We start from the raw sequence: 115,343 nt of genomic DNA on the forward strand, positions 1-115,343 counted from the left end.
TTCAGGGTATAATAGCTATTGCTTAAAGCGGCGATTATTATAAAAATATTTGAGTATTCATTAGTTTTATGGTATAAATGTCGGCTTTAAAATTTTCTGAATTGGTTTGCCTGTTATTTGCCTTTAGATGACAGTAATATCAGCTCAACCTTCATAATAGTTTTGTTTGGTGCAAAGCTGCCGCTTGCTGTGTCCATGCCGCAAAAACGTGCAACTTGCCCAGACTGGTATGAGAATCCCTCATACCTCATAGATTAGGAGTTCGCCATGTCTAGAGTTTGCCAAGTGACTGGAAAGCGCCCTATGGTGGGTAATAATGTTTCGCACGCAAACAACAAAACCCGTCGTCGCTTTCTACCAAACCTTCATAACCATCGTTTTTGGGTAGAGTCTGAAAATCGTTTTGTACGTCTACGTGTGTCTACCAAAGGTATGCGCATCATTGACAAACTTGGTATCGACAAAGTGTTAGCGGATCTACGCGCACAAGGTCAAAAAGTATAAGTTAAGATAAGCAGCTTAAGTGGTCGATAATTTTCACCTTCCAAGCTGCTTTTTGGCTACTTTCTTTGTAGCAACTGAACTTTTTGTATTCGTACCTATCGTTTGAAGACCCCTCATTTACAGGAAAGCTATCATGAGAGATAAAATTAAATTAGTATCAACTGCTGGTACTGGGTATTACTACACCACTACCAAAAACAAGCGCACTATGCCTGGCAAAATGGAAATCAAAAAGTTTGATCCAAAAGTACGCCAGCACGTAATCTTTAAAGAAGCAAAAATCAAATAGTTTATTATTAAATTATTTGAACAAAAAAAGGGTTTATCAAATGATAAACCCTTTTTTATTGCCAGTTTTTGACCCACCAATCATTTCAACCATACACTATTTTAACCAGCTATTATATTTCGTTCTTACAGATTTAGAAGCTATAAATTTAGAGGCTATCAGCCTGATTAGCTTTAGCTATAGTGAGTAGGTTCTTTGTCATAGACATGAGCATGCCACTGGCTCATCTGTTTTTGCATAATGACCTGAATCGCGGCATGAATCATATGCTGACCAATCGCTTGGGTATCGCTGCCTAGTATTTCTTTCAGCTTATCAGAAAAATCGATGGTCATCAGCGGTGCTTCTTCTTCCTCGGCATCACGTAACAGCAATTTGCCATCCGCTGCTTCAACCAACTCAAGCGTGGTTTCTTTAGCAAATCCAGCGAACTGATCGCGACTATCGTTATCTACTTCTATTTCATTATCAATATCGTATGGCATCTATTTTTTCCTTATTATCCCGCTTTATGTCTGTAAAAAGGCGCTGACTTCGTTTATAAAATCTTAGTTTTACAGATATTCGGGCAAAACTATCTTACTTATACAATGGACGCTTTGCGCCGACAATTCAAGGCCTGACGCGTAAGTCTTTTGCATAAATGCTCTTTAATACTACTTATCAAGCTTATGAACGAGCTAAATCGCTATTAACGCCAATAGCGTAATTTCGCTAAGGTAAATAAGAAAGCGACAAACATCCCCAGATAATACATCTGCTTGAGCTCAAGCGACGGGTCGCGATATTTGAACGGTAAAGCTACGGTAGCAGTGGCGGTCGGGATAATGAGCAACATAAGTAGCCAATTTTCAAAGACGTGTAGCCAGCCTTGCAGTCCAGTATCATGGCGCAGGTAGGATAAGCCTAAGAGCAAACAGGCGATAATCAGCAAAATAAACAAACTGTTTGGAAGGTCTTTTGGGAAAATGATATCGGTAATTTTCTTAGAGGAAGTAGCCATACTAGCAAGTGTCCAGTCGCATCATAAAGCACGACTTATTAAAAAGTAGAAATCGATGAATGCCATAAAGACAAAGTTTTAAAAGATAACCATGTTAAAGCGCTAACAGCAGCCAATTATTAACTATAAGTGCCCATCAACCAAAGCATTGAGATACAAGAGGTTAAATAACCCAAGCTAATGGCATTCCAGCTTGCGATATGTAAACCTTTGAGCTTATTTAAAATGCGTGAACCGAGCCAGAAAAATAGCGGAATACCAATCATAAAGGCCGGCACTATCACTGCTGCATGACGCAGCACTTCTCCGACATCATCGCCAATCAGCAGGCGAAAACCATAACCAGCGATGCTAAGCACCAAGGCAAAAGCTGCCATGCCTATAGTGAGACCCTTAGGTACTAAGCTTGGGGCTTGTTTTTCTTTTATAGGCTCAGGCGATACTGACGAGTTAATGGGCTTTTGCGTGTTCATATTTCACCTTTATATGGCTTATCGAGTCCATCGTTATAACCTTAACACTCATACTAATAGTTATAAATGGGGATTAATAACCATTTGCCAAGGCTAATTCGGCGCGCATAGCGTCGATGGCAGATTTATAATCTTCTTGATTAAAAATAGCGGAACCGGCGACGAACATATCAGCGCCTGCTTCGGCAATCGCGCGAATATTGCTGGCTTTGATGCCGCCATCTACTTCTAGTCTAATATCGCGACCACTGGTAATAATACGTTGACGAACTTGGCGAACTTTATCTAAGGTACCCTCAATAAACGATTGACCACCATATCCAGGGTTGACGCTCATCAGTAAGATTTGGTCAACCTTGTCCATCACATAATCTAAATAATGCAGTGGCGTTGCGGGGTTTAATACCAAACCGCATTCAGCGCCACCATCTTTAATCAGCTGCAAAGAGCGGTCAATATGAGCACTGGCTTCTGGGTGGAAGGTGATAATACTCGCACCCGCCTCTAAAAACTGCTCGATCATGCCATCGACTGGCGATACCATAAGATGGACATCAATCGGCGCCTCGATACCATAGTCACGCAGCGCCTGACATATCATGCTACCAAAGGTTAGGTTAGGCACATAGTGATTGTCCATCACATCAAAATGGATGACATCAGCGCCCGCCTCCAATACCTTTTCGACCTCTTCACCAAGTCTGGCAAAGTCAGCTGATAAAATAGAAGGCGCGATAAGATAGGGTTTGGCTGGGCTAGTCATAGTTGAGCTACCTATTTGGGTTGGTATAAACGTTTAATAAAAAAGCTTTTAATCACTGGAATTGGTATTTAGATACTACATTTAGACGATTCTTTTAAATAAGGCGTTTTAAAAAAAGCGTTAGCGCGGTTTATATTGGGTCTTACAATACGCGCGACCGACATCAAACGGACGCTTTGCTTGGTCGCACGGCTAGTAACACGCTGACGCCATAAGCGAAAAGACGATGGCTTTAACTCTTGACGCATCAGCTTAATGACTGCGGTCTCATTTAGAGCGTAGCTGTGCTCTATCGCTTCAAACGGCGTACGGTCTTCCCATGCCATCTCTATCACCCGCGATAATTGCACGGCATCAAGCGCGTTAATAGCCGCTGCATTAGCTGGCCTTGCTTTGCGCGTTTCTGATTTGATATTTTCTTTTTGAACAACACCAACTCGCTGCTTATTTTTTAAAGTTGCCATCATATTAGCCATATCTGCTTGCATGGCCGCCAACGATAATTGAGCCGTCTGCTGTCGGTTAGCCAGATTTGTCTTCGATGGCGCTGTTAGCTTATTCATCATAAAACTTACCTTTAAAAAATTTTTGCCTATTGGCAAGCTCGCTCAATTTTGCACCAATCTGTTTTGTGCCAATCTATTTTATAATAATAAAGGCGCTTGGTTAAATAATCAGCGTAACCGTCTGTCAAGTTATATGACAGACGATACGATACGCTCAGTTATTAAAGCGCTATTATTTGATAAGCTTATCTCATCTGCGCCATACGCCAGTGGTGTTCGATATGGTCATTAATCACTGTTTGAATAAAATAATAGCTATGATCATGACCGGCCTGATAGCGTAATGTTAATGGCTGCTTGGCCTTTTCACACGCTGCTTGCAGCTTAGGCGTTTGCAGCTGACCTTCTGCCAAAAAATTATCAGCCGCGCCTTGGTCGACCAAAATACTGGCGTACTGCTGGCCGACTTCTACAATCATCTGTGAGGCGTCAGCTTGCGCCCATAGCGCCTTATCATCGCCGAAGTACTCTGTATAAGCGGCCTGCCCCCATGCCGACTCACTGGCGGCACAAACAGGTGCTAAGGCGGAGACACTGACAAACTTACTTGGGAACTTAAAGCCCAATAGTAACGCTCCATGACCGCCCATCGAGTGGCCTGTGATGCCGATACTATCAATCGGAAACTCTGAGCGTAGTAAATCGTATAATTCATCAACGATATAGCTTTGCATATTAAAGTGTTCTACCCAGGGTGCTTGCGTGGCATCGACATAGTAGCTTGCGCCCTGCCCGACAAAATAACGCTCATCGTTTGCGACATCGTGCGCGTCATGACTTCTAGGAGAAGTATCAGGCGCAATAAATATCATGCCAAGCTCGCTACATTTTTGTTGAAAATGCGCTTTATGGGTGACGTTATCAGCATTACAGGTCAAACCCGAGAGATATAAAACAGCCGGACAACGGCGCCCAGCCAGCGCTTCATCTGGCAGATAAATACTAAAGGTCATCGGCGTTTTGGTCGCGGTGGACTCATGACAATAATAATGCTGCTCGCCATCGAAGCAGCGATTGACGCTGATTTGCTCAATCTTTGAGTTGGTAGACAAACTGTGTTTATAAGAATTATTCATAAGTGACATCCTTTTTATCCAAGATGAAATAAGCGCTAAGTGACAACTGCCCATCCTTACTATTAGCAAGCAAACTGTTAACGACAAGTAATTAAGTAAAGTCAGTTAAAGACAGTCACTCACTCAAGTAGCATTTTAAAAATTCAAAAAGCGCGCCTTAGTAGCGACATAAATCTCATTTATCAGCAGGCCTTAGTCACTTTCAGGCAGATTAACGATTGCGTTTGCCGTATCAGGAGCTTGAGTAACCTTAACAGAATTCGGCTGATTAGTCATATTGGCGAGCGCTGGACGGGTTTTAGTAAACAACACTTGCTCAAATGCTGGCAGCGCGGTTTCCATTAAGCTACCAATGACCATCTGCGGCTCTGATGGCTCAAAACCCATATAAAGCTCACGTTCTTGCACGCGGTAGGCGGCGTCTTTAAACGCATCAGAAAAACTGGTGTTTTCGCGCAAACTCTCCGCAAAGAAAGCCTGTCCAAAGTAAGTCATCTCAGCACTATTGGTGCAGCCAAATGACATTTTATCAGCGGCGGAGGCGGTAATAATTACCGTTGTTGGTGATGCCAATTCATCGATAAATGAGCCTGAATAGCACGCCGACACCACAATCACTCGCCAGCGGATACCGGACGCATCTAACGCTTCACGCAGCCACGTGGCATCCAAATTATCCATCGCTAATGGTGGATTTGCCAGTTGAATAATATTCTCATCACCATGTGACGATAGGGTAAGAAATAATACATCTTCATCAGCATTCATCTGCTGACCGATGGTTTTTAACCCGCGCAAAATGCTGGTCTTTGTCGCAATTGGCTCATCTAGCCACGTGTAATTATTATTAATCAATGCCAGCGAATGGCCACTGGTACCAAAGCGCACGTCAAACAATTCACGCACTTTATTAATCTCAGAACGAAAGACGTTTTGGTCTGAGAATCCTGCCACGCCCATAAAATACCAGTCACTTTTACCCGGTATACTCGGGTCGATACGATCCAAAGCTTTCTGCAATAATCGCGGCTGCTCGTATAAAGCCGCTTCTTCTAGTACCGGCTCAACAGGAATTTGCTTAAATATCGGCTGGTCGGCGACGTTACGCTGCCAAATGGTCAATAATGCCACTGCCCCTACTAAGACGATGATTCTCTCCCACCAAGAAATGCGCAGGCGACGGAAAAATATCCATAATAAAGCGAGTGTCTGCCATAAAAACAGCACTAAAAATAAAATAGGTAAAAAAGAATAACTCCAACTTGGCAACCACCCATAGCTGCCAAAAAACTGTACCAGGCTTTGCAGTAACGCTGATAGCGTATCAGCAACCAGCCATAAAATGACAGGCACAAAAACCAGCGCTTGGTTACCAGCGCGGCGAGCTAAAATAATACCGCCGAGCAAAATAATCATCGGCCAAATTAAATAGCTGACCAATCCTTGCTCATTAAAGACGCTACCATTTGCGGCGGCTAACCACGAGAATAGGACATTACTACCCAGTGCCAATATGGCGAATACCGCAAACTGGATAAAGGTGGGTTTTACCCAAGAGAACGCCCGCGTCGACCCGACCAGCATCCACAAGGTGGCAATAATATTGGCCGCGAAATTGAGCGAGAAGCGCTGAAGCGATACGGTTTTTAATGACGCAAGTGACAAAGACTTAGACCTCTAGCCAGTCGAGAGAAATAACGCCAATTTATTATTATTTGACGATAAAATAGGATTGAAAAGCGAGAAATCTAACTTAATATTTTAGCTCGCTAATCTATCGCGATTGTAACGGATTGTCGCTCAAGAGGATAAGGCTGATTTGTAAAAACTGCCGAAAAATTACTCTAAACGTTGATTGACAATCCATTAAAAAAGGAGGCCTTAAAATCAAGACCTCCTTTTATTAAGCAGCAATTATTATCGCATCAATAGCTCATTGACGCGTTTTAGATAAGCGGCTGGATCTTCTAGTTGACCGCCATCGGCAAGTAACGCTTGGTCAAAAATGACCTGCGCCAGCTTGTCAAAATTGTCGTCAGACTGCTCGCTACTCTCTAACTTTTTAATCAGTGGATGGTCAGGATTGACCTCAAGCGTTGGTTTGCTTTCTGGTACATCTTGACCCATTTGCTTCAGCATCTGAATCATTTGCGGTGACAGCTCACCTTCACCAATGACTAGACACGCTGGACTATCAACCAAACGCGTTGAGACTTTAACGTCTTTTGCGCGCGCGCCAAGTGCTGTTTTTAGCTTATCAACGACAGGCTTCATGGTCTCTTGCGCTTTTTCAGCTTCAGCTTTTTCGGCTTCGTCCTGCAAGTCGCCTAAATCAACCGCACCCTTAGCGATATTTTGCAGCGGCGTGCCATCAAATTGGGTCAAGAAGTTCATCGCCCATTCATCAACACGGCTGGTCATCAAGATAACTTCGATGCCTTTTTTCTTAAACAGCTCAAGTTGTGGACTATTCTTTGCCGCCGCCAAATTATCAGCCGTTAAATAATAGATGGCTTTTTGTCCGTCAATCATACGACCTTTATAGTCTTCAAAGCTGGTCTCAACCTTGTCGTTGGTGCTGGTGGCATAACGCAGCAATTTGGCAATACGCTCTTGATTGCCCATATCCTCGCCAAGGCCTTCTTTAATCACATCGCCAAATTCGCTATAGAATTGGGCAAATTTTTCTTGTTTATCGCTATCTTCGCTGTTAGCAAGGCTCGCTAGCAAGGTCAAAATACGGCGCGCGTTACCATCTCGGATAGATTTAACATCGCGCGATTCTTGCAGAATTTCACGGCTGACGTTAAGCGGCAGATCCGCTGAATCAATGACCCCTTTCACAAAACGCAAATACATCGGCAGCAATTGCTCAGCATCGTCCATAATAAAGACGCGCTTCACATAAAGCTTTAAGCCGTGCTGCTGCTCACGCGTGTATAAATCCATCGGCGCTTTTTTCGGAATATATAAAAGCTGGGTATACTGAACGCGACCTTCAACGCGGTTGTGTGTCCATGTTAGCGGCGCATCCATGTCATAAGTGATGTTTTTATAAAAATCGACATACTCATCATCTTCAACCTCAGATGCTGAGCGGGTCCAAAGCGCACTGGCTTTGTTAATGGTTTCCCACTCGTCGGTCAAGACCATCTGACCGCCTGCTGGCGCGTCACTGTCGTCGCCCTCTTCTTTCACATCTTCTTGCCAGACTTCTTTACGCATCTGAATCGGCAAGCTAATATGGTCTGAGTACTTATTGACCAAACGCTTGATTTTGCCGCGGTCTAGATAATTATCTTCGCCTTCGCTGTACTCTTCTTTTAGATGCAAAGTAATGCTGGTACCGCGCGTCTCTTTGGTAATTGGCTCAACGGTAAAGCTACCGGTGCCGTCTGAAACCCAGCGTACACCTTTATCGGCAGGCTCGCCCGCTTTTCGTGACTCAACGCTAATGGTATCAGCCACGATAAATCCAGAGTAAAAACCAACCCCAAATTGACCAATTAATTGTCCATCTTGCTTTTGCGATTCAGACAATTTGTCGAGGAAAGCCTTAGTACCAGATTTGGCAATCGTTCCTAAGTTTTCGATGGCGTCGGCTTCATTCATACCGATGCCGTTATCGATAAAGGTAATGGTTTTGGCATCTTCATCGACAGCGATACGAATCTTTAACTCGCCATCATCTTCATAAAGACTGTCGTCATTGGTCGCTTCAAAGCGCAATTTGTCGCAAGCGTCCGATGCGTTCGAAACCAATTCACGTACAAAAATATCGGCATTAGAATAAAGCGAATGCGTCACCAAATGCAGCAGCTGCGCCACTTCTGCTTCAAAACTGTGTTTTTTTAGTTCTGGGCTGTCTTTATTAATATTGATGTCATTAGCGTTTTTATTATCCGCTTGGGTCTGTTCACTCATAAAAACTCCTATTATTGATACCAAAAATGCTGTTACCAGCACGCATAAATCACAAATTTTCAAATACTAGCAGTTTAGCCAATTTGATTACCCAATCTAATTACTAAATTTGATTAGCAAGAAGGCGCTGTAAATACTGCTAGGCTGCCTAATCAGATAGGGGCACGGGTAAAAATTTCAAGATCAAATAGGCTAAACTAAGCTAAAAAAATAATTAAGCATAAAAAAAACCGCCCCAGTTTCCTAAGGCGGTGTTTTTAGATAAATATAGAGCAGCTAAATTCTATCGTTTTTATTTTCTACAGAGATTATAAACAGCTAGGTAAATGACGAGCAGGATCATTCTCACGTGCTGCCATAGCGTCTTCAACGCTCATGCCAAGGGCTTTGGCAACGCCTACGCCATAAGCAGGGTCGCACCAGTTACAGTTGCGAATATGACGATATTTAATAAAATCAAGCGCATCACCCATCGCGCGGGCGGTATTATCAAACAACACTTGCTTTTGCTCCTCATTCATCAGGTTAAACAGTGCGCGCGGCTGGCTAAAATAATCACTATCGTCTTCACGGAAATCGTAATGCGCTGCGTAGCCATCAATCTTTAAAGCTGGCTCAGCGTACTGCGGCTGATCTTGCCACTGCTCAAAGCTGTTTGGCGTATAGTGTGGACGGCCACCGTAGTTATCATCGACACGCATTTGACCGTCGCGCTGATTACTGGTGACAGGACAACGAGGTTTATTGACTGGGATCTGCTTGTGGTTGACACCAACGCGATAACGCTGAGCATCGGCGTAGCTAAAGAGACGCGCTTGTAGCATACGGTCTGGTGAGGCACTAATGCCAGTCACAAGATTGTTCGGCGCAAAAGCCGCCTGCTCGACGTCTAAGAAATAATTGTCTGAGTTTTTATTAAGCTCAATCTCGCCAACCTCAATCAGCGGATAATCCCCTTTTGGCCATACCTTGGTTAAGTCAAACGGATGGTAAGGTACTGTATCGGCATCGGTTTCTGGCATGATTTGCACGTACATTTTCCACTTCGGAAAATCGCCATTGTCGATGGCATTGAGCAAATCTTCTTGATGGCTTTCACGATTCGAGGCGATGATTTCAGCGGCTTCGGCATCGGTTAAGTTTTTGATACCTTGCTGAGTACGGAAATGAAATTTGACCCAAAAACGCTCATTGTCGCTATTGATAAAGCTATACGTATGCGAGCCAAAGCCGTGCATATGTCTATAAGACGCTGGGATACCGCGATCGCTCATGGTAATGGTGACTTGGTGCAAAGATTCGGGCAATAACGTCCAAAAGTCCCAGTTATTGGTCGCCGAACGCATATTGGTACGTGGGTCACGCTTGACCGCTTTGTTTAAATCTGGAAATTTGCGCGGGTCACGAACGAAAAATACCGGTGTATTATTACCGACCAAATCCCAAATGCCTTGCTCGGTATAGAATTTTAGGGCAAAACCGCGAATATCACGCTCAGCATCAGCGGCACCGCGCTCACCTGCGACTGTACTAAAACGCGCAAACATCTCCGTTTGCTTACCCACTTCGCTAAAAATATCAGCACGCGTATATTGAGTAATGTCATTGGTGACGGTAAAAGTACCGAACGCGCCCGAACCTTTGGCGTGCATACGGCGCTCTGGAATAACCTCTCGGTTTAAATCAGCGAGCTTTTCGTTAAGCCATAAATCCTCTGCGAGTAGAGGACCGCGTTTACCGGCGGTTTTGCTATTTTCATTATCAACCACTGGCGCGCCATTACTCATGGTCAACGGCGTCATATCGTAAGGGCATTTTTTATCGTTCATATCGTTCATGGCCATATTCCTTTAGTTATCGTTGTTGCAAGGATAAAGTGAAAGGTAACCTTCACTATCAAAACCCATCATAGCAGTTTTGAATCACCTTGCCTCGTTGTGGTATTCCATTACAACCGATTTTCGATTATTTGTATAATAAATTAATCACATACTTTTGATTTATTTTATATAACTATTAACCATTTTCTTATCAACTAAATGCTAACTTAGGACGATAATTTGCTGAAGCAATCCTGTTCAGTTTACTTTTGTGACTATCCAATACATAAAGCTATCGCGCTTTAACGCGGCATAGGGCGAATGGTCAAGATTTGCTCACTGCGACCAAACGGCCCGTGCACATCATGCAGCACAGCGCTGGTCAGCCCAATACCGTCATCGCCGTATTGTTGCACCGCTTCGATGCCAAGCCAGCGCCCTTTTGGCGCGCGATGCATATGGATTTGCAAATCCGTATTGGGGAACATCCATTGCAATTCTGATAAGCCGAGCCCCAAGCGTGGCACGACGCCATTGGCGGTATCGACCATCCCCATTAGATGTACCAAATCGTCAGTCGTTTCGCCTTCTACCATCTCGACATCATTGGTAATCCATACCATACCACGTCCAGCACGGCGGTCGGGCTCAGCAACCAAGCGAACGCTTTCGATAAAACCACCCGGCCAGCCTTTCATACCATCCCAAACAGGCAAATCCTCAGGCTGATGCAGCGCTTTTTGGTCTTCAAGTCCGGCAATCTCGCTGGTATCTTGGGTCAGCAGTCGCCAAGCGCGCGCGATAATGGCATCACGGCCACGACTGCTCATGACCGCCTCGATTAGCTCAATCGTTCTGCCCGGACGAATACAACGCGTGGTAACGGTAAACTCATCAAGCGGTATCAAGCCTAAAATATCCAGGCTGATACGAGCAATACGCATATTTGCTTGCGGCGTATAGCTTTCAAGCTCGGCGGTCAGCAGTCCAGTCGCTGGTGCCATATGCTGCTCGTGTTCATTCCAAGCGCCTTGTGCATGTTTGGTTGGCTGATAATGGGCAACGCTAACCCCACCTTCTAGCTGTTCGCGTTTGATAAACTGATAATAAGCTGGCATGAACATCCTTAATCTAATCTTCTTTATTATTGCTTTATTCTCGACCACTTTAATAGGTTGGTCTTTCATAATAACGGTTATATTTAATTTACCTTTAGCATTTACTTGGTAAGCTGTTGTTTTCTCATCATGAGCATGGTGCGACTTTTGGCCATTATAAATAGAAAAAACGCCATGACAGCGATAAGCGCGCCATATAAGACACTATACTCTTTCATAAATTGCGCAGTGTTCAGCACTAGCATGACAATCAGCACAACGATGGTAAACAGATTAATTTTTAACTGCTTATTAATCTCAGCAAGCGTCGCTTCTGCTAACACAAAGCCTTTTTTCTGCTTATTCATGCTATTTACCTACTTGCGTGACCGGAATCCGCAGTGCTTTTGGCAAGCTAAAGGTCACGTTTTCTTCGATACCTGACAGCTCACTTGGTAAATCTCCGCCCCAATCTTGCAATTGTTGTAGCACTTCTTGGATTAATATCTCAGGTGCAGACGCGCCAGCAGTAACGCCAACACTTTGAATGCCATCAAACCAGCTTCTATCCATCTCAGTAGCGTTATCAATCAGATAGGCACGGCAATCCATACGCTCAGCCAACTCACGCAAGCGATTAGAGTTTGACGAGTTTGGCGAACCAACCACCAACACCACTTCACAGCGACCGGCTAAATCTTTGACCGCGTCTTGGCGGTTTTGGGTGGCATAGCAAATATCGTCTTTGCGCGGGCCTTGAATACTGGGGAATTTTTCACGCAGCGCATCAATGACGCGCGCGGTATCGTCCATCGAAAGAGTCGTTTGGGTTACAAAAGCCAAATGCTCAGCGTTTTGCACATTTAAAGCCTCAACATCGCTTTCATTTTCGACCAAATGAATTTGCCCGCCGTGGCGACGATTGAAACGCCCCATAGTGCCTTCAACTTCAGGATGACCTGCATGACCAATTAATACCGCATCCATACCGTCTTGGGCAAATCGAGCCACTTCGATATGCACCTTAGTGACCAGCGGACAAGTGGCGTCGAATACGGTCAAATCACGGCGCTCTGCTTCATCTTCGACCGCCTTTGAGACACCATGCGCCGAGAAAATCACGATTGAACCATCCGGCACTTCGTGCAGCTCTTCGACAAAAACCGCGCCGCGATTGGCCAAATCTGAGACCACAAATTTGTTATGCACGACTTCATGACGCACATAAATGGGTGGCTCAAAACGTGTCAATGCTTCGTTCACTATCGCAATCGCGCGATCCACACCAGCACAAAATCCACGTGGATTGGCAAGATAAATTTGCATAAAAGGGCCTATCATTAGATAATTTATGGTTACAGCTCAACGTCAAACTGCTTAACCTCAAAACTTGGGATAACATCCATGCTCTACTTTAGCATAATTTGCTTTTATTGCCTTTGAAAATAACCCTGTTTCAAATGAACTGATCATTAACGTTCATTGATACAGCGCCTTTTAATGCAAAAACAGACAATAATTAAGATTGAGTGCTAAAAAGCTTGCGCGAATTAAATAAAAGCGCGCTAAGCAGTTTATAATGACGTATCACTGAGAAATCAATACAACTTTATAGCGCCATACTTGATGGCGTTTTTTGTTTTTACCAGCTCAACACTTTACTAAAACGATTTCTGCTTTTTTGCAACACATATTTCTCTAGCTCATATTTTGTTAATACATCCTTCATTAGAATGCACTCCATTAGGAAAAACCGTATGACAGGTTCATTATTTATTATTACCGCCGCCTCAGGCACGGGCAAAACCTCACTGGTCAAACAGCTACTGGCCACCACCAACGACTTGACCGTTAGCGTGTCGCACACCACGCGCGCGCCGCGTCCCGGTGAGATTGATGGTCAGCATTACCATTTTACCGACGTTGATAAATTTGTCACGGCTATCGGCGAAGGCAAGTTTTTAGAGCATGCCGAAGTGTTTGGCAATTATTATGGCACCTCAGAGCAAAGCGTACGCGCGCAGCTAGAGGCAGGTGTTGACGTGATCCTTGAGATTGATTGGCAAGGGGCGCTACAAGTCAAAAAAATATTTACCGATGCGACGATGATTTTTATCTTGCCGCCAAGTTTAGCGACCTTACGTCAGCGCTTATCGACGCGTGCGCAGGACAGCATGGAAGTCATCGAGCAGCGCTTGGCGGGCGCGGTCACGGAGATGGCGCAATATGTACATTTTGATTTTGTGGTGATTAATGACAATTTTGAAGTGGCGTTAACCGAGCTAAAAGCCATTATCGTCGCCGATAGACAAACCCTTAAACGCCAGCAGCAGCGCTATCATCGCACTATTGCCAATTTGCTAAATAGCCAAGTCGACGAATAAGCAAAGAAAACCTAGGAGAAAGAAGGTTTAAAAGTGAAAAATCTCGATTTTCGTATAACTAACAGTAGATATAAAAAGCAACTACGCGCCTAAGCAAAAAATGCTATAATGTCCAGCTATCCCCCTTTTATATTTTTGATATTATTTTTATTGAGTAACGGACAAGCGCCGTGACTGATAAAAACAACCGAGGTAGCTATTTATGGCACGAGTGACGATTGAAGATTGTTTGGATAATGTTGATAATCGCTTTGAGCTGATTTTGGTCGCTAGTAAGCGCGCCCGTCAATTGGCCAAGGGTATCGCTGAGCCGATGGTTGACGTCGATAATGACAAGCCTACGGTATTGGCATTACGTGAAATTGCTGCCGGCAAAATCACCCGTGATATTTTAAATCAGCCAGAGCATAACTTTGCGACAAGCTCATTAGATTTGGCTTTGTCGGGCGATCATAGCTTTTAATACAGAGCTGTTTTTAGTAAAGCCTAACTTTTAGCAATAAGCACAACCACTTTATTCCGTGCTGACATTACTAAAAGATAAGAACCACAGCATCGGCTGTGGTTTTTTGGTTATGAAACGACTGATAACACCAAACGCTTGCCAATTTTTGCGACCATTTATAGCGAAAATCATACCACTCAGGTAGAATTTTTTATTTTCTGCCTGACTTACGCGCATAAGAGTTGACATTGAGAACGATTTACGATTAATTAGAGGGTGGTCTGCCCTCTTTTCGCTTTGTGCGTTTTAAGTTAGTATGCTTTGACCTAATAGCTTACTCTTTTGCATAACCGCCGCTTATTCATCCAGCTATCATTTACCCAACAGTCCTGAACCCATTAAAAGTCCGTAGCCGACGAACCGTCCTGAACTGATAAATAGGTATTGGAAAATAGGATTACCACCTTATGACTCAAACCTTGCCCAAACTCAGTCATCCTTTAGTTGATGATGCTCAATACAACCTGCTGCGCTCAGTAGGTTATCTCACTGCGGCTGAACGTAGTGATATTATTGATGCCTGTGAGTTCGGTGATATAGCGCATATCAAAGATAAGCGTAAATCAGGGGAGCCTTATATCACGCATCCGATTGCCGTCGCCGAAATATTGGCAGGCTTTAGCTTGGATCGCGATACCATTATTGCGGCCATCCTTCATGATACGGTAGAAGATACCGAGGTTACCGCTGAGGATATTGAGCAGCGTTACGGTAAAATAGTATCCAGACTGGTCGATGGCGTGACCAAATTAAAATCATCAACCCATAACAAGCAAGAAAACAAAGCCGCCACCTTTCATAAAATCTTGACCGCCACCCTTGCCGATCCGCGCGTCTTGATTATTAAACTGGCCGACCGCTTGCACAATATGTCGACGCTCGATGCGGTACGTCCCGAAAAACAGCGCACCACAGCGCAAGAAACCTTGGATTTTTATGTACCCTTTGCGCGCTTGATGGGGCTCAATGACATTGCCGATTATATCGAAGTGCTTTGTTATCGTAATCTTGATTCTGATATGTATAACAAGCTGTCTGATAAGCTGCTGCAACATGGACTTGGGCGTAATTTTCAAAGAGAAGCCATTCATCGCTACTTGAGCATTGTGCTAAATAACCTTAATCTTAATGGCATGGTCAAAGTTTTAGACAATCGCGTGGTTATCTTCCGCCAATTTTTCCGTAATCGCGGTGAAATTAATGCGCTATTACGCCATTATGCGTTTGAGATAGTGCTTGATAACATCGAAGCTTGTGACAAGCTTGCTTATTATCTCATTAAAAAATACCAGATTGATGACAGTCATATCGCTGATAATATTCGTCGTCCGCTGCCCGGTGGCAATCAGTCGCTCACCCTGATTTATGAACGCGACAATGACTTTGTTAAAGTCACCATCTTAACCAAGCAAATGCAAAACGCGGCAAGGCTTGGTGTTATTGGTGCTGAACACGCCTCTGATGTCAGCCAGTCAGTTATTCAAGCATCACTACGTAATATGAAAGACTTGGTTGACGAAGACACGTTAGATGCCGACAGTCCTGATTTTTCCGCAGCCGTTTCTACTATTAATGAGCTGATGGATTATCTACACTCGAGTAAAATCATCTGCTACAGTCCGCAAGGCCGCGCTTATGAGCTGCCCCAAGGCGCCACAGCGCTAGACTTTGCTTACGCCGTCGGTCCTATGGTTGGCAATGTCGCGGTCGGTGCCAATGTCGATAACAAACATGCAAAACTCGGGACGGTGCTGAAAAACGGGCAGTTGGTCGAGATTGAAGTCAGCAGTCATTCTGAGCCAAAAGCGGAATGGCTCGGCTTTGTGGTGACCAATAAAGCCCGCGTGGAGATTTTACGTTGGTTTAAAGACTTATCGCCCGCCGATAAACAACATCATGGCAGACAAGCTTTAGACCGTGCCCTAAAAACCTATCAGAAAAGCCTCGATGATTTAACCGAAAGTGATTGGAAAAACTTAACTGAATGGCGCGGTCTGACAGAAAAAAATGCGCTGTTTGAGCAAATTAGCTCGGGTACGTTGCTGCCGCAACTGGTGGTGACCCGTTTGTTTAGCGATGAAGTCAGTGATATGCAGTCGCAAGAAAGCGTTGATGATATGACCCAACCGCAACAATTGATTGTCAACGCGTCAGGTGTTGAGCTTGATTTTGCCAATTGTTGTCATCCGATTTATGGTGACCCTATCGTTGGCCATTTATCACGTCATGGTCTGGTTGTACATCGCCATAAGTGCTTTTCGTTAGACGATATCCGTAAAGACAACCCTTATCAAGTTATCCAACTGCGCTGGCGTAATGATAAAGCCATTAAACAAGGCGACTCATCCGGGGAACATAACAGCAAAATTCGCTTCCCTGCTTATCTCAAACTCTCAATCGCCCTAAGCGACGAGCAAATCAGTGAAGTGATTTATCATCTGCGCCAGTTAAATATCGGGGTCGAAAAGGTCGACGTGCGTAGCAGCGACACTATTATTCATATCGTCGTGCGTAGCCGTAACCATTTGGCACAAGGCATTCGCGAGTTGCGGTCGCTACTTGGCTTCCCCAATATTATTAGGCTTTATCAATTATAAAAGCCGTTAAAATACATGTTAAAATCTATCCCTTTTAAAACCATTCAATGTTGAACATTTATTATCGCCTGAAATTTTTGGCCAACTTTTTAACCAAAAAAACATCATAAGGAAATCATATGACCCGTCAAACCATTCAAACCGATAAAGCCCCAGCCGCCGTTGGTACCTATTCACAAGCGGTAAAAGTAGGCAATACTGTTTATATCTCCGGTCAACTGGGCTTTGATCCTGATACCATGGAGCTAAAAGAAGGCTTTGAAGCGCAAGCCAAGCAAGTATTTGCAAACATCAAAGCTATTTGTGAAGCAGCCGGTGGCAGCTTAAATGATGTGGTCAAATTCAATGTTTCTTTGACCGATTTAAATGACTTTGCCGCGCTAAACGAAGTATTTGTCGCTAACTTAAGCGAGCCATATCCTGCCCGCGCTGCCGTACAAGTGGCGGCGCTACCTAAAGGCGGCGTGGTTGAAATCGAATCTATCATGTATATTGAATAAGACGATTATTGAGCGTTACTGGTTTATAGTAAATAATAATAAGCTTAGCTTCATGCTAAGCTTATTTGTCTGTGCCTTTTTATATTGCTGTTGATATTTTTACTCTCTATTCATTCGATAAAAGACTGCGAAGCCCAGCTATGTTGCTACAAGTTGCCCTACCCGTGCCCCTTTATCGGGTATTTGACTATCGCTTGCCGGCAAACACGCCGACATTAGCAAATGGCGCTGCCATGGCCCCCATGGCGCTACCACCGATTGGTAGCCGTGTTGAGGTGCCTTTTGGTCGTCAAACCTTAATCGGTATTGTCATTGCTCATATTGAGGAAGCGGCTAGCGACGTTCCCATCAACAAGCTCAAACCTATTAATAAATGCTTAGATGCTGAGCCCATTTTAGACAACAATATGCTAAAGCTGGCCCATTGGTTGGCGCGTTATTACCACTATCCGCTTGGTGACGTGTTAGCGGTGATGTTGCCAACTCTCGTACGCCAAGGTAAGCCGTTAGATTTATTGACTACCCATTGGCGGATTTTACCGCACGTCACTGATACTGACTTTCATAGCAATGCCAAAAAACAAAAGCAGCAGTTTGAGATGCTTAAGTTACACGGCGAGCACGGCGCTAGTGAAGACGTATTATTATTAGAAGGTATGCAGCGACCTTTCTTAAAAGCGCTAGAAGAAAAAGGGCTTATCGAGCGCTATATCGAAGCGAAATCTGCGCCTGCGCCCGTTACTTTAGCAAAAATGCCGCTTGATCTAAATGAAGAGCAACAGCTTGCAGTCGATGGCATTATTGCTGCGCATGAAAATAAGCAATATACGGGGTTTTTATTAAATGGCATTACCGGTAGTGGTAAGACTGAAGTCTACTTGCAGGCGATGCAAGCGGTATTAGAAGCTGGCAAGCAAGTATTGATACTGGTACCAGAAATTGGACTGACGCCGCAGACGCGCGCGCGCTTTGCCAGTCGCTTTGCCGCTCATATAGTCTTATTACATTCGGGTATGAACAATACCCACCGCTTGCAAGGTTGGCAAGACTGCCGCACTGGTCATGCGCAAATCATTATTGGCACGCGCTCAGCGGTGCTGTATCCGTTTGCGAATTTGGGCTTAATTGTCGTCGATGAAGCGCATGATGGTTCTTATAAACAGCAAGATACGTTGCGCTATCATGCTGCTGACGTCGCGCTGTATCGCGGCCTGCAAGCCAATATTCCCGTCGTACTTGGTACTGCGACTCCTTCGCTTGAGCATCTAAAACTGGTCGATGATGGCAAGCTTATCGAATACCAACTGCAAACTCGCCCTGGTAACGCCAAACCTGCAACCATGCAGCTGATTGATGCACGTCAGCAAAGCACCCATCAACAGACGACAGACGAAGGCGCACGTTATGATACCGGACTAACCGATGCGCTTATCGGCGCGATACGGCAAACGCTAGAAGCGGGCGACCAAGTATTGATATTTTTAAATCGCCGCGGCTATGCGCCCGTTTTGCTATGCGAAGCGTGCGGTTGGCAAGCCGATTGCCCGCGCTGTGATGCGCATTTGACCGTGCATTATAATAGCCAATCGCAATCCAATTCCTATTCAAACAGCCCTTATTTAAAATGCCATCACTGTGATTGGCAAGCCTATATCCCAACGGTTTGCCCTGATTGTGGCAGTCAAAATTTGGACGCCAAAGGTATCGGAACGACGAGGCTAAGCGAAAATTTGCATGCAATTTTTGCCAATCCACAAACCAGCAAAGAGTTGTACCCCATTATCCAAATCGATCGCGATACTACTAGAGGTAAAGATAGCTGGGAGAATATTTATCAGCGTATCAATGAAGGCAAACCTGCCATCTTAGTCGGCACGCAAATGGTCGCCAAAGGTCATCATTTTCCCAACGTCACGCTTGTCTGCTTGCCTAATGCCGATCGCGGTTTTTTGTCCGCCGATTTTCGCTCGCCGGAGCATACCGCCCAGCTCATGATTCAAGTGGCAGGCCGTGCTGGTCGCGGGGACAAATCGGGGCGCGTGCTTATTCAAACGCTGCAACCCGATAATGCGCTGTTATTAAAATTGGTAAAAGACGGTTACTTATCATTCGCACGTGAGCTATTGCAAGAGCGTAAAATGATGGGCTTGCCGCCGCATAGTTATGCTGCCCTAATACGCTGTGAGGGCAAAACCCTTGCCGCCACGACGCAAGCGCTTAAAGATGCGATTGCTATTTTGCCAAATGGGCATAATCTTGCCGTCCTCGGTCCTATCGATGCGCCGATGAGTAAAAAAAACAGTCGCTACCACGTGCAGTTACTGCTATTAGGCAAAGACCGACAGCAATTACATAGGGTACTCAATCACTGGTGGCAACCTGTACTTGCTTTGCCAAGCGCCAAATATCTAAAACTGACCTTAGATATCGACCCTGTCGGCTGGTAAACGTTCAATCTTAAAACACACCTCGCCAGTTTTAATTATCTCTCTATATATTGCTGTCAATAAAGAACGCTAGCCAAAATTCGCCTTATATCGTTTACTGCCTAGATACAGCAAGCCTTTAGTAAATGTGCTAAATTCTCTATAACTGTCTGGTTATGAACAGCAAGTCCAACTTTATAAGCAATCAAAGCTTTATAAACCCTCTATTTCACCTTTTATTATCCCGAGTATTGTTATGAATCAAGAGCGCCCGAAATCTAAACAACATGACCATTTTTATCAGAATGCGGCGATTGATACCCATAAACATGCTCAAAATCATGCAGATAATAGTAATATTCAAGACAGGTATACCAAGGATAATCAACACCATCATGACCACGATGAGCATCTAGAAGAGACGGTTGCACCGCGCGACACCAAGGGTTATCAGCGCACTTTGCTGTTTAGCTTTATCATCATTACAGGCTATATGTTTGTCGAAGCCATTGGCGGCTGGCTCACGGGTAGTTTAGCGCTGCTGTCTGATGCTGGTCATATGCTCAGTGACGCGGTAGCGCTTGGCGCGACGTTAATGGCCTTTAAAATTGGTGAAAAAGCCGCCACCCATCAAAAAACCTTTGGCTATAAACGCTTTGAGATTTTGGTGGCGACGGTCAATGGTGCAACGCTGGTTATTATTGCCATCATGATTTTTTATGAGGCGATTAAACGCTTTAACTCGCCGCCTGAAATTGCGACCCAAGGGATGCTTATCGTTGCGACCATTGGTATGCTGGTCAATATTGTGGTCGCTTGGCTGATGCATCGCGGCAGTCGCGGCACTGATACGCATGGGCATGCACATAGTCATAGCCATGGCGACAATCATGTACAGCAAGATGGACAAGCTGAAGCACCAGTTAATTTAAATATGCAAAGTGCTTATTTGCACGTATTAAGTGACTTAATGGGTTCGGTTGCCGCTATCGTTGCCGCGCTTTTGATGATGAGCTTTGGCTGGGTTTGGGCAGATGCGGCAGCGTCAGTCATTGTCGCCATATTGATTTTATTTAGTGGTTATCGCGTGGTACGTGATTCGGTACATATCTTGATGGAGGGCACGCCAGAAGGAATCTCACTGGTAGAGGTCGAAGATAAACTACTTACCCATCCACAAGTCCAAAAAGTCCATGACCTACATGTTTGGAGTATCACCAGCGGTCTCAACGCCCTATCGTGTCACGTGGTCGTCGATGGTGAAATGAGTATTTATGAATCGAGTATCTTGATTGCCAGTTTAGAGCAGAGCCTTCTTGAGCTTGATATTCACCATGCGACCATTCAGGTTGAAAGCTTAGCGCATCCGCAAACCAAAACCCATAGCGACGCCTTAGTCTGCGATATCTCCCAGCAGGCGACTGATAGCAATAGTCATATTGGTCACAACCATTAGGCATGATTTTAGGTAAGATTTCTAAGACACTAAACTTTAAACATTAGCTATTAATAAGCCAGATACGACATATCAAAAACAATGCCCTTCTTATAACAATCAATTAAAACTAACCATCCATTAAAACCAACTATCCATTAAAACGTCGTCTATTTATGTTTCATTTATAAGCGACGTTTTGTCAAATAGTACTTTATTAAGTAATGGCAATAACGCAGCACAAAACAAACGAACCAAACTGCTGTTATGAGCCAAATACTCAGCCCCAGTCCCAACAGCGTCATGCGAATCCAAAAATCTAGCGCGCCGTCCATAAACTGTGGCAGATAAACCGGTCCCATATTTGACGCCAGTAGCAACCAAAATCCAAATACTAGCGCCAATCCTGCACCGGTAATTTTTAAAATCACCCTACTAAAACTTCTTAAGAAGCTCCGCCGATTATGATGATTTAGGAAATATTTAGAGCCATTATCCATAAAAACAGCGCCTAAGAAAAAGGTTTAATTTTAAACAAGCTTATATCAGGCGACTTTTTTCATTGTAATAGGATGTTAAAAATCATGGGAAATTTGGCCGCGTCGCCATATTTTTTATCTAAATTCTGTATACTTAAAGCTGAAACGCCTAATTTGCCACTACTGGATTATTTTCTGCCATGTCGAGACGCTCAGCTCCTTTCGTCGCTCCAAGCTACATTGATGACCCTATCTCAAGCGAGGGTAAAAAGCATGCCAAAGCATTTCTATCGACGCTGCAAGAAGATATTGCCAGCTTTCGAGATGAGCAGTTTCCACCTGATATTTTGCGGCAAATTCGTGATATGCCGATTTATGAAGGCAATTTAGCCGAAGTCCAAGCTTATCAGCAGCGTTGGCACAGTCTGCTTGAGCGTGCGATGGCTTTTTATCCGGCGGCCAATCTACCGCCCGATTACCTGCCGTTACCTGCCAGCCTTGAGATACCGCAATTTATCTACCATGTACAAAGGTTACATCTGACCAAGACCCGCGCCAAAGAATCCAAAAGTTTTGGCTCGGTCGGTGCGCTGACCGATAAATGTGGCGATTATAGTGCCGATGAAATCGCCCGTATGAGTGCCGTATTTGACAATGATGATGAGGCACGTTTGGTGGCGCATCGTGAATTTATTGATTTGCGCGCATATGTATTTTGCCGTGATGCCAAGGGCGAGATGCTAGAGCCTGAGCGCGTACGCTTTTATCGCACGGGGCTTATCGTTCATGCCCTGCCTGATTTTAAAATCGTCGACAGTCGTCAGACCCCGCGGAAACGCCGTAACGATGCTTATAGCAATCCGCTGGCAGACAATGGCGTATGGAAGATTTATCGTAAAAAATAAACGATGTTCAAAAATTTTGATTACTGATCTACACTGTTTTACTGCTTATTTTATCATTACCGCTAAGGATTCCAGATGCTCGCTGCCGCCGCCGGCTCACCAAACTTGATGTTACAAGCTACAATTTTCTTGGGGGCAGCGCTGCTGTTTGTACCACTTGGCAAGCGTTTCGGTATTGCGACTGTGTTAGGGTATTTGATTACTGGTCTGATATTGGGCCCCAGTGGTTTAGATGTTGCAGGCGACGCCGAGAGCTTATTGCACTTTTCCGAGTTCGGCGTGGTCATGCTGTTGTTTATCATTGGTCTTGAGTTGCAGCCTTCACGATTATGGGCGCTACGGCGTTCGATATTTGTCCTCGGGGGCTTACAAGTCGGTCTGACAGGCACGCTATTGATGTGGCTGTTACACCAGTTTTTTACCTTGCCGCTCGATACCGCTTTTATCGTCGGGTTTGGTCTGGCGCTGTCATCGACTGCTTTTGTGCTGCAAATATTAACAGAGAAACAGCAGCTTTCTAGTATCCATGGCCGTGAAGCCTTTACCATTTTATTATTCCAAGATATTGCCGTTATCCCTTTATTAGCCGTCATTCCGTTTTTATCAGGGGTGCGCGAGCAAAGCTACGATTTGATTTATTTTGGCAAGGTCTTTGCCGTTTTTGCCGGACTTATCTTTGCTAGCCGTTATATTATCCGCCCTTTCTTTAAATTTGTGGCATCTAGCGGCGCCTCAGAACTTTTAACCGCTGTCGCTTTATTTATCGTCATGGGCGTGTCTATTTTAATGGGGCAAATTGGCCTATCGATGGCATTGGGTGCGTTCTTGACTGGCGTATTGCTGGCGGATTCTGAATATCGTCACGAGCTAGAAGCCAGTATCGAGCCATTTAAAGGCTTGCTGTTAGGGCTGTTTTTTATGTCGGTCGGCATGCTCACCGATGTCAAACTCATCTTAGCAAAGCCTATCTTTATCATCGGCTGCGCTATGGCGTTGATGGTGATTAAATTTGCGGTGATTACCGCCATTGCAAAAGTATCGGGCAATCGCTGGCCGACCAGTATTCGTTTGGGAGTTACCCTCGCTCAAGGTGGTGAGTTTGCCTTTGTATTATTCAGTGTGGCAAGCGCGCAAAATGTCCTACGCCCCGAACTTGGCAACACCCTAAACCTTATCGTCACCATCTCCATGGCGCTCACGCCACTGGCATTTTTACTCTTAGAAAAAATCGGTGAACCGCTCTTTGCCAAAAGAAAACCCAGCCGCGAGTACGATACCATTCCCGACGATGAGCATCAGGTGATTATTGCTGGTTTTGGTCGTGTCGGTCAGATTATCGGTCGCGTGCTGCGCATGCACAACATCGAATTTACAGCGATTGAGCGCTCGGCAAATCGCGTTGATTTTGTGCGTAAATTTGGTAACCAGGTCTATTATGGCGATCCAAAAAATCCCGAGATACTTCGCGCCGCCGGTATCAAAAAAGCACGCGTCTTTATTCTCGCTATCGACGATGTTGAGCGCTCTATCACCACCGCTCAATATTTGCGTAAAAACTATCCTGATATGATCGTCTTAGCACGCGCCCGTGACCGCCAGCATTATTACCGTTTGCGTGAAGTCGGCGTCCGACATATTTGGCGTGAGACCTATTTATCGTCTTTAGATATGTCGCGTGAATCATTACAACTACTTGGTATCTCAGCAGAAAAAGCGCGCGAGACCGTCCAAACTTTCCGTGATTATGATGATGATTTGATCGAGCGCCAGCAAGCGATCTATGACGACGAAGCCAGTATGATTGAATCGGCACAATCAGCCATAGCGGAGCTTGAGAGCTTATTTGATGAAGATATCGATAAAGCCCGTAAAATGGATTTAACGGACTTTTATGACGCGCTAAAAAGCCAATCCATACCCGCTGATGAAAAAGACAATCTGACCGCTGACTATAAAAACTAACGGCTATTATATTTTTATCATTTATTAATCCTCGCTACAGCCTTTAGGCGCCTGCCTTTTATTTAGCGAGGTTGTACAGCGCCAATTATCGCTATCGCGCAGATGATAAAAAACCAGCGTCTGCTCATTTAAATAACGTAATGGAAATTTGACGTTTTGAATGGTAGCGATAACTGCACAATCGGTGTTTGTCACGCCAGCAGCTTTAGTATCAACTGCGATATTGACTTGCTTTGTGCCCATATCTAAAGGCAGCTTAAGCGGACACTGTCCTGTTTGCCGATAGCTAAGCGCCACACGATTTTGTGCTGTTTTAGCGGTATCATAGGTATCAAATAACACTTCATTTTCTTTAGGCTTAGCGACAATGGGTAAAAACTGTACCTTTATTACCATTAACGCAAAAGCAAAAAATCCAAAGCCTAAGCCCAAGCCAAATAGACTGACCCCGCCTTCCTTTTTTAAATGCGCTTTTTGCGCCGCTTCATCGCGCGGATAATCATTGATAGCATCCGCAATCTCGCGCCGTGCCATGCGGTAATAATAAGCATCCGTCCAACGTGCCACCATAAACGACCAAAACAGCCAAATCAGCGCCGCGATAGCGACCCGTATGCTCATCTGATACGCATCGGCAATAAAAGGCATCGCCACAAACTCAAACGCTACCAATATCAGCGCCACATTCAGTTGAATAAATGACCAACCTGCGACGCTATATACAATCGCATCCATATAGCGCTTGCGATACAGCAGCCAAGGAAAGGTGACAAAGAACGCCGCCCAGTGCCATTTAGGCGACAGGTAGCCTTGCTCATCAAACTCCTTAAAGCGTTTAAGATAATACGACTGGCTACGCTGACTGATAAACCATTTATCCAGTTGTTCGCGTTTAGCAGCGCTCAGCTGTTCTTGATAAAACGGTGGCGGCGAATCCGTCTCGATAAATAACATGGTGATAGGCCTTACTGATTATTAAGCATAAATGTTAACGCGCGGATTTATATATCGTTTTTTTATCTAACGTTTCTTATTAAGTGATTATTTTTAAACCCTTCTTTTTAAAACATGTTGGCTATATGATAACGCCAAAAGCCCTGCGTAGAAAACCTATATATATGAAACCTATATATACAAACAGCCTATGAAGTTATAAGCGTTATGGCGGGTGCGCTAAAACTGTATTGTGCGTTCACAGTGGTGACGATTTCACTTATAATGAGGCAACTTTATCTACTTAATTAAGCTTTGTTAATCCTATGAGTCAACATCCTAAGCACAATGACATCAATAGTAGTGGTAACGATACGACTGATGCGCAAAACCCTAATCCCGCTGATACCATGAACACCGAAATGCAAACCGCTTTTAATATTAATACTGATAGCGTTAATACTGATAACGTGGATGTGGATACTGATGCCAGCAGTCAGACTGAAGAGTCAACTGACAAGCACATTCGTATCGTTAATACCTTTATGAAGCGCCGTACGCACATGAATAAGAATGCCGAGCTGGCATTGACTGCGCCAGAGTTTGCGCATTACTTAGTCAATAACAGTTTCGGTGATGGCAATCTTGAGGGCATTAACGATTTACGCGCGTTATTTGCAGATAGCCCGAATGGCAGTGATGCGCCGCTGACTTTAGAGATTGGTTTTGGCCTAGGCAATTCGTTTATCGAGATGGCCGCCGCAGAGCCGACGCGCAATTTTGTTGGTGTTGAAGTCCATGAGCCAGGTATCGGTAAATGCGCCTATATGGCAGGGACGCAAGGGTTAACCAACGTTAAAATCATCAACGGTGATGCCATCCAATTGCTCAAGCAGCTACCAGAAAACCATATCGACCGCATTCAGCTTTACTTCCCTGATCCGTGGCAAAAAAAGCGCCACTACAAACGCCGCTTTGTCAGCCCTGAGCGTATGGCGATTGTTACGCGCAGCTTAAAACAAGGCGGCTGGTTCCATACGGCGACCGACTGGGAACATTATGCCTTTTGGATGGTTGAGGTTTTAGATGCTTTTGCTGGACTGACCAATCAAGCAGGCGCTGGTAATTTCACCGACCGTCCTGACTTTCGTCCAATGACTAAGTTTGAGCGCCGCGGTTTAGAGCGCGGACACGGCGTTTGGGATTTGATCTATATCAAGGATTAGGCCTGGTAGCGTAACCCTAGCATTCCTGCACGATAGCGGCTAAGATACTAATAACGTACTTAGCCGTTTTTTATGCCAATTCATTTTTCCGCTTTTAGCTGAATTTTGCTACTTTTAGCATAGCCCTTGACATATAAGGCTTTACATGTCGTTTTTAAGATGTTGAGCCATTCAAGGCTGTTATTGAACGCCCTGTAGGCGCAGGCATTATGTGAAACATAGGCGTAACAGAACAATTTTTTTATTAAATTTAAAGTTGCAAAAATAGAAATCATCAATATTTCGCCTGTTCCTCAGATTTTATGTCTGCGCAAACATCGGTAACACAAGGGTTTGCTGAGTTCTCCCCATAAGCTGTGGATAACCCTGTGTATAAGTCGCTACTTGACAAGCATTTCCTTAGATAGCTTAAAGGGTTAGGTAAAATCGTTCATTTTTTGTACAATTTTAAAATCCTTATAAATCAATTACTTAAGACCTATTTAAAAGATAAATAATATATTTTTAATTTTTTTCAAATTAATTTAAAGCCTATCAATGTTTCACAACCTACAAATAAAAATACTTTTTTTATTGTGGACAACTCATAAAACTATTGACAAATCATCCGTTTATCACGTCCAAAACTATATGCAAAGCATGACTATTTCATAATAAAAGCAGGACAATAATAGGCGACATTAACTGTCGTTTAGCCGCTTACTACGCTAAATATTGGGCTTGGTATTTGTTATAATAGTCTTATCTAAACAATAGCGATATAACACAGGATAGCGCGACCAGTATCGCAAAGATAAACCTACAGCCATCGTTATAGCAAATGAGCATTCGCATCTATGAACTTTTTTTTGCTTTTATCATGATTCGTTTTTACTGTATAGTAAGGTGATATAGCCGATATCACTGTCTTAAACCCACTATAACCCTCTACCTCAAACTTGCCAAATGTGTCGTTTACTGATGATGAAAGTCGTGAGTGATTTCACTAAGCAAGTCGTTATTTAACAAACGCTTTAAACCTATCGTTTTAAAAGCCACGTTTTACATAACTAAACCATTTTATATTTATTATTTTTCACAAGGAGTCCTACATGGACGAAAATAAAGCCAAAGCCCTCAAAGCGGCATTAGGTCAAATTGAAAAGCAATTTGGTAAAAACACTATTATGCATCTTGGTGACGAGTCAGCCACGCTTGACGCCGATGTGGTTTCTACCGGCTCATTGGGTTTAGATATCGCGCTTGGTATCGGTGGTTTGCCAAAAGGTCGTATCATTGAGATTTACGGTCCTGAAAGCTCTGGTAAAACTACCATGACCTTGCAAGCGATTGCCGAATGCCAAAAACAAGGCGGCGTTTGTGCCTTTATCGATGCTGAGCATGCCCTTGACCCAGTTTACGCCCGTAAACTTGGGGTAAATACGGACGATTTACTCGTGTCACAGCCAGACAATGGTGAGCAAGCACTTGAGATTACCGATATGTTGGTGCGCTCAGGGGCAGTTGATATGATTGTCATCGACTCAGTCGCGGCGCTGACCCCGCGAGCAGAAATCGAAGGAGAAATGGGCGACTCGCACATGGGCTTGCAGGCACGTTTGATGAGCCAAGCACTGCGTAAAATCACTGGTAATGCCAAACGCTCGAACTGTATGGTGGTCTTTATTAACCAAATCCGTATGAAAATCGGCGTTATGTTTGGTAGTCCTGAAACCACAACCGGTGGTAATGCACTAAAATTCTATGCGTCCGTACGTATGGATATCCGCCGTATCGGGGCGGTGAAAAATGGCGATGATATTATCGGTAACCAAACCCGTGTCAAAGTCATCAAAAACAAAATGGCGCCGCCATTCCGCCAAGCTGAATTTGAAATCACTTATGGTGAAGGTACCAACCATCTAGCAGAAGTGATTGATTTGGGCGTTGAGATTGGCGCAGTTGGCAAAGCAGGCTCTTGGTACAGCTATGGCGATGAAAAAATTGGCCAAGGTAAAGCCAATTCGGTACTGTTTTTAAAAGAAAACCCTGCAATTGCTGAAGAGATCGAAGCGAAAATTCGGGCTGAAAAACTCGGAGTAGTCGACCCTAATAAAGCTCCAGACGAGGAAGAGCCTGAACAAGACTTTGCTTCTGAGCCTGTGCAATAATAGATTTTTTGTAGAATATGATTGTCTATCATGATTGATTATGAAAATTAAAACCTTAGCTGAAATACTCGCTGAGTCGGAAGCCGATTCAGCGAGTGCTACTCCTGCCAAATCCAAAAAGTCTACCAACTCCTCTGAGTCTTTCAAACACACTCAGAGCTCCTATCCAGACAAGCCTAGAAAAACGGCTAAACGTACGACTTATACAAAAAAAGAAGCAACACCTTTACAGGACGATGCTATAACGGATATAGACTCGCTTGCCTCTTCTTCCTCTTATAATAAAAAATCTTATAAAAACAAAAAGCGCAAAAAAAACTTTCATCCAGCGGCAAATTTCATTCCTGAGCCTAATAACGTACCTTCCTATCAGCCACCAGAAGCGCAAAGCATTAAACAGCTACTTGCCGAGGTTAAGCATGATGTTCATGATAGCGAAGATAATGAGCATACAGATAGCAATATTGCTAACGGTCATAGTGAATTAAACCATCAAGCTAATAATCAAACAGACAACCTACCTGCAGCGCTTAAAGCCTATTTGCGTACGCCTGAGCAACGGCAAGCGGATATCGACGCCATTAAAGCCGAAAGCCGTTTGCGCTGGTTGGCATTCTATTATTTGTCACGCCGTGAATACGGCAAAGCCGAGCTGAAACAAAAGCTGCTAGACAAAGAGCAAGACCCCGATAAAATCGATGCTCTACTTGATGAGTTTGCAGAAAAAGGCTATCAAAGCGATTATCGTACCACGCTGATGCTGATACGAGAAAATATCCGTAAAGGACGCGGACGCGCTCGTATTAAGCAAGAGTTCTATCATAAAAAGATAGCCATGCCCGGCAATATTGATGAGCTGATCGACATGGCCAATGCCGAATCTGAAGAATTTAGTGAATTTATCGATGAGGATACCGATAACTTGGTCGAAGGCGTCGATTGGCTAAAACTTGCGGTCACCGCCCGTACCAAAAAATATGGCGATGACATCCCCACTGAGCAAAAAGACAAGGCTCGCCAGCTACGATTTTTGCAATATCGTGGCTTCAATACCGATATCTGCTTTGAGGCGTTAAATTATACGTTAGATACCTTAGATGAGCGCTTTTAACCAATTTGAGCAAACTCATCGATGACTCATAATATTGTCAGTCTATTTATCAATAATAACCAAGCAGTTTCCACCAAATCAAACCAGCGCCTATCCATACCACAAGATTGACCACACTCATGATGGCGCCGATAATCCACCACTCTCCTAGGGTCACATAGCCCGAGTTAAAAATAACCGGCGCCGTACCTGTTGCATAATGGGTCAACGTCATCATGATATTGCCTGCTGCTGCTAAAATAAGCGCATATAACATTGGCGGCGCGCCTAGGCTTAACCCTACGGCATAAAAAGCAGCAAACAAGGCGGTAATATGGGCGGTGGTACTGGCAAAAAAGTAATGAATATACAAATAAACCAATGTTAAAATCACCACAGCGCCGATCCAGCCGACGCCTATTACGCCAATCATTGATTCGATGTTGCTTGAGAACCAGCTAACCAAGCCTAATTTATTGAGGTAAGACGCCATCATAATCAGGGCCCCAAACCATACGATGGTATCCCATGCTGATTTTTCTTTAAGCACGTCATCCCAAGTTAATACGCCTGTCAGTATAAGCGCCGTCAAACCGATAAAAGCAGTGGTTGTCGCATCGACACTTAATTGTTCACCAAAGATTAGTGCTGGAATATTGGCCCACAATATCAGCATTAAAGCGAAGACACCCAACATGATTTTTTCCTGCGTGCTCACCTGCCCCATCTCGCTTAGATTGTCTTTAGCAAACTGTTTGGCATCGGGGGTGACTTTGACATCGGGCGGATAAATAAGATAAATAACCAACGGCATCAATAATAAACACAGCATCCCCGGTATAAACATGGCCACTGCCCACGTCGTCCATGACAGCTGAATCTCACTCCCTGTGGCTTTATTTACCAAATCTACTACCAATGGGTTTGGCGCGGTGGCGGTAATAAACATACCGGATGTAATCGGGTTGGCGTGATAATTCACCATCGCTAGATAACGGCCAATTTTATTTTGCGTGCCCTCTTCTGGCGTTGAATGAAAGCTTTGCGCAATTGACCGCATAATGGGGTGAATAATCCCGCCACCACGAGCGGTATTAGAAGGGGTAATCGGCGCTATCATCAGCTCCGCTGCGCTCAACGAGTAAGCAACGCCAATGGTCTTTTTTCCAAATATCGAGATGAAGTAATAAGCAATACGCCGCCCCAAACCCGTTTTTATAAGTCCTCGCGATATCATCACCGCAATACCGATGAGCCAAATCAGTGGACTTGAATAGCTCGATAAGGCATCAGCGATGGCGTCTTTTGGACTGTCATTAGTCACCCCAGTCAGCGCCACCAACATAACGGCGATAATGGCAATCGCCCCGATGGGCAAGACTTTACCGATAATGGCAACAATGGTGGCGATGAATAAGGCCAGCATATGCCACGCTTCTGGTGTTACTCCATTTGGTACAGGAATCACAAACCAGATAATCAAACCAACTAAGATGGCAATTGCTGCTTGGATAGGCTTAAATGGCATGAGTAATATCCTTGTAAAATACTTATACCTTTATATCGCATGACTTTATATAAAGCTTTTTAAAGAAACTGGGTAATAACATGCAAAGCTATGAAGTAGCCTTAAATAAATTATACCGTTATCATAAATTTTTTGAATCTTCTTAGCGACTTTAGTCACGGTTCTTAACATATCTATTTTTTTAGCACTCGACTCACATAGAAAACTCTGCGCCCTTATCGCGTTAGAATGTAAGTATTTTTGCTAAGCTAAAACAAAAAAAGAGCGCATGTATATGCACTCTTTTCTTAATGACGGAAAGGAAGATTTATAAAGGACAATTATTTTACTTTAATGTGCCTAATCGATTTGATAACTGATTGATAATTTGGTCAATCTCTTCATTGGCTTCAGGTTCATTTTCCAAATTGCCATTTGGCGTTAATTGGTTCATAACCTCAGGCAGTAGCTCAGCTAGACCTTGGCGGACTTCCATCTCATTTGCGCCGGTATGCGCCGCTACCTGCTGAATCTCACTTTCATCAAATAAACGGGTAATCTCATTAGGATCAAGATTATCATTGACCTCTTGGTTACTCATCCAAGAACGCGCTTGATTCTCGTAACCCATGCCAGTGATTTTTGATAAAGCGCCACTCAAACCACCATTGCGTTTGATCCAACTGAGTACCATCGGCATGAGGAAAGCAACTAGCATGCCTTTACCGCCAAAGCCACCTCTTGTCGTCTGACCGCCAAGTACACCGCCTAGAATATCGCCAAGTCCACCCGCGCCTGCACTCATACCGCCGCGCTGGTTTGCGCCCGTAAGCCCGCCGATGATGTCATCTAAACCAAAACCATTATCACTGCGGCGCTCATACTGCTGTGGATTGTAGCCACTTGGCTGGGTGCCACCACCTAATACACTGCCCAATATATCGCCTAAACCACCGGTGCGGCGTGGATTAATACGTTGGTTGACCGGATTGCGTTGTCTGTCCTCTGGATCCATGGCACTGCGCGCCACTTGACTGACTAAATTTCCTAATAAGCTCATGATATCGTCCTTTTATTATAAAAATGTATCGTCAAATATCTGATTTAATTTACTCATTTAAATAAATTCTCGCCACATACTAGAGCAAATCCTTAAATAATAAGACAAATAAGAGTTTGACGATTATCTCCACTATAGCAAAACCGTTACCTAGCTTAGATAGACGTTTTGTTATGGCATGTAGCGGCATGTTAGTGATTGAAAGGAAGAAATGAGAGGTAGGAAAAGATATATAAAGAAATGCAGCATATAGATGATGCTACTTGTATTATTTTCTTAACGCGTGGTCTTTATTTACGTCGTTTTAGCAGAAACGCTATTGGCTAAAATAGACAATTTGCGCCATTGCTCGGCGCTGACTTGATCCCGAAATATCGCGACTGCTAAAGGGCGCTGATAAGGCTCTTTGACAATAAATTTAAAGCATATTACCCAAGAATAGCTGCTGATTGCGATCAACTCAGCTTGCCACAAGTTATCGCCGCGACTGCTCCGCATCAGAAGTTGCCAATGTTGATAGATGCTCTTATTTAAGGGCGGCTGGCTTAGATGCAGTAAAATCGGTCGCGATAGCGCTAAATAGCTTAGGGCAGCGGCACTTACAATCAATATGAGTACATACTGCCACAACGCCAATGACGCAAGCGCTGCCAATATCAGCAGCGCACTGGCCAAAAGCAGATAAAACATCAAACGTATACGGCTCGCAGGCTGGATTGGCGCGTCGATACGTAAGGAGCTTAGCAATGTCATCGTTAGCATCCAAGCAGGATTTTATGTATTCAAAGCCTCTATCTAAAAGGCTGGTATTTTGAAAAAACCTCAATGGTTACGTTTAACTTTTACTATGACGCCATGTTTTAATTTTATTAACCAAATCCCATATCGCTGCATTTTCTGGACGGCTTTGGTTGGTAAAATAATCCAATAAATCTGGGTCTTCATGGGTCAGCATTTCTGCGAAAGTCGCCTGTTCACTCGGGTCAGCGGTTAAATATAACTCTTTAATATAAGGATCAATATAAAAGTCCAATTCTTTTAAGCCACGGCGTGCTTGATAAATAATGCGGCGTTGCTCAAGAGTGGGTTCTGGTTGCTTGTTTGGCTCTGGTTGATTGCTAATCGTCATAAAAATATTCCCATAGGTTTAAATGGCATTTAACTAAATAGACGTTAAATAAATAGTAAGATTAATAAATAACAGGAGTCAGCCGTGCTTATAAAGGCATCGTTTATAAAGATAACGTTTATAAAAGGCAATCTAGCAACAGCCAGCCTATAAAAAGCTATTAATAACCTATTAGCTTTGATTATACGCCGATAATTGCTGCCATAGCGTCACCGCTTGCTGCATCATAGCGACATTATGGGTGCGGATAATACTGGCGCCTTGCTGTAGTGCAAAAATTCCCGCCGCCGTTCCTACCGCGTCACGCTCTAACGCTTGAGTATTGGCAAGCGCTTCTACTCCACTTCTGCTCAACACTTCGGCTAAAAAACGCTTGCGTGAAATGCCAAACATCATCGGTAATCCAAGGACTTGTAAGCGCTCAAGCTGACTTAATAACGCGCAGTGATGCTCATAGTTTTTTGCAAAGCCAAAACCTGGATCGATAATGATTTTTTCACGCTTGACGCCCGCGTTTGTCACTTCAACGATACGCGCTGTTAGCTCGGTACTGACTTCTTTAATCACATCATCATACTGAGCAAGATTATTCATCGTCGTCGGTTCACCGCGCATATGCATCACCATGACAGGAACATCAAGCTTAGCTGCCATCTCTGCTGCGCCTTCACGCTTCAGCGCGCGGACATCATTCCAAATATCAGCGCCTGCTTCAAACGCTGCCTGCATAACGATAGGATTACTGGTGTCTATAGACAACCAAACTCCATCACCAAGTTGCTGCCGGATTGCTTTGACGACCGGTATAACTCGCTGCAATTCTTCATTAGTTGCGACAATAGCAGCATTGGGCCGCGTAGACTCACCGCCGATATCGATAATGGTTGCGCCCGCGCCTATCATGTCTTTAGCGTGAATGATGGCGCTATCAATCGCAGTAAACCGTCCGCCATCAGAAAAGGAATCAGGTGTGACGTTTAAGATCCCCATAACATGCGGCTGTGATAAATCTAAAGTTTTATCGCGGCTCGTTACTTTATAGCTAGGTAAAGGCTGGAATAATGACATCACTTATCCATTATAAATTGTATTTTAAAGAATTGTGTTAGCGGGATTTACACTGTTTAAGATTATAAACGTCCATGATAGCAGCAAATCTTATTCTGTCCTAAGGCCTTCGTCAAATGACGCCCACAAAAAAGCCCTTTATCAAAAAGGGCTTTTTTATCGACTATCTATGAGATTGTAATAAACGAGAAACTACATCGCTGGTAATGGCGGCGGTGTAGAATTCGTCGGTTTAATATCAGTTTTCGATAAGTCTACTTCATTAGGCTGATAGACTCTTGGCGGACGAGGCTCTTCACCTGCCAAAATATCCTGCAACTGATCGCGGTCAATGGTTTCCCATTTCATCAGCGCATCTACCATCGCATGCATTTTGTCTTGATTGCCTTCAATCAATTCGCGGGCGATATCATATTGCTCTTCCAGCATACGGCGTACTTCTTCATCAACTTTTTGCTGCGTGGCTTCCGAAATCGTCCGACCACCGCCACCAAAGTAGCCCTGTGAGCTATCATCGTCTTCGTAAACCATGATGCCTAGCGCATCTGACATACCATATTTGGTTACCATCGCGCGTGCCATTTTGGTCGCACGTTCAAAGTCGTTTGAAGCGCCCGTTGACATTTGATTGATAAAGACTTCTTCAGCAATACGTCCACCAAACAATATCGCAATATCGTTAAGCATTTTCGACTTATACATGCTGGTCTGATCATGCTCAGGTAGCTGCCAAGTCACACCAAGGGCAAAACCACGTGGCATAATCGTCACTTTATGGACAGGATCGGTGCCTGGTAGCAATTCTGCAACTAGCGCATGACCTGCTTCATGATAAGCCGTCGCGCGGCGCTCTTCTTCACGGATAACCATAGATTTGCGCTCAGGACCCATATATAGCTTGTCTTTTGCGTCTTCAAAATCATTCATATCAACGCTACGTTTGTTACGACGCGCGGCAAACAATGCGGATTCGTTAACAAGATTAGCAAGCTGCGCACCACTAAATCCTGGCGTACCACGAGCCAATGCATGCGCATCAACACCGATAGTATTCGGTAATTTGCGTAAATGTACTTTAAGGATTTGCTCGCGACCTTTGATATCGGGCAGACCTACTTGCACCTGACGGTCAAAACGACCTGGGCGCAATAGTGCTTTATCAAGAACGTCTGCACGGTTAGTTGCCGCAATGACGATAACGCCTTCGTTACCTTCAAAACCATCCATTTCAACCAATAATTGGTTCAATGTCTGCTCACGCTCATCATTACCGCCGCCCATACCAGAGCCACGATGACGACCGACTGCATCAATCTCATCAATAAAGATAATACAAGGCGCACTCTTCTTCGCTTGTTCAAACATATCACGTACACGTGAGGCACCAACACCGACGAACATTTCAACGAAGTCAGAACCTGAAATCGAGAAGAAAGGTACTTTGGCTTCACCAGCAATGGCTCTTGCCAATAGTGTTTTACCCGTACCTGGAGGACCAACCATCAAGATACCACGTGGAATCGTCGCGCCAAGCTTAGTAAATTTATCAGGGTCGCGTAAAAACTCAACAACCTCGACGACTTCTTCTTTGGCTTCTTCACAGCCAGCAACGTCATCAAAGTTGACCTTGATTTGGTCTTCAGTCAGCATTTTAGCTTTTGATTTACCAAAGCTCATTGGACCGCCGCCTTTGCCACCAGCGCCGCCCTGCATATTACGCATAAAGAATAAAAACAGACCAATAATCAATAAAATTGGGAAACTGGCTATTAGCAGTTGCATCAAAACACTTTGACGCTTAGGCGCGGTGCCTTGCACTTCAACTTGGTTTTCGCGCAATAGTGGCATTAGCTGATCATCAGTCACAGCTGGACGAATGGTCTCAAATGATGAACCATTTTTCTTCTCGCCGGTGATTTGCTCGCCATCGATTTCAACACTGGCTACTTGGTTTTCTGACACGGCGGTCACGAACTCCGAGTAGTTAAGATTATCCGGCTCAGATGATTTGTCAAAGCCGCTAAACACCAGCACTAAAACACCGATCACCACCAGCCACAATAAGGTATTTTTTACCATGTCGCTCACTAGTTATTCCCATCCCTTACTTATTGGTGTGTTTACTAAACACGTGACGTCTATATATAAACGTATGGCTCACAATTCAATGCCTAGCTGCAAATTATTATTTTTACTAAGATTTAATGCCTCTAAAAACCCGAGCAAAACGATAAATAAACGAACTAAAATGAATAACTGAGCGGTTAAAGCGTTTACTCTCAGACGACTTTGTTTAAAACATAGGCTTGATACATAGATGTAAAAATATAGATGTAAAACAAAGTTAATATATCATGATATGTGGTGCTAACCTGTATAATTCAAGCAGCAATCACATTTATTCAGTTAACGGATTATAGCGTTTTTACGCTCATTAACCATAGCCTTTATGGTGACCTTTTATCACACTTTATAGGATGGATGATTCGCGCAACTGATTGACGTTAAAACCTTTTTATTAAATAGTTAAACGACCTACTACTTAATGGCAATCCAAAACATCTCTTTTGAGCGTGGTCGTGAAGCACCCGGTTTGATACTACGAATTTTACTAAAATCTGCCTGCATCTGCTTGCGTAATTCTTGTGTCCCCTCGCCTTGAAACACTTTCATAATAAGCGCGCCACCTTCGGGTAAGGTTGCCAGCGCGAAATCGACCGCCAGCTCGCATAAATACATCATGCGCGGCTGATCAATGGCGCTGTTACCAGCGGTATTGGGTGCCATATCTGATAGCACCACATCGACCTGCCGGTTGCCGACTTCTGCCATGATACGCTCGAACACGTCTGCCTCACGAAAATCACCTTGAATAAAGGTCACATCGGGCAAGGTATCCATCGGCAGTATATCAGAGGCAATCAGGACGCCTTTTTCACCGACCAATTTGCCAGCGACTTGCGACCAACTGCCGGGCGCACTGCCTAAATCTACGACGGTCATGCCTTTTTTAATCAGGTTGGTTTTCTCATTTATCTCCAACAATTTATAAGCAGCGCGGGCACGGTAGCCATCTTTTTGGGCTTTTTTCACATAAGGATCGTCAATATGCTCTTGCATCCAAGCACTGCTGCTTTTTGACAATTTTTTATTTTCAATACGCGTGACCAAAATGACTGCTCCTATTGTCTGGTAATATACCTGCTTGCAAATACATCGTTTGTAAAACACGACTGGCGGTTTATAAAGGGATTGTTTATGACATTTTTAATAAGTGTCTATTAATTATCTATAAAAGCGCTTTTATCAGCATATCATTACGCTATTGCTGAACAACGAAATCTTGTATCTGTCTCATTACTCTTTAACCGCTAAATTCTCTTGGCAAAAACACTGCTTTATAAACCTGTAGCGTTTATAATGTACTTATACTTTCAGTTTAACATTTTCATCACGTAAAATCGTGCAAAATCCTGCTGATCTCATGCAAGGTGACCATAGATTATCTATAATGGTCATTATCTGCTCGCAATAGCACCTGCTTTTATTTTTACCAACATCTAGGAATAGTATGCAACTCGATAACGCTACCGTTAAACGCCTAAAAGGCATTGGTCATGACCTAAAACCGATTGTTATGATTGGCAATAAAGGCATTACCCCAAGCATCGCTGAAGAGATTGATCGCGCTTTGACCGATCATGAACTTATCAAAGTAAAATTGCCAGCTGGCAGCAAAGAAGAGCGCGATGTCATCGGCGCTGAGCTTGCCGCAGCGGCTAATGCGTCTTTGATACACTCAATTGGCCGTATGGCGCTGTTACTGCGTCAAAACCCAAACGCCAATCCAAAGCTGTCAAACCTTGCGCGTCACGCCCAATAAATAAGCTACCTATTTAATTTTAGCTTATGTTCTATCTTATTGAATAAAAGCCGCGCTGCATTTGCTCGCGGCTTTTATGCTATTCATAGTCAGTTCTAAATAAAATACTACAAATATGATAATGCGCTACTGATATTAAACTCTGGATATTATCGACCTATGAGCCAAATTTTTAATTTATGCTTAGCAACTGATACGCTAGCCGCTGATGCCGAGCAGCTAGGTGTCACCATAGCAGACTTACAAGGCATCGAAGTAGAAGTGGTCGCAACTTTGGTCAATAGAGCTGTAATTGCCCAACCTACAGAATGGCAATTACAGCTTGATTACTGCATAACGCTACCGCTTAAATCGTTATCAGCGCAATTGTACTGGCCAAACTGGCAAGCTGAACAAGTAGGTTTTGCAGATTATTTATGGGAACAGACTTGTCTTGAGTGCTTTTTAGCGGGCGAGTTGATAAACAGCACCGTTACGATAGATAAAGATAATATTCAAACAAACCCTTATATGGAAATAAACGCTAGTCCTGACGGCCGTTATGCGCTTTATCAATTTGCCGACTATCGTAAGCCTGCGACATTACCGCCGACGCCGCTTTTACAAGGAAATGGGCAAACACGGGCTTCTATTGATTGGACAGCTACTCCCTTCTCAGTGAGTAACGCCGCTGACAACGCAGCGCTGCAAGCGGGTTCAATCCCAACCCCCTCTTTTAATGATCCATTAGCAGCTGGCGCTAAAACTTATCATTTCGAGCGTAGCTTTTATTTATCATTAAACCAATTATCCCAAGTACAGACTACCAACGATGAGATTGGCATTGAATACATCCATCCTTGTGTGATTTTGAGCTTTGATACTAAACTTGGTAAGACGGCATTATATTTCGCGCCCAATCACGCCGCCCCGCCAGATTTTCACGACATGCAGTATTGGCCAGTATTTGATAAATAGGCCGCAATGGTGCAATCCTCTTAAAACGTTAATGCACTCTACATTTTCCTCTCACGCTTTCTAATTTTATGTTTCTGAATTTAATACATAAAAAAACCAGTAATGTCATAAAGAGCATTACTGGGTTCGGAGAAAACTTTTGAATTACGTTACATCTAGCTGCTGCTTATTTGTCAGCCATTGCAAGGTAGATACCGCGATCTGATGCATCATCGACGTATTTTGAATCACGCCATGTCGTGTAGTTATGATGACCGCTGTATGGGCTAATGCTGTTTTGACGGAAGTCAGAAACCCAATCATTACCATCAAATATTTGAATATGGCCATGCGGGCGTCTTGAGGTGCGATCATAGACCACGACGTCGCCTACTTGTGGCTGCGTATTGTTACTGATTTTGGTAAAGCCAGCTTGGGCCAATGTGCCACGAGAGGCATACTGATACGCTGAAGGGTTAGGCGTAAATTCATAACCCGCTGATTGTAGGGCTTTACGCACATAACGAGCACAGTAACCACTACTGCTAGATAGCGCCACACGTGAAGCATTGGCGGCGGCAATCGCAGGTGCAGAATAACGATCTGGCACTGAGCTTGCTTGCTGCTGACGCTGCTCATAAGACAAGCGGCTGGTTAGCGAAGCAAGCTGGTATTCTTTCTGTTTTGCATGCGCACTAAGATTGTCAATCGCTTGACTGATTTCGTCATTGCTAGAAACATAAGCACCGCTATTGGTGCTATAGATATTGCGACTTGAACCGTAGTTCGCAGAAGTAGAGATATTTGTAATGGTATGACTCAAGGTATTATTTGGTTGAAAGGTTGTTTCGACAGCACCACTCGTCTGTGCTATACCCATTCCCAATACTGACAAAATTAATAAAGCTTGTTTCATAAATTTACTACCTATTGTAAATACAGGATTGCTCGCCGTCCGTGACAAAGCATGAATTAATTTAGGGAAGATGACCATGAAATAAACATGATAAAATCCGTAGTACAAAAGCTCGCTGTTTATGATGAATATCGCTGCTGTCACCTAGAAGATGAGTGTTTACGATGTCAAAGAAACAACCTAACCGACTTGCTAAACTGATTGATCATCAAGCTTTTGCCGGTAGCGCACTACCACAAACTCTTGCTGACAATATGCGTTTATATCTACAAGCAACGACCGAGGTAAAAGAGCTTTTGGTAGATTGTCTACCTGAGGAAATCCTCAATAACTGCTGGGTCGTGGGCTTAACCGCTGAGCAACTTATACTCAGTGTGGACTCGATGACCGCTGCCAATCATATTCGCTATTTGCAGAACGCCTATTTGCAGGTATTAACAGAGCAGTCGATTACATTTAAACAACTCAAGCAAATTCGCGTCGTCGTAGCCAATATTCCCGCTCATAATAATTATTCTAAATCATCACAAGCGTTATCAGCGTCCTTACCAAAGCCTCGTAAAGCCCATGAAAATCAGGCCCTTAGCCAAAACACAAAGCGGACTATATCACAGGCTGCAGAGCATGTCACCACCGATAAAAATCTTAAAAATGCACTTTTGCGCTTAATTAAATCCTAAAAAATTATGGTTTACTATGTAAAGTTATGTAAAACAAACCCATATTCGACTCGGCTAAAGCTGTATTTTTGTAATCTTGTAAACAAAAAAAATCATCTGTCAGTGTGATTCATAATATGAACCGTACTGACAGATGATTTTTTTATCTCCTACAGCTTTTATTCTATCGGAGTTGTAGCTAATTTTTTCAAAAATAGATGAGGGAATATCTATTTAAATGAATATTATTTAGTACTGCTTATAACCAATTTATGTAATATTACGTAAATGTTTCGATACTTCGTGTATATTCGTGTATTTATCCTTCGACTGTTATACGATTTAAAGGTAAATATTCGATAGGACAACTTACATTGTCATCAAAAGTTACAATTTCAAAGTTACTAGGATCGGATAATATCTCGCGTACCAGCATATTGTTTAATGCGTGACCAGATTTATAAGCATTAAAACGACCTAAGATAGGGTAGCCAATGAGGTATAAGTCGCCTAAAGCATCAAGAATTTTATGACGCACGAATTCATCATTAAAACGCAGCCCTTCTTCATTAAGAATATTGGCATCATCAATAACAATCGCATTGTCCATACTGCCACCTAGCGCCAGGTTATTTTGGCGTAGAGCCTCGATATCTCGTAAAAAACCAAAAGTACGCGCTGAGCTTAATTGTTCAATAAAATTTTGCGTCGAGAACTGCAATTGTGCATGCTGAAAATCTTTATTAATAGCAGGATGGTCAAAATCAATCTCGAAATTTAACTCAAAACCATCATAAGGACGCAGCTCTGCCCATTTATCATCAACTTTGACGCGGACAGGACGCACAATTTTAATAAAACGCTTTGCTGCTTCTTGTTCACAGAAACCTGCTTGCAGTAGCAAACCTACAAATGGCGCGGCGCTACCATCCATAATTGGTATCTCCGACGCTGATACGCGGATTAATAGGTTATCAACCCCTAGCCCTGCTATCGCACTGAGCAAATGCTCAACGGTACCCACACGCGTGCCACCAAATACTAGATTCGATGACATCATGGTATCTTGTACCAAAAAGGCACTGGCAGGAATCGGTTCGCTACCTGCTATATCAGAACGCTCAAAAATAATGCCAGTATTAATAGGCTGCGGATGAAACTCTAAGTCAACAGGTTGACCACTATGAAGACCAGTACCTGTAACGGCTATTGCTGTTTTTATGGTTCGTTGGTTCATGGCTGTCTTCTCACATATTTTGTTACAATTGCCATAGTGTAGCATTACCCGACCCTATTTCGCTAGCGCTAAAAAGCGTTAATTTGCTTATCTCTTTAATTGATAACACTTATCGTCATTATTTTAACGTTTATTTTTATAGCGTAACAAATGCTCAATCTTAGCTAAATTATGTCTAAAGCCTATTTATTAACCATCAACCTTTTATTTTTTTTACTTTTTTAAAAAACAAAAAAGCCAGTATCGAAATACTGGCTTTTTTATTCAAACTATCTAATGATTGCTTTGTTAAAGACTATTTATTCTGTTGACGCTTTAGATAATCTTGAATGCTATTGGTTTTAGTTTTAGGCTGTTCTTGCGTCACATTTGCGCGTACGGGGCTTTCTTGATACTGCGCTTGCGCTTGTTTTTGGCTGTTTAGCGCACTGGTGTGCAAGTTCGGATCCACAGGCTGGGTACTATTAACAGAAGGTACTGGCTGCTCCACGACTTCAGGCTCTTGACCCGCATTTTCATCTAAGGTCAGACCCGTTGCGATAACCGTCACATGCAAATCATCACCCATTTTTTCATCGATAACAGAGCCGTAGAAAATATGGGCATCGTCGATATCGGTGATTTCTTCAACGATGACACTGATTTTACTCATCTCATCGAGCGATAATGACTCAGAAGAAATAACGTTAACGAGTAAGCCTTTGGCATTCTCTAAACGTAAATCATCAAGTAATGGCGATCTGATGGCTTTTTCGGTTGCTTGACGCGCACGATCATCGCCGCTAGCACGGCCAATACCCATCATAGCATGACCTTTAGCAGTCATCGCGGTGCGAATGTCATTAAAGTCAATGTTAATCATACCTTCGCTAGCGATGGTTTCTGCAATACCTTGTACCGCATGCAATAAAACGTCATCGGCCTTTTTGAAAGCATCTTGCATAGAGATGTTGCCGTAGACGCTCATAAGCTTATCATTAGGAATCGTAATGATTGAGTCAACGAAATTGGTCAACTGCTCAATACCTGCTTTGGCAGCCTTAATGCGCTTACCACCTTCAAACTTAAACGGCGTTGTTACAACTGCTACGGTCAACACTTCCATTTCTTTGGCAATACGCGCAACCACTGGCGCCGCACCCGTACCTGTACCACCGCCCATACCTGCGGTAATGAACACCATATCTGAATGCTCGAGTAACGCACGGATGGCTTCTTCATCTGCTTCTGCCGCTTCACGACCGACTTCTGGGTTTGCCCCTGCGCCAAGACCGCGGTTGGTTTTGGCACCAAGCTGCAATTTATGCGGCGCTGTTAGACGATCGAGCGCTTGTTTATCCGTATTGGCACAGACAAACGTTACACCTCTAATCCCTTGTTGTACCATATGCTCAACCGCATTACCGCCGCCGCCGCCCACACCGAATACAGTGAAGCTTGCCTGGCCGTTGTTTTGAAGCTGATTATCATCTGGCATGGTGTATTTTGACATAAAAAGGTTTCTCCAGTTGCAGATAGCGTGATGGTCGATACGTGGTAACACACTCATATGGCGCGCTATCGACTTACTATATATAAATGTATTTAAATAAAACAGGGCAATGGCTTAAATAGTTGTGCTTAGCCTATATATGCCGTTATTGTACAGGGTGTTGCTTTAAATATGCTTACCTATAATACTGCGGCAGGCTCTTAACTGCTTCATCTGAGTAAGTTTACAGCAGATTATAATATCTTTTTGAGTACACTGGCAAAACGTTGCCCTGCACTTTGAAAAACACCCGTGACACGATTCTTTTGAATCGCTTCCGGCTCACTTTTTTCACTACGGCGAAACTGTTCGCTTTGACTATATAGTAATGTACCAAACGCGGTTTGATAAGCGCGATCATTGACCTGCATATTCAGCTGCTTAAACGATTCATCATTATCAAAATGATTATAAGCACTAATAGCAGGATGGGTATTGGTCAATACCACCGGCATTTTCAGCAGCTTTTTGGCAAAAGGTATCATGCCCTTAATAGCGCTGCCACCGCCTGTGAGTACAATGCCTTTATCAATATAGCCTAGCAAATCCGCATCACGTAATTGGCGAACCACTTCAGTAAAAATCTGCACATATCGCGCTTCAATAATACGCGCTAAATTATACGTACCAATATTAATTTCATCGCCCGACCCTTGCGGCTTAAAGAGAAAGAATGAGCTAGGATCGACGCTATTGATATCAACGGTACCATACGTTTTTTTCAGCCTTTCCGCCTCTATCATCGAGATACCAACGTCGGCTGAGATATCCATCGTTACTTCATGACTGCCGGTAGCGATACAGTGGGTGAAAATCAGCTTATTTTCTTTATAAACGCAAATACTGGTGGTACTCGCACCGATATCGACCAAGCAAACCCCTTGCTGACGCTCATCACTCATCAAACTGTATTCGGCACTGGTAACCGCATCAAAAACGATATGGTCAATACCGACGTCACAGCTTTGTAATAACTTTTGGATATTCTGACGGCTAGACACTGGCATCATCATCATGTGATACATCACAGTGATATTGTGCGCGACCATATCAATAGCATCATCAACCATAAACTCTTGGTTGTCGATATAGATACCTTGCTGGCAGCAATGCATCAAATAATAATCAGGCGACAAGTCTTGCGATTTGGCATTTGACAGCGCTTGCACCATATCTTTGGCACGGACGACTTCGTCTTCGACTCTGACATCGCCTGCACTATTTTTACTTAATAGCTCAGGCGTCGCCATGGTCAACCAGACACTATGTACACGGCAATTGGCGGTATCTTCTGCTTCTTGAATGGCTTGTTTGATAGCGCCCTGCAAACGTTCACGATGCTTTATCTGACCTTGATAAAAGTCGCTATTTTTAACTTGCCCCACACCCATAATACGAATGTCTTTTGCAGAGACAACACTGCCAATGACGACATATACTGCCGTGGCACTTAGATGGACAACAACCAGATTTTCAGTATTTTTCATGGTACCAGACAAATTATCGCTAAACAGGAGACCAGATGACGTCTCCATTAAATCATTAAAAAGCGCTAGCAGCACGCGGTGATATTGTATGTTAACTCTTTATATCAAGAAAGCAGACAAATATAAGGTTTTGACTGCTTTCTTGATGTTTTATTCATTTACGGTGGTGTTTCAGTAGTTTTTGGCGGCGCCAGATTCCATGCGATAGTAAATCCATTTTTATAACGAAGATCGACAGACTGTATTTCATCGCGGCGATTGCTTAACTGATTACCGAGCAGCTGACTTAAATTCAACAGTTTTTGCGCAGTATTTTCATTATCAACGATGACACGTTGACCATTATCAAAGCGAATCAGCCACGTCATTCTTGGTGACAAAATAATATCTTCAACTTGCATACCAAGCGGCGCATACCAATCATTGACTTGCTGCATTTGTTGCATAATAACGGGCGCTTGCGCCATATCACCTTGCAACGTCGCAAAACGCTCTTGCGTCAGCTCTCTACTATCAGCCGGCACGAAAACCGCCCCTTTGGCATCGACTAAACGCTCGGTACCAAAATTTGCTACGGCCTGTTTTGGCAGCGCTTTCACGACAATACCTTGTTGCCAATCACGGCTGATACTGACTTGGTCCACCCAAGCAAGACCGGTAGAGATATCTCTGAGCGCCTGCAAATCAGAAGTAAAAAAACTACTCACGCTTTGTTGGTTCATCACTTGTTGTAACACACGATATTGCGCTACGGTCAGCCCTCTATCGTCAACGTGGATAGCGGCGGGCGGTGCATCACGCAATGCTTTACCGCCCATGACCAATATCAGCACCAGCAAACCTAACACCAATACTGTGAAAAAATATCTGAGCATGGAGGGTATTTGCAAATTAGATTTAGGGTGCGAGGTTTTATCACTCATCAAGTCAGCGATGTCATTGACAGTTTGAGTCATAATACATGTCGTCCCTATTTTTGCTTAAACTATTTGCATAACGCCAATAGTGCTTATTATTAATGGTAAATCTACTAATCGGTACAGCAAGCGATGAAACTGCCATATTATCAATTTATTTGTCTAAAACGAGCGATAAAGCTCAGTTAGGCGCATTAAAACGTAACATTTTTCTTATTTAATGAATAACTTAAAGAAATTGCGTAAATAACTATAAATATCACTAATATAGACCAATAATTACAATATTAACGTATTTTACGTTTAAACAATAGCTCAACCCTTACTACTAACAACGAATTTACACAAGTTTACACGAAGCTGTGTTATAGCAGGGCTAGCGATACATTTGTCTGCATTAAGTAGTGCTCTTCATGGTTAAATGTATGGTTAATTAAAGAACGTTAAACAGCCCATTTAAAGGATATTTAAGCAAATATATATTTGGCCAAATCTATACTTCTAAAGTTTGCGCTAGAATATGCCAGCATAAAGCCTCAAAATCCATACCGCGAGCTTTGGCAGCCATTGGCACCAAGCTATGACTGGTCATACCCGGCACGGTATTAATTTCGAGTAGCCAAAAGTTGCCTGCTTCGTCTTGCATCGCATCAATACGTCCCCAGCCTTTAGCATCGACAGCACGGAATGCCGCCAAGCTCAAATCTTGTAGGTGCTTTTCATCCGCAGTGCTTAGCCCACAAGGTATGTAGTAGCTGGTATCGTTACGGTTGTATTTGGCTTCAAAATCATAGAAGTTGGTGATATCAGCAGGCTCAAGGCGTATCACTGGATAAGCTTCGTCATCGATAATAACAATGGTAAATTCGCGCCCAGTAATCCAGCGCTCAGCCATCACCGCGTCACCGCACTGCACCGCCGTTGCATAAGCGGCAGGCAATTCATCGAGGTTATTGACTTTGGTCATACCGATACTTGAGCCTTCATGGACTGGTTTGATAATCAGCGGCAAGCCAAGCATATTCACCACTTGCTGCCAGTCGGTATCCGCGGTTAACAATGAAAATGGCGCGGTTGATAAGCCGCAGCCTTGCCAAAGCTGCTTGGTGCGGACTTTATCCATTCCAAGCGCTGATGCCAAAATACCAGAACCGGTTTGCGGAATATTAAACCATTGCAGCACGCCTTGTAGCAGACCGTCTTCGCCGCCGCGACCATGCAAGACGTTAAAAACGCGATCAAACTTACGCAGCTCGGTAATGTCTTGATCTTTTGGGTCAAAATGCGTGGCATTTACACCTTGATTTTGTAGCGCTTTTAATACGGCAGCCCCACTGTCTAATGAGACGCTGCGCTCGTTGCTACTGCCGCCACAAATGACGGCAACTTTACCAAACTGACTGGCGTCTTTGACTTTGCTGTTTGCGATGCTAGGAACGGCCTTATCGTTTTGCTCATGACTTGCAGCATTATCTTGCTGTGCTTGTGCCGCCGCTGCTAACGCCAGATCTGGATTGACAATCGTAGCTTTAGCGTCTGCATTGATACTTTTATCAATATTACTTTCATTTTTTTGCTTAATGTTTTCTTGTTTAATGTTTTCTTGGTTATTGATAGTCATGAGTCTTATTCCTAAAGTTCTTTTGCGGCTTGTTTGATATATAGATTATTGGCAGCCAATTCGACTGCTATTTGTCCGACATTTCCTGCGCCTTGAGTAATTAGCATGTCATTGGCTTTGAGCAAACGCTGCATGGCTGGGGCGATATTAGCTTTATCGATAATCGTTGGCTCAACGGCACCGCGCAAACGGATACTGCGTGCCAAGGCTTTGGTATCAGCGCCGGCAATCGGAGTTTCACCAGCAGGATAAACGTCCAATAACAACAACTCATCGACGCTTGAAAGCACTTCGACAAAATCATCAAAGCAATCACGCGTACGACTATAGCGGTGCGGCTGGAACATCATGACTAAGCGGCGCTCAGGAAAGCTTTGACGCGCCGCTTTAATGGTTGCATCGACTTCTCTTGGATGGTGACCGTAATCATCAATCAGCAAGACGTTACCATCGTCTATTTCTACAGACGCTTGCTGCTCAAAGCGGCGACCGACACCGGCAAATTTTTGTAGGGCGCGGATAATTGCTTCATCGTCGACGCCTTCGTCGGTTGCCATGGTAATAGCAGCCAGTGCATTATAAACGTTGTGTACACCGGGAATATTTAAAGTCAGACGTAACGGCTCACGGTCACGGCGTAAGACGGTAAAGTGGGTTTTTGTACCTTCGCTAACCAAATCAACCGCCTGTACATCGTTAAACGGCTCAAGCCCAAAGGTTAATACCGGACGCCCGATGTCATCGATCATAGCGTACAATTCAGCGTCGTCACCGCAGACCACCGCCAAACCATAAAACGGCATATTTTGTAAAAACTGGATATAAGCGGCTTTTAATTTATCAAAACTGTTGCCATAGGTTTCCATATGGTCTTGATCAATATTGGTGACAATCGCCGCCATCGGATGCAAAGTTAAAAACGACGCATCAGATTCATCGGCTTCGGCAATTAAATAACGGCTGCTACCAAGCGCGGCATTTTTACCAGAAGCATTTAATTTACCGCCAATGACATAAGTCGGATCGAGCTTACCTTCCGCCATCATGGTGGTCAGCAGACTGGTAGTGGTGGTTTTACCGTGCGCGCCCGCTACAGCGATACCATGACGATAGCGCATCAACTCGCCGAGCATATCTGCACGGCGTACCACAGGCAGACGCGCTTCAAGCGCTGCCTTTACTTCAGGGTTGCTACGGTCGATGGCAGACGAGACGACGATGACATCGGCATTAGCGATATTTTTGGAATCATGCCCAATCGCGATATCAATACCAATTTCTGCTAAGCGCTTCGTCACCAAGCTCTCAGCAATATCCGAACCACTGACTGTATAACCTTGATTGTTCATCACTTCAGCGATACCACACATCCCCGAGCCACCAATGCCAACAAAATGCAAATGCTGGATACGGCGCATTTCTGGTATTTCAATCAAACGTTTAGTTAAAGATTTAGCAGAGGTCGGCATAGGGTTTTCTCTTTATTGAAGACGAACAAATTTGGTTAATAATAAGTAATAAAAATAATAAACAAAACAATCAGCTTTTATAACGCCTGCCAGATAATATCAGCAACTCGCTGACAAGCTTGACGATTGGCAAGCGCATGGCCTTTTTCTGCCATCTCTAAACAAGCGCGTCTATCTAACATATTGAGCTCATTACTCAGCTTGTTAGGAGTTAGCTCGCTTTGTGGCAGCAAAATCCCTGCTTGGTGCTCGGTCAAGGTGCGCGCATTGGCGGTCTGATGGTCATCAACGGCGCTTGGTAGCGGGACAAATATTGCCGCTATCCCAACGTTTTGAATTTCCGTCACTGTCAACGCACCGGCTCGACAAACCACGATATCCGCCCAATTATACGCCGCTGCCATATCATCGATGAATGGCTGCACAGTGAACTGATGAGCGCTTAATGCTTCACTATCATACGCCGCTTGCGTAGCGGTTTCATTATCGCGTCCACATTGATGACGCACCTCAAATGGACGGTCAAGCAAAGCCAATGCTTTTGGCAGCGTCTCATTTAACACTTGCGCGCCAAGCGAGCCACCAACCACCAATAATTTTAGCGGCGAGCTATCATTGACATCGTAACGCACACTAGGCTCGGCAACCCCGCTAATAGCATTGCGCACAGGATTCCCCACCGTTTCTATCTTGCTATCACTTTCGCTACTAGCAAAGGTATTCTCAAACGCTTGCATGACCTTGGTCGCCATCTTGGCCAAATAACGATTGCTCATGCCAGCAATGGCATTTTGTTCATGGATAATCAGCGGCGTTTTGGTCAAACGCGCCGCAATACCGCCGGGCGCGGTGACATAACCCCCAAAGCCAACAACCACATCAATCTGATTGCCACGGATGACTTTGATCGCCGCCATCGTCGCTGACAACAAATTAACCGGTAGCTTAAGCAAACGCCCTACGCCTTTACCGCGCAGCCCTTGCATATCAATCGCATGAAAAGGATAGCCAGTCGGTGCAACCAAGCGATTTTCCATGCCATTTGGCGTACCCAGCCAGTGAATAACCGCGCCGCGCTTGGTCAATTCTTCGCTAACTGCTAGTGCTGGAAATACATGCCCGCCTGTCCCCGCAGCCATCATTAATATATGCGGTGTTTTCATGAACGTCTGCCTATCTTTTCTTTATGTATATGAAAGACTTATTATCTTTTGATTGCGCTATCTATCGAACCAAAACAGCCTTATAAAAGCCCGCATAGTATAGTGTAAATCGCTGCCGGATAGACAGCATTTTGTGCCGTATGAATAATAAAAATCCAAGCCGTGATTCATCGCGGCTTGGCTTTTATAAATTCACTTAACAGGTCAAAAAATCATTTTTCATGATTTTTTATCACTTTTTAAAAGTGCTATTAAGAGATACGGTCTATCGTTATAGCTTAGCACACTGTTTTTTAAGTATTGTGCACATAGCTTAGTGATAAATTACTCTATCCTTACGGCGTTGCCTAAACTTATCGTTTAAAGGCTTTATTTAGACCAATACTTTAGAATAAATAGCTTAAACAGCCAGTTTTTTCTCGATAGCGATTATAAAGTCAGTTGCAATGTCAGTACCGCATTGGTCATCAATCTCACGCACACAGGTTGGACTGGTAACGTTAATTTCAGTGATACGGCCACCGATTAAGTCTAAACCAACGAACATTAGCCCTTTTTCTTTGACAATCGGCGCCACTACCTCTGCCACTTGGCGCTCGATATCGGTGAGCGGCATCGCAACCCCACTACCACCGGCGGCAAGATTTCCGCGCGTTTCACCTTTTACCGGGATACGCGCCAAGCTATAATCGACCACTTCGCCATCGACGATTAACACACGCTTATCGCCTTGCTTAATCTCTGGCAAATAACGCTGCGCCATAATTGGCAGGGTCTCGAGCTCGGTTAAAATCTCCAGCGTCACGCCGATATTCGGACTATCAGCGGTCAAACGAAAAATGCCCGTACCGCCCATACCATCTAAAGGCTTAACGATAACGTCTTGCTGCTCAGTAATAAATTTGCGAATATGCGCCTGTTTACTGGTAACAATCGTTGGACTCATATAATCGCTAAACCAAGTCGCAAACAGCTTTTCATTACAATCGCGTATCGCTTGTGGGTCGTTGACCACCAGTACGCCTGCAGCCTTAGCGTGGTCAAGCATGTAAGTGGCATAAATAAAACGCATATCAAACGGCGGATCTTTACGCATCAAAATCACATCATAAGCGCTGACCGGCGCTGTCGCTTTCTCACCCAAGGTATAAAAATCATTCGGGTCACGCTTGACTGTCACCGGCTGGGTATCAACCATCAATTGCCCACGATCCAACCATAAATCATGAATCTGGCAGTAACCAAGGCTGTGCCCACGGTCTTGCGCCGACCACATCATCGCCAGCGTGGTGTCTTTTTTATAATTGACCTGCTCGATTGGGTCCATGATGACGAGTATGTTTAATGATTTATTTTGCTTTTCTTGGCTCATGATAAGGCTCACTTACGTTATAGTATTAATCATTTAAAATAGTATTAATCGTTCGAACCGGCAGCGACAATATGCCTGAATACATAAAAATTCATTCAAGCATGACTGAAATACAGTAAAAACTGCGGTAAATTATACGCCGTACTGAGCGCGATAATGCTGCATTTTTGCAAGCTGGGTCGCATCTTTTTCTGGGCTACTTTCTGCTAAGTAGCTGATTAAATCATCGATATCGACAAGGGCACGCACTGGTACTTCTAGCGTCGCTGCAAGCTCTTGAATAGCAGAGCGCTCCGCAAGACCTTTTTCTTTACGGTCGAGGGCGACGATAATACCAGCCACACTGGCACCCGCTTGCTCTAAAATCTCTACCACTTCGCGCATCGCCGTGCCAGCAGTAATCACATCATCAAGCACCCAAACCGCCTTGCCGCTGACATCAGCGCCGACTAAATTACCACCTTCGCCATGGGTTTTGGCCTCTTTACGGTTATAGCCCCATTTGGCATTGATGCCATGGTGTAGCCATAACGCTTGTGCGGTTGCGGCGACAAAGGGAATGCCTTTATAAGCCGCTCCAAAAATGACCAGCTCTTGCTCGGCTGCCCCATTCATTTTTTCAGCTAAGGCATCGGCATAACCACGGGCTAATAACGATAACATCTCACCCGACGCCAGCAAACCTGCATTAAAAAAGTATGGACTAATACGTCCAGACTTAAGCACAAACTCGCCAAATTTTAAGACCTGATTGTCTAAAGCCAATTGGATAAATTGATGCGATGAAAATGAGGCATCTTGTGGATGTTGAGCGTTATTAAGCGTGGCGGCATTCAGCATAGGGTCTTCCTATCAGCAAAGAAAAATGAAAATTGAACAATCAAAAAGTTGTGCAAGGCATTATAGTCGCGTCGGCTTAACTTGACCAACCGTTGATATCATAATCTTGCATATTCGCATAACGCGTTAATAACCCGCAGCGCGATGAGATAGTAAAGTAGCATTGCCCATCGTGACTGACTTGTATGTCCCAGCCTAAATGATAGGCAGCAACGATAATATGCCCCGTAAATAAGCGCACTTGACGATGAGCATCGCGCTGTGCGGGCTCAAACACTATTTGACTGAGCAAATAACTACGCAGATGCTGACAAATTTGCGCCGCGCTGTAGCTGTGATTGATGGTTTTGCGCGTACTACATTGCTTTAAAGCATGGACGGCGACACTACAAGCCATAATATCGGTCGCCAAACTGCCCGCGCCGCTGTCAAATTGCTGCGGCTGCAATACCACTTGCCAATCGTCAGCATAGACGCTATTAAGCAGCTCATCAGGATTATAACGTCTGGTCAATGCTCGTAGGGATTCTGTCTTTAAAGGCTTATTAATATTATTATCAATATTTATGCTATCGACTCTTGCAAACCCATAACGTGTCAGCTTTGGGTATGCCTGTAGCGCGCGCTGAATATCTGCCATATCAAGCAACGTCATATCAGTCAATGGCGATAATAACGGCTGATCGCTATGATTGTGATAAAAACTCTCGGGCAGCTCAATCAGCTTTGCCGCACTGAGCAGTGATAAATGCTCGGCCAATGCTTCTGAAGCCACTAGCGCCCATTTCGATAAGCTGTCCGTCTTGGGCTGATAAAAACGGGTCGAACGGCCATATAAGCGGCGCAGCTGACCATTTAAGCGCCGCGCAGGCTCTGGAATATCAGTCAATGGCCGAGCAGGATCAATTGGCAAACGCTTAGGATCAAAATTAGGATGGACAATCGCCGGCTGCTGACTATTTGCTAAATGAGCGGACTGCTCAGCATGACCTTCTGCAAACTGCTCCTCTGCTGCCATAAAATCAGCACTGGATAAACCATCGTCAGAAGTAGAATGCTGGGTCATAGATGTTCCCTAGGCTTACCAATTTAAAAGATGTAAAAATAAAAACAATCGAACAGTCATTTTACTTTTGATGTTGTTTTTGCTGTTGATGCTGCAAAATATCTCGATAACCTGCTTGCCAATCAGGATAGTCCAGCCAAGCTAACGGAATGTTGCTATGCAAGCGCTTCCCCGTAACCGCTGTTTTATTGTCATCAATAGCAGGTGGCTCTGTATCTATTTGCTCACTTAACCAAGTGCTCAGCTCAACAGTGGTGACTGGTGCATAATCAGTGGCGATATAAAGTGGTTTTGGCGCGTCTATGGTCATGACATTGGCAATAATAGTAACCAAATCACGATCCATAATGCGATTGCTCCAATGCGCTGCTGCCACTGGCTCTTTTTGTTCCTCGCGGGCTTTACGCAGCCGCATCAGGCGCTCGCGACCATAAATACCACTTGGGCGAATGATAATCGCCCTATTACCAAAACCTTGTTGCAATACTTGTTCCGCTTGTAATATCACTTGCGAAGCTTCACGCTCTGGCGTTACAGGGACGGTATTTTCATCAATCCATGCGCCATTATCCTGCCCATAGACACCCGTTGATGAGATAAAAACAACGCGCGTAAGATTGGTTAGTTTATCCGCCAATGTTGCCAGATCCTGAGTGATGGCCAAATAACTATCATGGTAGCCGCTGGTCGAATACTCATCAGGGGTGACGATAATTGCTATCGCAGTAAAGACTTGCAGCTGATCAGCGCTGAGCGTTAACGCATCGGCTTGCAAAAACTTAGCGTTAGCATCTAAAGCATAATGATGACGCTCACGACGTGCCAGCCCCGTGACGTTAAAACCGTCTTGAGCGAGCTTATTGGTGACTGGTAAGCCGATATCACCTTGACCAATAATCAGTAAATTTTGCGTACTCATCATTTATCCTTTGTTCGATAACTACTTGTGAGGACTGTCTATTAAAACCTTTATTAATAAAAGGGCTTTTCATAAAAGATACTAAAAATAGCGTCTATACGACAGCTGTATGTCTTCTTTGGCATCGATACGATCTTGCCATTCGTAGTTGGCATTGATACGTAACGCTTGTTTTTTATCAATATCGTACTGTAGCCCTAATGTCGATATCGGCTGCCAATAATGACCACGGGCATTAGACTCATCGCTGCTGCCATGATACCAATATGGCAGTTGCAATTCAGCCTGCGCACGTAACTGATTGTTAATCTGATAACGGCAACCAACATTGACGCCTGCGCCGACACGATAGCCTTTATTAATACCGCGGCCTGCTTGCGCCGTACCTGCTAAGAACGTATAGCATAGCTGCGGCGGCATCTCGCCTGTGCCCGCGCTAGGGGTGCCAAAGGCCCACGACCAACCCGTTTCATAGCCTAAACTGCCGACTAAATGATCATTACCATCCTGCTGTGAGCCGTCATTTACGCGTGTCGCTTCGAGACTTGCGCCCCAGGTTTTACCTTTTTTGGCAGAATTGACTGGATTGAACGAGCGTCCGCGCACCAAAGTCACATTTTGCAAGACCACACTACTTGGCTGATGGGCCTTATCATTATCGGTGTCATACAGACGCAAGGTTGCAGCCGCGCCTTCTAAATCAAAGAACTGCGGGAAACCTGACGGACGGTCAAGGGTATCGTGATAACCTGCGCGCACACCTAAATCCATATAATTATTATCACCACGCTGCCCTAGCCCAATAAAACCTAGCTGCAGCGGATGTCTGTCTATCGGATTGTTATCCGCTACTGCAATACGGCGTGGTAATAACGTTTGTCCGTCGTCTGAAATGCTAGAAATCGGATTTAACTGAGCAGACTTAATCTCATTGAGCGTCTGCTTAGCACTATTATGATAGCCCAATTGCGCACGCTGCTCTTTAACCTTGTTTAACTGCGCTTGACGTAAGGTGCTATCGGCAGGCGTATAGTTGGTGCTGGCAAGTAGATTTTCGCTATCGAGCAATTGCACCACATCTGACGGAATCACGGCGTAAGGCAGGCGGCTTAATAAATGCTGCTGCGGGCGTACCACGTCAATCAAGCGTAAAATCTCAGACGCACAGTTATCGGTAGTAAAGTAATACGGTAACTTCAAATCCTTGGTCTCCCAGACATGCAGCATAATCTGCTGCACTTCCGCTGGGGTCAAAGCCAATTGATACGTCCACGCATCGCGCTCATCTTCTTGCAGATATTTCGCCAGCTTCTCCGGATATGGGTCAATTTCAATCAAATTGTCATAACCACCGCTCATCGACTTGATGGCATAGACCAAAAAGTTATCGCTTGAGTCGCCACCTACCGTATAATTTAGCGCCACTGCATGATGAATCTGACTTGGATCGGCAACGCTGGCTTTAGAGTCAATACGCAATAACGTATGAGCAAAGGCTGAAATAGGATTGTCTAAATATTCTTGCGCAAACATAATAGACAGCTGCTCGGGTGCCAGCTTTTGCATCCAGTCATTCAGCTCTGGACAGTCGGTTTGCAAGCCGCTTTTGTTGATATTGAGTGTATCAGTCAGCCATTGGACGCGCGCGGGAAAACGGCATAGTACTGAGCTTTGAACTGAATTTTGAGCGGTAGGATTAGAAAGCTTGCTATTAGCAGTCCTATTATCCGAAGTCGCAGCCATTTCGTCAGCAAGGGCAACCAACAAGGCATCAAGCTCGGCCGCTGAATCATGCTGTCCATATTTGCTTAAGTAAAATGCCGCATCATCAACGATACTGCTGTCTTTTTTCTTGCCGATTAAATTCTTTTGATTATCAAAGAAATATAATAACCGTCGCCATGTTATATGTTGAGCAAGGTTTTTTGTTTTTGCTTGCGCACGCCATGATGCTAATAGCTGCTGAGCGTTCGTCTCATTATCACTATTATTAGCACTTTGATAGTTAGATGTCCGAGAAGTGACTGCGGTATTTGAGACACTTTCTGGCTTGATGGTATTATTTGATTCGGCATTTGCTTTGGCAATAATGGGCTTCGTATAAGCCGTTAATATTGGCTCAGCATTTTGTGATTTGGTGACCAAACTGCTATCCATAGTTTCATTGGCATCCAGTGCCAACTCCCCTGTCATCACAAGTGCTGCAGGCGTTGGCAAAAAAGCCTGTGCTTGCGCGGTCAGTAGCAGTCCAGCTATGGTAAGCGGCAAACGTGCTCGCCTGCCAATGTTTGTTGGCGTGTTCGTTGGCGTACAATCTAGCGCCAAAAGGTTTGAATATTTTGAATATAAGGACATGAGTAACATCTCGCACTGTGGGGGTCAGACGCGTAACGCGTTAGAATTCTATCGAATTATTAGAGTGATATGATGTATCACTGTCTTAAAACATTTTAAACAACTTTTTTTAAAGGTTATTTTTAGTTAAATGCGCCATTTATTGATAATAAAATATAACTAATAGTATTTACTGCGCACTTATTATCACATTATAAAAGAGAGTATTATGTCCACAGCATCGCCAATGACTATCCATGCCGGTCGGTTATCCGCTGCGACTTGGCTTGCCTCGCCCAACTTTAATAAACGTCCTGAAAATATCGCGATTGATGCTATTGTCATTCACAATATCAGCTTGCCGCCCAATGAGTTTGGCGCTTGCGATACTGACGGTCTACACTACGTCAAAGCCTTATTTACCAATCAATTAGACTGGGAGGCGCATCCATATTTTCAAACCATTAAAGGTGCAGAAGTCTCAGCACATTTATTTATAGAGCGAGATGGCGCGATTACCCAGTTTGTCGATTTTAACGAACGCGCGTGGCATGCTGGGCGCTCCAGCTACTTGGGTCGCCCTGAATGTAATGATTATAGCATTGGCATTGAGCTTGAAGGTTCAGATTTTGTGTCCTTTAGCGCGGCTCAATACGAAACGCTCGCCAAAGTTATCGTTGCTATCTATGACGCTTATCCAAAAACTCGTAGGCATCTTACTGGTCATAGTGATATCGCGCCCGGTCGCAAAACTGACCCCGGTGATTATTTTGAATGGACAAAGATACGTGAAATGGTTACCCGCCATATTGCAAGTCAGTCATCACTTTACAACCAAGATTGAGTAAACACTCTTATTAAAATTTCTGTAATCGACAGATTTTATTCTTTATTGGATCCATTTATCAGTGTGATGAAAGTGCTATAATCCGTCAGTTTTTCAACAATGCTGCATTAGCAAACAACCATCAGCAAACAAATTAGCAAAATAGGTTCTCATGGCAAAAAGTCGGTTATTTCGTTCAACCATGGTGGTCAGTAGTATGACCATGCTGTCGCGTATCTTAGGTTTGGTGCGTGATGTCGTTTTGTTAGGCGTCTTTGGCGCCGGTGGTCTAATGGACGCCTTTTTGGTCGCCTTTAAGATACCCAACTTTTTACGCCGCCTATTTGCCGAAGGCGCCTTTAGCCAAGCGTTTGTTCCTGTGCTGTCTGAATATAAAGAAAAATACAGCCTAGAGCAGGTTCAGATTTTAGTCAGTCGCACGTCAGGCGCACTGCTGCTGGTTTTATCCATGCTAACGGTCGTGGTGATTTTAATCGCCCCTTGGGTGGTGACCTTATTTGCCCCAGGCTTTGCTGATCAACCCGATAAATTTGCTATCACTGCTGAATTGCTGCGCCTAACCTTCCCTTATTTATTGTTTATTTCTATGACCGCTTTTGCCAGCGGCATTTTACAAAGTTACGGACGTTTTGCCGCGCCCGCCTTTGCGCCTGTTTTGCTAAATCTATGTATGATTGGTGGTGCTCTAGTGTTTGCGCCGATGTTTGATGTGCCTATCATGGCGCTGGGTTATTCTGTCGCTATTGCAGGTTTACTGCAGTTATTAATACAGCTGCCACAGCTCTCGCAACAAAAACTACTGGTCGCCCCAAAAATAGACTTTCAACACGAAGGCGTGCGCCGTATTTTGAAATTGATGCTGCCGGCTATTTTTGGCGTTTCTGTCACCCAGATTAATTTGCTGCTCAACACCGTATTTGCTTCGTTAATGATTGGCGGTTCGGTTTCTTGGTTGTATGCTGCTGAGCGTATGAGCGAGTTGCCACTTGGCTTAATTGGGGTGGCTATCGGTACAGTTATTTTACCAAGTCTATCGAAAAGTGAAGCGCAAAAAGACGACGTCAGCTTTAAAAAGACCATCGACTGGGCAGCGCGCTTAATTATTTTGGTCGGCGTTCCGGCATCGGCAGCATTATTTATACTCTCCGACGTACTCATGCAAGCGCTGTTTTTACGTGGCGAATTTACCCTACGCGATGCGCAAATGAGCTCTCTTGCGCTAAAAAGCATGGCAGGCGGCATCTTAGGTTTTATGTTAATTAAAATCTTCGCGCCCGCCTTTTTTGCCCGTCAAGACACCAGAACGCCAGTCAGAATCGGTATTATCTCTGTCTTTGCCAATATGATTTTTAGTGTGATTTTTATCGGTATCTTTTATTTCTTAGATATGCCGCTACATGGTGGTTTGGCATTGGCAACGACGGGTGCGGCATTTGTGAACGCAGGCTTGTTATATTACTTCTTGCATAAGCGCAAGATTTTCCGCTTTGGCAGTCATTGGAAAAAGCTGTTTGGCCAGTTTGGGCTTTCTACCGCCTCTATGGTTGCGGTGCTTTATGTCATGCTGCCCTATTTCCCAACCGATGATGCGCAGTGGAAACGTATCGTTGCGCTGCTGATTATGTGCGTCGTTGGTGCGGTGGTTTATGGCGTCGTGCTACTGGCAACAGGTTTCCGTCCGCGCCAGCTAAAGCATGGTTAAGCACTTATTATTAAGCACTCGTTGTTAAGCACTGAACAACGCTTTAACTTACCAAACCAAAACAAGCTAGGTATGAGAATTGACAGTGAATGCGGCTGATAGTTGCCATAATTACTACTAAATACATAATTTTGGGGACTAACATGACGATTAAATCATCAGCTTCACAGACAGCTTTATCAACAACCTTGTCACGCTTACCAAGCCTACTGACTGTTGGCATCCTGTCTACTGGACTACTTTTAAGTGGTTGTAGCAATAATGATAAGGGCGACACTGAGACTGCTGTCAATAATAATGAAGACACTACAGCAATCACTGAAACATCTAATGACACTGTGACTGACGAAGCAAAATCAGTGGGTACGGATAATATGAGTGAAGATGCGCAAGTAACAGATAGCACTCAAGATAAAACCCTCATTACGAGTGACAATATCAATCCAGTGGCCTCAGTGAACGATGACGCTAAGCAAAAAAGCTTGGTGACCAATCCAACTCAAAATGGCACGCCAGAAGACACGGTCAAACAAGCACTCAATAGCTTATATTATGGCGACGCCAAGCAGGCTGCAACGTATTATAAAGTCGACATGGCAAACTTTGAAGAAGAGCTTGCCAAAACGCAATCCGCATTTCAGCAAACCGTTGATGGTGTGACTTTTACTGATACTAAATACAACGATGATAAAACCCGTGCCACCATCATAGGTGAGATTATGTTAAGAGGTCAAAGCGAGCCTGCGCCATTGACTTATGAGCTACAAAAAATCGATGGCAAATGGAAGATTTTAGGATAAGGCGTCTAGCTGCCATTCTCTAACTTTGCTTCATTTGGCGTTATTACTGGTCATTACTATTTTTATTAATCATCGCTATATTAATTGGTCATTACTATCAGCAATGACCGCTTTGCCAAGCATCACGACATCGGCGATAAAACCCTCCATATCACAAACCTTTGGCATATAGCCCCACTGCTCAAAGCCAAGTTTACGGAACAATCCTAAGCTTGGCTGATTATGGGCAAAGATAAGCGCAACCACGTTATGGATACCTAAGCTCGGCGCTTGCGTCAGCATCCAGCCGGTCAATAAGCTGCCCAATTTTTGACCATGATACTCTTGATGTAAGTAGATACTAATCTCCGTGCTGATATGATAAGCGGGCCGTGTATATAAATCGCTAAAGCTGCCCCAAGCGACGATTGGCGATACTGTTTCTTCGACACTTACCTCTGCATCTTCAACCACAGCTCTAACAATGTAAATCGGCCGCGTGGCGCTATTTAGATGTTCATCAAACCAATCTTGCCGCTCTGCGCAAGTCACGGGTGTGAGATTGGCGGTTGCTTGCTTGCCGGCGATACTTTGGTTATAAATGGCTAAAATTGTGGGTAAGTCGTCTTGACTGGCACGCTGCACTATAAAGCGCTCGTTAAGTTTATAGACGGCTGATGTAGGCTGTATAGAGTCATAGCCATTATCATAATCAGTCGTAGAGACAGCAGCAGGCATAGCGTTTCCATCATAAATATTCATAGATAATAATAAAAATAGGGATAAGTGATAAGTAGACGTTTAGCTGTTAGCATGGTTGTTTGATTAACAACAGACTATAGGATGTTAGTATGGCTATTTTACTTTATAATGACTGATTTTAGACACATCAATCTTTGGTAGAGGTGTGTTTTTTCTTTTTTATCCGGTCTTATCTATCATAGCTGAAAATTTATGAACACCTATTTTCTTGAGCAACTGATGGCATCGCCAAGCGCTTTGTCTGCCAATACTAGCCCAGTAGATTTAGCGCCCTGCGTGCTGACTATCGGTAATTTTGATGGCGTACATTTGGGTCATCAAGCGATGCTTGCGCACGTGCGTGATATTGCCAAGGCGCAAAATATTGGCTCGGCAGTCATGATATTTGAACCGCAGCCGCGTGAGTTTTTTGCGCCAGCGACCGCGCCTGCTCGCCTCACCAACCTTGCCGAAAAGCAAGCTTTGCTGGCAGAATACGGCATCGAGACGCTAATTGTTGCCAGCTTCGATAGCGATTTTCGCTCACTATCAGCGCAGGCATTCGCCGATATTTTGGCACTGCGCTTAAACGTCCAAGCCTTGGTATTGGGTGATGACTTTAAATTTGGTCATGACCGTACTGGTGACAGTCAGTTTTTACGCGATTATGGCTTAGATGTGACCAATCTGCATACCGTGGTCGATGATAAAGGCAAAGGCGCGCGCATTAGCTCTACGCGTATACGTAACCTATTGTTGGCCGGTGACATCGATGCGGCTAATGCCTTATTGGGTCGCGATTATGCGATGACAGGCGTCGTCGTTGGTGGTGATAAAATCGGTCGTACCATGGACTTCCCTACTGCAAACGTTGATTTAAAACGCATAAAACCTGCTCTACATGGCATCTTTGCTGTCGATGTCGTCAGCCTTGATGATAATGGTAATGTCATACCGAACGGCTTGACCGCACTGACAGATAGCGAAAACCCAGGGGTTGCAGGTTTACGCCCGCATAGTTTATTTGGTACTGCCAATATTGGTATTAGGCCGTCAGTAGATAAAGAGCATGATTGGCGCTTAGAGGTACATTTCCCTAAGCTACAAGCAGATTTATACGGTTTAACATTGCAGGTACGATTTTTGCACTATTTGCATGGTGAGCGCCATTATGAAAGTTTAGAGGCGTTAAAGGCAGGTATTCATAATGACGTGATCGATTTACTTGAATGGCGTGCTCAGCAGCCTGATTAAATGGCCAGCTATCATTATCAGACCGATAATAAAAAAACCCACAGCGTTCATAACGTTTGTGGGTTTTTATTTAGTCTAATATTTTATTATCTTTTAAGCATCAGGATGCAGACGCACGTTTAAGTCATCGATAACTTCTACCCATGCGGCATCTTTATTCCACTCTTCTTGCAAAAAGGCACGCTGGTTGTCATTCCATACCGCCGCTTCGATTAACTTCTCTTCTTTTGCCAGTTTATTATTTTCGACAAAACTGTCAATCGCTTCATCCGAGCTATCAAGCCCTAACTGCGCAAATAACTCATTCATATTGTATTCAGGTTCACCCAACATAGTCTTTCCTTAATGACAAAAGTTTAATAATGATTTGATTGTACTTATTATTTAAATTAACCACTTTATTGTAGCAAGCTTGCTGCTAATAGCTGTTAATCAACGTTTAGCTAACGTTAGCAATTGTATTGATGGTTACGCAAGGCACAAAAAAGCCCTCTATCGTAGAGGGCTTTTCAGATTAAATTCTATATAACAGCTTGAGTAGATTGCCTACTTATGGAAGCAAGTGTGCTACGGCATCACGCTCTTCGCTAAGCTCTTGCTCGGTAGCTGCCATTTTCTCTTTTGAGAAATCAGATGAGACATCAACACCGTCTACGATAGACCAGTCGCCATTCTTGCAAGTCACTGGGAATGAGTAGATTAAGCCTTCAGCAATACCGTATTCACCATTTGAGTAAACGCCCATAGAAACCCAATCGTTCTCATCGCTACCTAGAGCCCACGTACGCATATGAGCGATGGCAGCGTTGGCAGCAGAAGCGGCAGATGACGCACCGCGAGCTTTGATGATAGCAGCGCCGCGTTGTTGTACTTCTGGGATATAGGTGTTTTCGTACCAATCACGGTCAACCAAATCTAACGCTGGTTTACCGTTAACAGTCGCAGCCGTTAGGTCTGGGTACTGAGTTGATGAATGGTTGCCCCAGATAATCATTTTTTTCACGTCATTGACAGTGCTGTCTGTTTTACCAGCCAACTGTGCCATGGCACGGTTATGATCTAGGCGCGTCATAGCAGTGAAGTTGCGTGGATCTAGGTCTGGTGCATTGCGCTGAGCAATAAGAGCGTTGGTGTTGGCAGGGTTACCGACCACCAATACTTTTACGTCACGGCTAGCAACATCGTTCAATGCTTTACCTTGCGCTGAGAAAATCGCCGCGTTGGCTTCTAGCAAATCTTTACGCTCCATGCCTGGGCCACGAGGACGTGCGCCAACCAATAGTGCATAGTCGACATCTTTAAAGGCAACAGTCGCATCATCAGTTTGCACGATGTCCGCCAATAATGGGAATGCACAGTCTTCTAATTCCATGACCACACCCTTTAGGGCGTCAAGAGCTGGCGTGATTTCAAGCAATTGCAAGATAACTGGCTGATCTTTACCTAGCATTTCACCAGATGCAATACGAAATAACATAGCATAGCTGATATTACCAGCGGCACCAGTGACGGCAACACGTAAAGGCTGTTTCATTGACATTGAATACTCCCTAATTATAGATTAGATAATTCACAATTCTAATGGATGGTTGTAATAGATGGTTGTAATAGATGGTTTTGATTGATGAATATCGTTTGAGATAGCGACCTGCTCGCTGAATATAGCAGTCATAAACCGTTCACTAGTGTAGCACCTCAGCCTATTAACCGTCTAGAGAAAGCGCGAACGCGTTTGCGGACAATACAAATTATATTGTTACATTTTATACAGATAGATAATGAAATTTTTGGCACAACATTAGAGGAGCAAGGCGTTAGAGGAACTTCAAGAAAGGTGCAAAAGAAGTATTAAAAGACGGCGAAAAAGCGTTTTAGATAGAATAATGGCTAATATTTTAGGAGAGTTATAAGAAAAATTGCCTATATTTTTGCCATTTGTACTTCACTGTTTTATTCATTAAAGGCAGAAAGAAGGTGATTAATGCACAATAACTCAATGTCAAAATAGAATTATTTGCCGCCTGAAATAATAAACTTACTACCGCAGTTGTCGACGATATTGCTACAAGTGCCGAATGAGCTGCCCTCATAACACACATGCACATCAGTCAATACCATTTGCCGACGCGTGCCTACCTGACAAATCAAATCCACGCTATTCGCTGACATACCATTATTCAAGCGGGTCATCTGACCGACAAAACGCGATTTTAATACCGTATAGCTGTTGCCTGTATTCAATTCGTTTGGTAGCTTTAAGTCGCCGGCATAATTGGTAATTTGGCGAAAATAACTACTGGCGCTGAGAGGGCTACAAGCGCCATAGCGTTGCCAGGCTTGGGTACGCACCGTGGTATCAGGCATGATACGGTTGACAACTTTTAATTGTAAGGGCGTCAAGCGTGGCTCACTGCCACGGCCGCAGCGCGCGCCATAGCCCATATCGAGACCTGAAACGGTAAGCGAATAGCCTTCTAAGCACTGGCGCATACGTGCGCGCGTTGGCTGTAAGCTACATAGCGCTGGCGTCATCTCAATCATCAACACCCGCTGACCCGGTTTACTGGCATTCGCCGCTTGGGCTGGCAGCGTTATTGCACCCTGCAACAATAGCAAAGCGCTTATACCAAGTGCAGCATTACCTTTACTGTCATACTTTGTACGTAACCAATATTTATGAAAATGCTCTGATAGCGCTGTCTTTGACATCGAGCCCACCTTTGTCTGAAGAGTTAATTGACGCTTAGCTTGCGACGATATGGGCAACTTGAAATATTTTTTAATCATAAGAAGTTAGAGTATCTAGCAATGACGAATAGGAGCTTTTAGGATTCATTAATTTCCACAATCCAAACTAAGACACTGATCACATTAGGTCGCTTGAAAGTATTTAGCCTTCTGGGAGTAAGTCCGCAGGCTGGGAGTGAGCCAACAGGAAATTCAGACGGAAACTCAAACAATGGTAGCAAATTGCTTTTTTTAATCTATAGCAGAAACGTAAACATGGCTGATGCATCGTGTAATGTAGTGAGTGAAAAGTCATATCAATACATCACGCACTGCTGATATCAATTTTTCTTGCTTGCTGTGTCTACGCAGACAGAGGCTACAAAAAATTGATATCAGCAATACCGTCGCGTTTTTAGGATATTTCGACTATAGATTGTATACTGCTTTTAAATGAACGATATAAAAAAAAGCCATTAACAGCGAGCGATTAATGGCTTTTTTAGAAAACAAAGAGAATTAGAAGGCGGCGGGAATGGTTCCCATGCGCTGACTAATAGGCTGACCGCGACCCAGCAAACTGCTATAGATGGTGGCGTTTTCCATTACATGTTTGACGTAATTGCGCGTTTCAGGAAAGGCAATCGACTCGACATATTGGTCGGCCGCAAGTGAGCCATAAACTGGCTGCCAACGTTTGGCATTGTTGGGTCCAGCATTGTAACCCGCTGTGGCCAAAACTGGCTGGCTATTCAATTTACCAAAGATATCGCCCATATACCAGGTGCCATAACGAATATTGGTATCACCACTATTGGCACGGCTGGCGCTATAAGTTTCGCCCAAATTACGTGCGATATATTTAGCGGTATTAGGCATGACTTGCATTAGCCCGCTCGCGCCAACGTTTGAGCGCGCCGACGAGACAAAACGACTCTCTTGACGCATGATGCCATACGCCCATGCCGGATCGATACCAGCCGATTGACTATGGCGCACGACCGCCGATTGGTGCGGCATCGGATGCGATAGAGCCAAGTTATTTACCGTATCAGTATTATCAATGGCATAAATTGCTCGATCGAGCCAACCGATATCATAGGCTTGACGCGCGGCCGCAATAATCAAATTATTATCGAGATTGTCACGCGCTTTTTTCACTGCCCAGTTCCACTCGCGATTGGCATAAGCGCGGCTGGCATCGGCATTATATAGAGCAAATGCGCGCGCAAAGTGCGGGTTTTGCATGACGCGGGCACGGTCGGCGCTACTAACGTTAGGTAAATTACTGCCACCTAAGCGGCTGGCATCAAAACGTTGACCGACTTTATCCTTGGCCATCAAACCATAGTATTCATTGCTTTTCGCAAGATTTTGATACATTTTTTTGGCAGTGTTGCGTTTGTTGGCATCACTTGATTGCTCATAAGCACGCGCCAACCAATATTGCCATTGATTGGTTTTTTGCGTTTCAGCGTCCATTTTTGAGATGGCTTCGACCACATCATTCCAACGACTAAAACGAATCGCCGCCATGGCATAATATTCGGCTTCTTCAAAGCTAAAATCATTATCTAAGCTATTACGGAACCAATCGACCGCTTCCACATTAAAACCATCGTCAGTATTGTGGTTCATACGCTGAACGCCAAGAATGCGATAAGCATAGCGACTGGTGTCATCGTTTAATAACTTCGCTGCGCGCTGATTGTCTTGTTTCACATCAAAATCTAATTGTAGCGCTGCCTCACGGTAGGACTTTTCTGCCAAGCGCCCCATGGCATACAAATACAGATATTGATTCATCTGGCTGTTTGGCTCGCGAGCAAAACGGCTAAAAAATGCTGAGGGATTGAGCTGAATTTCACTTAACGACGAGTAAGGAATCGGTGTACCCAACTTTGATGACAAAGCCATAATATCGCCAGTCTTACCTTTACGCAGCATACGTTTGAGGCGCGATACCCTATCTTGATTACTAATCAGCGCATTATTATTCATCTCTAACGCCAATTGATCACACAGCGCTGGCTGTTTTTTGGTGGTCAGCCAGACATCGGACTTGGCCGCCATCGCGCGCATGCTATCGCCGCCGTTATTAAACCCAAGGGCAACGGCGCACTTTTCACTGTCATCGGCATTGGTAATGAGATTTGCCACTTGGCGTACGGCGGCATAATCATTGGAACCCGCTTTGGTTTCTGCAAAATCGGCAACCAGCTTTTCTGCCATTACCGTCTCTGGATACTGGCGGACAAACTGTGTAACCGCCGCTGGGCTTTGTGAGTTTAGGTCCAAATTCATACGCCAATAAGGCGGATACATGGCAAACAAACCGCCATTCATCTCCTGCTCATAATTATAAAGGGCGTTGACATCACCGCGATCTGCGGCGATAGCTGCTGCTGTAAATGAGCTTGCGCCACTATCCGCTTGGTAACCGCTGTTTGCTTGATAATTGCTGTTTGGCTGCGAGCTTGGCGCTTTATAGTTATCAGGTTGATAGCTTTGCGGTTGATAGTTGTCCGGTTGGTAGCTACCTTGTGGCTGATAACTATTGACATTACTACTGGTATTATTGCCCCATGTAAGCTCAGCATAAGCTCCTTGTGACAATGCCAGCGCGCCCATCGCCGTTGCCACACTCAGCACACTGGTTTTTAGCATCGTTGTTTTATGATTTTTAGGCATATGATTTTGATAATTGGCATCTTTATCCTTGATACTCGGGGCAACTTGCGGCTTTGACATACGGACTCTCTTTATAATAAGTCTAAATAATTTGGCTAAATAAACAGCTTAAATCTAGGCTTGAAATGGTGTTTTTCACCCTGCTTAGAACGCTCATTTAAACAATAGTGCGGATATGGTTGTCTGCATCATACTATACTCGTTGCACATTCAACCATCAGCTTTACTTTTCGTTAATAAATTGGATAGCCATGCGTAACACAAAGGTGTTACGGCGCTTTTACTAGGCTTAATTGTGCTAAAAGCCATTATCTGAGCTATGGTAATAGATAAGCAATTGATACTATTATAAATAATCAAATGCCGTCAACAGAGTAAGACCATGCTAACTTTTCACATTGATGGCAGATTATGATAAAATACGCCACCGGTTAATCGCCTACCCCGCTATATTTTTAGTCAATCATGGACTTCGCTTATGAGTGTTACTGTATTTAATCCCCGCATCGATGACGCTGCTGTTGAGAACAGGGTTACTGCGCCTGCCGTTACGGCACTCGAAGCATCAAACTCTGTTCAAGCGTCTACTGCTCAAACTCCAGTCAGTGTCAATGAAAGTGGCGCGCCGAAAAAAGTCTTTGTTACCACTCAAGGCTGTCAGATGAACGTCTATGATTCTGGCAAAATGCTTGATGTATTGGGCGATTCACACGGGATGGAAGTTACCCATAATATTGACGAAGCCGATGTGCTATTAATGAATACCTGCTCGATTCGCGAAAAAGCGCAAGAAAAGGTGTTTTCAGAATTGGGTCGCTGGCGCAAATTAAAAGAAAAACGCCCTGATTTGGTTATCGGTGTTGGCGGCTGCGTAGCCTCGCAAGAAGGCGATAATATCCAAAAACGCGCGCCTTACGTTGATATGGTTTTTGGGCCACAAACCTTACACCGTCTGCCAGAGCTGTATGACCAGTCTCATGAGCAGCGCTCTATCTCGCCTAAAAACCGTATCGGTACGGTGGATGTTTCATTCCCAAGTATCGAAAAGTTTGATTTTTTACCAGAACCAAGAGTAGAAGGGTTTAAGGCCTTTGTATCCATCATGGAAGGCTGCTCAAAATATTGCTCATTTTGCGTGGTGCCTTATACGCGCGGAGAAGAATTGTCGCGTCCGCTCGATGATGTCTTGGCTGAAATTGACAGCTTAGCCGCTCAAGGCGTGCGTGAAATTAATTTACTGGGTCAAAACGTCAACGGCTATCGCGGCGAAAAAGACGACGGCAGTATTTGCCGTTTCGCCGAGCTCTTGCATTACGTCTCGCACGTCGATGGTGTCGAGCGCATTCGCTATACCACCAGCCATCCGCTAGAGTTCACCGATGATATTATCGATGCTTATGCCAAGTTGCCAGAGCTGGTATCACACCTGCATCTACCGGTTCAAAGTGGCTCAAATGCTATTTTGGCGGCGATGAAACGCAACCATACCATCGATGTTTATATCAATCAGATTAATAAGCTCAAAGCCATACGCCCTGACATTCACCTATCGAGTGACTTTATCATTGGCTTCCCTGGCGAGACTGATGAAGACTTCCAAGATACCTTAAACTTGGCAAAAGAATTGAACTTCGATCACTCTTATAGCTTCATCTATTCTAAGCGTCCGGGCACACCAGCCGCAGAACTACCCGACGATGTGAGCTTCGCAACTAAAAAGGCACGCTTGGCAGAATTTCAACAGGTTATTATCGATTCAACCCTTGCCAAAACCCATGAAATGGTCGGCACTACGACTCGTGTCTTGGTCGAGCAGGTGGCCAATCGTCATCCTGATTGCTTAATCGGTACAGCGGATAATACCCGTACCGTGATGTTCCCTTTTGACGTTGATAAAGTAGACGAACTACTGGGTAAAATCGTCAGTGTACGTGTGACTGATTTTGTCAGTCCGCATATGGTAAAAGGCGAGCTGGTTGAAGTATTGGCTTAACCCTTTATAAAAAGCTGTATAAATGAAAAAGCCGCTCTCTATTTAAGTAGAGAGCGGCTTTTTTGTGTGTGGATGTTAAAATTGATTGTCTTTACTGCGATAACCAATCGGTCTTCCGCAATTGCTGCTTGGTTTCACGGCGACGTTTTTTGCGCACGATATCAATATCTTCTTTTTCATGAATACCGCCTTTTTTGAGCAGTGGATTTAGCGCCAGATAATTTCGCGGTTTTATAGCACCAAATAAGTTTTGATTGGCTGTAGCATCTTGCTGTTCCAGCTGCTGTTCAATCTGTTTGGCCTTTTTTAAGGTTTGTTTTAAGCTCATATTGTTACCTATATTTTTAATATCTCTAAATCTGTTTTGCAAAACCAACTAACCCTTAATGCACATTACTTGCTTTAGCGTATGCACCACTTCAACTAAGTCGGCTTGGTTGGCCATCACTTCTTCAATGTCTTTATAAGCACCGGGTATCTCGTCGATGACGCCTTTGTCCTTACGGCACTCAACGCCTTCGGTTTGCGCTTTAAGCTCATCAATGGTAAATGCTCGTAAGGCTTTGCCTCGGCTCATTTGTCGCCCTGCGCCATGCGAGCACGAGCAAAACGATTCATCATTGCCAAGACCTCGGACGATAAAGGATTTTGCGCCCATAGAGCCAGGAATAATCCCCAGCTCACCTTGGTAGGCACTGATAGCGCCTTTACGCGTGACATAGACTTGCTCACCAAAATGTACCTCTTCATTGACGTAGTTGTGATGGCAATTGATGGCTTCTTTGGTAAGCTGAAAACGTGGCAACCCCGCTTGTGGTGACTGCATGGCTTTAATGACCAAACGCATCATCTCACGGCGGTTTTCTAGCGCATAATCCTGCGCCCAGCCTACCGCCTCAACATAATCAGCAAAACTATCAGAGCCTTCAGCAAAGTAAGACAAATCCCGATCTGGCACATGACCAAAGCGCGATTGACGCTCTTTTTTGGCAAGATTAATAAAGTACTGACCAATACAATTACCAATGCCGCGACTACCAGAATGCAGCATGACCCAGACATCATTGTTTTCATCCAAGCACAGCTCAATGAAATGATTGCCACCACCCAACGTGCCAAGTTGCTTTGCCCACGTACGCTCAAAGCCTTTGAGCATCTTGAGCAAACCTGGATGCTTATCAGTAATTGGTCTTAGGCGTTTACCTAACGGATCAAGCGTTGAGTTTTTGGCTTGGATTTGTTTGTGCATATTAAAGCCAACTGGCACTTGCTGCTCGACTACTGAGCGCAATGCCCTTAAGCTATCAGGTAAATCGCTTGCCGTCAGAGATAGACGCACCGCGTTCATACCGCAGCCAATATCGACCCCGACTGCAGCCGGAATGATGGCGGATTTGGTTGGAATCACACTTCCAACGGTAGCGCCTTTGCCAACGTGTACATCAGGCATCACCGCGATATGCGAATGTACAAACTCCAGCTGAGCCAAATTGCGTAATTGCTGCATCGCCTCTTGTTCAATATCTGAGGTATAAATCTTGACTGGTACGCCAGATTTACTATTTTCATTTAATACTAATTGAATGCTCATAATGTATTATTTCCATTTTATTATTTTAATCACCATACAAAATATATTTTAATTTACCTATTCTGTTAACTTTATAATTTACTTATTGATTACCATTAAGTAAAACACTCAATAAGTTATTCTTTATAAAAAATAGACAATAAAATACCACTTCTTTATTAATTAAAAAATTAATAAAAATGTATGATTAATTTATGATGGACGTTTTAAAAAGAATTTTTACGCTACCAAAATATTTAGCTTAAAAATGAAAGCTTAGATAGCACACACATAAATAGTTATTTACTAAATAATAGCGTGAGCTGAGCGAGAATATTGGTGATAACAGTAAGGTAAAATTTTGAATAAACAGCTAACAGCAAGCGCGGAAATGCCGAGCACGATTACGAGCTATTTTAACATAGCGTACCTAGAAGAGGGATAGAGTGAGTAGATATAGAAGGCTATGCGTTAATACCAATAAACAAGATATCACTCATAGCTGATATATACATTCAGCCAAACCTTTTCGAAGTCGTCATTGCTGTCATGCAATTTATACGTTCAGTCTTTGAAAACGTCTTAATGTTTAAATAGGACACGATGATTCCTCCGTAGGTTGTGGCCAATGTCAGAGCGACAATAGCAGATTAACTGGGATGATATAGCACCTATAAAAGATAAGCACTATAAATCAATGAGATAATAATAACGATTTAACAAATAAAGTCAATAATTAATTTAATTATATAAAAATTTTCTAGAAAACGTGTCGCTTGTTAAAAAAATCACGTTAAACATAAACCTGATTAATTCCTAAGCCAAGAAACCATTTAATACCTCAGCCAATAACGCCGCGGCAATTAAAATAAATATCACCCCGCAACCGCGATTGAGCCATGCCAAACGCTCACCAACATCAAGCCAACCAGCCAGCTTTTTACCGCCAATGGTATAAATCAGTTGCCAGATCGTCTCGCTCAAAAACAGCCCACAAGTCAGCATAATATACTGCGGCCACAGCGGCGCGCTAAAATTGATAAATTTGGGAAAAAAGGCGGCAAAGAATAAAATCGCCTTTGGATTAGACAGTGATACCCACATGCCCGTTCGAAACAATAACCAATCGCTAGGCGGTGCTTTGACAGTAGCGCTCGAAAGCGAGCGTGGCATAGGCTTATCTGCCATTTCTGTAGTCGCAGTCAGCTCTTTATGAACTTCTGTACTCAGCTCGCTGGCATCACTCATCAAGCTGCTACTGCCACTATCTCGCCACGATGCAACACCCAAATAAATAAGGTAAATCGCACCAACGGTCTTAATCACTGTTAATAACCATGGCGATTGACGGCTGATAACATCAAGTCCAAGGAGCGTGGATAGCAGCAAAATAAACAGCCCAAGGCTTAAACCTGCTAGCGTCCATAATGTACGCTTGACGCCATAATTAAGGCCGTACTGAAAGGCCAATAGCATGTTTGGACCGGGAGTCGCTGAGATAAAAAACGTACTTGCAAAAAATACCGCAAACAGATGCCAAGACATCAACGAACCCCTACTTCTTTATAAAAATTTAAATAATACATGCGCCATGTTGAAAAGCATACGCCATGTTGAAAAAATAAACACCGCCATAAAGACGGTGTATGTCATGCGCATCTATATTGCCATAAAATTGCTTATTGACTATTTTATCAGCTGATAGCGCAACTGTTTAGCAGCTTTTGTAAAAACTCATCACAACGTACCATTTCACTTAGCGCGACATATTCATCAGCTTTATGCGCCTGCTCAATGCTACCAGGACCGCAAATAATCGTTGGGATGCCGCTATTAGTAAACTGACCACCTTCAGTTGCATAAGCGACTTTATGACGTGTATCGTCGCCGGTCAGAGCGATAATTAACGCTTGTAGCTCAGCGCTGTCGTTATCGGTCATCGCTGGTACACTTTCTTCTTGTAGCAGCTCAATGCCAGTATCGGCAGCGCGTGCTTGCATTTGGGTGCTGAGCTCTGCAACTTTGGCCGCAATCGGTGCGAGGATATCGTCTTGTGTCATATGCGGCAGATTACGATAATCAAAGGTAAATTCACACAGATTGGGGACGATATTGGTCGCGGTGCCGCCTTGTATGGTGCCAACAGATAATGTCGAATAAGGCACATCGAACAGCCCATCGTTATCGCTTCGATGACTAATCTCTTGGGCCAATTCATCGACATAACCAATCAAACGACTGGCATAGCTAATAGCGTTGACACCTTGGGCAGTCAATGATGAATGCGCTGACTTGCCATGGACGCGGCAACGGTAAACCGCGATGCCTTTATGCGCCACCACCATCGCCATATTGGTCGGCTCGCCAACGATACAGTGGTCAGGCGTAATACCGCGCGCTTTCAAATCTGCCAAAAGTAGCGGAGCGCCCAAGCAGCCGACCTCTTCATCAAACGACAATGCCAAATGCAATGGGCGACGCAGCTGGCCTGCGTTAGAGAGTTTTACCGCTTGCGGCAATAGTGTTAGCGCACAAGCAATAAAACCCTTCATATCGCAAGCACCGCGACCGTACAGCTTGTCACCACGAATGGTCGCGGTAAACGGCTCCGACGTCCAGTCTTGCCCATCTACTGGTACGACATCGGTATGACCCGATAGTACCAGACCATGATTGATTTCATCGGCATCTTTTCCCGCTGGCACCGTAACGAATAAATTGGCTTTATTTTTAGCATCATTAAAGGTTAAATCTACCGTTAAGCCCAATTGCTCGCAATACGCTTTCACATCGTCAATCAACGCCAAATTTGAATGGCGACTGACCGTATCAAACGCAATTAATCTTGTCAGCCAGTCAATACTGTCATTTGGATAATTGCCAGTAGAATAATGAGTATTGGACGTTTCTCGTTCTGCAACGTTATCGTAATTTTTTAGCGTCATAAGACTTCCTTATCGTACTAAGATAAAAAGGCACAGCTTTTTTAATAAGCGTAATAATGAAGACACGCCCTAGCCTTTTTAAGCAGATTTTTTATTTAAGTTTTTTACTTATTTTTTTGAAATGAACGCTGCTGTAGGGCTCTGATTTCTTCATCTAAACCGGCAATCGGACCTTCGATGGGCACATTCGGCGCGACTTCTTGGATACTTAATGAATGGATGGGCGATGTTGAGCTCACACCCATCTCGTCCATCCATTTACCGAGCTGTTTTGATGAGCTGATATAGACAATACGACCAAGCCCCGCCCACGCATGTGCCGCGGAGCACATGGCGCAATGCTCACCCGAGGTATATACCACGGCTTTTGCCCGCGCCTCAGGGGTCATATTTTGCGCGGCCCATTTAGCGACGGCAATTTCAGGATGGTAAGTCGCATCAACCGTATTGGCACGATTACGATCTTCTTGTAATACTTTGCCATTGCCATCGACCAACACGCTACCAAACGGCGCATCGCCCGCCTCTAACGCTTCAACAGCAAGCTCAATGCAGCGGCGTAAATAAACCATCTCATTATCAGTAGTCATCATCATATCCCTTTTATTATTTTGGATAGCTATCCAATAGCCAAGTACCATTTCTCTGGCATCAATCTCAGCTATTTCTCATGCCCTTTATCCTATCATGCTAATTATGATGGGCGGTTTTGATTCATCACATCAACGACCGGCGGCATCGGTTTAGGCAACCTACCTTCTGCTTGTAGCTCTTTGGTGGTTTTGGCATCGATAGCCAGTCCAGCAATCAGAGCGATATCTTTCACAGGTTTGCGTTGACGCGTAGCAAAACTGACCGGTACCATGCGTGCAAATTCAAAAATATGCAGATAAGACTCTTCGCCACCTTCAAAGTCTTCATCATCTTCTAATCGAATCGCACCAATTTTTGCCAAATCCGACAGCATCTCATTTTCTTCAGCGCTTAGACCACAATCGGTAATACCAAAACCGGTCATAAAGCCATTTGCCCACTGTTTCAGCGCCATCACGCGCTCGTACAGGTCATGTTCATCATCTGGTACCAGTGGCATATACGCATAAGCATCGTCTTTATCTTTTAACTGAAAAACGATGTCTTCTGCCTCTTCGGTGAGCAAGGTTAGTGCGGCATCAGGCAGCGGCGCAAAGCTCAGCTCTTCAAACACCTTTGCCCAAACTGGCTCATCAGGGGCATTACAGGCCGTCATCAGCCCCGTCATCAAGCCGTGTACCTCGCTGATAGAAACGTCCGTCCAGTCATCAAACGCAGCCAGCCAAGTATTCCAGCCAGAGATATTGTCATTCATAATAGATGTCCTAGTGATTGATTAATAATGGTAAATACCAACAGACGCCGCCCAATATTACTCATAAAGCGGCAAGTGATAAAAGTCACAAAGCAAAGCGCCATACAATTACTTTGTTGATATAGATATTATGCGGTCACCTATGGCATTATTAAACGCAGAGAACAAAATTCATTTACGCTTACTTGTTAAGGATAAAAACTGACTATGTATGACCAACTTAGAATATTAGAAAAAATGGTACTCGACATCAAAAAACAGTATCAGCTTGTCAGTGCTGAACTTAGCAGCCTCAAACAACAACCAGTGACTGACCCAAAAGAGCTTACCGCTCTTAAAACCAAGCTTGATAGCAGCTATAGCGAGCGTGACGGTGCCAAAAAACAATTAAACGATCTTGATAAACGCTATCAAAGCCTTGCCGAGGCGCATCATATGATAGGTGAAGAACAAGACAAATTGCACAAGCAAATCGAGCAATTACAGCATCAAAACCATGCACTGCAGCAGCGTAATAATGAATTAAAACAGCAGTATAGCGATATTAAGCAGCAAAATAGTGACTTGAAGAAGAAAAATGAATTGGCCGCTGAGCGTACCCAAGTGGTCTTACAGCGTTTGACACGTATTGACCAAGCCGAAAGTTAAGCAGACGTTGATATTCATTATGCTTAATTTGAGCAATTTTGCTGATTAACTTTATCTATTCAGCACTTAAGTTTATTAGGTTTATCAGCACCCTATTTATAGGAATGACAGTTAATTATTCACTTTAATGACACATATTGTAGGATTTATCATGACCGATGACCGCGCAAACCCTGTAGAGCGTCAACTGCAAAGCAGTCAGACCCATAACATTCAACCCACAAATATTCAACCCACAACCACTCAATCAACAGCCACTCCAGCAAAAGACAGTCAAACACAAACCACGCAACCACAAAAAGCCATGCCAAATAATTCGAACCCGCAAAATAACAATGCAAATAGCAATGTAAACAATAATGCAAATAACAACAAGACAACTAATAGTACGGTAAATAGCGCTGCTAAACCTGAAAGCGCCCCTGAGCCGCAAATTAAAAAGGTCGATGTGGCGATTGCGGGCGTAACCTACCCTATTTTTTGTCCTGTACACGAGCAAGAAGAATTGCGTGCAGCAGTTTCCTATATCAACGACTTTGCTCTAAAGTTAAGAAGAGATGCACCAAGTCTTAGCCAAGAAAACCTGCTGGTATTAACCTGCTTAAATTTATATGAAAAAATCCAAATTCATGAAAGAAACGAAGAAGATCGTCTGCAACAAAGCAAACAGTCTGAAGCACTGCTCAAAAAAATTATGAAAGATGCGCATTCCATTTTATAAATTTGCCTCAATATTAAATAGGTATTCTAAAAAGATAAGCGCTTAACTCATCAGAGCTAAGCGCTTTTTTAAATGGTGATAAAAGCTTATCGACTTGTGATTAACAACTTATGGCTTACAAGTTAGGCATCTGCTTGATAAGTCTTACCAGCATGAAAATCCGCTTGATGCTCATAATTGCAAAAGAACAATGCTTTATTAGCGGCCATATCATTATTACTATTTAAAGTAGGTGTAGATTCCAGCACACCGCGATACTCAGCCAAACTGTTGCCACAAAAATCACACTGGCGCGGCGTGGTCACATCGCCCTTTTTTGGCATCATGCTTTTTGGCGCACGCGGGTACATAAACTTATAAAAGCCCCACATCACAGCCCAGATAATAAGAATTACAATGATAACGGCCAACACGGCAATGCTCCTTTGGATACGTTCTAAGACATTATAAACCCAACGCTGTAGAATAAACGTATAAAAAACTGGCCATATACAGCCAGTTTTTTAAGTCGTTAATAAATTAACCTCATAGATGCTTAAACTAACAGAGGTCTATCACTGTCGAACTATAATGAACAAACTACAGCTGCAGCTCACTGATGTCAGCCACGGTTAAGAATAAGGCGCGCACTTGCTTGAGCAGTGCTAAGCGATTGTTTTTCAGCGCCGCATCTTCACTATTGACCATGACGTCAGCGAAAAAGTCTGACAAAGGCGCATCCAAACTGACCAGCGTTTGCAATACTTGCGTATAGTCAGCAGTTTCTAGCAAAGGTTTGACCGCCATCTGCGCTTGCTGAACCGCTTGATATAACGTTTGCTCAGCAGCTTCAGATAATAGCGCTTCATCCACAGTGTCAGCGACACTTACTTCTGATTTCGCTAAAATGTTGGCAACGCGTTTGTTTGAATCGGCAAGCTTTTCGGCTTGTGGCAATTCACTAAACGTTTGCACAGCGCGAATACGCTGATCAAAATCGAGCGGCATATGCGGATTGATTGCTTGCACGGCTTGAATCGTATCGACACTGACGCCCTGCTCGGTATACATCGCCCGATAGCGCGAGTTTAAGAACGCCATCACTTGGGTAAAGGTATCGCCCATTTTAGCAATTTTACTGCCTTCACTGGTGCTATAACCTTTAATCGCTTGCTCAACGAGCGCCACCAAATTAATTGGTAATTGCTTTTCAATCAAAATACGCAAAATTCCAATGGCTGAACGACGTAAGCTAAATGGGTCTTTTGAGCCAGTCGGTGCTTGGTCAATAGCAAAAATACCAACCAACGTATCTAAACGATCAGCCAACGCTAAGCAAATACCAATCGGTGTCTGCGGTAATACATCACCGCTGAACTTAGGCAAATATTGCTCTTGCAGGCTGGCCGCGACGGCTTCAGGTTCATCATTTAAGCGCGCATAATACGTACCGGCGATACCTTGCAGTTCAGGATATTCACCGACCAATGAGCTGGCCAAATCCGCTTTTGATAAAATTGCGGCTCGTACAGTTTCATCAACATTAATATCGCGACCTTGCTGCTGCATCAGTGTCGCAATAAAGGCAGCAAGCTTGGCAATACGTTCAGACTTTTGCCAAATCGTACCTAGCTTATCTTGGAAGACACGCGTTTTTAGGCTTTCAGTCAAAGCAAATAAAGGCTGCTTTTGGTCTTGCAAGAAGAAAAACTCCGCGTCCGCCAAACGCGGACGCACGACTTTCTCGTTGCCTTCAATAATTTGATTGGGATCTTTTGACTCAATATTGGTGATAAAAATAAAATAAGGCTGCAATTTGCCTGCTTTATCGGTCAAGCAAAAATACTTTTGATCCGCTTGCATGGTTGAGATAAGCGCCTCTTGCGGCACTTGTAAAAAGCGCGCCTCAAAGTTTGCTCGCAGCGCAATCGGGAAGTCAACCAACGCCGTCACTTCATCTAACAAATCTTGTGGGACGATAGGATCGGCATTGACTTCATCGGCTAGCGTTTTGACTTGGTTTTTAATCAACGTTTGACGCTTATCAAAATCCGCCACGACTTTTAAATCATCGAGCAATTGCTCATAATCATTGGCGTGCGTAATCTCGTGATAGTCAGGACTGTGGAAGCGATGACCGCGCGTTTGCTTGCCAGTTTGATGTCCTTGGATAGTGGCATCAATAACCGCATCATCTTGCATCAATACCGCCCACTGTACCGGACGGACAAACTCATTGCGGCTCGCGCCAGAACGCATACGCTTAGCAATCGGCAAATTATCAAGCGCGGTTTGGAAAATAGTAGGTAGTAACTCAGTCGTCGCTTGACCCTGAATAATCTGCTCATAGCCGACATAATCACCTTTATCGGTGTTAATAGTGATCAGCTCGCTGGCGTCGATACCTAAACCCTTAGCAAAACCCATCGCTGCGCGCGTTGGATTACCATCGCTATCAAACGCCGCTTTAATAGCCGGACCACGTTTTTGCTCGCTACGATCAGGCTGCTTATCGCTGATACCCTCAATTCGAATCGCCAAACGACGCGGCGCGGCAAAGGCTTTAATACTATCGAAGCCAATTTCAGCTTCATTTAACTGCTCGGTGACACTGGCTTGTAGCGCATCACGTAGCGGTTTTAGGCTTTTTGGAGGTAGCTCTTCACACCCCAGTTCAAATAAAATAGTACTCATGGGATGCTCCTATTTATTATTGTTAGTAGTTTGATTATCATCTGTATTTTCAGTTAGCACATCTTCTTTTGGCAAATACTTATCGAGCGCCGCTTGACGATGGGCCTCATCGGCCAACGGAAAGCCCAATTTGGCGCGTGCTTCGACGTAACCAAAGGCAACTTTACGCGCCAGCGTACGTACCCGCAGAATAAAACGCTGACGTTCTGTCACCGAAATCGCACCGCGCGCATCAAGCAAGTTAAAGGCATGCGACGCTTTTAGTACCATCTCATAGGCAGGTAATGGCAAACCTTCAGCAACCAACTTATCCGCCTGTTGCTCATAAAAATCAAACATCTGACCCATCATTGGCACATCAGCGTGCTCAAAGTTATAGGTTGATTGCTCAACTTCGTTTTGATGGAAAACATCGCCATAGGTTACGCGGCCAAATTCGCCATCTGCCCAGACCAAATCATAGACGCTATCAACGCCTTGCACATACATCGCCAAGCGCTCAAGCCCATAAGTAATCTCGCCTGTCACGGGGAAACACTCGATACCGCCAACTTGTTGGAAATAAGTAAACTGGGTGACTTCCATGCCGTTGAGCCAAATCTCCCAACCAAGTCCCCACGCACCAAGCGTTGGCGACTCCCAGTTGTCTTCAACAAAACGCACATCGTGTACTAATGGATCAATACCGATAGCGCGTAGTGAATCCAAATACAGCTCTTGGATATTGGGTGGATTGGGCTTTAAAACCACCTGAAATTGATAATAATGCTGCAAACGGTTCGGGTTATCACCGTAGCGGCCATCGGTTGGACGGCGCGATGGCTGCACGTAAGCCGCATTCCAACGCTCAGGACCTAGCGAGCGCAAAAATGTCGCGGTATGAAAGGTACCAGCGCCGACTTCCATATCATAAGGCTGCAAGACCACACAGCCCTTATCAGCCCAGTAGTTCTGTAAGGTAAGAATTAAATCTTGAAAAGTCATCGGCTGAGCATGTTTTTCTTGTGTCATCGAAGTTGTCGCTTGAGATGTCATAGTTTGGATTGTCATGGTTTGGATTGTCATAGTTTGGGGCATGTCATAACGCCGCGGTGGAATGTGTATTATAAAATAAGATATTGATAGCGCGCGTATGGCCTATTTGGCAACGACGCTATTTGCCTGCTCACCTTACTAAAAATTGACCATTTTATCTATATTTAGCACAATTAAATTTGTCTAAACCGCTTAAATAGTCAGTTATTTGCTTGGTTCATCATCAAAATCTACCTATCAGCGTCGTTAATCCAATAGATATAAAAACGAGATAAAAAAATACCCAAATGCGTGAGCATTCGGGCAGGAGGAAAAGTGTGTCGCAGGCATCCTGATGAGTCAGGCTTTTTGTTTTTTCATGGGCTATTATTTTTATTTTAGCCTTGTATTTTATGTTCTTAACGTTGTCTTTATTTAGATGACTTTAGATTTAGATAACGCTAATATCGACAAACAATATTCATCTTAACTTTATAACTTTGCTTTTAGTGATAAGACTGATTATTTGCTTTAGGCATGATTATCCATAAGATAATATAAATTAAGATGCCTGGAACAGCGGCGCTCATGGTGGAGACAATCACAAATAACAATCTAACCCATGTTGGCGACCAGCCAACATATTCTGCAATACCGCCCATCACACCTGCGATCATACGATTATTTCTTGAGCGATGTAATTTTGCTAACTTAGCCAAATCAAATACCTCTCTTATTATTTATGCTTATTTTGAATGTATTATTTAACGTTATTTTCTATAATTTATTTTGGAACGTTATAAAAATTCATAACCCTTTTGAACTTACGAATAAGTATAGCAACTATTGACTTTTTATCTGTTGATGATATAGACGTGCTTTGTGAGTTTATGCTACTTAAGCTTACTCTAAGCTCTCATAATTACGCCTAAACTCCTGATTTTAAATAACTATTTCAAAATGTTTCATCATACACTTTGTTTCACTTATATTACATATTCTGTTACAATTTTAAAAAGTTCAAGCAATCACTTTAAATCTGTTTAGGTGGAAAAACTTTATTATCTATTGATAATTTAATATTAAAAGTCCTTTATAAAATAACGCCTATTTACAATAACCTACCTGTAAATCTATCCAAACCTTTATACCATGCTATTAAATCATCAAGGCTTAGGAAATATGAATTGCCACGATGAATCATAACTAAAATAAAAACAGCACATAAGGAAAGCTATGTACGAGTCAGGATTAATGATTGGACATTTTGAACCGCTACATTTAGGACAAATGCGCAGTATATTGGATGCCGCAGGACAAGCAAAGACGCTACATATTGTGATTATGATGCACCCTGCTCCACATCCAGACTTCAATATTACCTTGCAAGATAAGGCACGTTGGCTACAGATGGCGTGTGCAGATTTGCCATTTATCCATATTCATACCACTGATGAGATTGAGCTGCCGCTACATGAAAGCTTTGCCGATGTAAGCATCGATATTGTGGCGAGCAATGCCAAGCTGCAACGTTTAAAAGATGCATTAGGCCTGCCAACAGAAACGGTATTATTCGTTGCAGAGAACCATCCTTTGGCGCAGTCGGACGTTTCTGGACAGTTAGTCATGCCAGTAGTCACGACACCATTGCAATCTGAATTTGATTCTTACGCTATTGCACGTAATCCGGTCGCCCACTGGTCGGCGCTGCACCCACAAGTGCGCGGCGACTATACCAAAACGGTGGCGATTGTTGGCGGTGAAAGCTCGGGCAAGACGACTTTGGTACATAAGCTTGCCAACTATTATGGATCCAGCTTTGCGCTTGAGATGGGACGGCTGTATGTCGGTACAGATTTGGGCGGTAGCGAGATTGGATTGCAGTATAGCGATTATGGTCCCATTGCCCTCAATCATGCCCAAGCGATCCGTGCTGCCGCTGCTAGGGCAACAGCGCCCGTAACCATTATCGATACAGATTTTGTCACCACGCAGGCTTTTTGTGAAGAGTACGAAGGTCGTACCCATCCCTTTGTGAGCGCATGTATCGATGAGTTTCGCTTAGACCATACCATCATGCTTGATAACAATACTCCATGGGTTGACGATGGCATGCGCTCATTGGGTACGCCTGAGGCTCGCGGTCGCTTTGAGCAGCGCTTATTAGATATTTTTGCCCGTCATGATATTGAGCTCCATATGATTGATCAGCCCGATTATGATGCCCGCTATCAGCAAGCTTTATTAATTATTGATAAGCTTATCTATGGTAAATAACAAACTTAAAAAACCATAGAAAAAATACGGTTAAAAAAATAACTCTAAAATAAGAAAAAAAACGATAATAGCTTTCATACTTTGAGGAAAAAGACGTTATGCGTATTCAGCTTCTAGACAACATCACCGGGAAATGGGCGATACAATGGATTGTCCTATGGTTTATCTGCGGTGTCATTGCTTTATCAGCAGGCTTTTGGCTGACCACCGAACACAATACCCTTGATTGGTTTTATTTAGCCGTGTCATTTATCGGTTTGATTTGCGTGGTGTCATTATCGTTCCGCAAAAATATTCTAGGTAATGGTTTTGGAATGGCGGCGACCGCAGGTGAATTTGTGGTTCAAGCGACTTCTGGCGCCGTTGGTTTGATGCTCGCGCCGTTATTTAACTTTTTTAGTCATCTTTATGGGATTTTTTATTGGTCCAAGCATACCGACGACGATGGCGATATGGTGCCCAAATCTGCCAGTCGCTGGATTTGGCTATTAACCATCGCTTTTATGGTCATCGGTTTGGCGCTGTTTCCTACAGTAAATAACTTACTTGCCAGCTATGGTTACGCCGTCGTTGAAGATGATAATAGTAAGTTTTTGGGCTTTATCTCTTTCTTTTGGATTAATGTTATCGCTTTTGTGCTGTCTATCACTGCGCAGGCAGCGATGATTCTGCGTTATTCATTTAACTGGTGGTTATGGATTTTATCCAATTTCGTTTGGCTAACCGTTAACCTAATGTCGGGCAATTATATCTTTGCCATTCAAACCATGGTTTACCAAGTTAATTCATTTGTCGGACTGTATGAATGGTATCGCAGCGAGCAAGACTCTAGAGAGTCAACCCAACCAGTACGTTAAGGGATAATTTTGGTAAAACATAAAAAGTTGAAAAACAGACAAATGAGGTTAATAAGATAGTATGTTTTGACTGTGCGGTTTACCAGATAAAATGGCAGGTTGTGCCAATTAGTGCTACAACTGGTAAGAATAAATTTATTTGCTAACAAGGAGGTTAGTATGTCTCGTACCCGTCAAGGCCGTATGTCGAAACGCACACTTGAGCAATGGCTCAGTGAATATTCTGTCAGCCATCAAAACCTAGTCAATAAAAAAATCCATTGGCTCTGTGTTCCAACCATTTTTGTCAGTATCTTAGGCATGGGCATGTCGCTATCGGTCTGGTTCACCTTGGTGATGAGCGCCTTAGTTTTAATATTTTATATGCGTTTATCGACGCCGCTGTTTTTGGCAATGGGCATATTTATTCTCATTTGCTTATCAGTGATGACGCTACTGCCGTGGGGCTTTAAGGTTTGGGCAGCTATCTTTGTGGTTGCTTGGATTGGACAATTTGTTGGCCATAAAATTGAAGGCAAAAAACCGTCTTTCTTTGAAGATTTGCAGTTCTTGCTGATTGGTCCAGCATGGGTAGCTAATAGCTTGATGCGCCGTAAAAAAGCTCAATAAACGGTATTTAATGCTGCTACTAGCTTAACTTTTCCGATTAATACAGTTGAAAAAGCGCCACCCAATAATCCATTGAGTGGCGCTCTTTCTAATTGCTAGCTATTTTAAAAAATAGCTTATTTACCAAATACTTTCATACGCTCTTCGAGAGGCTTAAATTCCTTGTCGCCTGCGGGTTGTTCGATAGCGCCAAATACCAATTGCGCGTTCATCTCCCAATGCTCATCGATATTCCACTCTTCAGCGACTTTTTTATCGATAATAGGATTGTAATGCTGTAAGTTGGCGCCGACATCAATACTGGCTAACGCCGTCCAAATAATGTACTGGTGCATCGCATTGGTTTGGTGCGCCCAAATTGGAAATTTGTCTGCATACAAAGGCGCAGCAGCTTGCATGTCTCTGACGACGCTATGATCTTCAAAGAACAAAATAGTACCAGCGCCTGCTTTGAAGCCATCCATTTTTTGCTTGGTCGCCGCAAATTGCTCTTCGTTATCGACGATATCGCGTAGGGTATCTTCGGTTAGTTGCCAAAGCTTGTTATGGTCGTCACCAAACAAAACAACGATACGCGTTGATTGCGAGTTAAATGACGATGGCGTATGTAAAACCGCATGTTCAACCAACTTGACGATTTCATCATTTGTAACGGGTAATTGATCGCTCAAAGCATAAACTGAACGACGTTTTTCTGCCAATTTCTCTAATGTTTTTAGGTCTGACATAGTTTTCTCCATATTATTTATTAGGAATATTAGTGATTAAGTATATTAGTGATTAGAAGCTAATGAATACGAGTACGATTAATGGGTAATACCAAGCAACCGTACTATCAACAAATCTGCTGTATTATAAGAAAGATTGACCTTAATCAATACTTCCTTTTTGTAATTATATCTTATTAATAGTTTATGAAAACCAAAATAAACTAAACAAACTAACCTTTAAAGCCTTGCGGTAATTCTGGTGCTGGCAAGCGTTTCATGTCTGAGTCGATATTACCAAAACGCTCATGACCGTTGTTCCAGTCTATGATAGATTGCTCAATCTCTTCTTTGTTGTCGGCGACAAAGTTCCACCACAGCAGCACTTGATTGTTTAATGGCTCACCGCCGATAAACATCACACGGGTGCCTTTTTTGGCGACTAGCTTGATGCTTTTATTATTGCCGACGTCGCTATCGTGGAAGCGGAACAATTGATCTTGCTCACAAATTTTGCCTTCAGACTCAATCTGTCCTTCTGTCACCAAGATACCATATTCAAAACCCGGTTCTAGGTTAAGCGTAACTTCACCATCCTCTAAAAAGTAAACGTCGATACCGACCATTTTTGAGTACTGAATGGTTGGCGCTTCATAGCGCTTACCTGTGACGCTGTCATAGCTGCCCGTCGTCAATACCATCTCGACGTTATCTTCACGCCATGTCGGTAGCTCTGGATAATGGTGGAAACTGCGTTCGATTTGTTGATCGGTCGGTAGCGCAATCCACAGTTGTACCATACTTAGACCACGAGCGGCATCTGCCGAACCACCGGTATCAGGAAAAACGCTCTGCTCTGTATGACTGATACCTTGGGTAAGGCCAGTACCTGCTGTCATGACGTTGACTTGGTTTTTGGTAATCACTTGCTTATTACCCAAGCTGTCTTTGTGCAGTACTTCACCATTTAGCATCCAGCTAAAGGTTTGCAGGTTGGTGTGCGGATGACGACCGACTTGCATACCGCTTTCATCTTCGCTAAATTCAGCAGGACCTGCATGGTCTAGAAAGCACCAAGCACCAATTGGCTGCTTACCTTTATTGGGTAACAGACGAGCAATGGGAATGCCGCCCACATCTGCTAAGCGCGGCTCTAGGGTTTCAATACTCATAATTTACCTCTTATGATGTGATATAGAATCTAGTGTGACCAAAAGATAAAAATTAATGTCTATTATTTGGCATTAAAAGCTCATTTAGTCTTAAAAGTTTATAGGTACTTCCATTAGTAATACTTTAGCACCATCGAGGACATCCATCGTAAAGTTCTTGGTATCCCAAACACCTAGACCATCGCGGGTATCCAAAGTGTTACCGTTTATAACGACTTTACCGCTAATGACAAAAATATAGACGCCATTGTTAGGATTTTTAAGCTGATATGTCTCTGTCACGCCTTTATCAAAATCACCCATGCTAAACCAAGCATCTTGATGAATCCACACGCCTGCATCATCGCTATTAGGCGATAAAATTTGGTTAAACGCATTTGGCTTCATCAATTCATCCATACGGATTTGCTGATAACGAGGCTCAGCGTTCATTTTGTTTGGAATGACCCAAATCTGTAAAAAACTCACCGCTTCATGGTCATCGGCGTTCATTTCACTGTGGGTGATACCCGTGCCCGCCGACATGACTTGGATTTCACCGGTTTCAATGATGCCATTATTACCGATGCTATCGCCGTGACCGAGCTTGCCTGATAAAGGAATGCTGATAATTTCCATATCGCGATGTGAATGTTTACCAAAACCCTGACCTGCGATGACAAAATCATCATTAATAACACGTAGCGCCCCAAAGCCCATACGTTCTGGATTGTGATAATTGGCAAAGCTAAAGGTATGTTTGCTCTTTAGCCAACCATGGTTGGCATCGCCACGAGAATCTGCTGCATGATAGATGGTTCTCATAATGTATCCTTAATTATTAATAAGTTAAACTGCTTTAGAATTTGACATTCATTAACTCGTTTAAACAATGAAACTATTATAATTGTTGTCTACTAACAGATAAACAATAATATCCGCAATTGACTATTCTTATTTTTAGAACAATATCATCATAAAGTTAAGGTAATATATTTATAACAGAACTCTGTATACTCATAACAGTACAACTAGCATGAGCTGTTACTATGACCAAAGTTACGATAAAAGTGTGATGAAAAAAGTATTGAATACAAACATACCGAAGTGCCAGCAGAGTTAGGTGGTCAAGGCATTGCAAGCTATCTGGTCAAATATATTTTGGATGATGCAGCGGCGAAAAACCTGCGAGTGAAACCAACTTGTTCTTATGTAAAGTCTTATATTGACAAGCATCCAGAGTACCAAGACAATTCAGTATTTCATAACGCTACGCCTTGAATAGCGATACATAAGTGCTTAACCAGCAAGCAAAAAAACGCCCTATCAATAAAGCTAGGGCGTTTTTTATTGGCAATGGTTTAGGTGAGATTTATTATTGGTAGTATTCCTTAAGCGATATGCGCTAAGAATTCTTTATCGCGTGCCATCACTGATAAATACAGCACGGGCAATACAAACAAACCTACAGCCCAAAAACTCAGCTGCGTATATAGCAGCGCACCGACTAACGCGCCAACTAAAAAGCTAAACACCAATACTGAGCTGTGTGCCAGTTTTTTGCCATTATCGGCGTTTCGGTTAAGGAGATAATCAGTCAAATTGATACCCAGTTGCGTGGTATTTCCAGTCATCAATACCGTTGGGCTCATGTGCTTAATCACTGTCTTGCTAGCCGTATTACGAATCGCCAGTGCAATGAGACCGAGTCCACCTGTTATTGCCACGGTAATATCGCCAGCATTAACAAACGGCTGATAATAAAGCCCAGCCACCATAAATGCGGTCAAAAAAGCCGCTTCTGCTAAAAATAAGTGACTTAGCGTCAGTTGTTTATTTTTACTGCGGTCAATAAATATCTTGGTGACCATAACCGTTAAAATGAACAGCGGTAAAGCGGCAAGTTTAATCCATAAACCCGCCTCACCTTTCACCAAGCCACTACCAGCCATCACCAAGTTACCCGTGACATGGGCAGTAAAAAAACCAAACAAGGTGATAAAACCAATGGTATCAATCGCACCGCCGACCACGGTTAATAATACGGGCGTTTGGTGTCGCTGCCAAAAACTGGGCGGCTTGGCAGCCTCTGCAGAGATAGGATTAGGCACGCGACGACTGGCTTGCAAATTTACGATTGATGGATTCTTTTCGCAAACTACCGATAATTAATGCGATATTTATGGATGCGCTCATAGGGGCTCCTTGATTATGATCATAAGATGATATTGTTTAAACCATTTACTCTACTAGATTCTGCGCGTATGACTGTTATCAATTGAATATGAGCCTGGTCCATGAGCAAAAATCATCAAGAAACCGCCTGCCATGGCAATATTTTTCATAAACGGGTTCATTTGTGATTCATCAATCCAAAATTGATGGAAAAGTAGCGCCGACACAATGCTAAAACCAGCCATTAGAATCGCCACCAAGCGCGCTTTGAAGCCTAATAAAATTGCGATACCGCCAAGCAGCTCAACAGCAATGACCAAAGGCAATAGCATACCCGGTACGCCCATCGATTCCATATAACCTTGGGTGGCCGCGTAGCCAGTAATTTTGGTAAAGCCAGAAAAGATAAAGATCATCGATAACAATAAGCGACCAATTGGGGCGCTCAGCTCTTGCAGCTTATCCATAAGTATTCTCCAATAACATAAAAGTCATGATTATAAAGATTTTATTTAAAAGACTTTTGTTTGATTAAATGATGGCATTATTGTAGTCGTTGCTTAATAGCAGATAAACCAAGATAATCGCAAATATAAGTTCTCTTTTAGAGAACAGTCAAATAGCAATTCTACTGGTACAATATTAAAAACGACAATAGCGTTACGTGCTATTTATGCTCACTATTAAGACAGTTAGCATTTTAGCCATACTATTAGACGCTAGAGATAAGCGCCACAGAAAGAAACATTTTTCGATGCCATTTAGCGTTTAATATCCTAATTTTTTGCTACACTCATTATGTTGTTATGTAAGACATACTTAACGCTAGCTTCTACTTACTCACTTAAAAAGGATGATTTATGATCACTATAAATTCTATTAAAAAAACAAACCGCGCAATTACTTTTGCTGCTATCGGTACGCTTGGTTTGCTTAGCACACTAGGTCACGCTGCAACTTATGAGCTTGATTCCAAACATACCGCCGTACGTTTTTTCGTCGATCACTTTGGTACCACGACCAACGCTGGCGGCTTTTATAATCTATCGGGTACGCTTGAGTACGCGCCTAAAGAGAAAAAAGGCTTTGTCGGTATTACCATCCCGATGGGCAGCTTGAGCACAGGTATTAAAGCGTTTGATGGTCACCTTAAATCTGCCGATTTCTTCAATGTAAAAGAACACCCAACCGCTTATTTTAAATCGACTAAGTGGGAATTTGAAGGCGATAAAGTCAAAGCGGTCAAAGGCGATTTAACGCTGCTAGGTCAGACGCATCCAATCACTTTAACGGCCACTAAATTTAACTGTTATGACAGTCCTTTATTAAAAGCTGAAGCGTGCGGTGGTGATTTTGAAACCACGATTGATAGAACCAAATGGGGTATCAATACCTTTACCGATGGCGGTATGATGAAAGACATTAAACTGGTCGTTCAAGTAGAAGGCAGTAAAAAAGCCGATCTTAAATAAGACGGCTTGACGACTTTGAACCGTATTTTATACGGAACACAGTCTAAACTATTTGGCGTTATTGATAAAAAGACTGGGTTTTTAACTCGGTCTTTTATTTTTTATATGATTAACCGCTAAATAATAACAGCCAAATAACAGTAAGGAGGTAGCTAAGATGGGACAACTAGAAGATATGGCGATGTTTGTGCGTATTGTCGAGGCGGGTAGCATTACTAAGGCTGCCGAGCAACTTAATATTGCTAAATCAGCAGTAAGCCGCCGACTCAAGGATTTAGAGACGCGTTTGGGCAGTCAACTGATTAGCCGTACCACGCGCCAATCAAACTTAACCCAAGCTGGCGAGCAATATTACCAAAAGGTAAGTAATATCCTCAGCGAAGTGGACGCGCTAAACGAGGAAACCAGTGGCGCGCCGACACGTATCGAGGGCACCTTAAAAATGACTGCACCTTTGTCATTTGGCTTGATGCACTTAAACGATGTCATCGATGAATATGCCAATCAGCACCCCAATCTGAACTTTGAATTAAACTTTTCTGACCGCCATACCGATTTGGTCGAAGAAGGCTTTGAATTAGCGATTCGGATTAGAGAGCTGCAAGATTCAAGTTATCAAGCCAAACGTCTGGCGCTGATTCGTTATACCTTATGTGCAAGTCCTGAATATCTGACTAGAATAGGCACGCCAAAAACCATAGAAGATTTGGCCAAGCATGCGTTTTTACAATACGGTCTGAGTAAATCTAGCACGATAGAGCTGATAGACGAGCAAGGCAAAAAACATCAAGTCGCTATCAATTCAAAAATAAAAGTCAATAACGGCGATTTTTTGCGCGATATGGCGGTAAAGGGACACGGTATTGCTTTTTTGCCCAATTTCATCACTTATAAAACCCTAGCCAGTGGTAAGCTGGTGCCCATTATGCAGCAGTACCAACTGCCCACTTTAAACGCTTATGCGGTCTACCCAAAAAATCGCTTTTTGTCGCAGCGCTGTCGTTATCTAATCGATTTTATTGCCGAGCGTTTTGGTGATGACCCTTATTGGGATAAATTTTAATAAAACCAATTTGGCACACTGAGCAGTTTTTTTAAGTCGCTATAAATTCTAAAACTATACTGCTAGTATGATTTTAAGTTATCCATCAGTCATAAGGAGATGCAACATGGATTTATAGTCAATTCCACTTAAAAGTGTTATAAACTAATTAACAAATTCAATTGTTATTATAAAGACCATGACTTACTCACTAGATTTTCGTATGCAAGTTCTTAAAAGCTTAGACGAGGGTATGACCTTTGCCGAGGCAGCTAAATTCTATAACCTCAGCCCAACCACCATACAAAACTGGAAGAGACGTGTTCATAGTAAAACAACCAGGCAAACCAAACCCTATAAAATACCAGATGACGTGCTACTCAATGATGTCAAAGAACACCCTGATGATTACCAGTATGAGCGAGCACGTCGTTTAAATTGTAGTAAAACAGGCATTCATCATGCCCTAAAGCGCCTAGGCATCAGTCAAAAAAAAGACTTTAGAACATCCAAAAGCCTGTCCGATCAAAAGAGCGGCGTATCAGAATAAGCTTGAGCACTTTAAGCAGCAAGGCTACCCCATTGTATATATGGACGAAAGCGGCTTTGAGAATGAGACCATTCGCTCTCATGGTTACACGCCTATTGGTAAGCCTTGTATCGATAGCTACAACTGGCAAGGTAAAAAGCGAACCAACGTTATTGGTGCTCTGTATGAAAAGATGCTGTTTGCGCTTGATTACTTTGAGACAAACATCAACAGCAGCATATTCTACAACTGGTGCAAACAAACCCTAATCCCAAGTCTTAAAACCAAATGCGTGATTGTGATGGATAATGCCAGATTTCATAAGAATAAACGCATTCAAAAGCTACTGAACAGGCATGGTCATCGTATTCTTTGGCTACCGCCGTACAGCCCTGATCTGAATCCTGAGCGAGGATAAAGCAAAGCACTGCTTTGCCCGAGCGCAAGACGAGAGCTGTGCTCGAGTGGGAGAAAAAATGGGCTCAGGTGAAGTTTCTACGCCAAGGCTGGATGCAAGATGACTTATCCAAATTGTTTTATGATGTTTGTCCTAACCATAGCAATTTTATTTTGAGCTGACTATATCTATAAGCTTTTAATAGCGCTGCCAACTTGCCTTTTAAATGTTAAGTGCTAAATTTAAAATATAAAAAAAAGCCTTACTTCTTATAAGAAGTAAGGCTTTAGTGCTTTTGCAAGCTATATTTGGAGCGGGATAAGAGATTCGAACTCTCGACCCCAACCTTGGCAAGGTTGTGCTCTACCACTGAGCTAATCCCGCTAAACATCAAATCGTAATATTGTTAACAACGACTACGTCTCGATAGGCTGGCTATTTTAGCAAATATTCTGTAGGTGTCAATAGCTTTTTTCAATTTTTTAGCCCGTAACTGAAGCTTTGAGTGGTTCTCAAGGCAAGAAAACATATATATTATTGATTTCAATTACTATTTTCATTCCTAATAATAACACTATAAGTTTAAAATATTTAGAAATCGTAGCAAATTTTATGACGCCTACTATAAACGCGTAGCAAACTTGCACTTAACGTATTTACAATCCTACTGCCTATTGTTACTTTTTCTGTCTAGGTTTTCACTTGCCAACATTATTATACTTATGCTTAACGATAGATAGTTGCGGTAGAGCTTTATTGTTTCGGTAGATCAGCAGGCATGACAAGTTTTTAATCAGTTAACCTTTTTTAATAAAAAACTATCTTTACCGCGACCCTTTTAATTTCAATATTGTTTAATTTTTTTATATATTTACAGCGAGGACGTTTTATGAAGAAGCTATTTACCACCACCATCATGGCGGCATCTTTGTCGGCATTGACCCTGACTGGTTGCTCAAGTACCACCAGTACCGGCGCTGTCGGCGTTGACCGTCAGCAGTTGCTTTTGGTTTCTAGCGAGCAAGTACAGCAACTATCAGCGCAAAGCTACAATAAGAATATTCAAGAAGCACGTGCACGCGGTTTGCTTGACACCAATAAGGCCCAGCTCAATCGTTTAAAAAATATCTCTAACCGTTTGATTGGTCAAGTGGGCGTCTATCGTCCTGACGCAGCGAAATGGAAGTGGGAAGTTCACACCATTAAGTCTAACGATTTGAATGCCTTTGTGATGCCAGGTGGTAAGATTATGTTTTACACCGGTATCATTGATCGCTTAAATCTTAGCGATGACGAAATCGCCGCTATTATGGGTCATGAAATGTCTCATGCGTTGCGCGAGCACTCACGTGAGCGCTTATCGCGTCAATATGCCACGCAAACGGGTATCGGTGTCGCAGCCAGTATTTTTGGTCTATCGCAAGGTCAGGCTGAGCTTGCTAACGTTGCAGGAGACTTAGGTTTAAGCCGTCCGCACAGTCGCACGCAAGAAGCAGAAGCTGACCAAATCGGTCTTGAGCTGATGGCACGTGCAGGTTACAACCCGCAAGCCGCGATTACCTTGTGGCAAAAAATGCAACGCGCCAGTCAAGGTGAGCCACCACAATTTTTGAGTACTCACCCAACCAGCAGCAACCGTATTGCGCAATTGCAGTCATTGATGCCTAAGGTAATGCCGTTATATCAAAAAGCACGTCGTTAAAATTTAATGGCAAATGGTATTCATAGTAAATAGCAATAGACGACAATAATGGACGATAAAAGCAGAGCGTAATAAGGTTGCGCTCTGCTTTTTTATGCGTATCAATAATCCGCTCTTTACTGATATAGATGGCTTTGTAGAGCCTTGCAGTATAAATATCAGGGTCTGCTATAATAAGTGCCATCAGCCATTTGAAAGGCCAAGCATTACAATAACGAGGAATACTATGACAACTCATACCCCAACTGCAGACGCCCTAAATAAGGAACTGCAAGCCCTGCCAGCACAGCATATTGAACTGGTGAATGAATCAATGAACCATGCCGGTTATTTCGACGGTAAAGAAAGTCATTTTAAACTGACCATTGTCAGTGATGCCTTTGAAGGCAAACGCTTGGTGGCGCGGCATCAGCTCGTGTACAATCTAGCAAATCCACTTTTGACCTCACAAGGTGGTCAAATCCACGCTTTGGCTATCCATGCTTATACGCCAACAGAATGGCAAGGCCAAAGCCCTGACAGCCCATTATGCGCAGGGCAAAATAAAAGTTAGTCTCAAAAATTAGTCTTAACGCTATTCCCAAATAACATAGATAAGCTGGCAAACGGCACCTTTAAAGGAAACCCTATCCAATGAAACATCTACATATGCTCATGGCCGTCTTGTTGATTGCGCTGTTTTTATACCAAAGCTATGTGGTACTAAGCGCAAACAAAAAGCCACCATTTGCGGTAAAAATATCGACCCATATTCTCTATGCCGTCATTATTATTTCAGGGGCTGGCATGCTCGTGCAACTCATGAGTGTCAATGCGCCAGTACAGTGGGTATTTGCTAAAGTTATCTTATTGGTTGCCGCACTCAGTGCCAGTATTAAAGCCTTTAATGATAGAGCCACGCCTAGTCAAAGAAAAACCGGCATTCTTATCGCGGGTATTGCCTATGTTGGTATCTTGGTACTCGCCTTTACCAAGCCGGGTAATTTGTTTTAGTCGGGACTAAAAGACATATTTTTTCAATATCTTAATCATATTTTTTTTGCTATCTTAAGTAGATACCATCACATAAACGTAGCCTAACGGAGCCATTATGAAAACTCTTACTGCAGCAACACTACTCGCCACAGCTGGCGTTTTTGCTCTCTCAGGCTGCGCCTCAACAGGTAATATTACTCCGCAATACGTACCACCAAGCACCTACCAAAGTTATGACTGCCAAGCACTAAGCCAAGAATATAGCCGTGTTAATCGCTATGTCAATGCAGCGCGCAATGAGCAATCTACCATAGCCGCCTCAGGTGTCGGCGTTGGGGTTTCCGCTGGACGTTGGGGTATCTCACCTAATATCAGCTTTGGCGTGGGTAAAAGTAATAATACCAAAGCCCGTGATGCCAAATTATCGCGACTTTATGGTGAGCGTGATGCCATTATCCAATCGGCTCGTATACAGCGCTGTAGCTTTGCCAATGGTATTAAGATTTATGGTGAGTAATCATTCATACCTGTTTCATAGCTTTGAAAGTCTCTTACAAAAAAAGCCAATACGCGATAAGCATATTGGCTTTTTTATGTTTAATCATGACGAGCAGTAACTCAGTCTGAGATTAAGAATTTAAGCTTCTTACCCACTGTACGATTTGAGCGCTTGGTAAGGCTCCAGACTGGCGCGCAATTTCTTTGCCGTTTTTGAAGGCCACCATCGTCGGCAAGCTACGGATATTATAAGGTGCCGCCGCTTGCTCATATTTATCGGTTTGTATTTTAGCAAACACTACGTGCGGCAGCTGACTGGTTGCGGCTTTAAACTGCGGAGCCATCATTAGACACGGCTGGCACCAGCTCGCCCAAAAATCAACGATGGTCAATACCTCATTTTTTTGAATAACTTTGCTAACCGTCTGGGCATTGAGTTCATGTGGAGTGGCCGTTAATAATGGCTGACCACATTTGCCGCATTTCGGTGCTGCATTAAGGCGTGCTGCAGGTATGCGATTGGTGGCACTGCAATGCGGACAGACTAGATGAGAGTTTTGCTCACTCATGATAGAACTCCTTTAAAAATAACAGCAGCGGGCGTCTTAGTAACGCTCTTATAAATAGACTAGCATCAAGATAACCGTTGCACGTATTGTGCTTGCGTAACTTTTTGCTTAATTGTATTTATCTACTTCTTGCCAGTTTTTTTTGTTTATCTAAATATAATTGACGCTTAAAGCGCATTAAGTGGCACTTTTAGATAGCGCATACCATTGTCTTCGGGTTCTGGAAAATGTCCGGCATCGATATTGAGTTGTACTGACGGGATAATCAGCCGCGGCATCTCTAGCGTGGCATCGCGGCGCTCGCGCATCTCGACAAACTCGGCTTCATTGATACCCTCTTTGACATGGATATTACCAAGCTTTTGCGCGGCTACCGTCGTAGTTGGGCAATGTTTGCGACCTTGACTCGGATAGTCATGGCACAGATACATGATAGTTTCGTCAGGCAGTGCGAGCAATTTTTGGATAGACTGATACAGGGTTTTGGCGTCGCCTCCGGGGAAGTCGCAGCGCGCTGTGCCGACATCTGGGGCAAATAGCGTATCACCGACAAAGACCACGGTTTTTTCATCATCATTGGCAAGATACGCCATATCCGCGCGGGTGTGACCAGGCACATACATAGCAGTAATCGTAATACCGCCAAGCTTCAAGGTCTCGCCTTCATCGGTCAAGATATCAAACTGACTGGCATCGGTACGAAAGCTGCTATCAAAGTTAAACATTTTCTTAAATATTTTTTGCACTTCGGTGATATATTGCCCGATGACCAGTTTACCGCCAAGCTCATCTTTTACATGGATAGCAGCTGATATATGGTCGGCATGAGCATGGGTTTCTATAATATAAACCAGCGTCCAGCCCTGCTCTCGAACGAACGCTATCACTTCATCTACACTCGCGGTATCCGTATGTCCGGATTTGGCATCAAAATCCAGTACAGGATCGATGATGGCACACACTTGCTGTTGCACATCCGCGAGTACGTGAGTGTAAGTCTCTGTGTCGCTATGTAAGAAAGAATGAACTTGCATGGCTACCTCTTTACTTGTATAGGAATGTTTTAGTTTTTAAGATATTGTTCCGTATAATGGGCATTTATTTATGGTATTTGCTGCTGATCTATAGTATCTATCCCTAGTGCGACTTGTATTTCCTATGCTTCTGCCTATCACTACCAGCACTATAGCAATCATTATACATTTTATCAATTTATATAATGTAAATAATGATAACTTGCTATAAATCGCAATATCATTGATAATTAACTATATATATCCATAACTTATCTAGAAACTCTGCTTTTTCTATTTATATCTTTTATAAGGAGCTCGCTCTGACTACTTCAACTTCAGCATTGAGCACAACTACCAATCCCACTAGCACGCCTACATCTGCCAGCGTCGCAGACTTTGCACCCAAAGACCTTGCTGAGCAAATGCAACAAGCTTCCATGCAAGCCAGCCAGTTATTAAAATCGCTCTCACATCCTGATCGCTTATTACTTTTATGTCAGTTGACCCAAGGCGAATACTGTGTCAGTGAGCTTGAGGGCTTGGTCGGTGTCGGTCAGCCAAGTTTATCGCAGCAGCTAGGTATCTTGCGTAAAGACGAGCTGGTCACTACTCGCCGTGAAGGTAAGCAAATCTACTATAGTATCGCAAGTGAGGACGCATTATCGGTATTGCAGTTATTATATGAGCGCTTTTGTGCCAAAACAGACGCCTAACTGCGCGTTTGGTTTTTAACTATTTTTAACTTTCTTATCGTGATGACATATCGCCATGCCTTCTATCGCTGCTCGTCTGATTCCTACTTGGTTACGTCAGTATCAGCTGTCTGCCCTGCCGACTGACATCATCGCGGGCTTAGTCGTTGGGGTGCTTGTCATTCCGCAAAGCCTAGGTTATGCGGTGCTAGCAGGATTGCCGCCGGTCTATGGACTCTACGCAGCTATCGTACCCGTGCTGGTATATGCGTGGATAGGCTCGAGCAATGTCCAAGCCGTAGGGCCTGTCGCCATTACAGCGATTATGACAGCCAGTAGTTTGCACCCTTATGCCAATGATGGCACGCAGCAATATATATTAATGGCCAGTTTACTGTCTTTGATGGTTGGCACGATGTTATGGCTGGCGGGAAGGCTGAAGCTTGGCTGGATTATGCAGTTTATCAGTCGCGGCGTATCAGCAGGCTTTATCAGTGGCGCGGCGGTATTGATTTTTGTCAGTCAGCTTAAGTATCTGACGGGGATTCCTATTGCAGGTAATGGCCTTATCGGTTATTTATCGAGTATGCAGATGTATGGCCACCAGCTGCATCCGCTAACCTTGATCATCGGCGTGATTGCATTTACGCTATTATTTGCTAATCGCTATGCGAGTAAATGGGTCTGGCGCTCTTGGTTGTCAGCCTCTTATGCAAAATGGGCTGAGCGTCTATTTCCGCTTATTTTGCTTGCTCTTGCCATTATATTAAGTATGAGTTTGCATTGGACAACGCACGGCGTAGCGACAATTGGTACTATTCCGCAAGGGCTGCCTAGCTTTACCCTGCCGTACTTGCCAGATTTTCATGAAGCGCTCAATCTATTACCGAGCGCCGGTTTAATGGCGTTGATTATCTTTGTTTCAAGCAGCTCAGTAGCCAGCAACTATGCACGCCTGCGCGGTGAAACCTTTGATGCCAATCGTGAGTTAACCGGACTGGGTCTGGCCAATATGGCTGGAGGCTTTTTTCAGAGCTTTACCATTGCTGGCGGCTTTTCACGTACGGCGATTAATGCCGACTCAGGCGCCAAAACGCCAGTCGCAAGTCTGGTCACTGTGTTGGTTATGATTGCGGCGTTAATCGCTTTTGGTCATTTATTAGCGCCTCTGCCCTACGCCCTCTTGGGCGCGACTATTATGACGTCAATTATCGGTCTCATTGATATGGCGACTTTAAGGTCAGCATGGCAACGCGACCGCTTAGATGCGGCGAGCTTTTTGGCGGCATTTATCGGGGTGCTGATATTTGGGTTAAATACTGGCTTAGTCATCGGTTTGATGGTGTCGTTTGCTAGCCTTATTTGGCAATCAAGCAAACCGCATGTCGCAGTCGTCGGTCAGCTAGCGGGTACAGGACATTTTCGTAATATCAATCGTCATGATGTGGTGACCTTTAGCAATTTATTGATGCTGCGTATCGATGAGAGCTTGTTTTTTGGCAATAGTGAATCCGTGCATCGCAGCGTCATACAAGCGACGCGGCAGTACCCCGATGCGCATGAGGTTATCCTGATTATGTCAGCGGTCAATCATATTGACTTGACCGGACAAGAGATGCTTATCAGCCTCAATCAAGAGCTATTGAATCAAAAAAAGCACTTAAGCTTTAGCTTTATTAAGGGACCGGTGATGGATATTATCGAGCATACACCAGTCATAACCCATCTATCAGGGCAGGTTTATTTAAGCACCATGGATGCGGTCAATGCGCTAAAAGATAATTAGCTTATAGCTAATCAATTTTTCGCTTAAATTAATCCTGACAGAAAATGCTTTTGAGAAAACATCAGTGACAAAATATAGCTATGATGACCACTGTGTTATGCTAGATTGTAATAAGCCATTAAAATTTACAGAATCTAGAAATAGACAAAACCTTACGCCATTTAATATACGCGACCGAAAAACTTATGACCGATGATTTAACCATTTATAAGCAAATTTACCCAAGCCAATGCGTCAAGATTGCTGAGCTTGGCTACCGCTCTGTGCTCAATATACGCCCTGATGCTGAGACAGAGACGCAGCCTAATAGCTGTGACTTTACCAGCGCAACGGCAAAAGCCAACCTTACCTATCAGCATTTACCATTTGATGATGAGCGTTTAAGCATGGCGACTGTCGAGCAGTTTGCCGCCTTTTATCGCAGCATGCCAAAACCCATCCTGATGTTTTGCGGTACGGGTGCACGCGCCAAATTGCTCTATCAAAGTGCACTGATGCAAGGTTTGCTATAGAAAGCAGATAGGCTTTATTGAAATATTTTAATCTAAGCGCAAAAGTTTCGTTTTTACGCTAAAAATAAAAAGGAGCTCTTATGAGCCATGACGTGAGTATTACCGGACAAATCACCCCTGATCAAGTACCTATGATTGCTGAAAGTGGTTTTAAGACCATTATTAACAATCGTCCAGATGGTGAAGAACCAAACCAACCAACCAGTGCTGAGATTGAAGCTGCCGCTAAAAAAGCAGGTCTTGCTTATAAAGAAGTGTCTTTCGCCGGTAGCGAGCTCAATCAAAACCATGTTGAAGAATTTGCTGACTTTTTTAACCAAGCTGAGCAGCCTATACTGATTTTTTGCCGTACCGGTAACCGCTCAACGGGTATCTATGAAGCAGCAAAGCGTATGGATTTGTTAGACGATTAATGATGTCCTGAATAAAATTGTAGTTGCTTAAAAAAACAAAACCCCTAAAACCTTAGTAGATTTTAGGGGTTTAAAACTTTAATAAAAGCTAAAGCAAAACTTTACTGCATCACCAAATATTCAAACGCTGATAATGCGGCTTTTGAACCTTCGCCCATGGCAATGTTAATTTGCTTAAATGGTACAGTGGTCACGTCACCACAAGCAAAGATACCTTTGCGGTCGGTGCGACAGCGCTCGTCAATCTCAATCTCGCCAAAGCGGTTTAAATCAACAAAGCCTTTGACAAACTCAGTATTTGGTACCAAACCAATTTGCACAAACACCGCTGACGTATCTAGCTCTTTGGTTTCGCTGCTGCTACGATCTTGATAAACAAGCGAAGTCACTTTACCATCTTGCGCTTTAATCTCTTGCGTTGCAGCACTAGTAATAATATCAATATTACTCTTCTCTTTGGCTTTATTAATCAGTACTTGGTCCGCCTTTAAATCATCGGCAAATTCAAGGACGGTCACGTGTTTAACAATACCTGCCAAGTCTAGCGCTGCCTCGATACCTGAGTTACCTCCGCCAACGACCGCAATATCCTTACCTTTAAAGAATGGGCCATCACAGTGCGCACAGTAGGCTACGCCTTGACCCACGTTTTCATCTTCACCGGGAACACCAAGCTTACGCCACTGGGCTCCGGTCGCTAAGATGATACTGCGCGTCTCAAACGTCTCACCAGTATTGAGATGAATACGGTAGTTTTCTTCTTCAGTTTCACTGATTTCTTTGACGCTGACATGCTCTTTGAGCGTAATGTCATATTCGTGCAAATGTTTTTCAAAGTTCGCTGACAGCTCACTACCGGTTGTTAAAGGCACAGAGATTAAGTTCTCGATATCTTGCGTGTCTTTCACTTGTCCACCGATTCGGTCGGCGACCATAGTAACTTTTAGGCCTTTACGCGCGGTATAAATCGCCGCCGCCACACCAGCAGGGCCTGCACCGATAATCGTTACGTCTTGCTGCTCTAACTGCTCAGCGTCATCAGCCACTTCGCTCAATAAATCAGGGAACTGCTCTTGTAACTTCTCAATCAATTTAGCCGTATCGATTTTACCATTAGCAAAAGGTTTACCATTTAAAAATACCGCTGGTACACCTTGGATATTATTGGCTTCGACTTGCTCTTGAAACAAGGCACCATCAATCATCTCGTTACTGATGTCATCGTTGAGCAGCGCAAATTGGTTCAGCGCTTGCACCACATCCGGACAGCTGTGGCAAGACAGAGAGACATAAGTCTGAAACTGTAGCGGCTTATTAAAGCGCTTAATCAGCTTTTGAATCCCTTCATCCAGTTTTAAGGTATGACCGCCCGCTTGCAAAATCGCCAAAATCAACGAGGTAAACTCATGGCCACCCGGAATACCGCTAAAAACGATCCCCGTATCGGTCAATGCATTATCAATATGACTGACGACTTTAAAGCTAATCGGACTTGGTAAGCTGTTATCGGTTGCTGTTGCATCAAAATTGATCTTATCTGTGGTACCAGCGATTTTAGTCAAAAAATCAATCAGCTCAGCACGTTTGCTATGTTCGCCGCTACCCAATACAAAGGTAATGGGGCGGGTCATGTTTTCACTATAGCTTTTGACTGCGTCTAATAAACCTTGATCTATCATGTTTGTTCCTCATTATTATCGGTTATGTAACGTCAGCTATATCGCTGCACATTTGAATAGGGTTTGGTGACAAGCTAAGTATCTGATTTAAAAAGCCATAAATACTTGGCTTACCACCTTTGATACGTCTATTATCAAGGCTTTGGAACGTACCACGCAAGCCGATAAACTCAAACTTTATGTTTAATAAAACAAATCATATATAGATATTATTATTTAATTTTAAAACCACCAATCAAAGAAAATCCATGACAGTCATGGTATCGGGTAAATTTTTTCGCTACAATCAGATGAGGCGAATAAGAAACACTCTTATTTACCGGTCGGCAGATTGACTGCTAGTTGTCGTTAACAAACGCCCTTTCTGCTGCGCACAAGCCTGTTCAAAACTGAGCTGAATTGCGATTTGGCTTGGTAAGACTGAAGTCTCACAATCATATAAATTCATCAGAGCACTCTTAACTAAAATGCGCTATGGCTTTACTAAGCCTGCGCTTCATAACAAGGATGACAACATGAGAAAGACTGATACATGGCAAGACAACAGAGATATTATTTGCGAACTTAAGCAAAAAGACAGCTACTTTGCGACCATTTTTGATGAGCATACCAAGCTTGATCAGCAAATCAACCAACTAGATAAGGATTTGGTGACGCACGCCAGCTGTGACGAAGAAATAGAAAAAATGAAAAAGCGAAAGCTGCACTTAAAAGATGAGATTTATAAAATAATCGATAAAAATAAACTCAATTCTGCGGTATAAACGCTTTAGTTTATAACGCTACCTGATTCAATAGCGGCTTGGTTCGATGCTTACTTGCTTATCGAACCAAGCCGCTATTTTTTGCCGCGACTTTTATTGGACTTAAGTCAATATAAGTCAATAAACGCTCGATGAGCATTGGCCAAATTAACCATTTACTTAATGAAGCACTCATCTACTCACTTTATCCACCGACAATCTCGCCGCCATTTACATGGATAACTTGTCCTGTAACGTAGCTTGCGTCGTCACTGGCTAAGTATAGATAAGCAGGCGCGACCTCGTTTGGCTGACCGGCGCGGCCCATCGGCGTGCTTTGACCGAATTTTTCTATCTCATCAGGCGTAAATGACGCCACAATAAGCGGCGTCCAAATAGGACCGGGTGCGACGCCATTGACGCGAATACCTTTATCCTGACTCATTAAATTATTGGCTAAAGCACGGGTGAAAGATAAAATCGCGCCCTTAGTGGCAGCGTAATCAATCAGATGGTCACTGCCGCGATAAGCGGTGATAGAGGTGGTATTGATAATCGAGCTACCCGCTGGCATGTGTGGTAAGGCAAATTTACTCAACCAAAAGTGCGGATAAAAATTGGTATGAATGGTTTTATCAAATTGCGCACTACTGATATCGGTGAGCGATTCTTGCTCAACCTGCATCCCAGCGTTATTGACTAAAATATCAATTTTGCCGAACTCAGCGATGGCAGTATCGATTAGCTTTCGACAGTTAGCTTCTTCTGATAAATCTGACGCCACCAGTAAGCAGCGCTGCTGGTAAGATTCTACGTGCTTTTTGGTCATCTTGGCATCGTCATCTTCACATAGGTAGCTGACCACTACGTCCGCGCCTTCTTTGGCAAATAATATTGCTACTGCTTGCCCAATCCCGCTATCAGCGCCAGTGATAATAGCAACCTTTCCAGCAAGCTTGCCATTTGGATATTCTTTTGGCAGCACCTTAGGGCTTGGGTGCTGCTCTTGCTGCGAGCCTGGTAGCGATTGTTCTTGTTTCGGAAATTCTTTAGCAGATGATTTGTCTTTACTCATAATATCCTCTCTTCATTACCGATTTATGTGATAGGTTCAATGTAAAACCATTTCTGTGCAACTAAGGTGAGTGCTTCGTCGCCTCTACTGTGATGGCAGCAAGCAAAGAACATTCAACCTGATCGCAAGTAATCAAATTATTGATGTATCGTTTTTACTAATGACGCTTATAATGCTACTTAAATGGATGTTGAAGTAGATATCTTTAAATCATAAGCATTCTGTGATAAAAATCGAATGAACTTAGGTGACAATCTGTAGACAGCCTGTAATCTTGTCCTAACACTATCTATCTCTAAATATCTGCCTATAAAAAATAGACAAAAAAACGCCCCATCAATCAAAACCGATGGGGCGTTTTTAAGTCATTATTTAATAGCGTTTTCTTTTAAAAACGAAAACTCACTATTAAATTTTATACTTATCTTTTCGCTAGTCTAAATAGTAAGTTATCTAAGTATATCCTTAGATTTTACCAACTAGATCTAGGCTTGGTTTAAGGGTTTCTTGACCTTGTTCCCAAGCTGCTGGGCAAACTTCGCCGTCGTTATCACGAACGTACTGTGCCGCTTTTACTTTACGTAGCATGTCTTTTGCACTACGGCCAATACCGCCTGCATGGATTTCAGCGACTTGGATTTTACCGTCTGGGTCTACTAAGAAAGTACCACGCTCTGCCAAACCTGCTTCTTCGATCATGACATTAAAGCCACGAGTGATACGGCCAGTTGGGTCACCAATCATTGGATAAGTGACTTTGCCGATAGCGTCTGAAGAATCATGCCATGCTTTATGTGTGAAATGTGTGTCAGTTGATACTGAGTACACTTCTACGCCTAAGCCTTTAAGCTCTTCGTAATGGGCTGCCATGTCTTCAAGTTCAGTTGGGCAAACAAAGGTAAAGTCAGCTGGGTAAAATAGAAAGATGGCCCAACTGCCTTTTACGTCTTCTGAAGTGATGGTTTTGAAATCACCGTTTACAAACGCTTCTGCTGAAAACTCTGGAATTTCTTGATTGATAATTGACGCCATGATTGGCTCCTTTTTTTGATTGATTGTTGTTAAGTTAATTGTGTTTATGGCTGCGGGTTTTGATTAACCCACTCATTAACTGGGTTACAAGACAAACTATACGCGAATTCTATGGTTAATCCAGTTAAAAGTTTTTAATGTGATGTTTTGTTTTATTAAACTTGTTAAACTATTCTAACGGCTTTTTTTATACGAACATCGGCATTAAATTGCTATAGTACACAAGATAAACGCCCAAAACAAATGGCGTCCAAAACCCATTAATAGAGAGGTTTTATGATTACTTTACGTCAACTTGAGTTTGCCTTAGCAGTTGCCAAACATCGTCATTTTAAACGGGCAGCAGAAGACTGTAATATTTCACAATCAGCGCTGAGTTTGGGTATCGCCGAGTTAGAAAAGCAACTAGATACGCAGATTTTTGAGCGTAATAATAAGCAAGTTTTGATTACGCCTATCGGTGAGGACATCTTGACGCGGGCGCAGCGTATATTTTCTGAAGTCAATGATTTGACTACGCGTGCGCACAGCCATCAATCACCGCTTGCGTACCCGATGACGGTTGGTATCATTCCGACGATTGCCCCTTATCTGCTGCCAAAAGTCCTACCTGCGCTGCGCAAACACTACCCTGAATTTCGCATGACCGTTATCGAGCAGCAAACCGAGCGTTTGCTTGAGCAAGTGCGCTATGGTCATATTGATACCGCCATTATTGCATTGCCTTATGCGGTCGATGGTTTGCATACCTTTGAGTTTTGGGCGGAAGATTTCTTTGCGGTCTTTCCACAGGATGACGTCCATGCCAAGCTTGACAAGATTAATGCCGATGAGCTAGCAACGGCCAATCTGATGTTACTTGGCGAAGGGCATTGTCTGACCGATCAAACCTTAACCGTCTGTCATTTCGACCGCGCGCAAATGAAATCAAGCTTTTCTGATGCCAGCTTAAACACCCTAATACAAATGGCGCTTGCTAATATGGGCACGACCTTGGTACCAGAGATGGCGCTCGATCAGCTGCATTTGCAAAACCAAAATGCGGTCGCAGTGCCATTAGCAGAAAAAGGGCCTCATCGTCATATCGCTTTTGTCACCCGCTTAAACTATGCCCGCGTTGATGATGTTAATTTGCTTGGGCAATTATTTAAACAAGCATTTGAAGAGGCAGATCATAAAAAATAAATGACCGGTGGTGAATGGAAGTTGGCTAAAAAGGATGAGGAATAAGGAAATTAAATGATAAAGGCTTTTGCGCACATAGAGACTGAGCTTGGTAAGGTTTTTGCGCAGCATTTTACAGCTATTAATAGCGCTGTAGAATCAGAAAAGGTTAACAATCTTTGGCAAGATATCGCTATACGTTATAGCGAAAACCAACGTGCTTATCATAGCTTGCAGCATATTGAGCAGTTATTTGCGCAGTTTAAGCAGATTAAGCATGTTTTAAATGAGCCGCATATTATCGCATTGGCACTGTTTTATCACGACGTGATATATGCGCCAACGCGTGCAGATAATGAGCTAAAAAGTGCAGAATATGCCGTAGAGGCTCTACGCCCTTATTTTTCGGCAGCGCAGTGCCAATATATTTATGCGCTCATTATGATGACGGCCAATCATAAACTTGCTGAGTGCTCAAACGCTCAAAAGAACTTTGATTCTGCCTATTTACTAGATATGGATTTGAGTATTTTGGGAGCATCTTGGTCTGAGTACGAGCAATATGCCCAAGCGGTTCGGCAAGAATATGCGCATGTCTCAAACATAGATTATCGCGTTGGACGTATAGCCGTATTAACAGAATTGTTAGCGCACCCAACACTTTATCTGACGGATTATTACTCTACGCGGCTAGAAACGCAGGCTCGGCAAAACATCAAGCGTGAGATTAAGATTTTACATGCATCTTAATAAACAGCTCACTGCCCTGCCGCGCAGGATGCGAGTTATAGCTTGTTTCCATAGTCTCAATATCGAAATAGGGTGCAAAACGCTGCTGGTATTCAGCTTTCGTGCCGCCAAACGGCGGTTCCTCTCGTCCGAAATCCTTATCAAACAGCAGCCCAACCAGCTTACCATTCGGTTTCAATAATGCGGCCATCTGCGCCACATATTCATCACGGTGCGCAGGATTTATGGCACAAAAAAACGTCTGCTCAAGCACCCAATCAAACTGATATTGCGCTGGCGATAACGCAAAAAAATCAGCACCGACCAAATGCTCTGCTGGAAAGTTGGGATAGCGCTCTGCGAAAGCCTCAATCGGCGCAGGGGCAAAATCAACCAAGGTGACATTGGTAAACCCTTGCTCATGCAGATAACCGACCTCATAAGCATTGCCCGCGCCCGGTACTAAAATCGCTTGCTCTTTAGCAGGTTCAGGCAACTGGTCAATATAAGCTTTGAGCGGTGGTGACACCTGTCCCATATCCCAGCCGATACTGTCCTCTTCATAACGCTGCTGCCAAAACTGCGCTTGATTGACGTTTTCCATAACACATCCTTGTTTCGATAAAAAAACCTTATCTTAGCAGATTAAGGCATGACATCTGATTATTTAGCAGTAGCTCCTACTTTAATCTAGCTGCCCTATTTTACCTGCCAACATATTATGCCAGTATCGATAATCGGGCATCGCCGTTGCCACCGTTTGCCAAAAAGCACGGCTATGATTGGCATGATGCAGATGGCAAAGCTCATGGACGATGACGTATTCGGTGCATTCGATAGGATAGGTTGGCAGATAGACGGACAACCAAATTCGCCGGGCGCGGGTATTGCAACTGCCCCAACGCGTATGCATTTTCTTTAGACGTATTTCATTAGCATAAGCGCCGACAATCGGTTGCCATTTATTAAATAATGCAGGCATTACTTCGGAGAGATGTTGCCGATAGTAGGCAATTTTTTTATCGTGATTTAAGGTGAATGATTGCTCTACGCCCCACAATAGCAGTGTGCTATCGGCATTTGAAGACTCTTTTATAGATTGCTGTGATGGGATTTGCTGACGTTTATAGCGTTCTAATACATGCGCGTGATTGGCGATTGCCCAAGGCACGCGTTTTTCTATCGCTTGGGCAGTTTGCGCTGAGCTAAGAGAGATGGGTATAGAGACCATTAATTTATGCGGTTTTAAGCGGAAATTGATATTTTTAACGCGCTTTTTGCTGATGTGTAGCTCAATATCCGCTTGCGCCAAACAACGTATAGCGCTATTTAATAAGGGCGAATCATACTGTGACAGCACATTCATGCTCAGAGCGCTTGCAAGTGATTGTCAAACGACATCAGATGACATTTGCTGTCTATAAAAATACGCTCAACGTTATCTACTCTAGCAAGTTCAGCAGTTGCTAAATGATTAACAGTTAACGCGGTCAACTGACCTTGTCCATCACTAACGATAAAACCTGAGTGCGCCTTAGTCTTAACATTGGCATTGGCATTATTAACGCCAGCTTTGTCAGCATTCAGATTTGGTAACACTGCTGCACCGGCACAATCTGGTAAGCTAATATAATCAATCAATGTACGAGTATTTAAGTCATAAATCGCCGCACAACCGCCAATTGGCGTGGTCACACATAATAGGTTACGCTCACTATCAACCGCGACGCTAGCGATATATTGGTGGAAACGTTGCCACTGATCATTGGGCATCATCAGTGCTTTAAAATCAGATTCACCGCGTTTATGGGTCAATACTAACGGCACATTGATATGCTTTTCGCCTTGAAACTGAATACCTATCATCACCGTGCCATCGTCATGCATGGCGAGGTGACGCACGCTCATTTGATTGTGCTCAGGCATAATCTGCTCAAGCAAATCGCCAGTATGACGATTGAGGTAAGCCAATGACGGTCGCATACTGTCTAAATTGAGCTCTTCACGCGACGCTTGCTCGGTTTTGATACCGCCATTGGCAATCACCAACGTTTCGCCATCAGGATGCATAATCAGCTCATGCGGGCCGATACCATGCGAGTCATACTCTGCTATCTTTTGATAATGATCACAGGCATCATAAATGCCAACTTTACCGTCTAAACTTAACGTGTCATTCTCGGTCACGTAGAGCAGTTTACCATCTAAGCTATAACAAGCATGGCCATAAAAATGACGATGCGTAGACGCTTTAATAGCAAACTTTACTTGCCCAGTTGCCGTGTCTAGTACCCAAAACTTTTCGCTCGGGCGCCGACCCATCACCACCACATCGCGTGCTTGGTTATTCTTAGCAGATAATTTTTGCCTATCAGAAATAGGTTGAACGACAATATCATGCACGCGTTCGGGCATGGTCGTTTGCCAAACGATTTGCCTATCAGCGTCGATACCAACCACGCCGAAGTCGTGTTCATTATGACTGCCGTCACTGTCTTCAGTTGCTAAAGCGATGTTTTTTGGCATAGACGCCACGCCGCTTACCCAGCAGACTGGGCGCGGCAGTATTGTGGTCGTATGGGCTGCGCTAAAGTCGCTTACGCTATAAGACTTGGTATTTTGCTCGTCATCTCTCTGTGAGCGATAAGCTTGCTGCCATGCAACTGCCGCTTGCTGACAAGCGTGGCGAAATTGCACAAGCTCGCGTTTAGGCGTCAAGTTTATCAACTGTAACTGCGCGCCCATACCTGCTAAATAATCCCATAAGCTGGCATCAGGTTGCTGCTGTTTACGATAACGATGGTGGATACCGACAAGCGCTGCTGTACCCATGGCAGCAGAAAGCAGGGTCAGTGCCGTTGTCGCCAGCATCTCATTATTAGGCTGCTCTTGTGATTTACCTGCAGTTTTAGTATCGAGAGAGTACATTTTTTAATCGCCATCGGTGCTGTTAAAGCCAACACGCAGACCAAGGGTTGGAATCAATTGACGCTTAATAATGCGCGTAATGCTCGTGAGATGATCAAGTAGTTCCTGCTGCGTCGCTTTATCAGCAGTCGCTAAATCTTCCGGCATTTGTGCCAGTAATATCGTGGTATCGGCAAGCGCGGTCGATAGACTATCCGCCACTGCATTTTCATTATTGCCACCAAGAATAGCAGTCAAAACAGGGTCAGTCATTGCTTGATTTAAGGTTGCCAATTTCGCAGTGATAATCGCGCGGCTTTGTCCAGCGGTTGCAGCTGGCAAATGACCTTTTGCTTTAGCAGTTAAACCCAATGGCTGGTCGATAGCGTTAGATTTCATCGTCTCAACCAATGACAGCAGCGAGTTAAACCATTGGTTTAAACCTTGATCGCTCTCGGCGGTTTTATCAATTGCTAGTAAATCAGTAGCATTTTGCTGCCAGTTTTTCTCGATATCTTTTAGACGTGTGCTCAAAGCGCTGCTCGCGCTCATCACATAAGCGCACTGCCCAGCATCCAAATTATCATTGGCATAAAGCACCTCTTCTAAGCCTGGCACGCCTTGCACGATGGCGCTCTCATTCGCCAACTGCTCGGCGGTAAGCTTGGAATTGGCAGCAATCAAATCAGCGACCCCGCTATGTACCAGTCCGCGCTCATCAGGATAGTAATTGATATATAAATTACTCATGCTCGCCGTCGCTGGTCCAAAGTTAACCATCTCAGCGCTTGCCCAAGCTTGTGCGAGCACCAACCATTGGTCGCGCAATTCTTTTAGCGCATCACCGCTCACGGGCGCTTGCTGACAAGATTTCTTTGCCAAATCATGCAATAAATCACTCTGCTTTGCGGCATCTGCATAGGCTGGAATGACAATGTCATTTGCCACGTGGGTCAGATAGGTTTTTTCGGTATCAGGACTAATATCAACAGCGCTAATCTTTTCAGCATTATTGTCTTTTTTGTCAGGAGTAGTAGAAGTAGCACTTTCTTGGGCGACTTGGCTATCTACCTCTGATACTTTATTTTCTTCCGCAGGTTTGACACAGCTAATTAGAATACCAGCACTTAGCGCTGATAACGCCATTGCTAAAGCAGGGTTTATTTTCATAGATTTCTCAGTATTTGGATGAATATTGTTATAAGTAATTATTTAATTTGGTATTTCTTACGTTGAATAACCATCGCTTTTAACGCTCATACGCTTATTTTTATAATGACTTTAAGAACGCATTCAACTCACTGCGTCCTTGTTTATCAAGCTTAAGTACTTTTTGCTTCTGCTTTTCCGCTTCGCCGCCATGCCAAAGTACCGCTTCCATCAAAGTACGCGCGCGCCCATCATGTAAAAACGTCGCTTGTGGATCGACGGTTTGCGTAAGACCAATGCCCCACAAAGCAGGCGTACGCCACTCATAAGAGTTGGCTAAAAACTCAACCTGTAAATCTTTAGATGGCAGCTTACCCGCAATGGTACGATCAGCCAAGCCATCGCCCATGTCATGCAACAATAAATCGGTATAAGGATAAATCACTTGTCCGTGCTGCTCAAGATGGTCATCGTCGGTTTTTGGCAACTGATAACGCGGCGTATGGCAGCTTTGACAGCCCATATCATAAAAGCGTTTTTTGCCTGCCAATACCAGCTTGTCTTCGGCGTTGCGGCGATGCGGCACCGCTAGATTACGGGTATAAAATTCGACGAACTTTGCCACTTCATCATTGACTTCGACGGGCGGCTTACCATTACCTTGTTCATCAGCACCTGTTGTGGCATTCACACAAGCGGTCTGCGCTGGCATACAAGACTCATGTGGGCGGATATTTGAGGTCAGCCCCATATCTTCATTAAACGCACTTTGGTTTTGAGTAATCAGCTTGGTTTGACCCGCTTTCCAGCCAAAGCGTCCTAATGCCACTTTACCCGTTTGCGGATCCATCACCATATTAAATTTACCGCTAATATCGCTATTAGCTTCATTTGCATTGATTGCTTGCTTTTTAATGTCGTCGTCTGGAATCTGTTCGAGTAGTCCAAGCCCAATCATCGGTAAGGCCACACGCGGCGATACCATCAGCGCATCATCAAATGGCCCATAACCAGGTTTGGTCAGATTAAAGGTTGGCGCACGCAAGGTCTCGACATGACCATCAGCAAAGGTAACGGGGTTATCGCTCCACTGTACTACAATTCGGGCTTCAGCAGGGACGCCTTGCACACCGCGATCTTGCAATTGACCGCCATACATAGGAGGGACGACTTTTTCAATCAAGGAATCTTTTAGCGTTTGGCGCTGCGCTTCGGTAGTCGCCGGCATCGCAAGGCGAATCAGCAAGCTGTCGGCATCGTCATCACTTCTCGTCGGCGCATGACCGCGACCGTCTTTGATATGGCAAGATTGACAGGCAGCAACGTTAAATAAAGCGCCAAGCCCATCACGGCTATCGGTACTCGCCGGCGCGACCACCCAAGGTTGCCTAAAAAACGCATTGCCGATAAAGAAAGACCCCTTACGCGAAGCGGTGATATTTGAAGAAGGTTTAGAGTAGCTTTCGCTCGTGGTGATACTAATGCCTGTATCGCCACCTTGTTTGATTTCTTGCGCATCAAATCTGGCAAGCTGCTGCATAGGTACGCCCGCTAGCGCTTCAATCGTTTGAGCACGCTCAGGCGTTATATTTTGCAAATAGCTACTGTCTTGGGCTTTATTATCGTTATTATTGGCGGTGTCGTCCGTTGGAGATGGCTGGCAGGCGCTTAATGAGAGCACGCATGTCACTCCTAGCGATAGCTTTAATAGCGAATTTTTAAATATTAAAGGAAAATAAAACGCGGTAGATTGTTTGGCGGTTGACACATTACTGCTACTCATAGGGAACCTTAGTTCTGGTATGGAACCATAAAAAACGCGTGCTATAATTTTTCCACTTTTATTTGATAAGCATTTTTAGTCAATAAATATTTTAATTCGATAAATCATTGCTGCGCTATAAAAAAACACGCTGCCAACAGCGGTCGACAACGTGTATATTATACCCAAATTATTTTTCTATAAAAATAATTCTCATTCACTGATAACGACTCATCAGGCACATAAATACAGGCTATTAAGGCTTCCTAAATTGGAACCGAAAACTTCATTTTAAATAACTGCCCTTTTAAATAAGCGCTCTTTTAAATAAGACCTACTTAAAACTGTGAACCTGCATCAGCGTCTAAATTATCAATGCCAACGGCTTTTGCTGCATTTTCGATACCATCGGTTAGCTGTTGTAAGCTTGCGATACTACTTTCAATCCAGCCGCGGCGTTTGTTTTGCTCTTCAGCAGAAATACCGTGCTTGCTGGCTTGACCTACGGTTGCAATCATCTGATCGACCTTGATGCCTTCTTTCTCAGCTTTTTCAACGATGACTTTAAACGCTGCTTCTACGTTAGCAAAATCAGTAGCAAGTTTATCAGCCGCTTCTTTATTGCCGGTATCGACAAGATAATTCTTTAGTCCATAACCGCCTACTGTCTTGCCAGCGACGGTTTTATAGCCGCCATTAAAGATATTTTGAATACCGCGGGCATTATTGGCATAGCTTAAATGGGTCAAATCACTAAAGCATTCATGCTCATCTTCGGTAGAGCCAGTGACGAACGCCACCTGTATACGCTCAGAAGCTAGCTCGCCAAGCGCTAAGCTGCCCATTTGATACATGATTTGACGCAGACCGTTTTTGTCTTTACGGGCAATCATATCGCTACGTAAGGTGTTTTCGCTATCAGGCTGCCACTGGGCTTCCATCGCGGTCAAATCATCGATCAATAACTGGGTAACCGCTTTTAGATACTGTCCACGGCGCTCGCAAATACTCGCATCTGGGTTTGTCGTATCGCCGCTGGTACATTCGCCCTCGGTCGTTATATAGTCGCTCACCGGACGATTACCTGCACCTTCACCAACGCCATTGGTATCCTGTCCCCACAGCAGAAACTCAATCGCATGATAACCGGTGGTGACATTGGCCTCACTACCACCAATCTCATTCATCTCAGCCAACAAGTCAGGCGTAATGGTGCTGGTATCTTGCTTGATGCTACCAACCGTGATGCTCTTGCTATTGATAATATTGTCCTGACTGTTATATTCACCCTCATAACTGTCACTGACATAGTCAATCAAAGCTTCATCTAGCGGCCAAGCATTTACCTGTCCTTCCCAGCCATCAACGCTACCAAGCGCGCGTTTATCATCAGCGGTCACAAAGCCTTCGTCGAAGCGAAACACTTCAGTCTGTGAATATGGCTGACGCGCGGCTTTATAGGCAGCCTTTGCAGCGTCAAGATTGGCTTGGGTCGGCGTGTCCACATAAGTATTCACTGCTGTTTGTAAAAGTTTGGCCGTTTCTAAAGAATCTTTATAGGCGGCGTGCGCCATATCAGCATAGCTAATCAACAATCGATCGATATGCGCCTGATCAGCAGCGGAAGACGTTTTATTGTCGCTTTTTTGGGTTGCTTGGACGTCGGTTTGCGTCTCTGACGCTGTGGTCTCATCAGACTGTTTGGTACATCCTGATACTAGCAGTATCCCTGCCAATGCAGCAGCTAAAGTAGTCGGTAAAATTTTACGGCTTGTCGCTGGGCTGATATTCATACACATCCTCGATGAGATACATTAGATAAAAGATAAAGTGATAAAAGGAAAGCTTAAAGACTTATAATTTCAATAAGATAAAATCCATTTAAACCCTAGTTAAATTTAAACGCCCGCTAAAGGCTGACAAAATTTAACCCCTGCAAATTATAATGTTATTGATAACTATTATCAAATATAATTTTTTGAATATTAGACGAATTTCAAGCAAAAAAAAAGACCAACTTTTCGTTGGTCTTTTTTAATTTATATTATATTTTAAATATCAGTAGCGATTAACGAACGCTGCTTGGCGCGTTTACCGTTAGCTCAACGCGGCGGTTCTGCTGACGACCATAATCCGTGCTGTTATCAGCGATTGGACGAGTCTGACCATAAGCAACTACGTTGATACGGTTAGAAGCTACGCCGCGGCTAACCAGATAGTTTCTTACAGAGTTGGCACGATCACGTGACAAGTTCATGTTATAAGATGGGTTACCTACGCTGTCAGTATGACCAGCAATCGTAACTGTGTTTTGGTTATATTCATTCATCGTTGCCGCAAGCTTATCAAGCGTTGGTCTAAACGATGGGTTCAACGAAGCACTGTCAAAAGCAAAAGTGATATTACCTGGCATAACCAAGTCAATGTTACCGTTTGCATTTGGGGTAACCGTAACGCCAGTACCCGCCATTTGCTGCTCTAGCTGCTTCGCTTGACGCTCCATGTAGTAGCCTACGCCTGCACCCAATGCTGCACCGATAGCCGCATCACGACCAGTCTTATCACCACCGGTTGCTTTTGAGATAGTGGCACCACCAGCTGCACCCGCTAGCGTACCGATAGCAGTTTTATTTAAACGTTGCTGTCCAGTGTTTGGATCAGTCGTACAGCCACTCAATGCTAAGCCTGATGCCAATGCTGCAACCATTAATGTATTACGCATAATATGTCCTCTTAAGTTGAAAAAATGGGCTATCAATATAGGTATCGATAAATAAACGGTGTTTTTATAGATATTGCTTGTCACGAATATGCGTCAACAAACCTGTTTATTTGTTTATTCACACTTAC

The 115,343-nt window shown here is 43.7% G+C and carries 107 protein-coding genes, 1 tRNA gene and 1 pseudogene; 42 read left to right on the forward strand and 67 right to left on the reverse strand.

The window, feature by feature from the left end; all coding sequences use genetic code 11:
- The first annotated feature begins 267 nt into the window (after positions 1 to 267).
- Both rpmB and rpmG read left to right on the forward strand, forming a co-directional pair.
- The gene (rpmB, locus tag FOR85_RS02915; RefSeq protein ID WP_057761372.1) at positions 268 to 504 is read left to right on the forward strand and encodes a 50S ribosomal protein L28; all 237 of its coding nucleotides are present in this window, start codon (positions 268 to 270) and stop codon (positions 502 to 504) included.
- Between the two features lie 133 nt (positions 505 to 637).
- On the forward strand, positions 638 to 793 hold the full coding sequence (gene rpmG / locus FOR85_RS02920) for a 50S ribosomal protein L33 (protein WP_010201403.1): 156 nt from the start codon (positions 638 to 640) through the stop codon (positions 791 to 793).
- A gap of 173 nt (positions 794 to 966) precedes the next feature.
- Here rpmG and FOR85_RS02925 read toward each other — a convergent pair whose 3' ends face one another.
- The 12 genes and pseudogenes from FOR85_RS02925 to ispH all read right to left on the reverse strand — a co-directional run bounded on the left by FOR85_RS02925 (position 967) and on the right by ispH (position 12,841).
- Positions 967 to 1,278 carry a hypothetical protein gene (locus FOR85_RS02925; RefSeq protein WP_068403843.1) on the reverse strand — a complete coding sequence of 104 codons (312 nt, stop codon included), beginning with the start codon at positions 1,276 to 1,278 and terminating at the stop codon, positions 967 to 969.
- A gap of 206 nt (positions 1,279 to 1,484) precedes the next feature.
- On the reverse strand, positions 1,485 to 1,796 hold the full coding sequence (locus FOR85_RS02930; protein WP_144296638.1) for a hypothetical protein: 312 nt from the start codon (positions 1,794 to 1,796) through the stop codon (positions 1,485 to 1,487).
- A 119-nt stretch (positions 1,797 to 1,915) separates the two neighbouring features.
- Positions 1,916 to 2,269 carry a hypothetical protein gene (locus FOR85_RS02935; RefSeq protein ID WP_144296639.1) on the reverse strand — a complete coding sequence of 118 codons (354 nt, stop codon included), beginning with the start codon at positions 2,267 to 2,269 and terminating at the stop codon, positions 1,916 to 1,918.
- Between the two features lie 73 nt (positions 2,270 to 2,342).
- A complete protein-coding gene (rpe, locus tag FOR85_RS02940) occupies positions 2,343 to 3,032 on the reverse strand; it encodes a ribulose-phosphate 3-epimerase (RefSeq protein ID WP_144296640.1) in 690 nt (229 codons plus the stop codon).
- A gap of 120 nt (positions 3,033 to 3,152) precedes the next feature.
- Positions 3,153 to 3,358: pseudogene (locus tag FOR85_RS12925) on the reverse strand (TIGR03643 family protein).
- Between the two features lie 425 nt (positions 3,359 to 3,783).
- Positions 3,784 to 4,674, reverse strand: a complete 891-nt coding sequence (gene fghA / locus FOR85_RS02950; RefSeq protein ID WP_144296641.1) for an S-formylglutathione hydrolase — start codon at positions 4,672 to 4,674, stop codon at positions 3,784 to 3,786.
- 192 nt (positions 4,675 to 4,866) lie between these two features.
- Positions 4,867 to 6,339 (reverse strand): C13 family peptidase, encoded by a 1,473-nt coding sequence (locus tag FOR85_RS02955; RefSeq protein WP_223808485.1) that lies wholly within the window; start codon positions 6,337 to 6,339, stop codon positions 4,867 to 4,869.
- 252 nt (positions 6,340 to 6,591) lie between these two features.
- Positions 6,592 to 8,598: a molecular chaperone HtpG gene (htpG, locus tag FOR85_RS02960; RefSeq protein WP_223808486.1), complete on the reverse strand. Its 2,007-nt coding sequence runs from the start codon at positions 8,596 to 8,598 to the stop codon at positions 6,592 to 6,594.
- 308 nt (positions 8,599 to 8,906) lie between these two features.
- Positions 8,907 to 10,427 carry a catalase gene (locus tag FOR85_RS02965; RefSeq protein WP_144296741.1) on the reverse strand — a complete coding sequence of 507 codons (1,521 nt, stop codon included), beginning with the start codon at positions 10,425 to 10,427 and terminating at the stop codon, positions 8,907 to 8,909.
- Between the two features lie 293 nt (positions 10,428 to 10,720).
- Complete coding sequence (locus FOR85_RS02970; RefSeq protein WP_144296642.1) at positions 10,721 to 11,536, reverse strand: thioesterase family protein; 816 nt, start codon at positions 11,534 to 11,536, stop codon at positions 10,721 to 10,723.
- Between the two features lie 101 nt (positions 11,537 to 11,637).
- Positions 11,638 to 11,883: a hypothetical protein gene (locus tag FOR85_RS02975; protein ID WP_144296643.1), complete on the reverse strand. Its 246-nt coding sequence runs from the start codon at positions 11,881 to 11,883 to the stop codon at positions 11,638 to 11,640.
- A 1-nt stretch (position 11,884) separates the two neighbouring features.
- Entirely contained in the window at positions 11,885 to 12,841 is a 957-nt protein-coding gene (ispH, locus tag FOR85_RS02980; protein WP_144296644.1) for a 4-hydroxy-3-methylbut-2-enyl diphosphate reductase, read from the reverse strand.
- Between the two features lie 431 nt (positions 12,842 to 13,272).
- On the opposite strand from ispH, the gene gmk reads away from it, so the two are divergent.
- The 6 genes from gmk (at position 13,273) to FOR85_RS03010 (ending at position 21,383) form a co-directional block, all read left to right on the forward strand.
- Positions 13,273 to 13,899: a guanylate kinase gene (gene gmk / locus FOR85_RS02985; RefSeq protein ID WP_144296645.1), complete on the forward strand. Its 627-nt coding sequence runs from the start codon at positions 13,273 to 13,275 to the stop codon at positions 13,897 to 13,899.
- A 202-nt stretch (positions 13,900 to 14,101) separates the two neighbouring features.
- On the forward strand, positions 14,102 to 14,362 hold the full coding sequence (rpoZ, locus tag FOR85_RS02990) for a DNA-directed RNA polymerase subunit omega (RefSeq protein ID WP_068403827.1): 261 nt from the start codon (positions 14,102 to 14,104) through the stop codon (positions 14,360 to 14,362).
- 449 nt (positions 14,363 to 14,811) lie between these two features.
- A complete protein-coding gene (locus FOR85_RS02995) occupies positions 14,812 to 17,001 on the forward strand; it encodes a bifunctional (p)ppGpp synthetase/guanosine-3',5'-bis(diphosphate) 3'-pyrophosphohydrolase (RefSeq protein ID WP_144296646.1) in 2,190 nt (729 codons plus the stop codon).
- Between the two features lie 119 nt (positions 17,002 to 17,120).
- On the forward strand, positions 17,121 to 17,501 hold the full coding sequence (locus tag FOR85_RS03000) for a RidA family protein (RefSeq protein WP_144296647.1): 381 nt from the start codon (positions 17,121 to 17,123) through the stop codon (positions 17,499 to 17,501).
- Positions 17,502 to 17,641: 140 nt separating this feature from the next.
- Entirely contained in the window at positions 17,642 to 19,948 is a 2,307-nt protein-coding gene (locus FOR85_RS03005; RefSeq protein ID WP_190295485.1) for a primosomal protein N', read from the forward strand.
- Positions 19,949 to 20,183: 235 nt separating this feature from the next.
- A complete protein-coding gene (locus tag FOR85_RS03010; RefSeq protein ID WP_144296649.1) occupies positions 20,184 to 21,383 on the forward strand; it encodes a cation diffusion facilitator family transporter in 1,200 nt (399 codons plus the stop codon).
- A 164-nt stretch (positions 21,384 to 21,547) separates the two neighbouring features.
- On the opposite strand, the gene FOR85_RS03015 is transcribed toward FOR85_RS03010, so the two are convergent.
- Entirely contained in the window at positions 21,548 to 21,862 is a 315-nt protein-coding gene (locus FOR85_RS03015; protein ID WP_144296650.1) for a hypothetical protein, read from the reverse strand.
- A gap of 179 nt (positions 21,863 to 22,041) precedes the next feature.
- Here FOR85_RS03015 and FOR85_RS03020 point away from each other — a divergent pair, with 179 nt between their 5' ends.
- Positions 22,042 to 22,746, forward strand: a complete 705-nt coding sequence (locus tag FOR85_RS03020; RefSeq protein WP_144296651.1) for a hypothetical protein — start codon at positions 22,042 to 22,044, stop codon at positions 22,744 to 22,746.
- A gap of 75 nt (positions 22,747 to 22,821) precedes the next feature.
- Positions 22,822 to 24,708, forward strand: coding sequence for a monovalent cation:proton antiporter-2 (CPA2) family protein (locus tag FOR85_RS03025; protein WP_144296652.1), 1,887 nt, complete (start codon positions 22,822 to 22,824; stop codon positions 24,706 to 24,708).
- Between the two features lie 24 nt (positions 24,709 to 24,732).
- Here the strand turns inward: FOR85_RS03025 and FOR85_RS03030 are convergent, their stop codons facing one another.
- A complete protein-coding gene (locus FOR85_RS03030) occupies positions 24,733 to 25,662 on the reverse strand; it encodes a DUF2628 domain-containing protein (RefSeq protein ID WP_144296653.1) in 930 nt (309 codons plus the stop codon).
- Between the two features lie 389 nt (positions 25,663 to 26,051).
- Between FOR85_RS03030 and trmB the strand changes: the two genes are divergently transcribed.
- The 3 genes from trmB to FOR85_RS03045 all read left to right on the forward strand — a co-directional run bounded on the left by trmB (position 26,052) and on the right by FOR85_RS03045 (position 30,128).
- Entirely contained in the window at positions 26,052 to 26,867 is an 816-nt protein-coding gene (gene trmB / locus FOR85_RS03035; RefSeq protein ID WP_144296742.1) for a tRNA (guanosine(46)-N7)-methyltransferase TrmB, read from the forward strand.
- Between the two features lie 1,091 nt (positions 26,868 to 27,958).
- Positions 27,959 to 29,017 (forward strand): recombinase RecA, encoded by a 1,059-nt coding sequence (recA, locus tag FOR85_RS03040; RefSeq protein WP_144296654.1) that lies wholly within the window; start codon positions 27,959 to 27,961, stop codon positions 29,015 to 29,017.
- 40 nt (positions 29,018 to 29,057) lie between these two features.
- The gene (locus FOR85_RS03045; protein WP_144296655.1) at positions 29,058 to 30,128 is read left to right on the forward strand and encodes a regulatory protein RecX; all 1,071 of its coding nucleotides are present in this window, start codon (positions 29,058 to 29,060) and stop codon (positions 30,126 to 30,128) included.
- Between the two features lie 49 nt (positions 30,129 to 30,177).
- On the opposite strand, the gene FOR85_RS03050 is transcribed toward FOR85_RS03045, so the two are convergent.
- The 7 genes from FOR85_RS03050 to FOR85_RS03080 form a co-directional block, all read right to left on the reverse strand.
- Entirely contained in the window at positions 30,178 to 31,635 is a 1,458-nt protein-coding gene (locus tag FOR85_RS03050; protein ID WP_144296656.1) for an anion permease, read from the reverse strand.
- 325 nt (positions 31,636 to 31,960) lie between these two features.
- The gene (locus FOR85_RS03055; protein WP_144296657.1) at positions 31,961 to 32,674 is read right to left on the reverse strand and encodes a YidB family protein; all 714 of its coding nucleotides are present in this window, start codon (positions 32,672 to 32,674) and stop codon (positions 31,961 to 31,963) included.
- Positions 32,675 to 32,968: 294 nt separating this feature from the next.
- Positions 32,969 to 33,427, reverse strand: a complete 459-nt coding sequence (locus FOR85_RS03060) for a hypothetical protein (RefSeq protein WP_144296658.1) — start codon at positions 33,425 to 33,427, stop codon at positions 32,969 to 32,971.
- Positions 33,428 to 33,509: 82 nt separating this feature from the next.
- Positions 33,510 to 33,803 carry a succinate dehydrogenase assembly factor 2 gene (locus tag FOR85_RS03065; RefSeq protein WP_068403808.1) on the reverse strand — a complete coding sequence of 98 codons (294 nt, stop codon included), beginning with the start codon at positions 33,801 to 33,803 and terminating at the stop codon, positions 33,510 to 33,512.
- 171 nt (positions 33,804 to 33,974) lie between these two features.
- Positions 33,975 to 34,871, reverse strand: coding sequence for a dihydropteroate synthase (gene folP / locus FOR85_RS03070; RefSeq protein ID WP_144296659.1), 897 nt, complete (start codon positions 34,869 to 34,871; stop codon positions 33,975 to 33,977).
- Between the two features lie 192 nt (positions 34,872 to 35,063).
- On the reverse strand, positions 35,064 to 36,959 hold the full coding sequence (gene ftsH, locus FOR85_RS03075; RefSeq protein ID WP_144296660.1) for an ATP-dependent zinc metalloprotease FtsH: 1,896 nt from the start codon (positions 36,957 to 36,959) through the stop codon (positions 35,064 to 35,066).
- 450 nt (positions 36,960 to 37,409) lie between these two features.
- Positions 37,410 to 38,042: an RlmE family RNA methyltransferase gene (locus FOR85_RS03080; protein WP_144296661.1), complete on the reverse strand. Its 633-nt coding sequence runs from the start codon at positions 38,040 to 38,042 to the stop codon at positions 37,410 to 37,412.
- A 400-nt stretch (positions 38,043 to 38,442) separates the two neighbouring features.
- On the opposite strand from FOR85_RS03080, the gene FOR85_RS03085 reads away from it, so the two are divergent.
- The gene (locus FOR85_RS03085; RefSeq protein WP_144296662.1) at positions 38,443 to 38,754 is read left to right on the forward strand and encodes a YhbY family RNA-binding protein; all 312 of its coding nucleotides are present in this window, start codon (positions 38,443 to 38,445) and stop codon (positions 38,752 to 38,754) included.
- Positions 38,755 to 38,913: 159 nt separating this feature from the next.
- Positions 38,914 to 39,711 (forward strand): hypothetical protein, encoded by a 798-nt coding sequence (locus FOR85_RS03090; protein WP_144296663.1) that lies wholly within the window; start codon positions 38,914 to 38,916, stop codon positions 39,709 to 39,711.
- A 166-nt stretch (positions 39,712 to 39,877) separates the two neighbouring features.
- Here FOR85_RS03090 and FOR85_RS03095 read toward each other — a convergent pair whose 3' ends face one another.
- Positions 39,878 to 40,606, reverse strand: a complete 729-nt coding sequence (locus FOR85_RS03095; RefSeq protein WP_144296664.1) for a CHAP domain-containing protein — start codon at positions 40,604 to 40,606, stop codon at positions 39,878 to 39,880.
- Between the two features lie 164 nt (positions 40,607 to 40,770).
- On the opposite strand from FOR85_RS03095, the gene FOR85_RS03100 reads away from it, so the two are divergent.
- Positions 40,771 to 41,286, forward strand: coding sequence for a hypothetical protein (locus tag FOR85_RS03100; protein WP_144296665.1), 516 nt, complete (start codon positions 40,771 to 40,773; stop codon positions 41,284 to 41,286).
- Positions 41,287 to 41,584: 298 nt separating this feature from the next.
- Here the strand turns inward: FOR85_RS03100 and lpxC are convergent, their stop codons facing one another.
- The 12 genes from lpxC to FOR85_RS03160 form a co-directional block, all read right to left on the reverse strand.
- Positions 41,585 to 42,502 (reverse strand): UDP-3-O-acyl-N-acetylglucosamine deacetylase, encoded by a 918-nt coding sequence (lpxC, locus tag FOR85_RS03105; protein ID WP_068403793.1) that lies wholly within the window; start codon positions 42,500 to 42,502, stop codon positions 41,585 to 41,587.
- Between the two features lie 295 nt (positions 42,503 to 42,797).
- A complete protein-coding gene (ftsZ, locus tag FOR85_RS03110; RefSeq protein ID WP_144296743.1) occupies positions 42,798 to 43,994 on the reverse strand; it encodes a cell division protein FtsZ in 1,197 nt (398 codons plus the stop codon).
- Positions 43,995 to 44,227: 233 nt separating this feature from the next.
- Entirely contained in the window at positions 44,228 to 45,568 is a 1,341-nt protein-coding gene (gene ftsA / locus FOR85_RS03115) for a cell division protein FtsA (RefSeq protein WP_144296666.1), read from the reverse strand.
- A gap of 110 nt (positions 45,569 to 45,678) precedes the next feature.
- On the reverse strand, positions 45,679 to 46,476 hold the full coding sequence (locus FOR85_RS03120) for a cell division protein FtsQ/DivIB (RefSeq protein WP_144296667.1): 798 nt from the start codon (positions 46,474 to 46,476) through the stop codon (positions 45,679 to 45,681).
- 454 nt (positions 46,477 to 46,930) lie between these two features.
- On the reverse strand, positions 46,931 to 48,058 hold the full coding sequence (locus tag FOR85_RS03125; protein ID WP_223808487.1) for a D-alanine--D-alanine ligase: 1,128 nt from the start codon (positions 48,056 to 48,058) through the stop codon (positions 46,931 to 46,933).
- An 11-nt stretch (positions 48,059 to 48,069) separates the two neighbouring features.
- The gene (gene murC, locus FOR85_RS03130; protein WP_144296668.1) at positions 48,070 to 49,527 is read right to left on the reverse strand and encodes a UDP-N-acetylmuramate--L-alanine ligase; all 1,458 of its coding nucleotides are present in this window, start codon (positions 49,525 to 49,527) and stop codon (positions 48,070 to 48,072) included.
- A gap of 77 nt (positions 49,528 to 49,604) precedes the next feature.
- The gene (gene murG / locus FOR85_RS03135) at positions 49,605 to 50,690 is read right to left on the reverse strand and encodes an undecaprenyldiphospho-muramoylpentapeptide beta-N-acetylglucosaminyltransferase (RefSeq protein ID WP_144296669.1); all 1,086 of its coding nucleotides are present in this window, start codon (positions 50,688 to 50,690) and stop codon (positions 49,605 to 49,607) included.
- A gap of 400 nt (positions 50,691 to 51,090) precedes the next feature.
- Positions 51,091 to 52,062, reverse strand: a complete 972-nt coding sequence (gshB, locus tag FOR85_RS03140; protein WP_144296670.1) for a glutathione synthase — start codon at positions 52,060 to 52,062, stop codon at positions 51,091 to 51,093.
- Positions 52,063 to 52,194: 132 nt separating this feature from the next.
- Positions 52,195 to 52,902, reverse strand: coding sequence for an orotate phosphoribosyltransferase (gene pyrE / locus FOR85_RS03145; protein ID WP_144296671.1), 708 nt, complete (start codon positions 52,900 to 52,902; stop codon positions 52,195 to 52,197).
- Between the two features lie 76 nt (positions 52,903 to 52,978).
- Positions 52,979 to 53,968 carry a hypothetical protein gene (locus tag FOR85_RS03150; protein ID WP_144296672.1) on the reverse strand — a complete coding sequence of 330 codons (990 nt, stop codon included), beginning with the start codon at positions 53,966 to 53,968 and terminating at the stop codon, positions 52,979 to 52,981.
- A 61-nt stretch (positions 53,969 to 54,029) separates the two neighbouring features.
- The gene (locus FOR85_RS03155; RefSeq protein ID WP_144296673.1) at positions 54,030 to 54,887 is read right to left on the reverse strand and encodes an SDR family oxidoreductase; all 858 of its coding nucleotides are present in this window, start codon (positions 54,885 to 54,887) and stop codon (positions 54,030 to 54,032) included.
- An 81-nt stretch (positions 54,888 to 54,968) separates the two neighbouring features.
- On the reverse strand, positions 54,969 to 57,242 hold the full coding sequence (locus tag FOR85_RS03160) for a DUF4105 domain-containing protein (RefSeq protein ID WP_223808488.1): 2,274 nt from the start codon (positions 57,240 to 57,242) through the stop codon (positions 54,969 to 54,971).
- Between the two features lie 208 nt (positions 57,243 to 57,450).
- Between FOR85_RS03160 and ampD the strand changes: the two genes are divergently transcribed.
- The 3 genes from ampD to FOR85_RS03175 all read left to right on the forward strand — a co-directional run bounded on the left by ampD (position 57,451) and on the right by FOR85_RS03175 (position 60,570).
- Positions 57,451 to 58,065: a 1,6-anhydro-N-acetylmuramyl-L-alanine amidase AmpD gene (gene ampD, locus FOR85_RS03165; protein WP_144296674.1), complete on the forward strand. Its 615-nt coding sequence runs from the start codon at positions 57,451 to 57,453 to the stop codon at positions 58,063 to 58,065.
- 154 nt (positions 58,066 to 58,219) lie between these two features.
- A complete protein-coding gene (gene murJ / locus FOR85_RS03170; RefSeq protein ID WP_144296675.1) occupies positions 58,220 to 59,770 on the forward strand; it encodes a murein biosynthesis integral membrane protein MurJ in 1,551 nt (516 codons plus the stop codon).
- A gap of 143 nt (positions 59,771 to 59,913) precedes the next feature.
- Complete coding sequence (locus tag FOR85_RS03175) at positions 59,914 to 60,570, forward strand: hypothetical protein (RefSeq protein ID WP_144296676.1); 657 nt, start codon at positions 59,914 to 59,916, stop codon at positions 60,568 to 60,570.
- Positions 60,571 to 60,645: 75 nt separating this feature from the next.
- Here the strand turns inward: FOR85_RS03175 and FOR85_RS03180 are convergent, their stop codons facing one another.
- Entirely contained in the window at positions 60,646 to 61,287 is a 642-nt protein-coding gene (locus FOR85_RS03180) for a GNAT family N-acetyltransferase (RefSeq protein ID WP_144296677.1), read from the reverse strand.
- Between the two features lie 216 nt (positions 61,288 to 61,503).
- On the opposite strand from FOR85_RS03180, the gene ribF reads away from it, so the two are divergent.
- Entirely contained in the window at positions 61,504 to 62,544 is a 1,041-nt protein-coding gene (gene ribF, locus FOR85_RS03185) for a riboflavin biosynthesis protein RibF (RefSeq protein WP_144296678.1), read from the forward strand.
- Between the two features lie 93 nt (positions 62,545 to 62,637).
- Here ribF and FOR85_RS03190 read toward each other — a convergent pair whose 3' ends face one another.
- The 4 genes from FOR85_RS03190 to FOR85_RS03205 all read right to left on the reverse strand — a co-directional run bounded on the left by FOR85_RS03190 (position 62,638) and on the right by FOR85_RS03205 (position 68,022).
- Positions 62,638 to 62,877 (reverse strand): DUF2789 domain-containing protein, encoded by a 240-nt coding sequence (locus FOR85_RS03190; RefSeq protein WP_144296679.1) that lies wholly within the window; start codon positions 62,875 to 62,877, stop codon positions 62,638 to 62,640.
- A 217-nt stretch (positions 62,878 to 63,094) separates the two neighbouring features.
- Entirely contained in the window at positions 63,095 to 64,078 is a 984-nt protein-coding gene (locus tag FOR85_RS03195) for a malate dehydrogenase (RefSeq protein ID WP_144296746.1), read from the reverse strand.
- A 476-nt stretch (positions 64,079 to 64,554) separates the two neighbouring features.
- Positions 64,555 to 65,253 (reverse strand): hypothetical protein, encoded by a 699-nt coding sequence (locus FOR85_RS03200; RefSeq protein ID WP_223808489.1) that lies wholly within the window; start codon positions 65,251 to 65,253, stop codon positions 64,555 to 64,557.
- Positions 65,254 to 65,790: 537 nt separating this feature from the next.
- Positions 65,791 to 68,022 carry a lytic transglycosylase domain-containing protein gene (locus FOR85_RS03205; protein WP_144296680.1) on the reverse strand — a complete coding sequence of 744 codons (2,232 nt, stop codon included), beginning with the start codon at positions 68,020 to 68,022 and terminating at the stop codon, positions 65,791 to 65,793.
- Positions 68,023 to 68,440: 418 nt separating this feature from the next.
- On the opposite strand from FOR85_RS03205, the gene miaB reads away from it, so the two are divergent.
- Positions 68,441 to 69,955, forward strand: coding sequence for a tRNA (N6-isopentenyl adenosine(37)-C2)-methylthiotransferase MiaB (gene miaB / locus FOR85_RS03210; protein WP_144296681.1), 1,515 nt, complete (start codon positions 68,441 to 68,443; stop codon positions 69,953 to 69,955).
- 91 nt (positions 69,956 to 70,046) lie between these two features.
- Here the strand turns inward: miaB and FOR85_RS03215 are convergent, their stop codons facing one another.
- From FOR85_RS03215 to FOR85_RS03240, 6 genes are all read right to left on the reverse strand, one after another.
- Positions 70,047 to 70,283: a hypothetical protein gene (locus FOR85_RS03215; RefSeq protein WP_144296682.1), complete on the reverse strand. Its 237-nt coding sequence runs from the start codon at positions 70,281 to 70,283 to the stop codon at positions 70,047 to 70,049.
- A gap of 48 nt (positions 70,284 to 70,331) precedes the next feature.
- Positions 70,332 to 71,546: an RtcB family protein gene (locus FOR85_RS03220; protein WP_144296683.1), complete on the reverse strand. Its 1,215-nt coding sequence runs from the start codon at positions 71,544 to 71,546 to the stop codon at positions 70,332 to 70,334.
- A gap of 795 nt (positions 71,547 to 72,341) precedes the next feature.
- The gene (locus tag FOR85_RS03225; protein ID WP_144296684.1) at positions 72,342 to 73,070 is read right to left on the reverse strand and encodes a LysE family translocator; all 729 of its coding nucleotides are present in this window, start codon (positions 73,068 to 73,070) and stop codon (positions 72,342 to 72,344) included.
- A gap of 149 nt (positions 73,071 to 73,219) precedes the next feature.
- On the reverse strand, positions 73,220 to 74,470 hold the full coding sequence (argE, locus tag FOR85_RS03230; protein ID WP_144296685.1) for an acetylornithine deacetylase: 1,251 nt from the start codon (positions 74,468 to 74,470) through the stop codon (positions 73,220 to 73,222).
- A 104-nt stretch (positions 74,471 to 74,574) separates the two neighbouring features.
- Complete coding sequence (locus tag FOR85_RS03235) at positions 74,575 to 75,060, reverse strand: nucleoside deaminase (RefSeq protein WP_144296686.1); 486 nt, start codon at positions 75,058 to 75,060, stop codon at positions 74,575 to 74,577.
- Between the two features lie 104 nt (positions 75,061 to 75,164).
- Positions 75,165 to 75,818: a UPF0149 family protein gene (locus tag FOR85_RS03240; RefSeq protein WP_068407473.1), complete on the reverse strand. Its 654-nt coding sequence runs from the start codon at positions 75,816 to 75,818 to the stop codon at positions 75,165 to 75,167.
- A gap of 207 nt (positions 75,819 to 76,025) precedes the next feature.
- Here FOR85_RS03240 and FOR85_RS03245 point away from each other — a divergent pair, with 207 nt between their 5' ends.
- Positions 76,026 to 76,466: a hypothetical protein gene (locus FOR85_RS03245; RefSeq protein WP_102077499.1), complete on the forward strand. Its 441-nt coding sequence runs from the start codon at positions 76,026 to 76,028 to the stop codon at positions 76,464 to 76,466.
- A gap of 151 nt (positions 76,467 to 76,617) precedes the next feature.
- Positions 76,618 to 77,187, forward strand: a complete 570-nt coding sequence (locus FOR85_RS03250; RefSeq protein ID WP_223808490.1) for a cell division protein ZapA — start codon at positions 76,618 to 76,620, stop codon at positions 77,185 to 77,187.
- 122 nt (positions 77,188 to 77,309) lie between these two features.
- On the opposite strand, the gene FOR85_RS03255 is transcribed toward FOR85_RS03250, so the two are convergent.
- The 4 genes from FOR85_RS03255 to FOR85_RS03270 all read right to left on the reverse strand — a co-directional run bounded on the left by FOR85_RS03255 (position 77,310) and on the right by FOR85_RS03270 (position 81,593).
- A complete protein-coding gene (locus FOR85_RS03255) occupies positions 77,310 to 77,600 on the reverse strand; it encodes a hypothetical protein (protein ID WP_369957748.1) in 291 nt (96 codons plus the stop codon).
- A gap of 166 nt (positions 77,601 to 77,766) precedes the next feature.
- Entirely contained in the window at positions 77,767 to 79,860 is a 2,094-nt protein-coding gene (gene glyS / locus FOR85_RS03260; RefSeq protein ID WP_144296687.1) for a glycine--tRNA ligase subunit beta, read from the reverse strand.
- 9 nt (positions 79,861 to 79,869) lie between these two features.
- Positions 79,870 to 80,844 carry a glycine--tRNA ligase subunit alpha gene (gene glyQ / locus FOR85_RS03265; protein ID WP_102077514.1) on the reverse strand — a complete coding sequence of 325 codons (975 nt, stop codon included), beginning with the start codon at positions 80,842 to 80,844 and terminating at the stop codon, positions 79,870 to 79,872.
- Between the two features lie 536 nt (positions 80,845 to 81,380).
- Positions 81,381 to 81,593, reverse strand: coding sequence for a PspC domain-containing protein (locus tag FOR85_RS03270; RefSeq protein WP_144296688.1), 213 nt, complete (start codon positions 81,591 to 81,593; stop codon positions 81,381 to 81,383).
- 517 nt (positions 81,594 to 82,110) lie between these two features.
- Here FOR85_RS03270 and nadR point away from each other — a divergent pair.
- From nadR to FOR85_RS03285, 3 genes are all read left to right on the forward strand, one after another.
- Entirely contained in the window at positions 82,111 to 83,151 is a 1,041-nt protein-coding gene (nadR, locus tag FOR85_RS03275; RefSeq protein WP_144296689.1) for a multifunctional transcriptional regulator/nicotinamide-nucleotide adenylyltransferase/ribosylnicotinamide kinase NadR, read from the forward strand.
- Positions 83,152 to 83,249: 98 nt separating this feature from the next.
- Positions 83,250 to 84,008 (forward strand): nicotinamide riboside transporter PnuC, encoded by a 759-nt coding sequence (gene pnuC / locus FOR85_RS03280; protein ID WP_144296690.1) that lies wholly within the window; start codon positions 83,250 to 83,252, stop codon positions 84,006 to 84,008.
- 159 nt (positions 84,009 to 84,167) lie between these two features.
- Positions 84,168 to 84,617, forward strand: coding sequence for a DUF962 domain-containing protein (locus tag FOR85_RS03285; RefSeq protein ID WP_144296691.1), 450 nt, complete (start codon positions 84,168 to 84,170; stop codon positions 84,615 to 84,617).
- Between the two features lie 116 nt (positions 84,618 to 84,733).
- Here the strand turns inward: FOR85_RS03285 and FOR85_RS03290 are convergent, their stop codons facing one another.
- The 3 genes from FOR85_RS03290 to FOR85_RS03300 all read right to left on the reverse strand — a co-directional run bounded on the left by FOR85_RS03290 (position 84,734) and on the right by FOR85_RS03300 (position 87,300).
- Complete coding sequence (locus FOR85_RS03290; protein WP_144296692.1) at positions 84,734 to 85,345, reverse strand: nitroreductase family protein; 612 nt, start codon at positions 85,343 to 85,345, stop codon at positions 84,734 to 84,736.
- 212 nt (positions 85,346 to 85,557) lie between these two features.
- A complete protein-coding gene (locus FOR85_RS03295) occupies positions 85,558 to 86,496 on the reverse strand; it encodes a pirin family protein (protein ID WP_144296693.1) in 939 nt (312 codons plus the stop codon).
- A 90-nt stretch (positions 86,497 to 86,586) separates the two neighbouring features.
- Entirely contained in the window at positions 86,587 to 87,300 is a 714-nt protein-coding gene (locus FOR85_RS03300) for a pirin family protein (protein WP_144296694.1), read from the reverse strand.
- 261 nt (positions 87,301 to 87,561) lie between these two features.
- Here FOR85_RS03300 and FOR85_RS03305 point away from each other — a divergent pair, with 261 nt between their 5' ends.
- A complete protein-coding gene (locus tag FOR85_RS03305; protein WP_144296695.1) occupies positions 87,562 to 87,756 on the forward strand; it encodes a GNAT family N-acetyltransferase in 195 nt (64 codons plus the stop codon).
- 110 nt (positions 87,757 to 87,866) lie between these two features.
- Here the strand turns inward: FOR85_RS03305 and FOR85_RS03310 are convergent, their stop codons facing one another.
- Both FOR85_RS03310 and FOR85_RS03315 read right to left on the reverse strand, forming a co-directional pair.
- Positions 87,867 to 88,586 carry a YoaK family protein gene (locus tag FOR85_RS03310; RefSeq protein WP_373681936.1) on the reverse strand — a complete coding sequence of 240 codons (720 nt, stop codon included), beginning with the start codon at positions 88,584 to 88,586 and terminating at the stop codon, positions 87,867 to 87,869.
- Between the two features lie 138 nt (positions 88,587 to 88,724).
- Complete coding sequence (locus FOR85_RS03315) at positions 88,725 to 89,117, reverse strand: DoxX family protein (protein ID WP_144296696.1); 393 nt, start codon at positions 89,115 to 89,117, stop codon at positions 88,725 to 88,727.
- Between the two features lie 393 nt (positions 89,118 to 89,510).
- Here FOR85_RS03315 and FOR85_RS03320 point away from each other — a divergent pair, with 393 nt between their 5' ends.
- The 4 genes from FOR85_RS03320 (at position 89,511) to FOR85_RS03335 (ending at position 92,111) form a co-directional block, all read left to right on the forward strand.
- Positions 89,511 to 90,122: a YceI family protein gene (locus FOR85_RS03320; protein ID WP_082894368.1), complete on the forward strand. Its 612-nt coding sequence runs from the start codon at positions 89,511 to 89,513 to the stop codon at positions 90,120 to 90,122.
- A 157-nt stretch (positions 90,123 to 90,279) separates the two neighbouring features.
- Complete coding sequence (locus tag FOR85_RS03325) at positions 90,280 to 91,185, forward strand: LysR family transcriptional regulator (protein ID WP_144296697.1); 906 nt, start codon at positions 90,280 to 90,282, stop codon at positions 91,183 to 91,185.
- A 178-nt stretch (positions 91,186 to 91,363) separates the two neighbouring features.
- Entirely contained in the window at positions 91,364 to 91,714 is a 351-nt protein-coding gene (locus FOR85_RS03330) for an IS630 transposase-related protein (RefSeq protein WP_144296698.1), read from the forward strand.
- Positions 91,689 to 92,111 carry a transposase gene (locus FOR85_RS03335; protein ID WP_144296699.1) on the forward strand — a complete coding sequence of 141 codons (423 nt, stop codon included), beginning with the start codon at positions 91,689 to 91,691 and terminating at the stop codon, positions 92,109 to 92,111. The genes FOR85_RS03330 and FOR85_RS03335 overlap by 26 nt, the downstream gene beginning before the upstream one ends.
- A gap of 288 nt (positions 92,112 to 92,399) precedes the next feature.
- Here the strand turns inward: FOR85_RS03335 and FOR85_RS03340 are convergent.
- A tRNA-Gly gene (locus tag FOR85_RS03340) sits at positions 92,400 to 92,474 on the reverse strand.
- 505 nt (positions 92,475 to 92,979) lie between these two features.
- Here FOR85_RS03340 and FOR85_RS03345 point away from each other — a divergent pair.
- From FOR85_RS03345 to FOR85_RS03360, 4 genes are all read left to right on the forward strand, one after another.
- Positions 92,980 to 93,792, forward strand: a complete 813-nt coding sequence (locus tag FOR85_RS03345) for a M48 family metallopeptidase (protein WP_068407582.1) — start codon at positions 92,980 to 92,982, stop codon at positions 93,790 to 93,792.
- A 226-nt stretch (positions 93,793 to 94,018) separates the two neighbouring features.
- Positions 94,019 to 94,345: a BolA family transcriptional regulator gene (locus FOR85_RS03350; protein WP_144296700.1), complete on the forward strand. Its 327-nt coding sequence runs from the start codon at positions 94,019 to 94,021 to the stop codon at positions 94,343 to 94,345.
- An 80-nt stretch (positions 94,346 to 94,425) separates the two neighbouring features.
- Positions 94,426 to 94,785: a SirB2 family protein gene (locus FOR85_RS03355; protein WP_144296701.1), complete on the forward strand. Its 360-nt coding sequence runs from the start codon at positions 94,426 to 94,428 to the stop codon at positions 94,783 to 94,785.
- A gap of 97 nt (positions 94,786 to 94,882) precedes the next feature.
- Positions 94,883 to 95,284: a hypothetical protein gene (locus FOR85_RS03360; RefSeq protein WP_144296702.1), complete on the forward strand. Its 402-nt coding sequence runs from the start codon at positions 94,883 to 94,885 to the stop codon at positions 95,282 to 95,284.
- A 112-nt stretch (positions 95,285 to 95,396) separates the two neighbouring features.
- On the opposite strand, the gene trxC is transcribed toward FOR85_RS03360, so the two are convergent.
- The gene (trxC, locus tag FOR85_RS03365) at positions 95,397 to 95,834 is read right to left on the reverse strand and encodes a thioredoxin TrxC (RefSeq protein WP_144296703.1); all 438 of its coding nucleotides are present in this window, start codon (positions 95,832 to 95,834) and stop codon (positions 95,397 to 95,399) included.
- Between the two features lie 167 nt (positions 95,835 to 96,001).
- Positions 96,002 to 96,868: an MBL fold metallo-hydrolase gene (locus FOR85_RS03370; protein WP_144296704.1), complete on the reverse strand. Its 867-nt coding sequence runs from the start codon at positions 96,866 to 96,868 to the stop codon at positions 96,002 to 96,004.
- A gap of 404 nt (positions 96,869 to 97,272) precedes the next feature.
- Between FOR85_RS03370 and FOR85_RS03375 the strand changes: the two genes are divergently transcribed.
- From FOR85_RS03375 to FOR85_RS03390, 4 genes are all read left to right on the forward strand, one after another.
- Positions 97,273 to 97,563 (forward strand): helix-turn-helix transcriptional regulator, encoded by a 291-nt coding sequence (locus FOR85_RS03375; RefSeq protein WP_144296750.1) that lies wholly within the window; start codon positions 97,273 to 97,275, stop codon positions 97,561 to 97,563.
- Between the two features lie 55 nt (positions 97,564 to 97,618).
- Positions 97,619 to 99,328: a SulP family inorganic anion transporter gene (locus tag FOR85_RS03380; RefSeq protein WP_144296705.1), complete on the forward strand. Its 1,710-nt coding sequence runs from the start codon at positions 97,619 to 97,621 to the stop codon at positions 99,326 to 99,328.
- Positions 99,329 to 99,513: 185 nt separating this feature from the next.
- Positions 99,514 to 99,840 carry a beta-lactamase hydrolase domain-containing protein gene (locus FOR85_RS03385; RefSeq protein ID WP_068407559.1) on the forward strand — a complete coding sequence of 109 codons (327 nt, stop codon included), beginning with the start codon at positions 99,514 to 99,516 and terminating at the stop codon, positions 99,838 to 99,840.
- Between the two features lie 80 nt (positions 99,841 to 99,920).
- Positions 99,921 to 100,253: a TIGR01244 family sulfur transferase gene (locus FOR85_RS03390; RefSeq protein ID WP_144296706.1), complete on the forward strand. Its 333-nt coding sequence runs from the start codon at positions 99,921 to 99,923 to the stop codon at positions 100,251 to 100,253.
- A 101-nt stretch (positions 100,254 to 100,354) separates the two neighbouring features.
- Here FOR85_RS03390 and ahpF read toward each other — a convergent pair whose 3' ends face one another.
- Complete coding sequence (gene ahpF, locus FOR85_RS03395; RefSeq protein WP_144296707.1) at positions 100,355 to 101,932, reverse strand: alkyl hydroperoxide reductase subunit F; 1,578 nt, start codon at positions 101,930 to 101,932, stop codon at positions 100,355 to 100,357.
- A 515-nt stretch (positions 101,933 to 102,447) separates the two neighbouring features.
- Between ahpF and FOR85_RS03400 the strand changes: the two genes are divergently transcribed.
- Entirely contained in the window at positions 102,448 to 102,696 is a 249-nt protein-coding gene (locus FOR85_RS03400) for a YdcH family protein (RefSeq protein WP_144296708.1), read from the forward strand.
- A 184-nt stretch (positions 102,697 to 102,880) separates the two neighbouring features.
- On the opposite strand, the gene FOR85_RS03405 is transcribed toward FOR85_RS03400, so the two are convergent.
- Positions 102,881 to 103,750: a glucose 1-dehydrogenase gene (locus FOR85_RS03405; RefSeq protein ID WP_144296709.1), complete on the reverse strand. Its 870-nt coding sequence runs from the start codon at positions 103,748 to 103,750 to the stop codon at positions 102,881 to 102,883.
- Positions 103,751 to 104,215: 465 nt separating this feature from the next.
- The gene (gene ahpC, locus FOR85_RS03410; protein WP_068407548.1) at positions 104,216 to 104,782 is read right to left on the reverse strand and encodes an alkyl hydroperoxide reductase subunit C; all 567 of its coding nucleotides are present in this window, start codon (positions 104,780 to 104,782) and stop codon (positions 104,216 to 104,218) included.
- 276 nt (positions 104,783 to 105,058) lie between these two features.
- On the opposite strand from ahpC, the gene FOR85_RS03415 reads away from it, so the two are divergent.
- Complete coding sequence (locus tag FOR85_RS03415) at positions 105,059 to 105,967, forward strand: hydrogen peroxide-inducible genes activator (RefSeq protein WP_144296710.1); 909 nt, start codon at positions 105,059 to 105,061, stop codon at positions 105,965 to 105,967.
- A gap of 54 nt (positions 105,968 to 106,021) precedes the next feature.
- Entirely contained in the window at positions 106,022 to 106,696 is a 675-nt protein-coding gene (locus tag FOR85_RS03420; protein ID WP_223808491.1) for a hypothetical protein, read from the forward strand.
- Here FOR85_RS03420 and FOR85_RS03425 read toward each other — a convergent pair.
- From FOR85_RS03425 to FOR85_RS03455, 7 genes are all read right to left on the reverse strand, one after another.
- Positions 106,674 to 107,279 (reverse strand): methyltransferase domain-containing protein, encoded by a 606-nt coding sequence (locus FOR85_RS03425; protein ID WP_144296711.1) that lies wholly within the window; start codon positions 107,277 to 107,279, stop codon positions 106,674 to 106,676. The genes FOR85_RS03420 and FOR85_RS03425 overlap by 23 nt on opposite strands.
- A gap of 81 nt (positions 107,280 to 107,360) precedes the next feature.
- Entirely contained in the window at positions 107,361 to 108,041 is a 681-nt protein-coding gene (locus FOR85_RS03430) for a M48 family metallopeptidase (protein WP_144296712.1), read from the reverse strand.
- A 2-nt stretch (positions 108,042 to 108,043) separates the two neighbouring features.
- Positions 108,044 to 109,603 carry a DUF1513 domain-containing protein gene (locus FOR85_RS03435; RefSeq protein WP_144296713.1) on the reverse strand — a complete coding sequence of 520 codons (1,560 nt, stop codon included), beginning with the start codon at positions 109,601 to 109,603 and terminating at the stop codon, positions 108,044 to 108,046.
- Positions 109,604 to 109,606: 3 nt separating this feature from the next.
- Entirely contained in the window at positions 109,607 to 110,752 is a 1,146-nt protein-coding gene (locus FOR85_RS03440) for an imelysin family protein (protein ID WP_144296714.1), read from the reverse strand.
- Between the two features lie 100 nt (positions 110,753 to 110,852).
- Positions 110,853 to 112,514, reverse strand: a complete 1,662-nt coding sequence (locus tag FOR85_RS03445; RefSeq protein WP_144296715.1) for a di-heme oxidoredictase family protein — start codon at positions 112,512 to 112,514, stop codon at positions 110,853 to 110,855.
- Between the two features lie 317 nt (positions 112,515 to 112,831).
- Positions 112,832 to 114,286 (reverse strand): imelysin family protein, encoded by a 1,455-nt coding sequence (locus FOR85_RS03450; protein ID WP_144296716.1) that lies wholly within the window; start codon positions 114,284 to 114,286, stop codon positions 112,832 to 112,834.
- Positions 114,287 to 114,561: 275 nt separating this feature from the next.
- Complete coding sequence (locus FOR85_RS03455) at positions 114,562 to 115,215, reverse strand: OmpA family protein (protein ID WP_144296717.1); 654 nt, start codon at positions 115,213 to 115,215, stop codon at positions 114,562 to 114,564.
- Positions 115,216 to 115,343 lie beyond the last annotated feature (128 nt).

Source organism: Psychrobacter sp. YGAH215 (assembly GCF_007280595.1).
In the GTDB taxonomy this organism is placed as follows: domain Bacteria; phylum Pseudomonadota; class Gammaproteobacteria; order Pseudomonadales; family Moraxellaceae; genus Psychrobacter; species Psychrobacter faecalis.

Bases quoted from the DNA above. Each gene is read 5' to 3' on its own strand.
- rpmB (WP_057761372.1), top strand. From the start codon at position 268: ATGTCTAGAGTTTGCCAAGTGACTGGAAAGCGCCCTATGGTGGGTAAT.
- rpmG (WP_010201403.1), top strand. From the start codon at position 638: ATGAGAGATAAAATTAAATTAGTATCAACTGCTGGTACTGGGTATTAC.
- FOR85_RS02925 (WP_068403843.1), bottom strand. From the start codon at position 1,278: ATGCCATACGATATTGATAATGAAATAGAAGTAGATAACGATAGTCGC.
- FOR85_RS02930 (WP_144296638.1), bottom strand. From the start codon at position 1,796: ATGGCTACTTCCTCTAAGAAAATTACCGATATCATTTTCCCAAAAGAC.
- FOR85_RS02935 (WP_144296639.1), bottom strand. From the start codon at position 2,269: ATGAACACGCAAAAGCCCATTAACTCGTCAGTATCGCCTGAGCCTATA.
- rpe (WP_144296640.1), bottom strand. From the start codon at position 3,032: ATGACTAGCCCAGCCAAACCCTATCTTATCGCGCCTTCTATTTTATCA.
- fghA (WP_144296641.1), bottom strand. From the start codon at position 4,674: ATGAATAATTCTTATAAACACAGTTTGTCTACCAACTCAAAGATTGAG.
- htpG (WP_223808486.1), bottom strand. From the start codon at position 8,598: ATGAGTGAACAGACCCAAGCGGATAATAAAAACGCTAATGACATCAAT.
- FOR85_RS02965 (WP_144296741.1), bottom strand. From the start codon at position 10,427: ATGAACGATAAAAAATGCCCTTACGATATGACGCCGTTGACCATGAGT.
- FOR85_RS02970 (WP_144296642.1), bottom strand. From the start codon at position 11,536: ATGCCAGCTTATTATCAGTTTATCAAACGCGAACAGCTAGAAGGTGGG.
- FOR85_RS02975 (WP_144296643.1), bottom strand. From the start codon at position 11,883: ATGAATAAGCAGAAAAAAGGCTTTGTGTTAGCAGAAGCGACGCTTGCT.
- ispH (WP_144296644.1), bottom strand. From the start codon at position 12,841: ATGCAAATTTATCTTGCCAATCCACGTGGATTTTGTGCTGGTGTGGAT.
- gmk (WP_144296645.1), top strand. From the start codon at position 13,273: ATGACAGGTTCATTATTTATTATTACCGCCGCCTCAGGCACGGGCAAA.
- rpoZ (WP_068403827.1), top strand. From the start codon at position 14,102: ATGGCACGAGTGACGATTGAAGATTGTTTGGATAATGTTGATAATCGC.
- FOR85_RS02995 (WP_144296646.1), top strand. From the start codon at position 14,812: ATGACTCAAACCTTGCCCAAACTCAGTCATCCTTTAGTTGATGATGCT.
- FOR85_RS03000 (WP_144296647.1), top strand. From the start codon at position 17,121: ATGACCCGTCAAACCATTCAAACCGATAAAGCCCCAGCCGCCGTTGGT.
- FOR85_RS03005 (WP_190295485.1), top strand. From the start codon at position 17,642: ATGTTGCTACAAGTTGCCCTACCCGTGCCCCTTTATCGGGTATTTGAC.
- FOR85_RS03010 (WP_144296649.1), top strand. From the start codon at position 20,184: ATGAATCAAGAGCGCCCGAAATCTAAACAACATGACCATTTTTATCAG.
- FOR85_RS03015 (WP_144296650.1), bottom strand. From the start codon at position 21,862: ATGGATAATGGCTCTAAATATTTCCTAAATCATCATAATCGGCGGAGC.
- FOR85_RS03020 (WP_144296651.1), top strand. From the start codon at position 22,042: ATGTCGAGACGCTCAGCTCCTTTCGTCGCTCCAAGCTACATTGATGAC.
- FOR85_RS03025 (WP_144296652.1), top strand. From the start codon at position 22,822: ATGCTCGCTGCCGCCGCCGGCTCACCAAACTTGATGTTACAAGCTACA.
- FOR85_RS03030 (WP_144296653.1), bottom strand. From the start codon at position 25,662: ATGTTATTTATCGAGACGGATTCGCCGCCACCGTTTTATCAAGAACAG.
- trmB (WP_144296742.1), top strand. From the start codon at position 26,052: ATGAACACCGAAATGCAAACCGCTTTTAATATTAATACTGATAGCGTT.
- recA (WP_144296654.1), top strand. From the start codon at position 27,959: ATGGACGAAAATAAAGCCAAAGCCCTCAAAGCGGCATTAGGTCAAATT.
- FOR85_RS03045 (WP_144296655.1), top strand. From the start codon at position 29,058: ATGAAAATTAAAACCTTAGCTGAAATACTCGCTGAGTCGGAAGCCGAT.
- FOR85_RS03050 (WP_144296656.1), bottom strand. From the start codon at position 31,635: ATGCCATTTAAGCCTATCCAAGCAGCAATTGCCATCTTAGTTGGTTTG.
- FOR85_RS03055 (WP_144296657.1), bottom strand. From the start codon at position 32,674: ATGAGCTTATTAGGAAATTTAGTCAGTCAAGTGGCGCGCAGTGCCATG.
- FOR85_RS03060 (WP_144296658.1), bottom strand. From the start codon at position 33,427: ATGACATTGCTAAGCTCCTTACGTATCGACGCGCCAATCCAGCCTGCG.
- FOR85_RS03065 (WP_068403808.1), bottom strand. From the start codon at position 33,803: ATGACGATTAGCAATCAACCAGAGCCAAACAAGCAACCAGAACCCACT.
- folP (WP_144296659.1), bottom strand. From the start codon at position 34,871: ATGTCATTATTCCAGCCTTTACCTAGCTATAAAGTAACGAGCCGCGAT.
- FOR85_RS03085 (WP_144296662.1), top strand. From the start codon at position 38,443: ATGCAACTCGATAACGCTACCGTTAAACGCCTAAAAGGCATTGGTCAT.
- FOR85_RS03090 (WP_144296663.1), top strand. From the start codon at position 38,914: ATGAGCCAAATTTTTAATTTATGCTTAGCAACTGATACGCTAGCCGCT.
- FOR85_RS03095 (WP_144296664.1), bottom strand. From the start codon at position 40,606: ATGAAACAAGCTTTATTAATTTTGTCAGTATTGGGAATGGGTATAGCA.
- FOR85_RS03100 (WP_144296665.1), top strand. From the start codon at position 40,771: ATGTCAAAGAAACAACCTAACCGACTTGCTAAACTGATTGATCATCAA.
- lpxC (WP_068403793.1), bottom strand. From the start codon at position 42,502: ATGAACCAACGAACCATAAAAACAGCAATAGCCGTTACAGGTACTGGT.
- ftsZ (WP_144296743.1), bottom strand. From the start codon at position 43,994: ATGTCAAAATACACCATGCCAGATGATAATCAGCTTCAAAACAACGGC.
- ftsA (WP_144296666.1), bottom strand. From the start codon at position 45,568: ATGGAGACGTCATCTGGTCTCCTGTTTAGCGATAATTTGTCTGGTACC.
- FOR85_RS03120 (WP_144296667.1), bottom strand. From the start codon at position 46,476: ATGACTCAAACTGTCAATGACATCGCTGACTTGATGAGTGATAAAACC.
- FOR85_RS03125 (WP_223808487.1), bottom strand. From the start codon at position 48,058: ATGACTATCAATAACCAAGAAAACATTAAACAAGAAAACATTAAGCAA.
- murC (WP_144296668.1), bottom strand. From the start codon at position 49,527: ATGCCGACCTCTGCTAAATCTTTAACTAAACGTTTGATTGAAATACCA.
- murG (WP_144296669.1), bottom strand. From the start codon at position 50,690: ATGAAAACACCGCATATATTAATGATGGCTGCGGGGACAGGCGGGCAT.
- gshB (WP_144296670.1), bottom strand. From the start codon at position 52,062: ATGAGCCAAGAAAAGCAAAATAAATCATTAAACATACTCGTCATCATG.
- pyrE (WP_144296671.1), bottom strand. From the start codon at position 52,902: ATGCTGAATGCCGCCACGCTTAATAACGCTCAACATCCACAAGATGCC.
- FOR85_RS03150 (WP_144296672.1), bottom strand. From the start codon at position 53,968: ATGACCCAGCATTCTACTTCTGACGATGGTTTATCCAGTGCTGATTTT.
- FOR85_RS03155 (WP_144296673.1), bottom strand. From the start codon at position 54,887: ATGAGTACGCAAAATTTACTGATTATTGGTCAAGGTGATATCGGCTTA.
- FOR85_RS03160 (WP_223808488.1), bottom strand. From the start codon at position 57,242: ATGTCCTTATATTCAAAATATTCAAACCTTTTGGCGCTAGATTGTACG.
- ampD (WP_144296674.1), top strand. From the start codon at position 57,451: ATGTCCACAGCATCGCCAATGACTATCCATGCCGGTCGGTTATCCGCT.
- murJ (WP_144296675.1), top strand. From the start codon at position 58,220: ATGGCAAAAAGTCGGTTATTTCGTTCAACCATGGTGGTCAGTAGTATG.
- FOR85_RS03175 (WP_144296676.1), top strand. From the start codon at position 59,914: ATGACGATTAAATCATCAGCTTCACAGACAGCTTTATCAACAACCTTG.
- FOR85_RS03180 (WP_144296677.1), bottom strand. From the start codon at position 61,287: ATGCCTGCTGCTGTCTCTACGACTGATTATGATAATGGCTATGACTCT.
- ribF (WP_144296678.1), top strand. From the start codon at position 61,504: ATGAACACCTATTTTCTTGAGCAACTGATGGCATCGCCAAGCGCTTTG.
- FOR85_RS03190 (WP_144296679.1), bottom strand. From the start codon at position 62,877: ATGTTGGGTGAACCTGAATACAATATGAATGAGTTATTTGCGCAGTTA.
- FOR85_RS03195 (WP_144296746.1), bottom strand. From the start codon at position 64,078: ATGAAACAGCCTTTACGTGTTGCCGTCACTGGTGCCGCTGGTAATATC.
- FOR85_RS03200 (WP_223808489.1), bottom strand. From the start codon at position 65,253: ATGTCAAAGACAGCGCTATCAGAGCATTTTCATAAATATTGGTTACGT.
- FOR85_RS03205 (WP_144296680.1), bottom strand. From the start codon at position 68,022: ATGTCAAAGCCGCAAGTTGCCCCGAGTATCAAGGATAAAGATGCCAAT.
- miaB (WP_144296681.1), top strand. From the start codon at position 68,441: ATGAGTGTTACTGTATTTAATCCCCGCATCGATGACGCTGCTGTTGAG.
- FOR85_RS03215 (WP_144296682.1), bottom strand. From the start codon at position 70,283: ATGAGCTTAAAACAAACCTTAAAAAAGGCCAAACAGATTGAACAGCAG.
- FOR85_RS03220 (WP_144296683.1), bottom strand. From the start codon at position 71,546: ATGAGCATTCAATTAGTATTAAATGAAAATAGTAAATCTGGCGTACCA.
- FOR85_RS03225 (WP_144296684.1), bottom strand. From the start codon at position 73,070: ATGTCTTGGCATCTGTTTGCGGTATTTTTTGCAAGTACGTTTTTTATC.
- argE (WP_144296685.1), bottom strand. From the start codon at position 74,470: ATGACGCTAAAAAATTACGATAACGTTGCAGAACGAGAAACGTCCAAT.
- FOR85_RS03235 (WP_144296686.1), bottom strand. From the start codon at position 75,060: ATGACTACTGATAATGAGATGGTTTATTTACGCCGCTGCATTGAGCTT.
- FOR85_RS03240 (WP_068407473.1), bottom strand. From the start codon at position 75,818: ATGAATGACAATATCTCTGGCTGGAATACTTGGCTGGCTGCGTTTGAT.
- FOR85_RS03245 (WP_102077499.1), top strand. From the start codon at position 76,026: ATGTATGACCAACTTAGAATATTAGAAAAAATGGTACTCGACATCAAA.
- FOR85_RS03250 (WP_223808490.1), top strand. From the start codon at position 76,618: ATGACCGATGACCGCGCAAACCCTGTAGAGCGTCAACTGCAAAGCAGT.
- glyS (WP_144296687.1), bottom strand. From the start codon at position 79,860: ATGAGTACTATTTTATTTGAACTGGGGTGTGAAGAGCTACCTCCAAAA.
- glyQ (WP_102077514.1), bottom strand. From the start codon at position 80,844: ATGACTTTTCAAGATTTAATTCTTACCTTACAGAACTACTGGGCTGAT.
- nadR (WP_144296689.1), top strand. From the start codon at position 82,111: ATGTACGAGTCAGGATTAATGATTGGACATTTTGAACCGCTACATTTA.
- pnuC (WP_144296690.1), top strand. From the start codon at position 83,250: ATGCGTATTCAGCTTCTAGACAACATCACCGGGAAATGGGCGATACAA.
- FOR85_RS03285 (WP_144296691.1), top strand. From the start codon at position 84,168: ATGTCTCGTACCCGTCAAGGCCGTATGTCGAAACGCACACTTGAGCAA.
- FOR85_RS03290 (WP_144296692.1), bottom strand. From the start codon at position 85,345: ATGTCAGACCTAAAAACATTAGAGAAATTGGCAGAAAAACGTCGTTCA.
- FOR85_RS03295 (WP_144296693.1), bottom strand. From the start codon at position 86,496: ATGAGTATTGAAACCCTAGAGCCGCGCTTAGCAGATGTGGGCGGCATT.
- FOR85_RS03300 (WP_144296694.1), bottom strand. From the start codon at position 87,300: ATGAGAACCATCTATCATGCAGCAGATTCTCGTGGCGATGCCAACCAT.
- FOR85_RS03315 (WP_144296696.1), bottom strand. From the start codon at position 89,117: ATGGATAAGCTGCAAGAGCTGAGCGCCCCAATTGGTCGCTTATTGTTA.
- FOR85_RS03320 (WP_082894368.1), top strand. From the start codon at position 89,511: ATGATCACTATAAATTCTATTAAAAAAACAAACCGCGCAATTACTTTT.
- FOR85_RS03325 (WP_144296697.1), top strand. From the start codon at position 90,280: ATGGGACAACTAGAAGATATGGCGATGTTTGTGCGTATTGTCGAGGCG.
- FOR85_RS03330 (WP_144296698.1), top strand. From the start codon at position 91,364: ATGACTTACTCACTAGATTTTCGTATGCAAGTTCTTAAAAGCTTAGAC.
- FOR85_RS03345 (WP_068407582.1), top strand. From the start codon at position 92,980: ATGAAGAAGCTATTTACCACCACCATCATGGCGGCATCTTTGTCGGCA.
- FOR85_RS03350 (WP_144296700.1), top strand. From the start codon at position 94,019: ATGACAACTCATACCCCAACTGCAGACGCCCTAAATAAGGAACTGCAA.
- FOR85_RS03355 (WP_144296701.1), top strand. From the start codon at position 94,426: ATGAAACATCTACATATGCTCATGGCCGTCTTGTTGATTGCGCTGTTT.
- FOR85_RS03360 (WP_144296702.1), top strand. From the start codon at position 94,883: ATGAAAACTCTTACTGCAGCAACACTACTCGCCACAGCTGGCGTTTTT.
- trxC (WP_144296703.1), bottom strand. From the start codon at position 95,834: ATGAGTGAGCAAAACTCTCATCTAGTCTGTCCGCATTGCAGTGCCACC.
- FOR85_RS03370 (WP_144296704.1), bottom strand. From the start codon at position 96,868: ATGCAAGTTCATTCTTTCTTACATAGCGACACAGAGACTTACACTCAC.
- FOR85_RS03375 (WP_144296750.1), top strand. From the start codon at position 97,273: ATGCAACAAGCTTCCATGCAAGCCAGCCAGTTATTAAAATCGCTCTCA.
- FOR85_RS03380 (WP_144296705.1), top strand. From the start codon at position 97,619: ATGCCTTCTATCGCTGCTCGTCTGATTCCTACTTGGTTACGTCAGTAT.
- FOR85_RS03385 (WP_068407559.1), top strand. From the start codon at position 99,514: ATGACCGATGATTTAACCATTTATAAGCAAATTTACCCAAGCCAATGC.
- FOR85_RS03390 (WP_144296706.1), top strand. From the start codon at position 99,921: ATGAGCCATGACGTGAGTATTACCGGACAAATCACCCCTGATCAAGTA.
- ahpF (WP_144296707.1), bottom strand. From the start codon at position 101,932: ATGATAGATCAAGGTTTATTAGACGCAGTCAAAAGCTATAGTGAAAAC.
- FOR85_RS03400 (WP_144296708.1), top strand. From the start codon at position 102,448: ATGAGAAAGACTGATACATGGCAAGACAACAGAGATATTATTTGCGAA.
- FOR85_RS03405 (WP_144296709.1), bottom strand. From the start codon at position 103,750: ATGAGTAAAGACAAATCATCTGCTAAAGAATTTCCGAAACAAGAACAA.
- ahpC (WP_068407548.1), bottom strand. From the start codon at position 104,782: ATGGCGTCAATTATCAATCAAGAAATTCCAGAGTTTTCAGCAGAAGCG.
- FOR85_RS03415 (WP_144296710.1), top strand. From the start codon at position 105,059: ATGATTACTTTACGTCAACTTGAGTTTGCCTTAGCAGTTGCCAAACAT.
- FOR85_RS03420 (WP_223808491.1), top strand. From the start codon at position 106,022: ATGATAAAGGCTTTTGCGCACATAGAGACTGAGCTTGGTAAGGTTTTT.
- FOR85_RS03425 (WP_144296711.1), bottom strand. From the start codon at position 107,279: ATGGAAAACGTCAATCAAGCGCAGTTTTGGCAGCAGCGTTATGAAGAG.
- FOR85_RS03430 (WP_144296712.1), bottom strand. From the start codon at position 108,041: ATGAATGTGCTGTCACAGTATGATTCGCCCTTATTAAATAGCGCTATA.
- FOR85_RS03435 (WP_144296713.1), bottom strand. From the start codon at position 109,603: ATGTACTCTCTCGATACTAAAACTGCAGGTAAATCACAAGAGCAGCCT.
- FOR85_RS03440 (WP_144296714.1), bottom strand. From the start codon at position 110,752: ATGAAAATAAACCCTGCTTTAGCAATGGCGTTATCAGCGCTAAGTGCT.
- FOR85_RS03445 (WP_144296715.1), bottom strand. From the start codon at position 112,514: ATGAGTAGCAGTAATGTGTCAACCGCCAAACAATCTACCGCGTTTTAT.
- FOR85_RS03450 (WP_144296716.1), bottom strand. From the start codon at position 114,286: ATGAATATCAGCCCAGCGACAAGCCGTAAAATTTTACCGACTACTTTA.
- FOR85_RS03455 (WP_144296717.1), bottom strand. From the start codon at position 115,215: ATGCGTAATACATTAATGGTTGCAGCATTGGCATCAGGCTTAGCATTG.